Genomic DNA, 87,854 nt, shown 5'->3' with positions numbered 1-87,854 from the left:
CATAAAAAAAAAGTGGGGGGGCGGGTCGGGGGGGGGCCCCCCCCACTTCGATTGCTCCGGTGTTACGTCAGACGCTTACCACTGATGGCCTGCGCCGATCGTAAACCCGACGTTGCCGGAACTGCTGGTGTTGCCCGAAGCCTTCACGACCCATCGATCGTCCTGCGTCACGTACGAGACGCCGATCGCCGCACCGGATGCGCTCGCGTAACGCGCGCCCGCGATCGATACCATGGTTCTGCCCGGAGCGGTCGGCTGCGGCAATCCCGCTGCGGCCATCGCCGCGGCGATACCGCCGTATGCCGTGCTCGCGACATTGTTGATCTGGCTCTGCACGCCGGCGATGCGCGAATCGGTGTAGCTTTGCGCCTGCGCCGATGCCAGATTCAATTGCCGAACGTTGACCGCATCGGTTTGCTGCTCGCCGTTGGCAACGTTCGTAATCTGGCGTTCGTTGCCTGCCGATCCGACTGACACCGTGTTCGCCCGGTCGGCCACCGAATTCGCACCGAGCGCGACCGAATTGTCCGCACTCGCGTTCGCGTTCGCGCCCATGGCCGTAGCATGCGTGCCGGTGGCGCTGGCGACCTCGGTGGCGCGATTGCCATCGGCGGCAAACAATGTGTTTCCGCCGCTTTCGGCAATGTTCGTCACGCGGTCGAGCGCGGCGTTCATCTGGTTCACGTTCACGGCATCCGTGCCGGCCACACCTTCCGCGACGTTGTGAATCGTCGTCGCGCCGGTGTTATTGCCGAGCGTAATGCTCGTGTAGTCGGGTTTACCATCCGTGCCCGCGTCATAGGTGACGGCTGCCTTCGTCGAGCCGTCGCCATCGATCAGGCCCGCCCGCTTCAACTGCGACACGTTGACGGCGTCCGTATCCGCAGTACCGGCCGCGACGTTCGTGATCTGACGTTCCGCGCCTGTCGCGCCGACCGAAACGGTATTCGGACGATTCGCCACCGAGTTCGCGCCCAATGCCACCGAGTTGGCCGCCGACGCCGACGCCGCGCCTCCGATCGCCACCGAATCCGCGCCCGTCGCGGACGAATCCGCCAGCGTGGAATTGGCGCGGAAGTACTTGATGCCGCCGCCTGTCGTGATGTTGTTCAGCGTGTTGTTGATCGTGTCGATGTCGGTCGAATTCTGGGCAGTGCGTCCATCCAGATTTGTCAGTGCGTCCCCGACGTTTTCAAATTTCGAGTTGTCCGTGAACTTGTAGGTCGGATTGGTGATCTTGCCGTTCGCATCCACGCTTGCTCCGCCACCCAGTGCGTCCGCGGCGCTTTGTGCGGTCGCGAAGAGCTGCGAACCGTTGATCGCTTCGTGGCTCCCAAGGGCGACACTTCCGTTTGCCACGTTATCGATCTTGACCTGAACCCCAGGATCCTGTGCATGCAGCGTGATCTTGCTGTGCGTCGAATCGTCGTACGTCACGGTATTCGCGACGCTGGCCGCGATCGTCGAGTTCAACTGAGAAACGTTGACGGCATCGGTGTCTTGCCCACCCGCCGCGACGTTCGTGATCTGGCGTTCCGCGCCCGCCGCGCCCACCGATACGGTGTTCGCCTTATCCGCCGACGAGTTGGAGCCGAGCGCGACGGCGTTGTGCGCCGATGCAACTGCGTTCCCGCCGATCGCAACGGAATCCACGCCCGACGCCGACGAATCCGCCAAGGTCGAATTGGTGTGGAAGTACTTGATGCCGCCGCCGTTGTTGATGGTACTCAGCGTCGTGTTGATGATGCTGATGTCCGATGTGTTCTGCGTGACGCGGCCGTCGAGATTCGTTAGCGCGTCGCCGACGTTGTTGAATGTCGAGTTGTCGGTGAACTTGTAGGTCGGCTTGGTGATCTTGCCGTCGGCGTCCACGGATGATCCGCCGCCCAGCGCGTCGGCGGCGCTTTGCGCGGTGGCGAAGAGTTGCGAGCCGTTGATCGCTTCGACGCTGTTTTCGTTTACCGCCCCAGGCGCGACATTCTTGAGCGTAACGGGCGTGCCAAGTGTGCCGAGCGTCACGCTCTTGTGATCCGGATCGTCGTATTGGACGGTGTTGTTCAATGCGACCGATAGCGAATTGACACCCGTCGACAGCGAGCCCACTGCGCTCGAAGTCGAGGTCGAAAGCGTATCGATGCCGGTTGACAGTGATGTCACCGCCGTGGATGTGGACGCGGACAGCGTATCGATGCCCGTCGACAGCGATGTGATGCCGGAAGTTACCGTGCTGAGGCCGGTCGAAAGCGAGGCGACGTTCGACGTTACCGTGCTCAAACCCGTCGAGGTCGATGTCGACAGCGAATCGAGACCCGAGGTCACCGTGCTCAAACCTGTCGAAGTCGATGTCGATAGCGTGTCGAGGCCCGACGCTACCGTGCTGAGGCCGGTGGACAGTGAGCTCACGTTGGACGTGATCGTGCTCATGCCCGTCGAGAGCGAACTCACATCGGAAGTCACCGTGCTGAGACCAGTGGACAGTGAGCTCACGTTGGAGGTTATCGTGCTCATGCCCGTCGAGAGCGAACTCACGTCTGAAGTCACCGTGCTGAGCCCTGTGGACAGCGAGCTCACGTTGGACGTGATCGTGCTCATGCCCGTCGAGAGCGAACTCACGCCTGAAGTCACCGCGCTGAGGCCGGTGGAAAGCGAACTCACGTTGGACGTGATCGTGCTCATGCCCGTCGAGAGCGAACTCACGTCGGAAGTCACCGTACTGAGGCCGGTGGAAAGCGAAGTGACACCCGAGGTCACCGTACTCAGCCCCGTCGAGGTCGATGCCGACAGCGAGGTGAGGCCCGAAGCCACCGTACTGAGGCCTGTGGACAGTGAGGTCACACCGGAGGTCACCGTACTGAGGCCGGTGGAAAGCGAAGTGAGGCCCGAGGTCACCGTACTCAGCCCACTCGAAGTCGACGTCGACAGAGAGTCGAGGCCCGACGTCACCGTGCTCAGCCCGGTCGACAGCGAACCGACATTCGACGTCACCGTGCTCAAACCGGTCGACAGGGAATCCGCGCGGTCGTCAAGGGCAGTCAGCGCGCCTCCCACATCGTGATAGTTCGTTCCGTGAATCGGATACTGGGGTCGATTGATGGACGCGCCGGTGGCATTCACCGACGCTCCGCCGCCTAACGCCGACGCCGTGCTCGACAGCGTGGCGTAGAGTTGACTGCCATTGACCGCCTGATCGCTACCCGGACCTATGTTCCCGAGATCCAGACCGATGATCTTGTTCGTATTCATGTTCAGGACACTTCCTGCCGTAATGCTTCCGGCTGAAAGCGTGAGCAGCGGATTTTTGCCCGCGCCGAGTTGCAACGTGCTCGAGGTCGCTACGGCGAAAGTAGTTCGATCGCCATTTCCATCGTAGTAACTAAGGCCAGCGCCGCCAGATCCCGGACCACTACATGAGGTGGAGTCGGTCTTCACCGTACTTCCGGTATTACTCGTGAGGCATGCGGGCGTCAGCCCGCCTAAAATCCCGACCGCGAACGAGTTCGGAACGCCTTGCGCGTGCGCCGCCCCACTCACTAGCGACAAAACCGCGACCACGGCGCCCGCCGATCGCGCGGATCCCTTACCTCTCGTTCTTGCGTTTTCCGGCACGACGACCCAACATTCCGACACCCGACTCCACACTACCCCGTACGACTTGTTCATTCCTGGTACCTTATTTCCCTACGCTCTAGATTCGTTATCCTAACTTTTCGGTAGAAAATGATGCCTTTATCTTCTATCGAACGCCTCAATCGGCAGCGGTTTCGAAGAGGGTTGAATTCTTCATTGCTGATATTCCGAACGAGCGCAATTCTTGGCTATTCGATAACGATGTTCAATTCCTAAAATCTTAAAAGGCCCACGTATTGCGAACAAGGAACGAAATTAATACCCCTTATGTCAGCAAATAATTCGAATTAGTTGCCTTTAAAGTTAATCAACTGCTTTCCATCAAGTTCTTTCTTATGGAGGCATATCAAGAGCGGAAAATCAACTTAGCTTCGAGAATTAATTTAAGTGAGTGAAATTTTATGCACTTCTAAATATTATTTCGTGTATTACTCAATGGATTGACGAACAGCACGTCCATCGCATGTGCAAGACGGCTAACATCCGCACCCATGCAAATGCAAAAAAGCGCGCCGCGGTTTCCCGACGGCGCGCCTCGACCCGCTTAGACAACACTCAAATCGACAACAACTCGCGCGCTTCCTTCGCCGTCGCCACCGGCCTTCCATACTCCGCACACAGCGACGCCACCCGGCTCACCAGTTGCGCATTGCTCTTCGCGAGCGTGTCCTTGTCCCAGCGCACGTTGTCTTCCAGACCCGTCCGACAATGCCCGCCCAACTGCAACGTCCAGTGATTCACTTCGAGCTGATGACGCCCAATGCCCGCAGCCGTCCACGTCGCATCGGGCAAATGCTTCTTCAACTGCTCGACTTCGAACTCGAGAATCTCGAGCCGCGCGGGCAACGCATTCTTCACGCCGAGCACGAACTGCACGTGAACGGGCGGCTTCAGCAAGCCCTGATTCACGAGATCGACGGTGCTATAGAGCATCGCCAGATCGAAAATCTCGATCTCGGGCTTCACGTTGTGATCGAGCATCATCTGCGCGAGCGAGCGCACGAAATCGGGCGGATTCTCATACACGATCGTCGGAAAGTTGACCGAACCCGTCGCGAGCGACGCCATGTCGGGCTTCAGGTCGAGCATCGCGCCGCGTTGTTCGAACGAGCGTCCGCGACCGCCCGTCGAGAACTGGATGATGATGTCCGGACAATGCTTGCGAATGCCCTCCTGCAATTCGGCGAACCGATGCCGGTCGGAGCTCGAGCGTTCGTCTTCGTCGCGCACATGCAGGTGCACGAGTGTCGCGCCCGCTTCATACGCCTCGTGCGTGCTCTCGATCTGCTCGGCGATCGTGATCGGCACCGCGGGATTGTCCTTCTTGCGCGGCACCGAGCCGGTGATCGCCACCGATATCACGCAGGGTTCTTTCGTAGGGGATTGGGTCACGCTTCGCTCCTTGACGGCGCCATCCTTGCGGCAACAATGCGGGGATCGCGAACGGCGCTCAAATTTGAACTAACTAGTACGTTCGTAATGATGAGGCATCGTGCGTTCCGCTGCAAGCCAAACAAACCCTAACGCGCCGGTCCTCGCGGAGTCGCCGTTCGTACGAAGAATCGGCGCGCTTTTTCGTCTACTGCCGCTCCGCGTGTTCCGCGAGCATTTTTCCGACCTGCTCGTCGGTGATCGCCGGCTTGATGTCGAACATGAACAGATCGGCCCATTCGTGTGCCCAGCGCGCGAGCGGGTCGATTTCGTCGCATTCGCATACGGCCACACCCCAGATGGAACCGATCGCGTGCCAGCGTCCCAGCAGCCTGATGCCGTCGGGCGGCGCACCGCGAGTTTGCAGGAAACGTTCGGCCGCCTGTCGTTCGACCTCGGGCTGCGCAGTCCAGTTGACGATGAATAGCATGGCTCGATCCTCCTGTTGGAACGCCATGAAACGGCGCGAGGCGCCGGGTCGCCGCCGCATCGGCACATCGGGCCCGACGCGGTTCATCCAGTATAGGAGGCGGTCGAGCCAGCCGTGCAATGCATCGCTGCTTGTCGCGATCGATGCGCATTGCGGTCAATGCACGACGACGACCGGCGCCGCGAGCACCGGCTGCGCATAGGTGATCCTGACCGCCGGCGCGACCGCATAAGGCGACACGACGACGACGGGCCTCGGCGGCGGAGGCGGCGGCACGGCGACCGCCACGGGCGCGACGACCACGGTGCGCGCGGGCACATAGTAATAAGTCGGCCTCGGCGGCGGCGCGTAGTAATACACGGGACGCGGCGGCGGTGCATAGACGACGGCGGGCGCGACATAGGAAACCTGCACGCTCGTTCCGGCGAACGCGGATTCCGCGCAGGTCAGGCTGATGACGGCAACGGCGGAAACGCTGAGCAAACGGATGTTCATGGTGAAGTCCTCATGCATCGTGAGTCATGGATTTCGGCAGCGTGAACGAAACACATCTGCCGGCGATGAGAACGATAGCGAAGCGTCGCCCGAACCGTGAGCCCTAACTTGTGTCGCCGCATGTCGGCGCAATCTCGCATGCAATCCGGTGACATGATTCGTAGCATTCACGAGATTGCGTTCGCCGCGCGGCTCAATAGAATGACATCACCGTCGACATTCATTCATACCCGGACCAGGGAGAGAGCCATGCGAAAATTTCTTGTCATCCTTGCCGCGTGCGCGGCGTGCGCCACGTCGGGCGCCGCGTGCGCGCAAACCGCCACTCAGCCGATGGGCGCGAGCCCGCGCGTCGAGCACGCGCTCGGGCAGTTGCAGACCCGCTTCTCGAGCGCCAACACGACGCACGACGGCAAGCTCACTCGCGCGCAGGCATCGGCGGGCATGCCGATGGTGGCCAAGCACTTCGACCAGATCGACACGCAGAAGAACGGCTACGTGACCCTGCCGCAAATCGAAGCCTTCATGCGCGAGCACGCCGCGCAACGCTGATCCGGAGCGTCCATGGAAATCCTGCCGAAGATCATCGTGCTCGACGACGAAGCCGAGTTGCGCAACATGCTGCAGCGTTTTCTGAGTTCGCAAGGTTTCGAGGTGCGCGTCGTCGAGAACGGCAAGCGGCTCGACCGCTACCTTCAGCGCGAGCCTTTCGACCTGCTCGTGCTCGACTGGATGATGGAGCCCGAAGACGGCCTCTCGGTCTGCAAGCGCCTGCGCGCCGAAGGCCAGACGCTGCCCATCCTCATGCTTACGGCCAAGGGCGATCCCGTCGACAAGGTGATCGGCCTCGAAACCGGCGCCGACGATTACCTCGCCAAGCCCTTCCTGCCGCAGGAACTGGTCGCTCGCGTGCGCGCGTTGCTGCGCCGCCAGAAGATCGCCGCCGGCGATCCGACGCACACGCAGCAGGTCGTCCGCTTCGGCGAATTCCGTCTCGATCTCGCCAAACAGAAGCTCTATCGCAACGGCGAGCCGTTCGAAATGCATTCCGCGCAGATGCAGTTGCTTCACGCGCTCGGCTCGTCGCCGAACCGCGCGGTGAGCCGCGACAACCTCATCGCACGCACGCGCGGCCGCGATCACGATGCGCTCGATCGCAGCATCGACGTGCAGGTGCTGCGGCTGCGTCAGATCATCGAGGAAGACTCGGGCAAGCCGCGCTTCATCAAGACCGTCTGGGGCGTCGGCTACATGCTGCTCGCCGAAATCGAATCGTGAGCGCCGCGCCTCGCGTACGCCCTGTGTCGCTCGTGCCGCGCTCGCTCTTCGCGCGCAATATCCTGCTGCTCGTCGCGCTCGTCGCGGTGAGTCAGGTGTGCGCGATCGCGGTGCTGCTGCACTTCATCCAGACGCCGCGCATCGAGCGCGCGGCCGCGACCTTCGCGAGCTATATCGTCACGCTCGACACGCTCCTGAAAACGACGCCGCCCGATGTCGCGCAAACCGTCGCCGCGCATCTCGACATCCACGCCGAGCTGCCCGCCGGCGCGCACGAGACGGCGCCGGGATCGCGCCTGCGCTTCTATCAAACGTATCAGCGTCAGACGTTCGTCGAGAGCTTGCGGCGGCATCTGCCCGCCGACATGCTTGTGCGCTGGCAAGGCAGCGACACGGCCGACGACGGCCAGCAACGATTGTGGATTCGCGCGCATCTGTCGGGCGAGCCGCGCTGGCTTGCACTGCCGGTGCCGGAAGCCGCGCACGACGACGGCCTCGTGACCGCCCTCCTTCTTTCGCTCGGACTCGGCGCGCTCGCGTTCGCGACGGCCTATGTGATCCAGCGTCACCTGAATCGCCCGCTCGCGCATCTGGCCGATGCCGCGCGGCTCGTTTCCGCGGGCGGCGAGCCCGGCGTCCTGCCGACGGACGGCCCGACCGAAATCGCGCAGGTGAGCGGCGCATTCAATCGCATGACGGCGGCGCTCAAGGAGGCCGAAGCGACGCGCGCACTGATGCTCGCGGGCATCTCGCACGACATCCGCACGCCGATGACCAAGTTGCGCCTCGCCATGGCGATGTCCTCCGTACCGTCGAAGGACGCGTCGTTCGCGGCATCGGCGGAGGGCTATCTCGACACCATCGACACGATTCTTCAGCAGTTCATGGATTACGCGGGCAGCGGCGCGAAGGAGACGCCCATCGTCGGCGATCTCAACGCACTCGTCGCCAATCTCGCAGCCGATTTTGCGGGACTGGGACACGAGTTTGCGCTCGATCTCGGTGCTATCGAACCGTTCCCGTTCCGCCCCATCAGCATGATGCGCATACTCATGAACCTGATGCAGAACGCGGTGCTGTACGGCGTCGTCGGGCTGGAAGTGCGCACGTGGACGGATACGCAGGCGAAGGCCGCCTGCGTCGTGATCGCGGATCGCGGCAAGGGACTCGGCGGACAGGATCCGGAAGCGCTCAAGCAGCCGTTCAAACGCGGCGGCGGCGAAGGCCAGCCGAAAGGCACGGGGCTGGGTCTCGCGATCGTCGAGCGCATCGCGCGGCTGCACGGCGGCACGCTCGAATTGCGCGCGCGCGAAGGCGGCGGCGCGGAAGCGCGCATCGTGCTGCCGCTTTCGGGCGTGGCGGCGAGCTAGCGGCTATTCCGTTGCGTGGGCGTCGTCGGGATCGGCGATCGCCTGTTTGCCGCCGCCCTGCTGCGCCGCCTGCGCCTGTTCCTCGACGACCGTCGATTCGCGCGCGAGCGGCGCGATCGCCTGCAACGGGACCAGCGGCTGCGCACGCGCGTTGACGCCGGCCGGACTCGGCTCGTTATCGTGGATCAAGGCGCGGATGCGCGGATAAATCTGCCGCTCCCAGCGCTTGCCGTTGAACACGCCGTAGTGCCCGACGCCCGTCTGCACGTGATGCGCCTTCAGGTAAGGCCGCAGCTTGTCGCACAGATCCTGCGCGGCGAGCGTCTGACCGACCGCGCAGATGTCGTCGCGCTCGCCCTCGACGGTAAAGAGCGCGGTGCGCCGGATCGCCGACGGATCGACCTTGCGGCCGCGCACTTCGAGCTGCTTCAACGGCAGCGCGTGCCGCTGAAAGATGGTATCGACGGTTTCCAGATAAAACTCCGCGGTGAGGTCCATCGTCGCGAAGTATTCCTCGTAGAAAACGCGGATCGCGTCCGCCTGCGCGGGGTCGCCCTTCGCGCGCTGATAGTGCATCTCCTCGAACGATTCGAGGTGACGCGGGAGATTCATCGACATGAACGCGCCCAGTTGCACGAAGCCCGGATAGACGCGCCGCATCGCGCCCGCGAAGCCGAACGGCACCATGCCGATCAGGTTGCGCTCGAACCACTCGATCGGTTTGCTCTTCGCGAGCTCGTTCACGCGCGTCGGATTCACGCGCGTGTCGATCGGACCGGCCATCAGCGTCATGCTCGCCGGCTCGGCGGGATGCCGGTCCTCGGCCATCAGCGCGACCGCCGAGAGCGCCGCGACGGTCGGCTGACACACCGCGAGCAGATGCGTCCCCGGCCCGATCGTTTCGATGAAGTCGATGAGGTGGTGCACGTATTCGTCGAAACCGAAACGGCCGTGCATCAGCGAGACGTCGCGTGGATTGCGCCAGTCGGTGATATAGACATCGTGGTCCGCGAGCATCGTGCGCACGGTGCCGCGCAGCAGGGTCGCGAAGTGGCCGGACATCGGCGCGATGACGAGCACGCGCGGCTGCGCGACGGACAAATCGTCCTTGCGAAAATGCAGCAGGTCGCAGAACGGCGTGCGCGCCGCGACCTCTTCCACGACGCGCATCGGCTTGCCATCGACGTCCACTTCCGCGATATCGAACGCCGGGCGAGTATGCGTGAGCCCGGACAGCTCGATCAGCTCGCAGATCGCCGTGAGGCCGCGGCCCTGCGGCGTTGCGCCGATCTCGGTCCAGACCCGCAGCGCGCCCTCGACGAGCGCGGCGGCATGGCGTATCGGCAGCATCGAATCGGACCAGGCCTGATAGCCCGCGTAAGCAAAGGGATTCATCTCTCTTGCACGCGGGCGGCGCATGCGTCGATATGGAGCGTCGAAATAAGGCAATAGCTATGCCAGTCGACCGAGGCGGCGGCTCACCCGACTGAACAATTGGCATACCCTTTGCACTGATACCATTCACGAGCGCGTTTTGCCGCCTTTCGGTGCCAACACGCACCATGCTCGATCCGTCCTGGTGCACGACGTCCGAGGAGACGCTCATGGCGAACGCCACGCTCACCATCAGCAGCAAGAACTATTCGTCCTGGTCGCTGCGCGGCTGGCTGCTCACGAAGTTCAGCGGGCTGCCGTTCGATGAAGTCGTGATGCCCGCCGACGATCCCGGCGCGCGCGCCGAACTCCTGCTGCTTTCGCCATCGATTCTCGTGCCCTGTCTCTTTCATGATGGCATCAAAGTCTGGGACACGCTCGCGATTGCGGAATATCTGAACGAAGTATGTCCCGATGCCGGACTGCTGCCGAAGGAACGTGCCGAGCGCGCGCATTGCCGGTCGATCTGCGGCGAGATGCATTCGGGCTTCGCCGCGTTGCGTTCTGCCCTGCCGATGAATCTCAAGGCGCATTTTCCCGGCTTCAAGGTGTGGGCGCGCGCGCAGACCGACGTCGAGCGCATCGTGACCATCTGGCACGAGTGCCTCGCGCAATACGGCGGTCCGTATCTGTTCGGCGAACGCTCGTGCGCGGATGCGATGTTCGCGCCCGTCGTCACGCGATTCGTCACCTACGACGTGAAGCTCGACCCCGATATCGTCGCGTATGGCGAGCGCATTCTCGCGATGCCGGAAATGCGCCAGTGGATCGCGGATGCGCAGCAGGAAGCCGAAGAGATCGACGAGCTGGATATCGAATTCTGAAACGCCCCAGCGCCGACGCGCGGGTTTTCCTTTCCTTCGTTCGTGAACCATACTGGGTCTGTGGGAGGAAATCCGTCATGGAACCGTCAATCGATCCAGGCATTTCGGCCAGGCGCGCCGCGCCGACGCTGCACGTCCGCTTCTCCGACGCCGACGCCATTCCGTTCCCGACGCGCACCGTCGAGCGCGGCGACGCGCTTTACTGCATGGGCGAGCCGCTACGCAGCATCTATACGGTGCAAAGCGGATGCTTCAAGACCGTCGCGACCTTTCCCAGCGCCAACGACGACAGCGCCCCGCACACGCAGGTCACGGGTTTCCACTTCACGGACGAAACGCTCGGCCTCGACGGCGTGTGCACAGGCCGGCACGAAAGCGATGCGATCGCGCTCGAATCGAGTGTCGTGCGCATCATGCCGGTCGGCATACTCGAACCCTTGTGCCGCGAATACGCGGCGATGCAGCACGAACTGCTCGCGATCATGAGCGCGGAAATCGTGCGCGCGTCGCGGCTCGCGCTGATGCTCGGCACGATGCCCGCGCGCGAGCGCGTCGCCGCCTTCCTGCTCGATTTCTCGGAACGGCTCGATGCGCGCGCCTCGTCCGTCGGCGAACAGGCGAACGAACTGATCCTGCCGATGACCCGCGCGGATATCGGCAGCTATCTGGGCCTGGAGCTGGAAACCGTGAGCCGCACGCTTTCGAAGCTGCAACGCGAGGGCGCGATCGGGCTCAATGGACGGCAGGTGCGCATCGTGGATCGCACGATGCTCGAACATCACTGACGAACGTTCGTCGCTTTATCCGACCTACGCGCGCACCGTGAGCACGGCCGCGCCCGTGAGCCTGCCTTCACGAAGGTCGGCGAGCGCGCGGTTCGCCTCGTCGAGCGGATAAGGCGTCGTGTGCAGATCGAGATGAAACTGCCCGGCGATGTCCATGAACGCGCGCCCGTCCTCGCGCGTGAGATTCGCCACGGACATGACGCGGCGTTCGCCCCATAGCAACTCGTACGGAAACGAAGGAATGTCGCTCATGTGGATGCCGCCGCACACCACGGCGCCGCCCTTTGCCACTGCCTTGAGCGCGGCGGGCACGAGAGCGCCGGCCGGCGCGAAGATCAGCGCGGCGTCGAGTTCGTCGGGCGGCGTCTCGTCGCTGCCGCCCGCCCAGTGCGCCTTCAGGTCGAGCGCGAGCCGTTGCGCTGCGGTATCGCCCGGACGCGTGAACGCGTAGACCGAACGCCCCTCATGGTTCGCCACCTGCGCGACGATATGCGCGGCCGCGCCGAAGCCATAGATGCCGATGCGCTGCGCATCGCCCGCCATCGCGAGCGTGCGATAGCCGATAAGTCCCGCGCACAGGAGCGGCGCCGCTTCGACATCCGAATAACGCTGCGGCAGATGCAGGCAATAGCGCGCATCGGCGACGACACGTTCCGCATAGCCGCCGTCGATCGTATAGCCCGTGAAGCCGGGCGTATCGCACAGATTCTCGCGGCCCGCCGCGCAGTAGCGGCAGTGCCCGCATGTATGACCGAGCCACGGCACGCCCACGCGATCGCCGGGCGCGAAGTCCGTCACGCCAGCGCCGAGTTGCGCGACCGTTCCCACGATCTCGTGCCCCGGAATCACCGGCCGCTTCGGATGAGCGAGCTCGCCGTCGACCACATGCAGATCCGTGCGACACACGCCGCACGCATGAACGTCGATGAGCAGTTCGCCCGCGCGCGGCGTGGGATCGGGCACATCGAGCATTTGCAGAACGGGAGCGTTGCCGTCGAAAACCATTGCACGCATGAGTACGTCTCCTGAATTTGTCGATAGTGCAGTGCAGCGCCTTGCGTTGCGAGTGGATCGACATATCGTGCGCGTCGGCAATGCCGTGGGGCGCGCGAAGCCGGCGTGGTGCACGTATGCACGACCAGCGAGCGTCGATGTAACGTGACATCGCACGATGATGCGCCGCATTCATCGACCGTCGATCGCGCGGGCATGCGGCAATGTGCCTCCGATGCTTGTCTCCGAAGCGTCAGATTGTCGTACTAAACTAAAGCCATGCAGTTCAGAAGCGAAGCGGCATTTCGGCATCGGTCTTGCTTTATCGGTTCGACTGTCATCGCTGTTGCAGCGCGGCGCAATTCACGGTCGCATCGGCGATGGAACCCATTACATGCGCGGCGTTAAAACTTATCCGCCGCGCGCAGTTCGAACCTGTCATCGCGGTCCGTTTGGGCCGCGCAGTAACGCCTTAACAATACGCGCGGCGCAAGCCGCCATTCATCGACGACGCTCATGGCCAGTGCGAAAGTGCTGAGCGTCTCGTCCATCGAATCGTTTCATGGAGGATGACATGCGTATCACGGTCAAGCTGGATGGATTCGAAGGCGCTCAATCGGCGGCCTACGCCATCCTGTGGCTCGACAAGGAAACTCGCCGCTGGTCGCGCGAGGGCCACCAGGCGGTCGAAGTGCCGGACTGGGGAGGCTTGCGCTCAGGTTCGAACGGCACGATGATCTGCGGCCAGCAAGTCGGCGACCCGATCTGCGTGCTGGAACGCCTCGACGTCGACGCACCCGACGGCCCGTGCGAAGGCCTCGCCGGACGCGTGCTGTGGTATGCGGACGGCACGGCGACGAAGAGCACCGGACGCTGGCACGTGCAGTGCATCGACCGCGAACAGATCAAGGCGGAGCACGGCGTCTTCGCCGGCGAGGAGGGAATCTGATCGAAGTGCGGGAACGTCAGGGCTCGTCGCTCGGAAACGGTGTGAGCATCACGACGAACGACGCAGCCCCGACGAGAATCGCGAGCACGCCGTAATACATCACGGCCGTCTCGTCGAAGAGCAGGCCGCGCAACGAAGCATGAATGCCGCCCAGCGTCACGAACACGGCGCCCAAGGCCGCGACGATGCGCCCTTCACCATTGATCATGATGTTCTCCCGAGCATCGGACGGCGCTGGCCGCTCGCGTGGTCGCGGTTCGCGGCCACATCGGGTTTTATGCCGATATCGCGCCGGCATGATTTCATGGTCGTTTGCGCGGCGCGGCATGCGTTGACCTGCATCAACCTGCTTCGCCGGACGCTCCCGGCGATAACGATCGCTCGTTCTGGTGTTTTCCCTTGCCCCATTTCCGGCGCTTATATTGGTAGTATCAGGTGCTCGTCGCGCATTGGCATGGTTTCGCGCGCACGGCGCATGCTGCCCGGGTCATCCTCGCCTTTGCCCGCAAGAATGGCTCGCATTCGACCGACAGAACACTGGGGAGGCACGATGAATCAAAATTTCAGCGACCCGTTCAGCCAGTTTGCCGCCATGTTCCAGCAGTACCAGCTTCCGGGGTTCGACGTCACCGCGATCATGGAATCGCGGCGCAAGGATGTGGAAGCGCTCGCGGCGACCAACCGCGTCGCATTCGGCGGCATGGAAGCGCTGCGCGACAAACAGGTCGAAATTCTGCGGCGTACCTTGAGCGATCTGGAAAACATCGCAAAGCAATTCGCCAGTACGTCGACGCAACCTCCGTTCAACGCCAACGAAGTCGTGCAACGCGCGCTGCACAACGCGCTCGCCGACATGCAGGACATCGCGCGCACCACTCAGCAGACTCAGGCGGAAGCCTATGCGCTCGTCAGCAAGCGTATGGAAGACGCTCTGAAGGAACTGAAGGCGTCTATCGAGAAGCCCAAGAGCTAAGCCTCGCGCGTCTTTTACCAGGCCGGCGTCCGGTAACGGAGAGCCGGCCTTATTTCTTTCCCTGCGTCGTGATCTGGAAAATATCGACGGCCACGCGGTCGCGGCCGTACTTGCCCGTCAGCGCGGAAAGGCGTTTCTCGACCGCACGCAGATATTCGGGCTTCGCCTCGCTGTCGGGGCGCGCCGAATCGAAGAGCGGCGCGGGCGTGACCGTCAGCACGATCATCTCCGAACCGAATGGCTTGCCGACGACCCAGTCGCCCATCGTGCCGATGGTCGCCGTGTAGTTCGCCGGCGCCTGGTTGTCGCGCGAGCGCGTGTTGGGCAGCAGATGCACGACGCTGCCATCGAGCATGAAGTAATCGACGTTGACGTAAGACTCGAACGCCGGCGTCATCAGATCGATGATCAGCGGATCGCCTTCGATAAGACGCGTCGCGCGCGACCGCGTGTGCACCGACGCGGGCCTGCCCGACTGCCGGTTGGCCGTCCAGAACGGGCCGTACACCTTGAGCAGATCGCACTTGTCATCGGCGACCTGCTGCACGCCGAAGTTCGTGGTCTTCACGCCCGGCACGCGGCCGAGCGTTTCCTTCAGGCGCGCGAGACCGAATTTCTGCGACACGAAGCCCTGCACGTCGACGGTCTGATCGTGCACCGACGCGACGAGCGCCGAACACGGCACGCTCGCGAGCACGGGTGTGACGGCTGCCATCGTGAGTTCGGGAACGGGTGTCGGCGGCGCTGCGGGCGTGATCGCCACCGCGGAAGCCGGCGCCGCGTTCTCGGGCGCGTGCGTGGTGACCGAGCCCGTGGCGCTTCCTTCCGATGGGCGCGACGGCGCTTCGCGCGCGCTTTCCTCGCCGCGTCCCGACTGGTCGTAGAAGTAATAACCCGCCCCGGCGATCAATGCCGCCACGACCGCGGCCGCGCCGATCGCGAGCTTCGGCGCGCCGCCCTTTTTCTGCTTGCGGCCCGCGGACGGCGCGGCGTGCTCCTCGGCGATCTCTTCGAGGAATTGCGCGACGGTCGGTGTGCGCGCCTCGCGCTCGAACGCGAGCGCGGCCTTCAACGCTTTCCACTGTCTGTTGCCGAGATGCTCAGGGCGTTGCGGCTTCATGCCCGCGCTTCTCGCCTGCAGCGCGGGCACGCGGTCGAACGGATGTTTGCCCGTCAGCAGTTCATACGTGATGCAGCCGAGCGCGTAGATGTCGTCGCGCGGATCGGGTTCGCGATGCTCCATCATCTCCGGGCTCGCATACGCGGGTGTCATCGCGCCGAGACTGCCGGGGTCGAACACGGTCGCTTCGGTTTCTTCCTCGGGCCGTTGAATGACGCGCGAAATGCCGAAATCGATCACCTTCACTTCCGACGTGTCCGTCAGAAACACGTTGGGCGGCTTGAAATCGCAGTGGACAAATCCGCGTTCGTGCGCGTAGGCGAGCGCGTTGGCCATGCCCTTGAAGATCGGAAAGACCTCGGAGAACGGCATGCCCTTGAAATTCGGGTTCCGAAGCAATCGGGACAGCGGCTGGCCGGAGAGATATTCCATCGTCAGATAGACGATCTGGCCGTCGCGGTCGAAATCGTAAACAGTGACGATGTTCCGGTGCGCGAGCTGTTGCGCCTTGCGGGCCTCGCGCTGGAGCGCGATCAGCGATTTCGGATTGCCGCGGAACTGGAGATTGAGCACCTTGATCGCGACATACGGCCGCCGATCCGACGCTTCGAGCTTGCGCAGATCGAGCGCCTTGTACACGGTGCCCATCCCGCCGATGCCGAGACATTCCTCCAGCACGAAGCGGCTGTTGAGCGTGTCGCCGACGCCTTTCATCTGCTGATCGTGATCGACCATCACCTGCGTCGCCTGGCTACCGGTGCCGCTGCTCGGATCGCGTGACTGCGGCGGCGCAAAGCCGGGTGAGGTTTGCAGACGCGTCTCGTCGCGGCTCGCGGGGCCCGTGGGAGAATCGGCTTCCGGACGCATGCGCCCCGTATGCTCGATGCGGCGGCGGATGGCCGCATAGATGTCGGGAGGCAACGGTCGCGCCGCATGCTCCTCGTCGAGGATTTCCATGAGCCGCTTCGCCGGAGTCTGCTCGGTCGCCAATGCGCCGTCCACTCCTGCGAAGAACTCGTCGCGCGACCCGCCGTCGCCCCGAAAAGTACGAATCGCTTGCGCAAAACTTGTCATCTGTGCGTCGCGATGCGTCTCCAATCGATCGAAACTACTTGTAGTAACAAAACCCCGGTGCTCGTTCGATACTAGCCTTCACATGACGCTTTCGCAAATGGCGTTTTCGATCATGAGCGGCATCGCGCACATGTCGTTCGGAGACCGACACATCGGTGGCGAGTGTCGGCGCTGCGGCGGCAGATCGCGCGCCGCGTCATTGTTCCGATTATGGACGGCACCGGATAAAACGCTGGCAAATCATGGCCTTGCGCGATTTATCTGGGTACGTACCGCGCCTTGGCACGGCTTTCGCAATAGAAATAGCGAACGTCCTTGCGGCAGAAGGCATGCGCCTTTCGCCGCCATCGGCGTTTGCCGACCGAAGTATGGCGCGCCGGATCGTGGAGTCGGTCCGGCGCGGCAAGGCGGATTGTCTATACTCGACTACGACTCCCCATTCTGGAGGAAACATCCATGGCCGTCCTCAAAATCAGGGATCTCGCCGACAGCGTCGAACTCGACAGGCAGGCGATGCACACGATCGTCGGCGGCGCGCGTGAGGGCTCGCGGGCGTCGTTCCGCATCCGGCCGGCGTCGAACACGAATCGTGTCGTCGATTATCCGGGCGTGCCGGTGAAGGACGTGCCGGCCGCCCAAACCGGGCCGTTCACGACCAAGATCGTCACGAAGAAGTGACGTCGGCAATAGCGAGGGATCGCATCCCTCGCTGCTTCAATGGCGCACCGGCATGCCGGTGCCCGTCATCCCGCTTCCGAACGACGTACCCAGCGAACGCGCCGAGCGCTTGACGAGCGCGAGACGCACGCGCTCGCGCCCTTCTCCTTCGACATCGCCGAAATAGCGCGTCTTGCCAGCAACCACCGCGCCGACCGGCAGGCCGTCGAGATACAGCACACGATTGCCCGCGAGCGCCGGCACCTTCTCGCCCGGCAGCAAGGTGCCGACGAGATTGAGCGAATCGACCGCCGAAAGCGCGACGAACGCGCCGTCCTTCGGCCGCTTGCGCATGTCGCGCAGGAGCGGCACCGCGTCGGGCAGCGCGAACTGCTCGCCCGCCAGCCCGGCGACGAAGCGCCCGCCACGAATCTCGCCACGCGCTTCCAGCCGATGATAGACACGCAGCAGGTCGCGCCACGGCGGCAGCCATTGCGCCTCGCGTTCCAGAAGCCGCCAGAACACGACGCCATAGCGTCGCAACAGCGTCCGCGCGACGTGCTCGATATCGCCTTCCTCGCGCGCATCGTCCGGCTTCGCGCGGCGCAGGAGCGCCCAGCGCCCGGCATCGTCCATTCCGCCGATGAAGAGGCCGCCGCGCCTCGGACGACGCGCGAACGCGTTGCGCTTCGCCGCGGGCGCGAGCAGCGCGCGCAGCCCCGCGAAGCTGTCGGCGTTGACGAGCCCGAGCGCGACGAGTTCGCCGAGCGCGTCTTCGAGCTCGGTGCGCAAGAGACGCACGTCGCTAAGAAGCTCGTCGAAGAACATCGCGCCGTGGGCCTTCAGCGCATCGAACACGCGTTCGGCGCGCGACGAAAGCTGCGGCGCTTCGTCCGGGCGCATCAGCCCGTTCCACGCATCGAGATGACGGCGCGGCAGCAGGACGATCGGCGTGCCGCGCACCGGACCGCCCGACGCGCGCGAACGGCCCGCCGGGCGCGTCCACACGAGCTTGCCCGCGCGGCACAGATCGTCGAGCCACATGCCGGAATAATCGGCGATGCGCGCCGGCAGAATTTCATCCTCCCACGCGACGGCGGGCGCCTCGAATCCTTCGAGCTGCTCCAGCACGGCGCCCAGCGCATCGCGGCCCTCGCCATGCGCTTCGGGCGCGACGCGCTGCCATTCGAGCAGAAAGCGCATGAAATCCTGGCGCTCGACCGGCTCGATCTCGCGACGCAGCCGCCGCACCGTATAGCGATGAATCCGCGCGAGCAGATGGCGCTCGCACCATTCCTCTGCCTGCGCGCCCGGCGTGAATCGTCCGCGCATCACGTAGCCCTGCGCTTCGAGCCGCGTCAATGCCAGCGCGATCGCCGATGCGGGCAGCGCGAGCGGACGCGCGATCTCCGGCACCGTCAGCGGTCCGAATCCCGACAATCGTGCGCGCACGATCTCGACGAGCGCATCGTCGGGCGCCCAGGCGTCGTCGAAGCCGGGCGGCGGGTGCAGCGCGGGATGCATCGGCGCGTGCTCGTAGACGGCGCGCACGCACGCGAGACGCTCGACGGGTATCCACAACGCGTCGTGCTCCGCGATCCGCAGCCGCGTCGCGCGGCCGGAGCGAGCCAGCGCGTCGAGCCATGCGGGCCATTGCGGGTCGCGTTGCGCTTCGGTCTCGGCGATGCAGGCGAGCGTCGTCAGCGCCTCGTGCATTTCGTCGGCGCTCGTGACATCGGGCCAGGCTTCGTCGCGCACGCTCGCGATCGCCTCGGGATCGAGCGCGCCGAGGTCGTCCGCCGAGCGCGGATCGGTCCAGCGGCGCGCGAGCACGGCCTGCGTGCGGCGTTCCTCGATCGGCGCATCGTCGAGAAAAGCGTACGGACGCGCCGACAGAATCTCGGCGGCGAGCGGCGATGGCGCGGGCAGTTCGCGGGTGACGAGCCGCACTTCGCCCGCTTCGATACGCCGCAGAAGCGCGAGCCACGCGTCGCTGTCCATCGCGTCGTGCAGGCAATCGTCGATGGTCTGCTCGACGAGCGGATGCGCCGGCACGTCGCGCTCGCCCGCGATGTTCTCCGCGCACGCGACCTGATCCGGAAACACGGCCGCGAGCAGGTCCTCGCTTTTCATGCGCTGCAGTTGCGGCGCGACCTTGCGCCCGCCGGTGTAGCGCGGCAGCGCGAGCGAATTGGTCGCGTTCCAGCGCCAGCGCACGCCGAACAGCGGCGCGTCGAGCAGCGCCTGGATCAGCACGTGTTCCGCGCTCGCCGATTTCAGATAGCGCCACACTTCGTCGAGCGCGAAGCTGTGGCTGCCCGTCAGCGACAGCACGATCGCGTCTTCGGTCGCCGCCGCCTGCAATTCGAAGTTGAACGTGCGGCAAAAGCGTTTGCGCAGCGCGAGACCCCACGCGCGATTCACGCGGCTGCCGAACGGCGCGTGGATGACGAGCTGCGTGCCGCCGGATTCGTCGAAGAAACGCTCCATGACGAGCGTGTCCTGCGTCGGCAGCACGGTGAGCGCGGCACGCGAGCGCGCCAGATAATCGACGATCTGCCGCGCCGGTTCGTCACCGATGCCGCTTTCCCGCGCGAGCCACGCAACCGTGGAATCCACGCCGTCATCGAGCCGCGCGTCGATGTCCGCGCGCAGTCGGGAAATCGCGTGCGAAAGCTCGTTGCTGCGCCCCGGCGCCTCGCCGAGCCAGAACGGGATGTTCGGCGGCTGGCCGTTGGCGTTCTCCACGCGCACGCGCCCGCCTTCCACGCGCATGATCCGGTACGACGTATTGCCGAGCTGGAAGATGTCGCCCGCGAGGCTCTCGACGGCGAAATCCTCGTTCACCGTCCCGATCTGCAAGCCCTGCGGTTCGAGGATCACAGAGAAATCGGCGTTGTCGGGAATGGCGCCGCCCGAAGTCACCGCCGTCAGCTTGCCGCCGCGCCGGCCGCGCAGCGTGCGCGAGACGGCATCGCGATGCACGTAAGCCGCGCGCACGCCCTGCCGGCCGGTATAGCCTTCCGCGAGCGTGCGCAGCACGGCCTCGTAATGCGCGCGGTCGAGCATCGCGTACGGATACGCACGCGTGATGCGCTCGAAGAGTTCGTCTTCGCCCCACTCCCGGCACGCGACTTCGGCGGTGATCTGCTGCGCGAGCACGTCGAGCGGCGCGCGCGGAATCGTCAGCGCGTCGAGTTCGCCGCGCCGCACGCAATCGACAAGCGCCGCGCATTCGATCAGATCGTCGCGCGAGGTCGGAAAAAGCCGCCCTTTCGGCACGCCGCCGACGTGATGCCCCGAACGCCCGACGCGCTGCAAAAACGCGCCGATCGACCCCGGCGAGCCGATCTGGCAGACGAGATCGACATCGCCGATATCGATGCCCAGTTCCAGCGAAGCCGTCGCGATCAGCACCCGCAACTCGCCGCGCTTCAGCCGCTGTTCCGCGTCCAGCCGATGTTCCCGCGCGAGGCTGCCGTGATGCGCCGCGACCGCTTCCTTGCCGAGGCGCTCAGTCAAGTGCCGCGCCGCGCGCTCGGCCATGCGGCGCGTGTTGACGAAGACGAGCGTCGTGCGATGCTGTCCGGCGAGTTCCGCGAGGCGGTCGTAGACGCGCTCCCACATATCGTTCGACATGATCGCTTCGAGCGGCATCGGCGGGATATCGAGCGCGAGATCGCGCGCACGGACGTGGCCCACATCGACGATCTCGCAGGGCTCATTTTCGCCGACGAGAAACTTCGCGACGAGTTCGATCGGCTTTTGCGTCGCCGACAAACCGACGCGCACCGGCCGCTCGCCGCCCGCGTCTTCGCACAGCGCGTCGAGCCGCGCGAGCGAAAGGCTCAGATGCGAGCCGCGCTTGCTGCCCGCGACCGCATGGATTTCGTCGACGATCACCGTGCGCGCGGTCGAAAGCATCGCGCGGCCCGAATCGGATGAAAGCAGCACGTAGAGCGATTCGGGCGTCGTCACGAGAATATGCGGCGGGCGCTTTTTGACCGCGTTGCGCTCCTGCTGGGTCGTGTCGCCGGTGCGCACGGCCGCGCGGATCTCGGGCGCGGCCACGCCCGCTTCTCGCAGCGTCTGTGCGATGCCCGCGAGCGGCTCCTCCAGATTCACATGGATATCGTTCGACAGCGCCTTCAGCGGCGACACGTACACGACGCGCGTCTCGTCCGGCAGCGCCCCGCCGAGCGCGACGCCGTCCCGCACGAGCTCGTCGATGGCGGCGAGAAAGGCGGTGAGCGTCTTGCCCGAGCCCGTCGGCGCGGCGACGAGCGTCGAGCGGCGCGCGTGGACGAGCGGCCACGCGCGCGCCTGCGCGGCGGTCGGCGCGGGAAAACGCGAGCGGAACCAGCCGGCGACGGCCGGATGGAAGCCTTGCAGGGCGTCTGCCTCTGAAGCGGATTTTCGGATCATTCGGACATTCTATGAGTGCTTGAAAAATGGCGTACTGCGTGCGGTTTTCGGATAGTTCCCATCCGGACAAATCGGTCTTCGGGCGAAGCTAGACGGTTCGCTCAACCGAGCGGCTCTTAATGCGGCGCCGCCTCGTGCGCCGAAGCGCAATTTCCCATTCGCTCACAGCTTCCATGATCGTCATCAGCCTTCTTTTCGACCACGCGCCCGCGACGCTCGTCAACCATCGCCACTATGCGCGCGAGCACGGCTATCGCCACGTCGAGATCGACTTCTCCGAACTGTCCGGCAGCAGCGACCACGCCCGCTGGCTCTATAAGTACGAAACGCTTCTGCGCCATCTCGCGCAGGCCCAATCCAACGAAATCGTGCTGTTGCTGAGCGAGAACGCCGCCATCCTGCGCTCGATGCCGCTGCCCGAGATGATGGCGGGCCGCGACTGGCTCATCGTTTGCGTTGATTCCGAACTGCCGCAAACCGACGTCCTCATGTTCCGCAACACGCAGGCGGTCCGTGAGAAGGTCGCGGATCTCGTCGAGCGCTGCCGTTTCGGGGTCGTGCTGCCGGAACGCGAGGCCGGGTTGCTGCACGCGTTCACCGCATGCCCGTTCCAGCATCGCGTTGGCGATGATGTGCACTTCGTCCTCCCGGCAGCGCCCAACCTCGACAGCATCTGGGCCAAGTGGAAGGTGTTCTCCATCAGCGTTCGCGATGAGAAGCAGCATCGCCGCTTTCGCACGGCGCTCATCGAGCACATCAACGAGTGCCGCGTGCGCGGCCTGCCCTTTATGACGCTCGCCGACACCGGCGTGCGCGAAACGTCGACGCACAGCGTTGTCCAGCCGAACCGGCCGATTGCGCTCGTCGCGCTCTATACGCCGAATGTCGCGAACTACGGGCGCATCGCGGAGACGAACTTCACGCGCTACTGCGAGCGTCACGGCTACACGCTCTACGTCCATCGCGACATCCCGGCGCAACTGAACGACGGCAAGACTTCCGGCAACTGGTTCAAGGCCGCGCTGCTGCGCGAGTACCTGCCGGATCATCAATGGGTGTTCTGGCTCGACGCCGACGTGCTCATCAACGACATGAACCAGCGGCTCGAACCCTTCACGCACGGACGCGACATCGTGCTTGCGCGCGATGCGGGAACGTGGGCCTTCAACTCCGGCATCATGGGCTTCCAGCGCAATCAGCAAAACTACGACGCCCTGGCACGCGTGATAGATGAGTGCGCGAAACTGGAAGACAAGTCCGACGTCTACGCGAGCATGGGCGATCAAAGTCGATTCGTACAGACGTTGGAGGAGCGGCCGGATTTGCACGTGTCGTCCTTCATCGACATCAACACGCCGTGGATCTATCGGCGTCCGGACAGCTTCATGGTCCACTATATCGGTATGTGGAATGACAACCGGGCGCTTCTGATGGACCACGACCTGCGTCTCGCCGCGATGGAATGACGCGCCCTTATGATGTTTCGCGGCGCCCGGCCCGCGCCGCACCATCTTTGCCAACATAACGCCACAAACATTTCCGATCATTGAACGACGCGCAGGCCCCCGTCTTGCGCGAATCCGCACGCCCGACGCTCGACCAATCCTCCCACTCGCCAAGGAGACGCAATTGAACGACGACGTCCTTCGCACGGCCCCTCCGGAAACGCCCCTCGACGCCGACCTCCTCGCAAAGATCGACGCCTACTGGCGAGCCTGCAACTATCTGTCGGCCGGCATGATCTACCTGCGCGCGAATCCGCTGCTGCGCGAGCCGCTCAGGCCCGAGCACATCAAACGGCGACTGCTCGGCCACTGGGGCTCGGATCCGGGGCAGTCATTCGTGTGGGTGCATCTGAACCGGCTGATCAGGCGCGACGACCTGAACGTGCTGTTCGTCTCCGGCCCCGGCCACGGCGCGCCCGCGACGCTCGCCAATTCCTGGCTCGAAGGCCACTACTCGGAAATCTATCCTGATCGCAGCGCCGACGAGCGCGGCATGCTCAGGCTCTTTCGCGCGTTTTCGTCGCCGGGCGGCATCGGCTCGCACTGCACGCCGGAAACGCCGGGATCGATACACGAAGGCGGCGAGCTCGGCTACAGCCTCTCGCACGCGTTCGGCGCGGCGTTCGACAATCCGGATCTGATCGTCGCGACCGTCGTCGGTGACGGCGAGGCGGAGACCGGCCCGCTCGCCACGTCGTGGCATTCGAACAAGTTCCTCAATCCGGCGACCGACGGCGCTGTGCTGCCGATCCTCCATCTGAACGGCTACAAGATCGCCAATCCGACGATCCTCGCGCGCATTCCGCACGACGAGCTGGAAGACCTCTTCAAGGGCTACGGCTACGCGCCGCATTTCGTCGAAGGCGACGACCCGGCGAAGATGCACCAGCGCATGGCGGCGACGCTGGAACGCTGCGTCGGCGAGATCCGCGCCATTCAAACGAACGCGCGCGCCGATCCGCAAAACGTGACGCGCCCGCGCTGGCCGATGATCGTCCTGCGTACGCCGAAAGGCTGGACCGGGCCGAAGGAAGTCGACGGCCATAAGGTCGAGAATTTCTGGCGCTCGCATCAGGTGCCGATCGCCGATCCGGCCAGCAATCATCGCAATCTCGCGCTGCTGGAGGACTGGCTGCGCAGCTACCGGCCGGAGGAACTGTTCGATGAAGACGGCCGCCTGATCGAGACGCTGCGCGCGCTCGCGCCCGAAGGCACGCGACGCATCAGCGCGAATCCGCATGCGAACGGCGGCCTGCTGCGCCGGTCGCTGGATTTGCCCGATATCCGCGATTACGCGTTCGAGTTCAAGCGCGCGGCAAGCGTCTATCAGTCACCGACGGCCGTGCTCGCCACCTTTCTGCGCGACGTGATCCGTCGCAACATGACGAGCTTCCGTCTTTTCGGCCCGGACGAAACCGCCAGCAACAAGCTCGACGGCGTGTACGAAGCATCGGGCAAGCGCTGGCTCGCAGAAACGCTGCCCGAAGACGCCGACGGCGGCGCGCTCTCCATCGATGGCCGCGTGATGGAGATGCTCTCCGAGCACACGCTCGAAGGCTGGTTCGAAGGCTACGTGCTGACCGGCCGTCACGGCCTGTTCGCGACTTACGAAGCGTTCGTGCACGTGATCGACTCGATGTTCAATCAGCACGCGAAGTGGCTGGAAAAGGCGAAGAACGAGCTCGACTGGCGCGCGCCGGTGCCGTCGATCAATCTGCTTATCACGTCGCTCGTGTGGCGTCAGGATCACAACGGCTTCACGCATCAGGACCCCGGTTTTCTCGATGTCGTCACGAACAAGAGCCCGGGCGTCGTGCGCATCTATCTGCCGCCCGACGCGAACTGCCTGTTGAGCGTCGCGGATCACTGCCTGCGCACGCATGATTACGTCAACGTGATCGTCGCGGACAAGCAGCCGCACTTGCAGTATCTGAGCATGCGTGATGCGATCGTGCATTGCGCGAAGGGTATCGGCATCTGGGACTGGGCTTCGACGGATCAGGGTGCGGAGCCGGATGTCGTGATCGCGTGCGCGGGCGATATCGCGACGATGGAAGCGCTCGCGGCCGTCGAAATCCTGAAGGCGAATTGCGCGGATCTGAAGATCCGCTTCGTCAATGTCGTCGATCTCTTCAGGCTGTTGCCGGACACGGATCACCCGCACGGCCTGTCGCATCGCGATTTCGATTCGATCTTCACGCGCGACAAGCCGGTGATCTTCAACTTCCATTCATACCCCACGCTCGTGCATAAGCTCACGTATAACCGCACGAATCACGAGAACATGCACGTGCACGGCTATCGCGAGCGCGGCAACATCAACACGCCGTTCGAGCTCGCGATCATCAACGGCGTGGACCGCTATACGCTTGCGATCGACGTGATCGACCGCGTGCCGCGCATCGCCGGCAGCGGCGCGCATACCAAGGAATGGCTCAAGAATCAGATCATCGAGAGCGTGCGGTATGCGCATGAGGAAGGCATCGACCGCGACGAGATTCGTGAGTGGACGTGGAAGGATTGAGGCGGAGCGGATGAAAAACGCCCGGCGAACGAGCAACGTTCCACCGGGCGTTTTCACATTCGAGGCAGGCGCTGCGTCAGGCCTTCTGCTCCGAATGATCGCGCTGCCTGAGCGATTGCGGCAAGCCGAACAGCAGCAACAGCGCGCACACCACGCTCATCGCGCCGATCGCGTACAGCGCGGGCGTCGTGCTGCCCATCGTGTCGCGGATGCGGCCGACCATCACCGGACTCACGATGCCGCCGAGCTGTCCCAGCGTATTGATCAGCGCGATGCCGCCCGCCGCGCCCGCGCCGGTCAGAAGCTTCGGCGGCAGCGCCCAGAACGCCGGGATCGAAGCGATCACGCCCGCGCCCATCACGCCCAACGCGGCGATGAGAAGCGTCGTCTGCTTGTCGAAGATGCCCGCCGCGAAGAAGCCGATTGCCGCCATCACGAGCAGGATCGCCACGAACTTGCGACGCTCGCCCGAGCGATCCGACATGCGGCCGACCACGACCATGCAGATCGCGCCGCAGATGTACGGCACCGCCGTCAGGAGACCGATGATCGTCGGATTCTGCGTGCCCGCCGCGCGAATCAGGTGCGGCGCCCAGAAATTCAGGCCATACGACGCAATCTGAATCAGGAAGTAGATCAGGCCGAGCATCAGGAAGCCAGGCGTCTTGATCGCGCCGAACAGCGAATGGCCGGTGTCGGTATGCTGGCTTTGCGTCGAAATCTGACTCTTCAGATAGGTCTTCTCCGCGCCCGTGAGCCACGCGGCGTCATCGATGCGATCTTTCAGCACCTTCAGCACGAGCACGCCGAGCAGCACGCAAGGCAGGCCGCCAAGCAGGAACAGCCAGTGCCAGCCGGCAATGCCGAACACGCCGTTCATATGACCGAGCACGAGACCCGAAAGCGGCGCGCCCACCAGACCCGAAAACGCCGACGCGAGAAACAGCAGCGACGTGATGCGCCCGCGATAGCTCGCCGGGAACCACAGCGTCAGGTAGTACAGCACGCCAGGCGCGAAGCCTGCTTCCATCGCGCCGATGATGAAGCGCAATCCGTAGAACTGCCACTCCGTCTGCACGAACACCATCAGCGCGGTTGCGATGCCCCACGAGATCATGATGCGCGCGATCCAGCGCCGTGCGCCGACCTTGTAGAGCAGCATGTTGCTCGGCACTTCGAACAGCACGTAGCCGATCACGAAAAGACTCGCGCCGAGGCCGTAAGCCGTATCGGAGAAACCGAGCGTGCTTTGTAGCTGAAACTTCGCGAAGCTGATGTTGATGCGGTCGAAGAACGCGAATAGATAACACAGCATGATGAGCGGCATCAGCCGCCATGCCACCTTGCGGATGATGTCCGCGGTGTTTTCGGTTGTTTGCGGCTTGTCCGCCGCGCTTACGCTCAGATCGCTCATGATTGTCTCCAATGTTGTTCTGGTCTTTTGAATCAGATGGCCCGCACTTACTCGGGCACCGGATGCAGATCGCAATTGCGTCCCGCCTTCGCGACTTGTCCCGATACCTCGTGTCCGACGAGCGCGGGCAATGTGCGCGACAGCGCGATCAGCTTTTGCAGATCGACGCCTGTCGGGATGCCCATCTCCTCGCACATGTTCACGAGGTCTTCGGTGCAGATGTTTCCCGATGCGCCCGGCGCGAACGGACAGCCGCCGAGACCGCCGAGCGCGGCATCGAAGCGGCGCGCGCCGGCGTCGTAGGCGGCGAGGACGTTGGCGAGGCCGAGACCGCGCGTGTTGTGAAAGTGCAGCGTCAGGTCCGCGGCGGGCACGTCTTCGAGCACCCGCGTAACGAGCCGCGCGACCTGGCGCGGATTCGCCATGCCGGTGGTGTCGGCGAGCGTGATGCCGGCGATGCCCATTTCCCGATAGGTCCGCACGATCGACACGACGCGATCCTCGTCGATGCGCCCTTCGAACGGACAGCCGAACGCGGTGGCCACGGTGGCGTTCAATGCGACCTTCGAAGCAGCGCGCTCGACGAGCCGCACGACATCGCCGAACCCGGCCAGCGACGACTCGCAGCTCATGCGCATGTTCGCGCGGTTGTGCGTCTGGCTCGCGGACATCACGAGATTGAGTTCATCGGCACGGGCAGCGAGCGCGCGTTCCGCGCCCTTCACGTTCGGCACGAGCGCGACATAGATCACGCCCGCTTCGCGCCGGATGCCGTTGAACACCGCGTCGCCGTCGCGCAGCGCAGGAATCGCCTTGGGCGACACGAACGAGCCCGCTTCGATACGCGTGAAGCCGCACGTCGAAAGTCCGTCGATCAGCGCGATCTTGTCTTCGGTCTCGACCCATTGCTTTTCGATCTGCAAGCCGTCGCGCGGCGCGACTTCCTGAACGATCAGTGGTTCTTTGTATGCATGATTCATTGAACCGCTCCTTCGGCACGCAGCCGCTGCACTTCATCGGCGTGAAAGCCGAGCGATTCCAGCACCGATTGCGTGTGCTCACCGAGCGCCGGACCTTGCCAGCGCACTTCGCCCGGCGTGTCGGAGAGCTTCGGCACGATGCCGGGCATCTTCACCGATGCGCCGCCCGGCAAGTCCGCCTGCAGCAGCATGTCGCGCGCTCGATAGTGCGCATCGTCGACGATGTCCGCGACCGAGTAGATGCGGCCCGACGGCACTTCCTCGCGTTCGAGCGTCGCGAGCACGTCGTCCATGGAGTGATGCGAGGTCCAGGCGGTGATCGCTTCGTCGAGCATCGCGCTCTGCTTCACGCGGCCGTCGTTGTGGGCAAGCGCGGGATCGTCGGCGAGATCGGGGCGGCCGATCACGTGCATCAGGCGCCGGTAGATCGGATCGCTGTTGCCCGCGATCACGACGAAGCCGCCATCTTCCGTGCGATACGTGTTCGACGGCGCGATGCCCGGCAACGCCCCGCCACTGCGCTCGCGCACATGGCCGAGCAGGTCGTATTCGGGGACGAGGCTTTCCATCAGGTTGAAAACGCTTTCGACGAGCGAGACATCGACAACTTGTCCATCGCCCTGACCGGTCTTCACGCGCAGCACCGACATCAGCGCGCCGATCACGCCATGCAGCGACGCGAGCGAATCGCCGAGGCTCACGCCGACGCGCGCCGGCAGGCCTTCGGCGTCGCCCGTCGTGTAGCGGATGCCGCCCATCGCTTCGCCGATCGCGCCGAAGCCCGGCCGATCGCGATACGGGCCCGTCTGGCCGTAGCCGGAGATGCGGACCATCGTGAGCTTGGGATTGATCGCGTGCAGCACGTCCCAGCCAAGGCCGAGCTTTTCGAGCGCGCCAGGACGCATGTTTTCGATGACGATGTCGGCATCCACGGCCAGCCGCTTGATGACGTCCGCGCCTTCGGGCGACTTGAGATTCACGCACACCGATTTCTTGTTGCGCGATTGCAGATACCACCAGAGCGACGTGCCCTCGTGGAGTTTTCGCCATTTGCGAAGGGGATCGCCGCTGTTTGGCGCTTCGATCTTGATGACTTCCGCGCCGAACTCGGCCAGCATGCGCGCCGCGAAAGGCGCTGCGATCAGCGTGCCGATTTCGATGACGCGAATGCCTTGAAGGGGTCCGCTCATGGTGCCTGTCTCCTGATTTGTACTGTGGAGACAAGCTTATTGGCGAACGCTCGTGGGCGTCCAACCGCATTTCGGCAAGGATCGTTCGTGGAATGCGAACGGTCGTTGGGGGGCGTGGTTCGGAGACGTTCGGTTTTTCGCCGGATCCCGGTTTCGCGGTGGTCTATTAGCACTGCCCCTCCCCGGGGCGGGGGTCACTTTCTTTGCTGCTGCAAAGAAAGTAACCAAAGAAAGCAGCTCGTTTAGGCCCGCGGTCACACGCACGTTAGCCACGCTTGCCAGCCGCCCGTGGAACTCGCCTAAGTGGCGCCCTCGAAAGCCCAATCGTGCTTGGCTCGCGCACGGTCTGCCGCCCGAGACGATTCAGCGCGCTGGTTCAGCACGAAATGGCTTCGGCACAGCGCTACGCGCTGCCGTTGGGGATGCGAGGGAAACCGTCGAGAAGAAGCGCGCGCCGACCCGATTGACCGGTCGGCCGCGAAGCGGGCCGGAGCTATTTGGTGCTGAACCAGTTTGTTCTGTGGTGCGATGTGTCAGACCGTGCGCGAGCCAAGCCCGGCAAGTCTCTCGAGGGCGACACTTAGGCGAGTGCCACTTCCGGCTGGCAAGCATGGCCAACGTGCGTGTGACCGCGGGCTTAAACGAGCTGCTTTCTTTGGTTACTTTCTTTGCAGCAGCAAAGAAAGTGACTGCCGCCCCGCACAGGGGCAGTGCTAATAGACCACAGCGAAATCGGGATCCAACGAAAAACAACCAGCAAAAGCGCCAACAACAACCTCTACCCCCGCGCTTCGACGGTCCGCAAATGCTCGAACAGCAACCGACTCACAGGCGAGAGCGCGTCCGAATCCCGCACGACGATCACGAGGCTACGCGCGGCCCATTCGTCATCGAGCGGCACAGCCGCAAGCCCGAGCTGACGGCCCATCGCTTCGAACACCTGCAACGGCAGCACGCCCACGCCCATGCCGGCCTGCACCATGCGGCACACGGCATCGAAACCGGGCACATGGATGCGCAGCCGCAGCGCACGCCCCGCCTGTCGCGCCGCGAGATGCGTGCGCATATTGATTGAGCTGGCCGAATGCAGGCCGATGTGATCGAAATCCAGCGTCTCAGCGAACGCGACGCTCGCGCGCTGCACCAGCGGATGATCGCCGGGCATGACGAGCGCCAGCCGATCGTGACGGTAATGCGCGCTTTCGAGTCCGCGCGTGTCGGCATCGCCGGAACAGATACCGAGATCGACGAGACTGTCCGCCACGCCCTCCACGATACCGCCGCTCGGCCGCTCTTCGAGATCGATCTTGATCTGGTCGTGCACGGACGAAAACGCGCGCAAATCCTCCGGCAGGAATTCGACGATCGCGGACAGGTTCGCCATCATCCGCACATAGCCCCGCACGCCGCTCGCATGTTCGGCGAGTTCGATGCCGATGTTCTCGACATCGCGCAATACACGCCGCGCGTGATGAAGCAGCGTTTCGCCCGCAGGCGTCAGTTGCATGCCGCGCGCCTTGCGCTCGAACAGCACGGCGCCAACGGCCTGCTCCAGTTCGAGCAGCCGCTTGCTCGCCGCCGACACCGCGATCGCCTCGCGCTCGGCCGCGCGCGTGAGCGTGCCCTCCTCGAATACCGCGAGAAAGAGTTGCAGCGTCGTGAGATCGAGGCGTCTGAGGAGGTTTCGCGTGGCCATCGGCGGACGTGTGGGAATCAGCGGGCGTATTTGAACGTGCCTTGCGCGCTCGCGATCATCACGCGATCGTCGACCCACGCCTCGCCGCGCGCGAAGTACACGGAGCGTCCCTGCCGCTCGAGAAAGCCTTTCGCGACGACCTTGTCACCGATGCCGCGATCGAGATAGTTCACGGTCAGCGAGAGCGTGAAGCCGTGCACGGGCGCGTCGCCCGTCGTGAAAAGGCCCGCGTAGCCGCACGCCGCGTCGAGCAGCGTGGCGATCGCGCCGCCCTGCAGGATGCGCTGCCGGTTCAGATGTCCCGCCTGGATCGGCATCGTGAATTCGGCATAGCCCGCGCGCCATTCGGTGAAGGTCGCGCCGAGCGCTTCGAGAAACGGATTGTCCAGATCCAGATTCGCCACTTCTGCTCCTGATTGCGTGCGTTTGCGAGCGATTGTGCCATCGCCGGGCGCGGACTGCCGAACGGATCGAACGCCTTGCAGAATGCGCCGTGCATGAAAAAACCCGCACACGGCGGGTTCTATTTACAAATCAACGATTATTTCCGTTTGACAACGCACACAAGAATCACCACGCCGGCTTGATTAAACCGGCATTATGCGTTTCATGAAGCTTCTTCATGAATAGCGCCGTGCGCATTTTCATGCGCTTTTATGTGCGCCGTGAAAAACCGTGTCACGCGCGCAACACTTGCATTAAGTCGTCAGTTATAACCACGAATCACGCAGGAATTTTTTTCCTCTTCCGTCTTTGCGAAACGTCCGCAAATTTCGGCGACATATTCCGGTGCCGCGGATACCTGACTGGAACGATGCGACACAGTAACGCTCGTGTCCGGCGGCAGTTCGCCGTCGTCGATCCAGGCATAGAAATGCGCGCTCGTATTCGCTTCCATGTTTTGTCTCCTTTCTGTGAAGCGCGAAGAAAAAAGCGTCTCGATGGTTCCAGAATGCGCTTATCGAAAGCCTGTGGCCCTAGTGGATTACGTTGATGGACTTCGCACGCAAGCGTGACGATGATGATAAGAATGCCCGTTCGAAACGCATCCCGGCCAGTTTTCTACCCGCCTGTCTATTTCGTAGCTAAAAAAATGCCCGGTGCAAAAGACCGGGCAGACTTAAATGATCCGTTATGGAAAGCGGCGTTTCCAGGTCATCTATCAGTTATACGACATTCTTTTCGATGATCGGCCGGCCTTCGAGCACGCGTGTCCAGTCCAGCGGCGATAAATCGAGCGTCTCGTAACGGCCGCGCAAAATCAGTTCGCTCACGCCGCGTCCCGTCGCCGGGCCTTGTTGCAGGCCGTGGCCGCTGAATCCGTTCGCGAAAATGCAATTCTCCAGATCCGGGTGGAAACCGATGATCGCGTTCTGATCGAGCACGTTGTATTCGTAATAGCCGGACCAGCAACGCTCCACCCGCAACGCCTCGAATTCCGGCACGCGATGCGCGAGCGTCGGCCAGATCACATCGTCGAAGAGCGCGTGATCGACTTCGTCGAGCGGCAGATCGTCGGGATCGTTGTCCGCCGAGGGCGACGTGCCGCAGATATACGTGCGCCCTTCCGGACGGAAATAGACGCCGGTCGGATCGATCAGCAACGGCGCGCGTTCGAGCTTCGCCGGCGACGATACGTTGAAGATGCTGCGCCGGCGCGCGTACACCGGAATGTCGATGCCGAGCATGGCCGCGATCGCGCGCGACCACGCGCCCGCCGCATTGACGACGACATCGCACGGATACGTTTCGCCGTTGGCCGCGCGCACGGTGCTCGCGCGCCGTCCTTCGCGTTCGATGCCGACGACTTCCGTCGTCACATAGCGCGCGCCGAGCGACTGCGCCTTGCGCCGCAGAGCCTGCACGAGTCCGTAGCCATCGAACCAGCCTTCGCCGCTCTCGCCGAACGCGCCCGCGGCGAGATCGTCCGTATTGAGCCACGGAAAGCGCGCATGCAGTTGCGCAGGATCGAGCAGGCTGATGTCCGCGCCGAGTTCGCGTTGCAGCGCGTGGTTCTCGCGCAGCGTTGCCGCGCCTGCCGGCGTCGCGAGAAAGAGATAGCCGCCTTCGTGCAGATCGATCGACGGACGTTCGCCATTCACTTCGAGCCGTTCGCCGATCGAGCGCAGGAAGTCGATGCCGAAGAGCGACATGCGCACCGAAAGCGGCGTCGAGAACTGCTGCCGGATCGAGGCGGCCGAGAGCGCCGACGACGAGCGCGCGTAAGTCGGATCACGCTCGATCACCGTCACCTGCACCGTCGGGTCCGATGCGCGCAGGAAGTACGCCACCGAACTGCCGATCACCCCGCCGCCCACGATGACAACGCTTGAACTCACATCGCCCTCAGCTCAGATTGAAGTCGATGCCCTGCGCCAGCGGCAATTCCGACGAGTAGTTGATCGTGTTGGTCGCGCGGCGCATGTAGGCCTTCCACGCATCCGAGCCCGATTCGCGTCCGCCGCCGGTTTCCTTCTCGCCGCCGAATGCGCCGCCGATCTCCGCGCCGCTCGGCCCGATGTTCACGTTGGCGATGCCGCAATCGCTGCCCGATGCTGACAGGAAGCGCTCGGCCTCGCGCAGATCCGTCGTGAACGCGCACGACGACAGACCATGCGCGGCGGCGTTGTTCGCGGCGATGGCTTCATCGAAGTCGGAATAGCGCATCACGTAGAGGATCGGAGCGAAGGTTTCCTTCAGCACGACATCCGTTTGCGACGGCATTTCGACGAGCGCCGGGCGCACGTAGTAGCCGTTTTCCTGGCCCTTCACGGTGACGCGCTCGCCGCCAGACACCTTGCCGCCCTCGCCCTTCGCCTGCTCCAGCGCGTCCTGCATGCGCGCGAATGCCTGCGCGTCGATGAGCGGGCCCATCAGCACGCCCTGCTCCAGCGGATTGCCGACCGGCACCTTCGCGTAGAGATCTTTCAGGCGCGCGACGGTTTCGTCGTAGATGCTGTCATGCACGAAAAGACGCCGCAGCGACGTGCAGCGCTGTCCCGCCGTGCCGACCGCCGAGAACAGGATGCCGCGCAGCGCGAGATCGCGATTGGCGGTCTGCGAGACGATGCCCGCGTTGTTGCCGCCCAGTTCGAGAATCGAGCGGCCGAAACGCTCCGCCACCGCGACGCCGACCTTGCGGCCCATTTCCGTGCTGCCCGTCGCGCTGACGATATCGGAGCGCTTGTCCGCGACGAGCGCCGCGCCGACTTCACGCCCGCCGATGATCACCGACGCGAGACCCGCCGGCGCCGAGCCGAATTCCTCGATGGCGTCACGGAGAATGCGATCGACGGCGAGCGCGGTGAGCGGCGTCTTCTCCGACGGCTTCCACACGACCGCATTGCCGCACACGAGCGCGAGCGCCGCGTTCCACGACCACACCGCGACCGGAAAATTGAACGCCGAGATGATCGTGCACACGCCGAACGGATGCCACGTCTCCGCCATCCGATGGCCGGGGCGCTCGGACGCGATCGTCAGGCCGTACAACTGGCGCGAGAGACCGACGGCGAAATCGCAGATGTCGATCATTTCCTGCACCTCGCCCAAGCCTTCCTGAAGAATCTTGCCCGCTTCGAGCGACACCAGGCGGCCGAGCGCCTTCTTTTTCTCGCGCAGGCGATTGCCGAGCAGACGCACGAGCTCGCCGCGTCGCGGTGCGGGCACGTTGCGCCACGTGGCGAACGCGGTGCGCGCGGCGCCGAGGGCGGCGTCGACGTCGGCGGTGGTGTTCTGCTTCACCCGGCCGATGACTTCGCCCGTGATCGGTGAAGTCACGGCGATGTCGCCATCGGTGACGAGGCTCGCGATGCCGAGGTCGGAAAGAATCGATTGTGCGTTCACGATGGGAGTCCTTTTGAAGCGGTGCGTTCTTCAGATCGAAGTTTCTGATAAGAAACTTTCGTAAGTCCGGCCACTATACGCGCTGCCGCCGTCGCTCACAACAGCGGACAATATTGGGGTTGTCACCAATGCGGGCGGCCTTTTGCGGCGGTAGATTCGGGTTGTTTCGCGGCGTCGCTCAGCATTCTGGCGGCGCTCGCGCGATGTTATGATCGGAAACAAAACGATTCTCCTATGCCTAGCCCCAGCACGAAAAATTCGCCCGAACAATCCGCATCCGATCTCGGACGCCGGGTGAAACGCGCACGGCTCGCGCATGATCTGACGCTCGAAACCGCGAGCCGGCTTTGCGGCGTATCGCGGTCGGCGCTGTCGAAAATCGAAAACGGCTTGATGTCGCCGACTTTCGACGTGCTCCAGAAAATCGTGCGCGGGCTGCAGATCGACCTTGCCGAACTGTTCGGCACGGCGCCCGCGCCGAACGCAAGCGGCCGGCGCGCGCTCACGCGCCGCGACGAGGGGCAGCGCCACGCGTATCGCGGCTATCAGATGGAATTGCTCGCAACGGAGCTCGCACACAAGGCGATGCTGCCGTTTCGCATCCGCATTTCGGCGCATACGCTCGATGCATTCGACGACTGGGGCCGTCACGAAGGCGAAGAATTTCTCTACGTGATGAGCGGCAGCGTGTGCCTCTACTCCGAACTCTACGCGCCGACGCATCTGAATGCCGGCGACAGCATCTATTTCGACAGCCGCACCGGCCACGCGGCCATATCGACGAGCGAGGAAGACGCCGAAGTGCTGTGGATGGCGACAGGCGGCGGCGTACCGGCGCCATCGTCAACCGCTGCCGACGCGGTGGACGCGGGCTGACGCCGTTATCGCACGGCGAGACGCATCGGCATTTCGCTCGGGACCGCGGTGAACGTGCAAATCTCGCGGATATCGGCGGGATTCGTGGCGAGCCGGGCGGTAAAGTTCGCCGTCAGCATCGACACGACGAGGCGCATCTCCACCGCCGCCAGATGCCGCCCCGGACACACACGCGGCCCCGCGCCGAATTGCAGATAGGCGCGCGGTTCATGCGCGCCGCGCTGTGACGCGCTTTCATGCCGATGGTCGTGCAGCCATCGGTCGGGGTCGTAATGCTCGGGATCGGCGTAGTTGTTCGGATCCATCATCGCGGGACGGTTGAGCATGAACATCTTCGTGCCCGCGGGCAAGCGAACGCCCTGCAGCCGCACTTCCTCGAGCGGTTCGAACGACAGATACGGCGCGACCGGATGCAGACGGCTCGCTTCCGTGCACACCGCTTCGCACAGGTCGAGCTCGCGCATCGCGCCATAGCTCGGGCACACCGGCGAGTCGCCCAGCACGCCCCGCGCGGATGCGGCGACGCGCGCCTGCAACGCATCGTCGGAGCCGAGAAAGAGCAGCGCCCATGCGATCGACGTCGCCGTCGTCTCCTCGCCCGCGACGAGCATCGTCAGCACGTTGGCGGCGACTTCGTCGTCGGTGATGCCGGAGCCGGGCGCATCGCGCAGGGCGAGCATCGCTTCGAGCAGATTGCGCGGCGCGTGGGCCGTGTCGCCGAGCGGCGTCGCGCACGCTTCGGCCGCCGCTTCCTCGCGCATGCGGGCGCGTGCTCTCGCCATCAGTTCGCGGATGTGACGATGCACGTCGATCAGCGCTTCATCGAACTTGCGGTCGCGCGGGAACTTCACGTAGTGCCAGTAGGCGAAGGGCGCGTTCACGCGCGCCATCAGCATCGGCAGCAGCATCGCCAGTTGCTCCTGGATCAGCACGCGCTCGTTTTCCAGCGTGTTCGGATCTTCGCCGAACGCGAGCGCGCTCGTGACATCGACCGTGAAGCGCTTCAGATCGTCTGTCATGTCGACCACGCGCCCCTCGCGCGCCGCGGCTTCCCAGCGCCGCCGCAACCGCTCGGTGATCGCGGCGAGCGTAGGGTAAAACGCCTTGATGTGGGGAATCGACAGCGCCTGCATCACGAGACGGCGCTGCGGCTCCCAGGCCGCGCCCTCGATCGAGAAAAGCCCGTTGCAGCCGAACTCTTTCAGGATATTTTCGATGGGCGCATAGCGGCGGTAGCGATGCGGCCGCTCGCGCATCACGGCGTGGGACAGTTCGATGTCGTTCCAGACCGTGACGGGCGTCGTGCCGAAGCGGAACACGTAAGGCGTGCCGAGTTCGGCAGCCCAGCGTTCGAGCGTCAGATGGTGCGTGGCGGGCGGCAACTGATGCAGGTTGCCCAGGAGCGGCAGGCCGCGCGGCGACGGCAGGTCATCGATTTCACGCAGGGACGTGGTGATGGGCGCCGCGTTCATGATCGGCCTCGTGTGGGCTTGATCTGTGGAGGATAGTGCAGGAGCGCGGGATGGGGTGTCTTATCCGTCAGCGTCAAGTGCTGACTCACTGCGACCGTCACTCATTCGAACGGATAGCACTGTCTTGCATGCAGCACATTCAGCACTTCGATGCGGTCTGACATTACCGCGTAAACGACGATGTAATTCGGGTGAACGACAATCTCACGAGTCCCCAGAATACGACCATTGCGATACAGATAGGGTGCGATCGCAGCAGATTGCGGTGCTGCTTCAATCGCGCTCTTGATTGCTCGTGCAGCGGACGGGTTGCGTTCGGCGATATAACGGATGATCTGCAGGAGGTCGAGGCGCGCGGTTTGAGTCCATACAATCTGGAACGTCAAGCGGCCCTCGACTTGTGACGTTTCTCGGCCTCAGTGATGACCTTTTCCACTTCGGCCATCACCTGGTCATGCGGCACGCGCGGCCGCGTATCCGCCATCGAGCGTCTTACTTTCTCCCGAAACCACTGGTCATAAGCTTCCGCTTCCTCAACAGTGGCGAATTCAGAGACGATCGGATCGAGTGGAGTAGGCATTTCAAATTCTCGTTTCATAGTGAAAACGATGATAACGCAGGCGTTTCCCGCCCGTCACCTCGTCCGTCCGGCCGATTGCGCGTAGCATCAAGTCACGTTCACGTTCTTCTTTTTCACCTTCCCCACCGCAACCGCTTCCTCCGTCTTCACCACCGGCCGCTTGAAATAAGGCGAACTCAACGTCGCCGCGCCCATGTCCGATGCCGCTTCCAGCAGCGCCGGCGCAAGCTCCTTCAGCCGTGCGTCGGGCAAACGGCTCGTCGGGCCAGCGAGACTCACGACCCCGACGACCACACCGGTCACCGGATGATGAATCGGCGCGGCCATCGACGTCATGCCGGCCTCGTACGTCTCGCTCGCGATCCCATAGCCGCGCTCGCGGGCCGCCTGCAGGTCCGCGAGAAATTGCGCAATCGTCTTCGGCGCCTTCGGACCGCCCGCGCCCGGCTTGCCCAGGCCGCCCTGCTTCGACACGAGTTCGAGCGCTTCCTCGTCCGTGAGCGACGACAACCATGCCTGCCCGCTCGCCGTGCAATGCAGCGGCGGCTGGCTGCCCATGTCGGGGTCGTAGCGCAGCCCGGACTTCGCGCCCTGCGCCTTGCCGACGAACGTGATGTGATCGCCCTCGACCACGCCGAGGCGCGCCAGTTCGCCCGACTGCGCCGCGAGCCGGTCGAGCACCGGCTGCGACACATCGAGCACGCCGCCGGTCGACAGATAGATGAGCGCGAGCGACACGAGCTTCAGCGCGAGCATGTACTCGCCGTGATCCTCGTCCTGCCGGACATAGCCTTCGTCGATCAGCATCGCGAGCAGCCGGTGCGTGCCGCTGCGCGGAATGTTGAGCGTATCGGCGATGGCGGCGAGCTGCATCCGCCCGCCGTTTTTCGCCAGCAACTCGATGATCGACAACGCCCGCTCAAGATTCCCTGCCATCTTTCAGTCTCTCGAAGTTCCGATGCGGCATGAGTAGAACACGATTCCACCTCGGAATTCAACCGGCACGCATCAATGTTCGGCGTAGGTCTCCTCAAGCACCGCGAGCGTCGCGTCACCCAGACGCTTCGCCCGAGTCAGCGCGTTCGCGGTCTTCGCCCATTGGTTCATCGGCACTTCGATCGAGAGCGGCAAGCCATCCGGCAACGCGCGCAGGATGCCCGCGAGATCGATCCCGCCCTCGCCCGGAATCATGCGCTCGGCACGCGCCTGATAAAGCAGCGTGTCGAGATCGGCCGGACGCTCGGCGGGCGCATCGCAGAACTGCACGTAGCCGAACCATTCGCGCGGCAATTCGCGCAGCGTTTCTGTCGACGATCCCGCGCGGTCGAAATGAATCGGATCGACGATCAGGCCCGTGTTCGCGCGCTCTGCCGCCCTCACGATGCGCGCGCCCTGCACGATGTCCTTCGCGTCGGTCCAGGGCATCGGTTCGAGCGACGGGGACAGGCCATACGGTTTCGCGAGATCGCAGAGCGCCGCGAGCCGGTCGGCGGTGCGCGCCTCGTCGGGATCGTTGCCCGCGACGAGCACGTAGCGCGCCCCGAGCGCCGCGGCGGTTTCGAGCATCGGCTCGTAATCGGCGACGTTCGTGTCGGGCTTGAGGCGCAGGATTTCGGCATCGAGCACGCCGATTCCGGTGTCTTTCAACGCCGCGAGCGTTTCGCGCCTCAATGGCGTCGCGCCGACGATCTCATGGCGCACCTCGGTATCGGTCGCCGGCAAGAGCCGCAGGCCGACGAAATCGTAGCCCGCCTGCGCCGCGCACTCGACCATCTGCGGCGGCGTCAGTTCGAGAACCGTCAGCGCGGACAAAGACAGCTTGCGTCGTGACATCGATGTCTCCAATTAGCGCAGCGGCGAGAACGGCGCGGGCATGTAGATGGTCGATTCCATCGTCGTCAGATGAGCCGGTCCGCCCTTCGGCGGCCAGATGCCGTCCTTCACGGCTTCCGCGCGAATGCGCGAGCGCTCGTCGACACTCTTGTACGGCCAGATGTTGAGAAAGCGCGGCACGGTGCCATCCAGCGCGTACATCGCGCCGATGAGCGGCGAGCGCGTCGTGCGCTCCGGCACGGCGTTCTTCCATGCATCGATCGTATGTTGCAGGCTCGCGAGCTTCGTGCCGTAGACGCGCATCTCGTAGATGCCGCCGTGTACCGCGGGCTCGATCGGCGGCAGAAACGGAAAGAGCGCGTAGCTGCTCACTTCGACATCGGTGATGAATTCGCCGCAGCCGAACGGATTGCCTTCGAGCAGCAGGCGCTGGCGCTCCTTGATCAATGCGACCTCCGATTCGAAGCCGCGCAGCACCATGACCTTGCCGAGCGCGCCGATATCCGAATACCAGCAGCCGAGCAGCTTCGAGCCGGCTGCATCGCCGCTCGCCTTGATGTTCTCGAAGACTTGCGCGTTCGCGCCGATCTTCACCGTCAACGTGACTGTGTCGTACAGAGTCATTGCAGAGTCCTTGCCTGTTTGAAGTTGGAGAGATTCGTGATGTCGACGCGGGCCGGTTCGGCCAGTTCGAGACCCGCGAGATAGCCGAAGGTCATCGCCGGGCCGAGCGTGATGCCGCCCGCGGGATAGTGGCCGCCCATCATGCTCGCGGCGTCGTTGCCGACCGCGTAGAGGCCGCGAATCGGCGTGCGCGATTCGTCGAGCACGCGCGAGCGCGCATCCGTCGAGAGTCCGGCGAAGGTGCCGAGGCTGCCCGGCACGAGCTTCACCGCGTGAAACGGGCCATCGGCGATCGGCGCGAGACACGGATTCGGCGTGTGCGATGCATCGCCCTGCACGCGGTTGTACGGCGTCGAACCCTTGTGGAATTGCGGATCGAAGCCGTCTTTCGCGTAGCCGTTGTACGTGGCGACGGTATCGGCGAGGCCGCGCGCATCGATGCCGCATTGCTGCGCGAGCGCTTCGAGCGTCGGCGCGGATTTCAGATAACCCGAGCGCTCATACGGGCCGAGCGGGAACGGAAACGGCTTCGCGAAACCGAGGCCATATCTGCGCTGAAACCGATGATCGCAGACGAGCCACGCGCAGGCTTCCTCGCCCGGCGCCGTGGTGCCGATCAGCGCGGAGATGAAGTCGTAGTACGACGACGCCTCGTTCGTGAAGCGCCGGCCCGCGCGCGTCACAGCGATCACGCCCGGCTTCGCGCGCTCGATCAGATGCGGAAACGCGGCCGCATCGCCCTTGGCCTTCGGCACGAGCGAAACCGGCGCCCATGCGGCGGGCGCTTCGAGCGACGCATCGAAATGCGCGCCGGCCGCTTCGCCGATACGAATGCCATCGCCGGTATTGCTCTTCGGCGCAGCCGACCAGTGCGGCGCATACGGAAACGTCTCGGCCTGACGCTTCGCGTCGTGCGGATAACCGCCGCACGCGAGCACGACGCCGCGCCGCGCGCGCACTTCATGCATCACGCCGTCGATCTCGACGCGCGCGCCCGTCACGCGATTCTCCTCGCGCATGAGCGACACCGCGCGCGCGCCGGTGCGCAGATCGACACCGCGATCCGCCGCCGACTTCAACAGGCGCGCGACGAGCGCATTGCCGTTCACGAGGTGCATCGAACGGCGATAGCGCAGCATGTGCCACGCGAACGCGGCGAAGCGCTTCGTCACGTGCCACGCCGACTTTGCGCTGCGCGTCGCGTTCAGAAAATGCGCGAGGTCTTGCCCCGACGCGATCGCCATGCCCTTGATCGTCACTTCGGCCAGCGGCGGCCGAAGCTTGTCGATCAGCGGACCGAGCTCGCGCCCGTCGAACGGCATCGCGCAGACCGAGCGCCCGCCCGTGGCCGCGCCTTGCGTCGTGTGGAAATCGGGAATGCGATTGCCGTCGATGAAACGCATCGACGTGTTGCGCTCGAAGAATTCGATCATGCGCGGCCCGTGCTCGATGAGCGCATCGGCCTTCGCGGCGTCGAACTGCGCGCCGAGCTCGCTCTTCAGATACGTGCGCGGCACGCTTTCATCTTCGACGATGCCCGCGCGCGTCGCGAGCGGATTGCGCGGAATCCACATCCAGCCGCCCGACCACGCGGTCGTGCCGCCGAACACGTCTTCCTTTTCGCAGACGAGCACGGAAAGGCCCTGCGTCGCCGCGGTTACGGCCGTCGACAAGCCGCCCGCGCCGGAACCCAGCACGAGGACGTCGCATTCGAGAATCGGTTCGAGCTTCATTTGGCGTGTGCGGGCGATTGAAGTTCGACGGGCAACGTGAGCGCTTCATCGCGCGCGTCCGTCAACGCCGCGCGCGATGCCTTGCCGCGCGCCACCGCATGCCGCGCCGCCAGATAGCCGAACGCGAGACCCGGACCGAGCGTGATGCCGGGGCCGGGATAGACGCCGCCCATCACCGACTGCATGTCGTTGCCGCACGCGTAAAGGCCGCCGATCGGCCGATCGTCGCGATCGAGCACGCGCGCGTGCGTGTCGGTGACGAGGCCGGTCGCCGCGCCGATATCGCCGGGATAGAGCCGCACCGCATAGTACGGCGCCTGGCCGATCGGACCGAGGCACTTGTTCGGGCCGTTCCAGTTGGCGTCGCCATTGGCGTTCTGATAATCCGTCGTGCCGCGCTGAAAATCCTCATCGACGCCGGTCTGCGCATAACGATTCATGCGCGCGACGCTATCGGCGAGGCCTGTCTTGTCGATGCCGAGCTTGGTCGCCAGTTCGTCGAGCGTCTTGCCTTCGACCAGATAGCCATCGGCGAGAAACGGCGCGAGCCCTTTGCCGCCCGGACGCACCATGCCGAGCCCGTACTTGCGCAATCCTTCGGAGTCCGTGACGAGATACGCGGGCACCGAAGACGTCGTTTCGTTCGCTTTCTGCATCGCGATGCCGAACAGGTGATACGACGTGTTTTCGTTGAGGAAGCGCTTGCCGGTCTTGTCGACGGTGATCATGCCCGGCTTGCCGCGATCCATGATGAAGTGCGGGAACACGGCGGTCGTGCCGTCGGCGCGCTTGCGCACGGAAACCGGCGCCCAGAACGCGTTCGACAACGCGCTCTCGCCGAAGCGCGCGCCCACGTCGAGCGCGAGATCCTGCGCGCTGCCGGTGTGGCCGGGTGCGCCGGGACACCACGACGGATCGGCGCCCGGCAACATCTCCCTGCGACGCGTCGGATGACGGTTGAAGCCGCCGCTCGCGAGAATCACGCCGCCTTTCACGTTCACGCGACGCCGCTCGTTGACGTGGCTCAGCGTCACGGCTTCGATACCGTTCGGGCCGCTCTCCAACGCATCGATCTTCGTGTTCGTCAGCACCGTGACGCCACGCTGAAGCAACGAATGCAGCAATCTTCCGATCAACGCGTTGCCCATCACGAGCCGCGTGCCGCGCGGCGCGCTCATGCGGTCGCGCGCGTGACGCGCGAGCAGCTTCGCCGCGTGTCTGAACGACGCGAACGACTTCGTCATGTTGAGCAGGTGCCCGACGTCGTCGCGATCGACCATCATGCCGCCGAGCACGGTGAATTCGGGAATCGGCGGACGGATCAGCGAAAACGCGCGGCCGAGCTTGCGGCCGTCGAAGGGCAGCGGCTCGAGCGCGCGTCCACGCAGCGTCGAGCCTTCGATTTCGGACAAATAATCCGGATGAAACGGGCGCGCGCGATATTTCACGTCGGAGTTCGCTTCGATATGCGCGACGGCTTTCGGGCCGGCATCGAGAAACGCGCGGCGCATCGCGACGCTGCTGCGCTCGCCGACCGCGCGATTCAGAAAGCCTTCGGCGTTCGCGGATGTATCGTCGCGATTGACGCTCGCCGCGTGCATCGACGCGGGAATCCACGTCGTTCCCGCCGAAAAGGCCGTCGTGCCGCCGACGTATTCCGTGCTTTCGACGAGCAGCACGCGCGCACCGTCGATGGCCGCGACGAGCGCCGCCGACATGCCCGCGCCGCCAGCGCCGACCACGATTACATCGAACGTTTCGTTCTGTCCCAGATTGTTCAGTGTCTCTACCATTCGTCCGCTCCGTCGCGCTACAAATCATCATTTCATTCGACGACCCGCAACGCGTGTTTTCAGTAGAACTCGCTTTGATAATGGAATACTATTCCAGAAACGCGGATGAAGCCAAGTTCTTTTTTGAGACGAACGGAGGAACGATATGCGAGTGCTGGTGACAGGCGGGAGCGGTTTTCTGGCGGCGTGGGTGATGCGGCGGCTGCTCGCCCGCGATATGGACGTGCGCGCTTTCGACGTGCGCGAGGACGCGCGGCTCCTGCGCGCGCTCGCGCCCGAACGCGCCGATGACGTGCAATGGCGGATCGGCGATATCGGCGACGCGAGCGATGTCGCGGGAGCGCTGGAAGGCTGCGACGCCGTCATCCATCTCGCCGGCGTGCTCACGCCCGCCTGCGCCGCCGATCGGGTGCGCGGCGCGCGCATCAATCTGATCGGCACGCTCAACGTGTTCGACGCGGCCATCGCGTGCGGCTTGCGCTCGGTGCTGTATGCCAGCAGCGCGGGCGTCTTCGGCCCCGACGACGGCGCGACGCCGTTCCCTACGACGCACTACGGCGCGTTCAAGCTCGCGTGCGAAGGCTCGGCGCGCGCGTACTGGCACGACCACGGGATCGCGAGTATCGGTTTCCGGCCGCTCGTCGTGTACGGCGCGGGGCGCGAGACGGGATCGAGCGCGGGCCCGAGCCTCGCCTGCCGTGCGGCCGCGCGCGGCGAGCCGTACACGATTCCCTTCACCGGCGCGACGGGACTCGTCTACGCCGACGACGTCGCCGCCGCCTACGAACGCGCGCTCACTCACACGTTCGACGGCGCGCACGCGTTCACGCTCGCGGGCGATATCACGCCGATGCAAACCGTGATCGCGACGCTTACGCAGATCGCGCCGGACGCGCGCATCGACGCGGCGGGCGCGCCCTTGCCCATCGCGACGTCCTTTCCCGACGATCCCGCGCTCGCGCGAATGCTCCCTGGCCTCGCGAAGACGCCGCTCATCGACGGATTGCGGCAAACCGTGGCGTTCTACCGGTAGAGAAAGCAGGCCTTGGCACCGCCTGTTCCTTGGGGCACGATTCGCTACTTCAGGAACACGGTGCCACGCATGCAAGACACGACCCGAACGCCCCCGGCCAGTACGAAGCTGCTCAAAGGCATCCTGCCGATCAACCGCGCCGCCGCGTTACGCGACGCGCTCGCCGGCATTTCGCTCGCGTCGATGGACATTCCGCAGGTGCTCGGCTATGCGCGCATCGCCGGCATGCCCGCGGTGACGGGCCTCTACACGGCGTTCCTGCCGCTCTTCGCGTTCGCGCTCTTCGGCGCATCGCGGCATCTCGTGGTGGCCGCCGACTCCGCGACGGCAACGATCTTCGCGAGCAGGCTTTCGTCGATGGCCGCCGCGGGCAGTCCGGAATATGTCGCGCTTGCGGGCATGGTCGCGCTGCAGACCGCCGCGCTCCTGCTGCTCGCGCGCCTCTTCAAGCTCGGCTTTCTCGCCGATTTTCTGTCGCGCACCGTGCTGACGGGCTTTCTCGCGGGCGTCGGCGTGCAGGTGTCGATCGCGATGCTCGGCGACCTCTTCGGCATGACCGTGCCGTATCCGTCCTCGCGCAGCCTCGCGCAACTCGTCTACGTGATCGGGCATGTCATGCACGCGCACGGGCCGACGCTTTTGCTCGCGCTCGTCGTGATCGTCGCCATCCTGGGCAGCAAGCGCTTCGCGCCTCGTCTGCCGATACCGCTCGTCGCGGTGATCGGCAGCATCGTCGCGAGCAAGTTCTTCGACTTCGCGGCGCGCGGTATTTCGGTGCTCGGTCCCATCGACGGCGGCTTGCCCCCGATCCGCTTTCCTCAGGTCACGTGGCAGCAATGTCTCGATATCGTGCCCGTCGCGGCGTCGTGCTTCGTGATGATCATCGCGCAGAGCGCGGCCGCCGCGCGCGTGTTCGCGCAGCAGTATCACGAGGACGTCGATACCAACAGCGACATTCTCGGCCTCGCCGCGGCGAACGCGGCGGCGTCGCTGAGCGGCACTTTCGTCGTCAACGGCAGCCCGACGCAGACCGCGATGGCCGAGCGCGCCGGCACGCGCAGCCAGTTCGGACAGCTCGTTTTCGCGGCAGTCGTCGCCGTCGTGCTGCTGTTTCTGAGCGGCTATCTGCGCTATCTGCCGCATTGCGTGCTGGCGGCCATCGTGTTCACGATCGCCATCGGCCTCGTCAACGTGCAGAGCCTGAAGGACATCCGCGCCGAAAGTCCGGGCGAATTCGCGCTCGCGCTCATCACGGCGGCCGCGGTGGTGCTGGCGGGCGTCGAGCACGGCATTCTGCTCGCGGTCGCGCTCTCGCTGATGCGGCATGTGCGCCACAGCTATCACCCGCACACGATGGTGCTTATGCCCGTCGCGCCCGGCAAACCCTGGCAGTTCATGCCGACGAAACCCGGCGCGATGACCACGCCTCAACTGATCGTCTACCGCTTCGGCGCGGATCTGTTCTACGCGAACGATCATTTTTTCGCGTCGGAAGTGACGAAGCTCGTCGATACGGCATCCGACGGATTGCGTCATCTCGTCGTCGATGCCGGCGCGATCACCGATCTCGACTACTCGGCGGCCCGCACGATCGGCGAGCTGATCGAGACGCTGAGGGCGCGCGGCGTCGCGGTGATCTTCGGCCGCGTGAACCGCTTTCTGCGCAACGACATGGATCGGCACGGGCTTACGCCGGTGCTCGGGGCGTCGAACGTGTTCGACACGCTGCACGAGGCGCTCGCAGCGGCCGGCGTGAATTCGGGCGCGCATGTGCCTGATGCGTTGTGAGGTGTGACGGGCGTGCGCTCTGTCGCGGATCCCTGCATTGCAGAGGCCACAACGATTCGCGTTCGACCTCGCGGTGCTCTTGCAGTCTCGTGGAGGCTTGAATCATTGACCGTTAGTTGCCTCAACTAGCAAACACGATTTTGTTGAATGCTATTCCATATTCAACTACTATTCACATCACGGGCTATCACAGATTTCGATCACGAATCAGGAGGCAGGCAAGGCATGGCGCAGGACACTTCCTTTTCCGCATCGCTCGATGCGGGCTTGAGCGGCGCGACGCGCGTCTATTTCATCGTCGGCGATCCGATCGCGCAGGTGCGCTCGCCCTCCGGCGTGACGGCGGCGCTGAGAGCGGCGGGCCGCGACGCGATCGTGATTCCGGCGCACGTCGCGCCCGGCGATCTCGACGCGTTCTTCGCGGGCATCGCGCACTTGCAGAACTGCGACGGCGTCATCATCACCGTGCCGCACAAGTTCGGCGCGACGGCGCACTGCAAGTCGCTGACGGACGAAGGCGCGTTTCTCGGCGCGGTCAACATGCTCAAGCGCGACGCCGACGGCACCTGGCACGGCGGCGCATCGGACGGCATCGGCATGGTCGCCGCGCTGCGGGACGCGGGCTGCGAGCCGAAGGCCAAACGCGCGCTGCTGATCGGCGCGGGCGGCGCGGGCTCGGCGATCGGCCACGCGCTCGTCGATGCAGGCGTCGTGTCGCTCGCGATCCGCGATTTCGACGCCGGGCGCACGAGCGCCCTCGCCTCGCGGCTCGCCGCGCTGGGCCGCGGCGCGGTGAGCGTCGCCAACGATGCGCCCGCCGAAAGCTACGACCTCATCGTGAACGCGTCGCCGGCGGGCATGCGTCCCGGCGATGCGCTGCCGATCGACGTCTCGCGCCTGCCGCCAACGACCTTCGTCGGCGACGTTGTGACGAAACCGCCGCTTACGCCCTTCATCGAAGCTGCTCGCGCGCGCGGCTGCACGACCGTCACCGGCACGCAGATGTTCGGCCGCGTGTGCGATGCGATCGTCGCGTATCTGTTGAAAGACTGACGACGCACAACATTCGCCGCGCAAGGAATCAGAGCATTCTGGTTCAATCGCGGCGCGCATTCGTTCAACATTCCGGCCGCGCATCGCGTCCCTCGCGATGCGCACCGGCCTGCTGGTTTCGAAGCGAATCGCAGACAAGCGCCGCCCTCCGCCGGGCGGCGTTTTTTTGCGCGACGTTTCGGACACGCCGGCGCGAGCGCGCGTTTCTCATGAGACACGCGCGCTCGCTTCGAGGGCCAATGAAACGCGTGCGGGCGCACGCAAGAGGCTGGAATGAAATTGAATCGAAAAGGAATTCGACGCGCGGCGCGTGCGTGCTTCGCGGCCGTCGCATTCGCCACGCTCGCCGCGTGCGCGACCGGGCCGGGGGCATCGGCGCCGCTGCCGGCGGACAGCAAGCTCGCGATCGGGCGAATCGTCGGCAAGCAATATCTGACGACCGTGTCGACGGGCGCGGCGCCGTCTTCGGGCCCATCGGTCGGCGTGGGTGCCGGTGGCATCGGCGGGAATGGCTGGAATGGCGTGGGCGGCGGCGCGGGCCTGAGCTTCGATCTGACGAGCCTGTTCGAGAAGGCGCCGGAACAGACCGCGAAGGTAAACCGCTATAGCGTGCAGATGAACGACGGCTCGAAGCGCGATGTCGACAGCACGCTCGAACTCAACGAAGGCGCGTGCGTGACGACGATCGATTCCAGCCAGCCCGGCTATCCGAGGCTGACGAGCGCGGACGCCTGCTGACAGCATCGCAACTCGCAACAGTCCGATCGATTCATTCGCATATCGAACGATCCGCGCGATCTATCCTGAAACGCAGTAATTCGCGGCCGCGATTGTGTTTCGTGCAGGGCTTTGCCATACTGGGTTGCCCCACCTCCTCATGCGTCCGCCCTCGGAATATCGAGCCCCCACACGGATGCACTCCCGCCGCCTCTCCAGGCGGCGTTTTTTTGCATGCGGCCTATTACCTTCGACGTAATTGCCCGGCCCACCTCCTCCTGCGACGATGCAATCACACTGATCATCGACAAGGAGACGGACATGCCCGCGAATCATTATCGAGTTCACGCCGAAATCGCCCGCCCGAATTACGTCGCGACGAGCGGCGGCGTCGAGCTTTTTTATCGCGACTGGCAGCCCGAAGCTACGCACGGCAACGGCAAGACCATCGTATTCGTCCCCAGCTATTCGCTGCCGGGCGACATGTGGGCGTATCAGATGCTGCCGCTCGCGCGTCAGGGCTTTCGCTGCATCGCCTACGACAGGCGCGGCCACGGCCGCTCCAGCGATCCGGCCACCGGCTACGATTACGACACGCTCGCGGACGATCTCGCCGCCGTCATGAACGCACTCGATCTTTCGAATGTCACGCTCGTCGGCTATTCGATGGGCGGCGCGGAAGCGGTGCGCTATCTGACGCGTCACGGCAGCGCGCGCGTCGCACGCCTGGCGTTGATCGCATCGACGTTGCCGATGCTGGCGAAGACGCCGGACAATCCGGATGGCATCGACCGCGCATACGTCGACGCCTTCCAGCACGACTTGATGACGGACTATCCAAAGTGGCTCGCAGACAATGCGCGGCCGTTCGCCGGGCCGGGCGCATCGCAGGCGATGATCGACTGGATCCGGGAAATGGCGTTGCGCACGTCGCATCAGGCGCTGTTCGCGTGCAACGAAACGGTAAGCAGCGGCGATTTTCGCGACGAACTGCGCGATATCGACGTGCCGACGCTCATCGTGCAGGGCGACCGCGACGTGTCGAATCCGCTCGAACTGACCTCGCAACTCACGGCGCACCTGATTCCGAACGCGCGGCTCGTCGTCTACGAAGGCGCGCCGCATGGCGTTTTTCTGAGCGATGCGGCGCGACTGACGGCGGATATCGCTAAGTTCGCAAGCGAAGCGCATCCGCCCAAGCAGCTGACCGAGTAAGCTCAATCACACATCTGAAACGCCGCGCAATGACAAGATGCGCGGATCACCTCCATGTGGTCTTTAGCCAACGGCGTGGACAAAGAGACCCTGCACTAAGCTGTTTCGTACATTTTCAGCGCACGGAGCACGCTCAAGGCATTCGTGAGCTTTTCAAGCGATGCAGAGGCTGCTCTCGATTCTTTCGTGTAGGCCTCGGCATTTTTCTTCAGTTCAGCGAGTGAATCTCTTAGCTCGACCAGTTCATCTATGAACTGCTCGTCAATCTCGGCAGTGACAAAAGCCGTGAGGCACGTCTGACATTCTCGGCCCCGGCGGAACCAGTTTATGTCGTTATGATCCGTGCGATGCCAACGTCGTCCCGATTCGCCGATGAAACTTGGGCTAATACCTTTGCAGACAGTTACCTGTCTACATGTCGGACACCACATCTTGGTGCCTCCTTGACTCACTCGCATTGCTCACCTGAAATGTTGAAAATTACTTATAGGGCTCTCTCTTTCACAATGTTAGCAAACCTTAAAAGTTTCCGACCTGCAAAGGTCACCCTGATCTTCAGGTTGAACGTTACAAAAATGAAGCAATCACTTTCTCCTGCGCGATCGAACGGTATCAGCGCTCAGTAGCGACGCTGATTGACACCGACGCGCGCGACATGAAAGCATCGCCGCGCAGTCCTGCCCACCTCCATCGGAGTCCACCGCGATGATCTTCCACGCATCCCTTCCCGCCAACGATCCGAAGCACGTCGCGCACGTGCTTGCCGAACTGTGGGACGGCTTCGCCGCGCCCTTCTCGCCGTTTCCCGACGCGTGGATGGCGGTCGCGGGCGACGATCGAGGCAGCATCATCGAGGTCTATCCGAGCGATCAGGTCATCACGCCGGGCGGCGGTCACGAGGAAAGCGTCAGCTACGGCGCCAATACTTTGAAGCGTCCGCAGTACAGCGCGTTCCATATGGCGATCGCGACGAAGCTGAGCGCGGAAGACGTCATCGCGATCGGCGAGCGCGAAGGCTGGCGCGCGGTGCGCTGCACGCGCGGCGACAACTTCTTCCGCGTGATCGAATTCTGGATCGAAAACTCGACGATGCTCGAATTCCTCACGCCCGAGATGCAGGCCGAATATCTCGCTTTCGCCACGCCCGAAAACTTCAAGGCGATGGCGGCCGCCGCCGCGCCTCAGTAGGCGCTTCGCGTTGAGGACCGTTCGCCACGCAGCCCGAACAGCAGCGCGGCGCCGCTCGCGAAGAGCAACAGCGAAAGCAGGTGCACGGCGAGATCCATGCTGCCCGTCACGGTGCGGATCTGGCCGATCACCCACGGACTCACGATGCCGCTCGTGATGCCGATACTGCTGATGACCGCGATGCCCGCCGCCGCGCTCTTGCCCGGCAGATGGCTCGCGGGCACGGCCCAGAAAATCGGCAGCGCGGCGAAAATCAGGGTCGCCGCGAGCGAGAGAATCGCGAGCATCAGCGGAAAGCTCGGAAAGTGCAGCGTGAGCGCCGCGAGCGCGATGCCGCCGCCGATCGTGCAGCACGCGAAATGCTTGCGCCGCTCAGCGACGCGATCCGAATGGCGCGCGATCAGAATCAGTCCCACCGCGCCGATCGCGTTCGGCACGACGGTGTAGAGGCTGACGGACAGCACATCGGTGATGCCGAAATCGCGGATCATCAGCGGCATCCAGAAACTCAGCGTCAGCGATGCGCACGTCAGCGAAAAATAGATGAACGCGAAGAGATAGAGACGCGGGTTGCGCAACGCGTCGAGCAGGCCGCGGCGGTCGTGCGCATCGGTGCTGGCGTTCGTTTGCGGGCACAGCGCGGCCAGGCGCTCCTGTTCCCCTTGCGTGAGCCAGTGCGCATCGCGCGGCGTGTCCACCAGGACCCGCAAGGCGACGAGGCCGAGCAGCACCGCGGGTGCGCCCTCGATCGCGAACATCCATTGCCAGCCGTGCAAGCCCATCACGCCCGCCATGTCGCGCATGATCCAGCCGGACACCAGTCCGCCGAACACGCCCGCCACCGCGACGCCCGCGAAAAACACCGACATCACCCCGGCGCGCCGCTTCGCCGGAAACCAGTACGTCAGATACAACACGATGCCCGGAAAGAAGCCCGCCTCGAACACGCCGAGGAGAAAGCGCAGCAGATAGAAATGCCCGGGCGTCGCGACGAACATCATGCCGACCGATGCCGCGCCCCACAGCAGCATGATCCGCGTGAACGTGCGGCGTGCGCCGAACTTCGCGAGCAGCAGGTTGCTCGGCACTTCGAAGAGCACATAGCCGACGTAGAACACAGCGGCGCCGAGGCCGTACATCGCATCGGAGAAACCGAGATCGTGCTTCATCTGCAACTGCGCGAAGCCGATATTGATGCGGTCCAGAAACGACACCACGTAGCACAGAAACAAAAACGGAATGATGCGCCACGCGATTTTGCGAAACAGCGCATCGTCCGACAGGGCGTGTATTTCCGCGACGGAACTCGGGCTGAGCGCCGCCGTGCTGATCGACTTCGACATGTCTCGCTCCAGATGGGCGTGAGAAGGCCGGCGTCTTGAGCGCGCCTTTTTGCCTGAACAGAAAGAAGAGCGGCGCGTTTTTAGTACGCGCCGCGAGGGATGACCGTCAGTCCTGCAGCGCGGCCCACATATCCTTGTCGCGCTGGGCCGTCCAGATGCGCGGATGCTTGATGCCGCTCGCCTCGTCATAGGCGCGCGACACGTCGAACGGCAGGCAGTGTTCGTAGATGAAGACGTGGCCGAACTTGGGGTCCATCGCGCGGCGGGTGAGCGCCATCGAGCCCTTCAGATCGAGCTTCTCGGCGACGGCTTCGCGGCCCGCCTGCAGCAGCGTCGTGACGAAATCTTTCGTGTAGTCGAGGCCTTTGTCGACTTCCGCTGGCGACAGCAGCGCGGGACCGCGGCCCGGCACGAGCTTGTCCGCCTTCAGCGCGCGCAACGCTTCGAGCGTCGTGGGCCATTCTTCGAGTTGCGCGTCGCCGCAATAACAGGCGGCGTCGTACTCGACCAGATCGCCGGAAAACAGCACCTTCTGCGACGGCAGCCAGACGACCGTGTCGCCCTTCGTATGGCCCGCGCCGAGATGGGCGATCTTCACTTCGAGCTTGCCGAGGAACAGCGTGATTTCCTTCTCGAAGACGAGCGTCGGCCACGTGAGGCCGGGCACCGTCTCGACGCCGGCGAACAGACGCGGGAAGCGCTCGATTTCCGACTTCATGTCCTGCTCGCCGCGCTCGACGATCATTTCGTACGTGCCCCGGCTCGCGATGACCTGCTGCGCGCCTTCCGCGAAATACGCCGACGCGCCCAGCACACGCACCGCGTGGTAATGCGACAGCACGACGTATTTGATCGGCTTGTCGGTGACGCCGCGGATCTTCGCGATGAGGTCCTGCGCCATTGCCGGCGTGGCGGTCGTATCGACGATCAGAACGCCGTCGTCACCGATGATCACGCCCGAGTTCGGATCGCCCTCAGCCGTGTACGCGTACGCGTTCTCGGAAAGCTGCGTGAAGGTGACCTTCTTCTCTTCCAGATCGGCCTGCGATGCGAATGCTTTTGCCATGATCGTGTCTCGATTCCATTCTCGTGGGGATGAATGGATGATCGTCGTGGCGATGATATTTGTCAACAGCAAGTGCGCTTGTTATTTGCAAATCAAGGGTAAATACCGAATCGCGTCATCGGATGATTCCTGCTCGGCTAACATCTGCCATTCGTTCACTTTTATCGATCGCGGAGCGCTCTTGGTTCGTCCCACTCATGCCACGCCTGACGCCGAAGCCGGCGAAGAGAAAAAACAGCGCGGCATTCAGAGCGTCGAAGTCGGCGCGCGTCTGCTCGATGCGCTCGCCGCACGGCGCGAGCCGCTCGCGTTGAGCGCGCTGGCCGAAGCCGCCGGGCTCTCGACCGCGCAGGCGCATACCTATCTCGTGAGCCTCACGCGTCTCGGGCTCGTCAAGCGCGACGCGCTCACCGGCAACTACGAGCCGGGTCCGCTTTCGCTGCGTCTCGGTCTGTTGAATCTGGAACATCAGCCGGCGTATCGCGCGGCCGCGTCACGCGTTCCGGCGCTGGCGCTCGCGACCGGCATGAGCGTCGCGGTCAGCGTCGCCGGGCCGCAAGGGCCGACCATCGTGCGTTACGAGCGCGGCGGCTATCCGCTGCATGTCAATTTGCACGTCGGCACGGTGATGTCGCTTTCCGCGACGGCGACCGGACGCGTCTTCCGCGCTTTCGACGATGACGCCCGCGTCGCCGCGATGCTCGCGCATCAGGCCGAAGCCGACGCGCCAGAGATGAGCGCGCGCATCGGTGAGATACGGGCGCGTGGCATCGAACGCGGCGTCGATGCGCCGAGTCCGGGCGTCAGCAGCATGAGCGTGCCGGTATTCGACGGCGCGCAGCGCATGCAACTCGCACTGACGGCGATCGGCCCGACCGGCCTGTGCGATGTCGATTGGGACGGCCCGCTGGCGCGCGCGTTGAAAGACGCGGCACGCGATATCACCGGATTGCTTTCATGACGACGTTCGACGAAGACATCAAGCCGCAGCGCGGCATCAACGCACTCGACGCGACCGGCGATCTGCTGCGCGCACTGGTTGCGGCAGGCCAGCCGCTCACGCTGCGCGATCTGGCCGCCGCTGCCGGCATGCCGCCCGCGAAAGCGTTCGCGCATCTGGTGAGTCTGGTGAAGGTCGGCCTGCTTGCGCGCGACGACGCCGGGCTTTTTCACGCGGGCCGGTTGAGCCGCGAGCTCGGGCTCATCGCGCTGCAACGTCTCTCGCCGATCCGCGATGCGGAAAGCGAAATCGTCGCGCTCGCCGCGAGCACGTCGATGACGGTTGCCGCCGCCGCGCTCGGCCCGCTCGGCCCGACCGTGATACGGCTGGAAGAATCGGCGCGGCCACAGCATGTCAGCTTGAGAGTCGGCACGGCGATGTCGCTCGTCAACACGGCGATCGGGCGCGTCTACGCCGCGCATCTGCCGGCGGACATGCTCGCGTCACTGATGGAACAGGATCACATCCGCCTCGCGGGTTCGGCGCCGGATGCGGGACTGGATACCGCGTATCGCGCGCGGCTCGACGGTATCAGGGAACGCGGCCTCGAAACGGCGCTCGGTGTGCCGGTGCCCGGCATCCATGCGCTGGCCGCGCCGGTTTTCGATCACACCGGCAGCGTATGTCTCGTGATTGCGCTGATCGGCTCGTCGGGCGGCTTCGACAGCACTGCGGACGGCCCGCTGGCACGCGCCCTTCTCGCCGCGACGCGGCGCCTGTCGTGGCGTTTCGGCCTGATGGAAGCGAACGGCTGGGCGACCTAGCGGCCCCTGGCTCGCTCCGTGCCGGTTACGCGGATTGCGGGAAAACGGTCGGTCGGCTTCGCGATCTCGTCCTGAGACGCGACGATTTCCAGCTCGTAGCGCCCCGCATCATAAGTCGCCTTGACGACGGCATTCACCGCCGCGAGCGTGTGCTCCAGCGCCGTGCGCAGCGAATCGCCCTGCAGGGTGCGCGCGACGAACACCGCGCTCGTCAGATCGCCTACGCCCACCGGCTGCCGCGCGAACGGATACAGCGGGCGCTGGGCGAACCACGCTTCGGAGGGCGACACGGCGAGCATGTTGAAAGTGTCGGCGCGGCTGTTGCGATCGAGCAGATGCTTCACCATCACGATGCGCGGGCCCCGCGCGATCACGTCGCGGCACGCGTCGACCGCTTCTTCCACCGTCTCGATGGTGCGCCCGACGAGCTTTTCCAGCTCGACGTGATTGGGGATGATCGCATCGGCGATTTCGGGCATGGTCGTGACGAGGAAATCCTCGATGCCCGGCGCGACCGTGCAGCCGCCCGTCTGACCCATGACCGGATCGCAGAAATAGAGCGCGCGCGGGTTCACGGCCTTTACCATCTTCACGATTTCGACCACTGCGCGAGCCTGCTCCGGCGCGCCGAGATAGCCCGACAGCACCGCGTTGCAGCGCGCGAGCACACCGATCGCGCCGATGCCTTCGATCACGTTCTGAAGCTCGTCGGCGTCGAACGCGCTACCGGTCCAGCGGCCATACTGCGTGTGATTGGAGAACTGCACGGTGTTGAGCGGCCAGACGTTGACGCCCAGACGCCGCATCGGGAAAACCGCGGCGCTGTTGCCCGCATGGCCGAACACCACATGCGATTGAATGCTCAGGACGTTGTTCATGTTCTGCTTTCCCGATTGATCGTGTCCGGACTGGTGAAACGTTTGTCGCGCCGATGGTCGTGCGGCGCAGCGCAACAGCGACTTTACGAAGAGCGCCCGTGGACGCCGTCTGCGGGCGTGCGCAGGCAACTCGATCTTCGTATTGTGCCGTGCCTCGACGCACTGCGGCATGGCCCGTTCGATATAAATTGCCAACACGGGTTTTATCAAGCGATCCGATCGATCAGAAGCCCAAAAGGTCGCGTGGCTGCAACACCATCATCGCCCGAAGACGCCGCGCAGCACGCCCGTGCGCCGTTCGGCACGCCGCTTGCTCGATCGATCCGATTGCATCGGCGGTGCATCAACGCGAAAAAAACGAGCGAGTTCAGCACACGGAGTCGAATGCGCGCCGGATAATGCTCATCGACGCAACAGCGAAAGCACACGAGGACGAACACACGGCAAGACATCAATAGTCGCAGGTCAAATCAGGAGGCTGGCATGGAGACGCTGTCTAAGAATCGCACCGATTTGCAAAAGTCGACCCTCGCAATCGTTCTCGCCGGCGGGCGCGGTACCCGCCTCGGCCCGCTCACCGACAAGCGCGTGAAGCCGGCCGTCCACTTCGGCGGCAAGTACCGCATCGTCGATTTCGCGCTGTCCAACTGCCTCAATTCCGGCATCCGCCGCATCGCCGTCGTCACGCAATACAAGGCCCATTCGCTCATCCGGCACCTCCAGCGCGGCTGGGGTTTCCTGCGCGGCGAGTTCAACGAGTTCATCGATATCTGGCCGGCGCAGCAGCGCGTCGATTCGAGCTGGTATCGCGGCACTGCCGACGCCGTCTATCAGAACCTCGATATCGTCCGTTCGATCGGGCCGGAATTCGTCATCGTGCTGGCGGGCGATCACATCTACAAGATGGATTACACGCGCATGGTGCTCGACCATGTGGAGAGCGGCGCGGACTGCACGGTCGGCTGCATCGAGGTGCCGCGCATGGACGCCGTCGCGTTCGGCGTGATGCACGTCGACGAGAACCGCCGCGTCACGGACTTCCTAGAAAAGCCCGCCGATCCGCCCGCGATGCCGGGCAAGCCGGATATCGCGCTCGCGAGCATGGGCATCTACGTGTTCAGCGCGAAATATCTCTACGACATGCTGCAGGAGAACATCGAGACGTCGAACACGGATCACGACTTCGGCAAGGACATCATTCCGCGCGTCGTCACGACCGGCAAGGCGATCGCGCATCCGTTCGGCATGTCGTGCGTCACGTCGAGCACCGATCCCGAAGCGCCCGCCTACTGGCGCGATGTCGGCACGGTGGACGCCTATTGGTCGGCGAACCTCGATCTCGCCTCGACCATCCCCGAACTCGATCTCTACGACCGCAACTGGCCGATCTGGACCAATCAGGAACAGTTGCCGCCCGGCAAGTTCGTGCGCGACCTGAACGGCCAGCAAGGCGCCATCACGAATCTGCTCGTGTGCGGCGGCTGCGTGATTTCCGGATCGCAGGTGTCGAAGTCGGTGTTTTCGTCGGCGGTGCGGGTGCACTCGTTCTGTAACATCAATGAGGCAGTCTTGTTGCCTCAGGTGACCATCGGGCCGAGTTGCAGATTGCAGCGCGTCGTGATCGATCGCGGTTGCACGGTGCCCGAAGGTCTCGTGGTCGGCGAGGATCCGGACGACGACGCCGCGCGCTTCTTCCGGACTGAGTCGGGTGTCACGCTCATCACGCGCGATGCACTGGCGCGACTGCCGCAAAGCTAGGCGTCGGCGCGCCGGACGACCACGACAACACGAATCCATTCGACGGGAGCGCCGATGACCGTATGCGTGCTGCATGCCGCAGCAGAAATGTTTCCGCTGTTGAAAACCGGCGGCCTCGCCGATGTAGTCGGCGCATTGCCGCCCGCGCAGTCGCAACTGGGCACGGATGCGCGCGTCGTGCTGCCGGGCTTTCCCGCCGTGCTCGCGGGCCTCGACGACCTTCAGCCGGTCGCCGATCTGGGCGCCGCGTTCGGCGCGGGCAACGTGCGGCTCGAACGCGGCGTGCTGCAGCCGCACGGCGTGGCGGTGTACGTCGTGCGCGCGGATCAGTTCTACGATCGCCCGGGCAATCCGTATCTCGATGCCGCGCATCGCTCATATGCCGACAATGACCGCCGCTTCGCGCTGCTCGGCTGGGCGGCGGCGCGCATCGCGACGGGCGCCGATCCGGCGTGGAAACCGCATATCGTCCACGCGCACGACTGGCACGCGGGACTCGCGCCCGCGTATCTGCGCGCATTCGAGCGCGACGGCGCGGCCAGGGTAGCGAGCGTGATGACCGTGCACAACCTCGCGTACCAGGGCACGTTCGCCGCGTCGGAATTCGGGGCGCTCCAGTTGCCCGCCGACTTCTACGCGGTGGACGGCGTGGAGTTCTACGGCCACGTCTCGTTCCTGAAGGCGGGCCTCTACTACGCGGACCGCATCACGACGGTGAGCCCGACCTACGCGCGCGAAATCCAGACGCAGGCGCACGGCGCCGGGCTGCACGGCTTGTTGCAGACGCGCACCTACGACATCACCGGCATCCTGAACGGCGTCGATTATTCGATCTGGAGCCCGTCGGTCGATGAATCCATCGCGGCGAAGTACACCGCGTCGAAGCCATCGGCGAAATCGAAGTGCAAGGCGGCGCTGCAGGAACGCATGGGACTCGCGCGCGACGACGACGCCCTGCTCTTCGGCGTCGTCAGCCGGCTCACCGAGCAGAAAGGGCTCGATCTGCTGCTCTCGGCCGTGCCCGATATCGTGCAGCGCGGCGGCCAGCTCGCCGTGCTCGGCACGGGCGATCCGGCGCTCGAAACCGGCATGAAGAACGCGGCGGCGGCGCATCCGGGCGCGGTCGCGATCGAGCTGGGTTTCGACGAGACGCTCTCGCATTCGATCATCGCGGGCAGCGATGTGGTAATGGTGCCGTCGCGCTTCGAGCCGTGCGGCCTCACGCAGCTCTACGCGCTCGCGTACGGCTCGCTGCCGCTCGTGCATCGTGTGGGCGGGCTTGCCGACACCGTCGTCGATAGCTCGCTGGAAAATCTCGCCGACGACCTCGCGACCGGCTTCGTCTTCGATACCTTCGATCGCGCGGGCATCGTCGGCGCGATCCGGCGCGCGTTCGCACTGAAGGCGCGACGCACGGACTGGAAAGCCGTCGTCAAGCGCGCGATGGGCCAGAGCTTCAGCTGGGAAGCGGCCGCGCTGAAATACGCCGAAGTGTATGAGGAATTGAAGAGTCGCTGAAGCCTTCCTTCCGTGGGCGCACGCCTTGCTGCCGAGGAACGACTGACCATCACGGAACTGCACATGCACAAACCCCTCGCAGGCCAGATCGCGCTCGTGACGGGCGCGAGTTCGGGCATCGGCGCGGGCGTCGCCACCGCGCTCGCCGACGCGGGCGCGCACGTCGCCATCAACTATCACTCGCACGCGGAACCGGCCGAAAAACTCGCCGCCGCGATCACGGCGAAAGGCGGCGAAGCGTTCGCGGTCGGCGCGGACGTGTCCGATGAAACCCAGATCGACGCGATGTTCGATGCCGTCGTGAAGCGCTTCGGGACTATCGATATCGTCGTCGCGAATTCCGGTCTGCAAAAGGACGCGAAGTTTTCCGCGCTTACGCTCGCCGACTGGAACACGGTCATCGAAACGAACCTCACCGGACAATTCCTGACCGCGCAACGCGCCGTGCGCGTATTCGAGCGGCGCGGCATGCGCGACGTGTCGAAGGCGCTCGGCAAGATCATCTGCATGAGCTCGGTTCACGAGGTCATTCCGTGGGCGGGACACGTGAACTACGCGGCGTCCAAAGGCGGCATCCAGATGATGATGAAAACCATCGCGCAGGAAGTCGCGCCGCAGCGTATTCGCGTGAACGGCATCGCGCCCGGCGCAATCCGCACGCCGATCAACAAGGACGCATGGGACACGCAGGAGAAGCTCGACAAGCTGCTGACGTTGATTCCGTACGGGCGAGTCGGGGAAGTGGAGGATATCGGCCGCGCGGCGGTCTGGCTCGCGTCCGATGACAGCGATTACGTCGTCGGCACGACGCTTTTCGTCGATGGCGGCATGACGCTCTATCCCGGATTCGCGGATAACGGCTGACATCGCATCGACAGAAACACGGGGACGGAATGAACGAAATCAAGGTTGACGTCGCCGTGATCGGCGCAGGCACCGCGGGCATGGCCGCGTTGCGCGCGGCGCGGCTCGCGGGCGCGAACGCGGTTCTGATCGAGGGCGGCGAGTTCGGCACGACCTGCGCGCGCGTCGGCTGCATGCCGTCGAAGCTGCTGCTCGCGGCGGCGAATGGTTTGCACGATGCGCGTTCGCTGGCCGCGCGCGGCATCGAAGGCACGCACGCGCTCGAAGCGGACTATGCGCATGTGCTCGACTACGTGCGGCGCGAGCGCGATTACTTCGTCAAGAGCGTGCTCGAAGAAACCGACGCGCTGCCCCGCGGCATCGTGCTGCGCGGCGAGGCGCGCTTCGAAGCGCCGACGCGGCTCGTCGTCGGGGATCACACGCGCGTCGAGGCGAAGAGCGTCGTGATCGCGACGGGCGCGGCGCCGAGCGTGCCCGAGGAACTGAGGGTGTTCGGCGACAAACTCATCACGAGCGACGATCTTTTCGAGCTGCGCACGCTGCCGAAGCGCATCGCGGTGTTCGGCGCGGGACCGATCGCGCTGGAGCTGGGACAGGCGCTCGCGCGTCTCGATGTCGATATCCTCATGTTCGGCAAGGGCGGCCGCGTTGCAGGGCTTACCGACAAACCCGTGCGCGATGCGCTCGCCGCCGCGCTCGCCGACGAGTTCTATTTCGATCCCGACGCGAAGTTCGAAAAGATGTCGCTCGAAGACGGCGTGCCCACGCTGCGCTTCACCTCGCCGGATGGCGCGAGCCACGTCGAGCGCGTCGATCTGGTGCTCGCAGCGACGGGCCGCAGACCGAATCTCGCGCCGCTCGCGCTCGAAAACGCGGGCATCGAACTGAACGAAAAAGGCGTGCCGCTGTTCGACGAAACCACGATGCAATGCGGCACGAGTTCCGTCTTCATCGCGGGCGATTGCGACGGCACGCGCCCCTGGCTTCACGACGCCGCCGACGAAGGCAAGCTCGCCGGCGACAACGCCGCGCGCTTCCCGGACGTGCAGGCGGTCAGGCGCAAGGTGCCCTTCTCGATCGTGTTCAGCGAGCCGCAGGCGGTGAGCGTCGGCGCATCGTACGACGAGCTCGACAAGCAGATGACGGTGACCGGCGAGGTATCGTTCGAGAATCAGGGCAGAAGCCGCGTGATGCGGCAAAACCGCGGCTTGCTGCACGTCTACGCCGACGCGAAAACCGGCGAGCTTCGCGGTGCGCAAGGCTGCGGCCCGGCGATGGAGCATCTGGGGCATCTGCTCGCGTGGGCGCTGCAACTTGAGTTGACGCTCGATGAAACGCTCAAGCTGCCTTTCTATCATCCGGTGGTGGAAGAAGGCCTGCGCAGCGCGCTGAAGGATGCGGACAGAAAATGCTATGAAGCGCGTTCGGAGGCACCGCCGACCTTACCGAGCGCGGCAGGTTGCTAGGCGCGCCAAAAACAAAACGCCGGCTGCGGAGAGCCGGCGTTTCTTCTTTCGAATCATGCAAGGGAGCCGTCAGCGATCAGCTTCCGCTCAAACCATATTGCAGTGCAAGATCGAAACCCAGCACCACTAGCGAACAGAACAGACCCAGCGACAAATTTGCCAGCCGGTGGCCGACATCCTTGTGCTTCGTCAGAACGGCGCCCGCGAGGAACGCGATTTCCACGATGACCTGCATACAGAACACGGCGATCATCAACGCGAACTCATAACCCATCGAGTTGAAGTTCATGAAGTTGAAGCCGTTCACCGCGACCCAAGACCCCACTCGCCAGGCTTCGTATGCCAATAGCAGCAACGGAAAGAAATAGCTGGCTACATAAGTCGGCACCGTGGCGTGCCGCAATTCCATATTTAAGTGACGTGTTACTTGCATCGCGTACTCCTCATCTGATTGCCCGAAAACGACGGGCGTTCTACCTGCACCGTGGCGCAACCGGAGCGTTCTGACCGAACGGCAGACGGGCGTCGTGCTTTCAGAATAGGACAATTTTCGGGAAAGCGAATCATCGTATTCCCGATGATCACACCCAGTAAGGGACTACACGATGCATTGTGCAGTGCAACTGAACAACGTTGTTATTTAGACCCTTGAATTCGGCACGCGCGTGCGTACCGAACCCATAACTCGTTTGATCGCTTATTGGCCGTTTTGTTGCTTGGCGTATAGCTTGATAATCCCTGAAAAATCGAGTCCGCCGAGTCCCTGCTGGCTCATCGACTGATACAACTGTTGTGCCAGCGCGCCCATGAAAACCGGCTGCTTTGCGCTACGCGCCGCATCGACGGCAAGGCCCAGATCCTTCAGCATCAGATCCGCTCCGAACCCGCCCGAATATCCGCGCGAGGCGGGCGCCGTTTCGACGATTCCCGGATAGGGATTACACGTATCCGAACTCCAGCAACGCCCGGTCGATGTATTGACGATGCTCGCCAGTTTCGTCGGATCGATGCCGAGTGTTTCGCCCAGTTTCATCGCTTCCGCGACGCCGATCATGGAAATCCCTAGCAGCAGGTTATTGCAGATCTTGGCGATCTGACCGGTGCCCGTTTCGCCGCAACGCACCATGTTTTTGCCCATCCCGGACAGCACGGGGCGCAGCGTTTCGAAGAGCCCTTCGTCGGCGCCGACCATGAAGGTCAGCGTGCCCGCCTGCGCGCCGACGACGCCGCCGGAGACCGGTGCATCCGCGAACGGATTGCCCTGCTTCGCCGCCGCTTCGCCGATGAGCTTCGCAGTGGCCGGATCGATCGTGCTGCTGTCGACGAGCGGCACGCCTTTCGCGACGCCAGCGAGCACGCCGTCATCGCCGAGATAGACCGACTTCACATGCTGCGCTGCGGGAAGCATCGTGATGACGACTTCCGCGCCTTCGGCGGCCGCGCGCGGCGAAGCGGCCAGCGTCGCGCCCGCCGCTTTCGCCGCGTCCAGCGCATCGGGCACAAGATCGAACGCCGTTACCGCGTGACCCGCTTTGAGGAGATTGGCGGCCATCGGGCCGCCCATGTGCCCGAGGCCGATAAAGCCTATTTTCATCTCCGTCTCCTTTTCTTATCTCAGCGAGATGGTCGTGTTGACGCCGTCGTTCACCGTGGCGTCGTCGAACCAGCGCGAGGTGACCGTCTTGGTCTGGGTGTAGAACTGCACGACCTGCTTGCCGTACGGCCCGAGATCGCCCAGTTTCGAGCCGCGCGAGCCCGTAAAGCTGAACGCGGGCACCGGCACCGGAATCGGAATGTTGATGCCCACCTGGCCGATATCGATCTCGCTCTGGAACTTGCGCGCCGCCGCTCCGCTCTGCGTGAAGAGACCGACGCCGTTGCCCATCGGATTGCGATTGACGAGCGCGATCGCGTCATCGAGCGTGTCGGCCTCGACCACGCACAGCACCGGGCCGAAGATCTCGGTCTTGTAGATCGACATGTCCGTATCGACGTTCGTGAAGATCGTCGGGCCGATGAAATTGCCGCTCTCGTAGCCCTTCACGTCGATACCGCGGCCATCGAGCGCGAGCGTCGCGCCCTCTTCCACGCCGCGGCCGATCAGGCCGAGAATGCGCTCCTTCGCCGTCTTCGAAACGACCGGGCCGACATCCGTATTCGGTTCGATGCCCGCATTGACCTTGAGCGTCCTCGCGCGTTCGACGAGTTCCGGCACCCACTCCTTCGACGCCCCGACGAACACCGCCACCGACGTCGCCATGCAGCGCTGGCCCGCCGCGCCGAAGCCCGCGCCCGCGAGCGCGTTGAGCGTCTGTTCCTTGTTCGCGTCGGGCAGCACGACGGCGTGATTTTTCGCGCCCATCATCGACTGCACGCGCTTGCCGTGCTGGCTCCCGAGGTTGTAGACATGCGTGCCGACGGCCGTCGAACCGACGAACGAGATCGCCTTGATGTCGGGATGCGTGCAGATTGCGTCCACGACTTCCTTGCCGCCATGCACGACGTTGAGCACGCCCGGCGGCACGCCTGCTTCGATCGCGAGCTCGACGAGCTCCATCGTCGAAAGCGGGTCCTGTTCCGACGGCTTCAGCACGAAGGTGTTGCCGCAGACGATCGCCATCGGGAACATCCACAGCGGGATCATCGCGGGGAAGTTGAACGGCGTGATGCCCGCGCAGACGCCGATCGGCTGGCGCAGCGTGTAGGTATCGACGCCGCCCGCGACGTTCTCGGAGAATTCGCCTTGCTGCAGCGTGCTGATCGAGCACGCATGTTCGACGACTTCGAGACCGCGGAAGATGTCGCCCTCGGCATCGGCCAGCGTCTTGCCCTGCTCGGCCGTGAGCGTCTGCGCGATGCGTTTCTGGTTCTGGCGCACGAGATCCTGGAACTTCAGCATCAGACGCATGCGCGCGCCGAGCGGCGTCGTGCGCCACGTCTGAAACGCCTTGTGCGCGGCGGCAACGGCGGCGTTCACCTCGTCCATCGTCGCGAAGGGCACGCGGCCGACCACCTCCTGTGTCGCGGGATTGACGATGTCGCGCCATTCGGTCGTCTTCGAATCGACGAACTGGCCGTCGATCAGCAGCTTGGCCGTACGGACGGACGTATTCTGCGCCGGATGTTCAGCAGCGATATTCACGAGTCACTCCTTGTCTGGAAAGTTGCAAACGCGGGGGTTGGGATGAGAGGCGAAGACGCGCGGACGGGACGCCGGTGCGGCGCCGAAGGGAAAAGGCATGTCGTCTCCGTTTATAAGAAATCGGCCTGCACTGCTGCACGGTCGTTTACTTGAGTATAGTTATGCAAAAGTCCATCATGGCACCATAAAAACACCCGATCGATATGCAAAAAAACGCCATGCAAACCGCCAAGTTCGACCTCGCCCGCCTGAACTGGGACGATCTGCGCTTCTTCCTCGAAGTCGCCCGCACGCAGCGCGCGAGTGGCGCGGCCAAGCGCCTGGGCGTCGATTACACGACGGTCGCGCGGCGCGTGCGCGCGCTCGAAGATGCGCTCGGCACTCTCCTGTTCGACAAGTCGCGTAGCGGCGGATTCATTCTGACCGCCGAGGGCCAGCGGCTGCTCGGCTTCGTCGATTCGATCGAGACGACGGTGCAATCCGCCACCGAGCAGATCGCCAATACGGGCCACGCGCTGTCGGGACACGTACGCGTCGGCTCGACGGAAGGTTTCGGCTGCTTTTTTCTCGCGCCGCAGCTCGCGCGCTTCCAGGACGCGCATCCGAACATTTCCATCGACCTGTTGCCGGTGCCGCATTTCGTGAGCCTGTCCAAGCGCGAGGCGGATATCGCCGTGACGCTCGAGCGCCCCGAGCAGGGCCAGTACGTCTACACGAAGCTCTGCGAATACCGCCTCAAGCTCTACGCGACCGCCGAGTATCTGGACGCGCACGGTCCGATCCGCGCGAGCGAGGATCTGCGACATCATCGCTTCGCGAGCTATATCGACGATCTCGCGTTCAGTTACGAACTGCTGTATCTCGAACGCGCGGTGCCGGGCGCGGTGTCGCGCTGGCGCAGCACGAGCGCGATCGCGCAATACTTCGCGGCGCTGCAGGGCCGCGCGCTCGCGATCCTGCCGTGCTTCATGACCTCCGCCGATCCACGCTTCGTGCCGGTGCTGCCGGACGAGATCGTCGTGACGCGCGCTTTCTTTCTGTCCTGCCGCGAAGACCTGCGCAAGCTGAAGCGCATCACGGCCGTCTGGGACTATCTGCGCGCGGCCGCCGAAGCGAACCGCGGATTCCTGATGGGCGACGGCACGCAGATGGCGTGGGTCGATGTCAAGTCATCCTGATCGAATCACGTTTTATGACAGCGAGATCGGATCGAACGTGTTATCCGTCGATGCCCAATCGCGCGTCACAAAATTTGACCCGATGAATTCGTGTAATTTTGCTTCGATATCCTGCTTAAAACATCGCCTGTGCAAGCAGGGTCGTGCATAATCGGCGCCCAGTCTTATCGTTTTGCCGTGGAGAGCGCGGCGCACTCCATCCCCGTGATTTTCCTTAGTCCTTTTTCCGCCGGCCGCACTGGCCGCTCCGCGCGCTGATGGCTTTCGTCATCTGGTCACGGCGGACCATGTCCCGCCAGCGCATCCGCTTCGTCGAGGCGCGGACGGCGCGCGCCATCGCCATCATCGGCGCGATCACGCTTCTGATCGCCGCGCTCGCGCTCGGCATCGCCATCGGCACGATGTTCGGCCGCAGCCATCTCGGCGAAGAGCGGGCGCTGACGTCGCGCCGCTCGTATGAGATCGAAGAGCTCGGGCGGATCAATGCCGCGCTGATCGAACTCGCGCCGCGCGTCGAAGGGCTGTCCGCGGAAGTGAACGAGCTGCACGAGTTCGACGCGCATCTGAAGGCCGCGCACGGCACGGGCGGCACGTCCGGCGTGCACGACGTGCCGCCGCTGCCGGACAGCGAGGAACCGGCATCGTCGCTCGACGGCGCCGGCGGCCCGGCGCTGCCGCCACGCCTTTGCGATACCGGCCACACGACGACGGGCGCGCCGCGGCAGCGTCTGAAAAGCACGCAACGCATCATCGATTGCGTGAACGACCAAGTCTCGCAGTTGCAGACGCAGACGCTCGCGCACTATGCCGCGTACATGGCGTTTCCCGGCCGCGAACCGGCGCCCGGCGCGCGCAGCGGCTCGCCTTACGGCAATCGTCTGGATCCGTTCACCGGACATCTGAGCTTTCATCCGGGCGTCGATCTCGTCGCGCCAACCGGCACGCCGATCCTGGCGAGCGCGGGCGGACGCGTCGTGCAGGCCGGAGAGCGCAATGGCTACGGCAACGCGGTCGATATCCGTCACGGCGACGGCACGATGACGCGCTATGGACACGCATCGCGCGTCCTCGTGAAAGCCGGCGACTATGTGATGCCCGGACAGGAGATCGCGGAAGTCGGCTCGACCGGACGCTCCACGGGCCCGCATCTGCATTTCGAAGTGATCGTCGACGGCGCGCAGATCAATCCCTCACCCTTTCTCGCGCTCTTCAGGCGCAAGCCGAATGCGCAAAGTTGATTCGAAGCGGCCGTCGCTGCAACTGACTCGTCAGTCCTATTCGCTCACGCCCAAGCGCGGCGCGGGCATCTGGCTAGGCTTGATCGCGGCCATCTGCGCGATGGCCGCGCTCGCTGCCGCGGGCTTCGCGCTCAAGCGTTCGAACGAGGACGCGCACAAGCTCGACGCGCTCTGCGCGCCGCCCGCCTCCGAGCAGACGTTGCGCGATCAGCTCGCGCATGCGCAACTCGCACTCGAACAGGAAGCGGCGACCCGTGCGGCGCTGGAACAGCGCGTAGCGGACGGCACGGCCGAGATTCAGCGTCTGCAAACCGACCTCGTTTTCCTCAAGAAACAGCACAAGCCCGATTGAGCGGCACGCCTCGCACGCTCGCTTTCGTGTAACCCCTTACCGCATCGCAAGGACTCGACATGTTTTCATCCAAGAAGGATTCCACCGGCGTCAAGATGGCCAAGCTCGCGACGCTCGTCGCGCATAACGTTCATATCTCCGGCGATCTCGAGTTCAGCGAGGGCCTGCGCATGGACGGTCAGGTGACGGGCAACGTGAGCGGCCGCCCCGGCGAAGAAACGCTGCTCGTTGTGAGCGATCAGGGCGCCATTCGCGGCAATGTGAGTGCCTACGATGTCATCATCAATGGCTGCGTGACGGGCGATGTCACCGTCGCGCATTTCGTCGAACTTCAGTCCAACGCGCGCGTGCTGGGCAACATCTACTATCAGCAGCTGCGCATGGATATCGGCGCGACCGTCGAGGGCAAGCTGACCAAGCTCGATTCGCAGTCCGCGCATGTTCCGACGCTGCCGTCGCCGACCGAATACGCCGTCGACTTCAGCACGACTTGATGGCGGGAAACGAGCGCAGCACGATCGACGCTCGTTGGCAACAGTGCGCATGTCCAGCTAAGATTCGATGGATGGAGGCCACGCGCTCGCGCCCCACGCGAATCATCACGCGACTTCGAGCGCCCATCGACGCGTGGCCGGTGACATCGAAATAACTATAAAGGGCGCCCCATGCTGGTCAATTGCGCGGCTTATCAGAACGGCCGGAAACTCGCGGACGTCAATATCGACGATATCAACGCCTATCGCGATATGCCCGACTCTTTCATTTGGGTTGCATTGAAAGAGCCCGGTCCCGGCGAACTCGCGCATATGACACACCAGTTCGGTCTGCATGAGCTGGCGGTCGAAGATGCGCAGCATGGTCATCAGCGGCCGAAGATCGAGGAATACGGCGACTCGCTGTTCGCGGTCTTCCATACCGTCGAGTTCGATGAAGAAGGCGAGGTGCTCGTCGGCGAGATGAACGTGTTCGTCGGCAGGAACTATGTGCTCTCGGTGCGCAATCGCACGACGCAAGGCTTTCAGGAAGTGCGCAAGCGCTGCGAGCGCGAGCCGCATCTGCTCAAGCACGGGCCGGCCTTCGTGATGTACGCGCTGCTCGATGCCGTCGTCGATCGATACTTTCCTGTGCTGGAAACGCTCGGCGCCGAAGTCGACGAAGTGGAAGAGCGCATCTTCGAACAGAAAGGCTCGGTGGAATCGCGCGAGATCATCGAGGATCTTTACTCGTTGAAGCGGCGCATGACGATTCTCCAGCATCACACGGCGCCGCTGCTCGAAGCCGTCAGCAAACTGTATGGCGGGCGATCGCCGGGCGTGTGTTCGGGCATGCAGGAATATTTCCGCGACGTGTACGACCACCTGCTGCGCATCGTGAAGACGATCGAAGGGCGTCGTGAAATGATCGTCACGGCGATTCAGGTGAATCTCGGCCTGATCGCGCTCGCGGAAAGCGAAGTGACCAAGCGCCTCGGCTCCTTCGCGGCCCTCTTCGCGGTACCGACGATGATCGCCGGCATCTACGGCATGAACTTCAAATCGATTCCGGAACTCGACTGGATCTACGGCTATCCGACCTGTCTCGCGGTTATGCTGATCGTCGATCTCGTGCTTTACTGGCGCTTCAAGAAGGCGGGCTGGCTGTAGCGAGAAAGCGTCTTTCAGGAACCTTCAGGCGAAATTCATTGTCTAATCAAGCGATTTGCGCGAGAATGTGGAGTGGGCTTGCAAACAGGCCCATCGACCGCATATGACGTGAACGCACGTCACATTTTCACCGCTTTTCGTATCAACCGCACGTCGGCCATGCTGTTCGCCGATGTCGCCGTCCCGGTCATGCCGGCCACGGCGCGCCGCCCCCGCGGTTCGCCCTGTCGTCCGGCCTATGCCGTCAAGCTCACAACGAGCCTGAAATAGAGACGCGGCGCGATCCGATCGCACGTTTGATCGTGCCGGACGTGCCAGGCCACGCTTTGCATCGAATCTAACGTTTCGTAGCGACGCAGCCTGCGGGCAGCGGCGCTCGACGCTTCATCGGCGTAGGATTTGCAGATGCACCCATTACTAATCATCACAGGAGCCCCATATGGCGAAAGAAGAACTCATCGAACTCGACGGCATCGTTGACGAAGTGCTTCCCGACAGCCGCTATCGCGTGACGCTGGACAACGGCGTTGTCGTGGGCGCGTACGCCTCGGGCCGCATGCGCAAGAATCACATCCGTATTTTGGCCGGCGACCGCGTGACGCTGGAACTGTCGGTGTACGACCTGACGAAGGGCCGCATCAACTTCCGTCACAAGGACGAGCGCGCCAGCGGCGGCGGCCCGCGTGCGCCGATGCGCCGTCGTTGATGCCTGACCGCCTCATCTGATTCATCCGCAGCCAGCGTGAGCCTGATCCGCAGCGCACGCTTCTGAACCAACCCGCGGATCACCTGTACTTCGACGCGGCCGCATGCCCCGCGCCTGGCCGTTCAAGGCTGCGCGACGCGTCGATGCCCCCTTTCCCGCCCGCAATACCTCAGGCCGCACCGCGCGCCGCCAACAGCGCGTCAATGCCGATCGCGAAGCCATCCTCGTCATTGCTCTTCGACACCAGGCTCGCCTGACGCTGCACGGTGTCGGATGCCTGTCCCATCGCGATCGATACACCCGCGATCTCGAACATCGCCACGTCGTTGCCCATGTCGCCGAGCACGGCCACGCGTTCCAGCGGCACGCCCGCGATTTGCGCGAGTTCGCGCACCGCGGTACCCTTGTTCGCCGCGAGGCTCGTGACGTCGAGATAGTAGGTCTGCGAGCGCGCCGCATGACCGCGACCTTCCAGTTGCCGCTGCAAATCGCTTTCCACGCGCGCGAGCAGCGCCGTATCGGCGGTCGAGCCGACGATCTTGTCGACCGCGTCGAGATCGACATCGTCAAAGCGCGTCACGCGCACGCCCTCGTAGCCGACCGTGCGCGTTTCGAGCGGCACGTAGGTGCCTTCGGGATTCGTCAGATACCACGCATCGTCGATAAACACCCACGCGTCCACGTTCGCGGCGGCGAGCGCTTCGAGCGTCGTCTGCACGACATCGCGCGGCAATTTGTGCGACGACAGCACCTCCCACGTGCCCGGCCTCACGAGACTGCCGCCGTTGTACGACGCATAAGGCATATCGACCGCAAGCGCCTCCACGATATGCCGCATGCCTTTGCCCGGCCGGCTGCTGGCCACCGTGAAGCGCACGCCGGCCTCGCGCAGACGGCGCACCGCGTCCTTCGCGGGCTGGCCGAGCGCCTTGTCGGTGTAGAGCAGCGTGCCGTCGCAATCGGTGACGACCAGTTCCGCGCGGGCGAGCGCTTCGAATGCCGCGGCGCCGTCGCCGGTCGCGCTGTGCAGGCCGTACTTGCCTTGAGCGTTCATCAGTGCGCCCCTTCCCGCTGATTGAAGTGCGGCAACTGCCGCGTCTCGCGCACCGAGCGCGGATGCCACAGCCGCGCGCCGCCTTCGATGCCCGCCGCGTTCGACACGATCGCCACGTTATCCGGCAGCTTGAACTTGATGTGCGCCGCGTTGCCGCCGCCGATCCAGAGCTTGTCGTAGTTCACAAGCGTCGCAAGAATGCCGATGATCTTCTCCACGCGCCGGCTCCAGCGTTTCTTGCCCGCCTTCTCGCGCGCCGCGTTGCCGATGTATTCGTCGTAGGTCTTGTCCTTCGCGACCGGATGATGCGCGAGTTCGAGATGCGGCATCAATTCGCCGTCGCGAAAGAGCGCGGTGCCCGCACCGGTGCCGAGCGTCAACACCATTTCGATGCCGCGCCCTTCGATCGCCGCGAGCCCCTGCATTTCGGCATCGTTGATCATGCGCGCGGGCATGCCGCCCAGGCGCTCGGAAATCAGTTGCGCGAGCGGTACGCCACGCCAGGCCGGTGTGCCGAGATTCGGCGCGGTCAGCACGACGTTCTCGCGCACGACGCCCGGAAAGCCGATGGAGATATGCGTCGGCGGCTCAGCGACGATCGGTTTGATGAGTTCGATGAGCGTCTCCACGACCACGTCGGGCTTCGCCGGATGCGGCGTCGCCACGCGCACGCGGTCGCTCTTCATCTCGCCATCCTCGGAGATGATGGCCGCCTTCAACCCGGTCCCGCCGATATCGATCGCGAGAATCCGTTCGGCCTTGATCGCGAGTTTGTCCGCCGAGACATGCGTTTTCTGTTTGGCTCTTGATTCTGTGCTCACGCTCGTTGTCCTTATGATTGATGAGGTCAGTCCTTCTTGCGCGTATCGGTCAGCGCGCGCCATGTGCGGCCGTCCTGCGCCAGCAATTGATCCGACTCCGCCGGTCCCGCGCTGCCCGCCGCGTAGCCGTGCACGGCGAGCGGGCTGTCCGGATGCAGCACGCGATCCACCGCGGCCCACGCCGTCTCGATGCTGTCCGCGCGCTGGAAGAGCGTGGCATCGCCGAGCATGCAGTCGTAGAGCAGCGTCTCGTAGCCGACGTTCGCCCGCTCCGCGAAAAAGTCCGCGTAGTTGAAGGCCGATCGCACCTTGCCGATCTGCATCACCGGTCCCGGCACCTTCACGTTGAAATCGAACGTCGTGCCGTGCGCCGGATCGATGCGCAGCGTGAACACGTTCGGCGTGAGCGCATCGACGGGCGTATCGCGGAACAGCAGAAACGGCACGGCTTTGAGTTGCACCGAAATCTCCGTGCGCCGCTCGGTCAGCCGCTTGCCGGTGCGCAGATAGAACGGCACGCCCGCCCAGCGCCAGTTCTCGACATACACACGCGCCGCCGCATAGGTTTCGGTACTGCTGTCCTTCGCGACGCCCGGCTCTTCCTTGTAGCCCGGCCCGGCCGCTCCGGCTTCGTATTGACCGAGCACGACATCGTTCGCCGTGAGCGGGCGGATCGCATCGAAAATTTCGGCTTTGCGGTCACGCACGGATTCGGCATCGAAGGAATTGGGCGGCTCCATCGCCACCATCCCGAGCAACTGGAAGAGATGGTTCGGCAGCATGTCGCGAAACGCGCCGGTCTGCTCGTAGAACTTGCCGCGCCCTTCCACGCCGATCGTCTCCGCCGCCGTGATCTGCACGTTGTCGATGTATTCGCGCCGCCAGATGGGCTCGAACATCGCGTTGGCGAAGCGCACGGCGAGAATGCTCTGCACCGTGTCCTTGCCGAGAAAATGGTCGATCCGATACACCTGCGACTCGTCCGCGAATTTGAGGATGCAGGCGTTGAGCGCCTTTGCGGACGCCAGATCGGTCCCGAACGGCTTTTCGATGACGAGCCGCCTGAAGTTGCCGTCCTTCTCTTCGAGCAGGCCCGCCGCGCCGAGATGCTCGATGATCGGCTGGAAGAAGCGCGCGCCCACCGCGAGGTAGAACATGATGTTGCCGGACTTCGCCTTCGCGAGCCGCGCCTTGAGCCGCGCAAAGGTCTCGTCTTCCTCGAATTCGCCGGGGAAATACTCGAGCCGCCCAACGACCCAGTTCCATGCCTCTTCGTTCAACTGCGACGTGTGAAAGGTGGCGGCCTTGTCGGCGGCGAAGGTGCGCAGCGACTGCGTGAGCTCGTCGCGCCAATCGGACGTCTCACGCTCGCCGTGGTTCACGCCGATGATTTCCATGCCGTCGTCGAGCAGCTTGTCGGCGGACAGGTTGTACAGCGACGGCATCAGGAGCCGCTTGGTGAGATCGCCGCCGGCTCCGAAAATCACGAGCGTGCATGGCGGCGCGGGATGCTTGCCGGCGCATGTCGCGCTCGCCGGGTTCGCGGGATTCGCTTCGTTCGATTGATTCGCTTCGTTCGATTCTTTCGGCATGGCGTATCGCCCCTTGTCAGTTGCGCGTGAACCTGGAAAGACCTGCATCGATACGGCACAGTTCATTTCGATGGCGCACTACACACCCGCGCGCCAAAAAACGTATGCAGTTTGTAATTTTTAACCTTTCGTGTCGTAAAATATGCGCGCTCGGCGCCTGCGCTCGCCGATCTTGCGACATCGAAGCCGACTCGAGGCCTGGACTACATGAACGCACACGACACTTCCATCGACCTTGCCGCTTACTTCGAGCGCATCGGCTTTTCCGGACCTGCGCGGCCCGCGCCGACGCTCGACACGCTGCGCGCGCTGCATCTGCTCCATCCCCAGACCATTCCGTTCGAAAACCTCGACGTGCTGATCGGCCGTCCGGTGCGGCTCGATCTGGAATCAGTCCAGCGCAAACTCGTCGAAAGCCGGCGCGGCGGTTACTGCTACGAGCATAACCTGCTGTTTCGCAGCGTACTGCAGACGCTGGGTTTTCGGGTGCGCAGCTTCGCGGGCCGCGTCCTCTGGGGCCGGGATGCGCCGGAGATGCCGGCGCGCACGCACATGCTTCTGCTCGTCGATCTCGACGAAGGCACGTTCCTCACCGACGTCGGTTTCGGCGGCATGACGCTGTCCGCGCCGCTCGCACTCCAGACGGGCCTCGAACAGATCACGCCCCACGGCGCCTTCCGCCTCGACGATGCCGGCGGCGAGCCGCCCGCCTATATCCTGCAGGCGCTCGTGAACGGCGCATGGACGCGCGTGTATCGCTTCGACCTCGACCCGCAGTATGACGCCGACTACGAGATGACCAACTATTTCGTGTCCGCCTATCCGCAGTCGATTTTCCTGCACAACCTGCTGGCCGCGCGTCTCGCGCCGGGCAAACGTTTCGGCCTGTTCAACCGGCGCTTCTCGGCGCACGACGAACGCGAAGGCAGCGATCATCGCGAACTCGACAGCGTCGCCGATCTGCGCCGCGTGCTCGAAAACGAGCTCGGCATTCGTCTGCCGGATGACCCCGGTCTCGACGCCGCGCTCGCCCGTCTGCCCTGATGCGCGGACACCCCGGCCGGCACAACCAAGCTTAATCACAGGACCACGATGTTCAAGAAGAAGACGCGCGGCGGCAGCGATTTCCAGACGCATCACCGCAGCACGATGCTCGTGAACCGGCTGCCCGCGTGGCGCTCGCGTCTCGTCGTGATGGGCGTCACGGCGGCGTTCCTGTCGCTTGCGGGGCGCGCGCTGTGGGTGCAGGTCATCGACCACGAGTTCTATATCGGCGAAGGCCAGAAGCGCTATCAGCGCACGCTGGCGCTTTCGGCGACGCGCGGGCGCATCGTCGATCGCAACGGCGCGATGCTCGCCGTGAGCCTCGCCACCTATGAAGTCTGGGCGACGCCAAAGCTCTTCGACGGCGACCACGGCAACGAGATCGCGCGCCTGCTCGACATGCCGCCCAAGGAGTTGCAGCGGCGCGTCGATGGGAACCGCGCGTTCGTGCTGCTCAAGCGTCAGGTGGAAGCCGAGTCCGCCGAGCGCATCCAGACGATCGGGCGCGCGGGCATCACGCTCGTGCCGGACACGAAGCGTTTCTATCCCGAAGGCGAATCGGCGGCGCACGTCGTCGGCTTCACCAATAACGAGGATCACGGGCAGGAAGGCGTCGAGCTCGCCGCCGATACGCGTCTGACGGGCGAAGCCGGCCAGCGCGAGGTGATTCGCGACCGCCTCGGGCGCGTCGTCTCGCAGATCGGCGAACCGGCCATGCCGCAGAACGGCGAGACCATTCAACTGACCATCGACCGGCGCATCCAGCAGCTCGCGCACTCGCAACTGAAAGCGGCGATCGCGAAGCACAAGGCGCGCGCGGGCAGCGTCGTCGTGCTGGACGCGAGGAACGGCGAGGTGCTCGCGCTCGCCAATTATCCCAGCTTCGATCCGAATGACCGCTCGCGCCTCACCGGCGAGCAGTTGCGCAACCGCGCGCTCACTGACACCTTCGAGCCCGGCTCGACGATCAAGCCGCTCGTCGCCGCGCTGTCGATCGATCTGGGCCGCGTGCGGCCGGACACGCGCATCGATACGGCGCCGGGGACTTTCAAGCTCGGGCCGAACGTGATTCACGACACGTCGAATCACGGCATCATCACCGTGGCCGAGGCAGTGCAGATGTCCAGCAACGTCGCGCTCACGAAGCTCGCGCTGCAGATTCCCGCGCAGACGATCTGGGACAAGTACCGCGAATACGGCATCGGCCGCGCGCCCGAGCTGACCTTCCCTGGCGCGGCGACCGGCCGCCTGCGCGCGCCCGAGCGCTGGAAGCCGATCGAGCAGGCCACGATGGCCTATGGCTACGGCCTGTCGCTCTCGCTACTGCAGATCGCGCAGATCTATACCGCCTATGCCGGCGATGGACGCTTCCATCCGGCCACGCTGATTCAGGGCGAAGCGCGCCGCGACGCCCTTCAGGTGACGAAGCCCGCGACCGCGAAGGCCGTGCGCAGCATGCTCGAAAATGCGACCGGCGACCACGGCACCGGGCGCGCGGCGGCGGTCGAAGGCTATCGCGTCGGCGGCAAGACGGGCACGGCGCGCAAGCAGGTCGGGCGCTCGTATGCGGCGAACAAGTACCGGGCATCGTTCGTCGGCATCGCGCCGATGAGCGATCCGCGCGTGATCGTCGCGGTGATGATCGACGAGCCCACGGGCGGCACCTACTACGGCGGCACGGTGGCGGGGCCGGTGTTCTCGGGCATCGTCGGCGGCACGCTGCCGCTGCTCGACGTCCCGCCCGACGCCTGAGCGGCGCGCAGGCGGGCGCGGGCCTTGCTGCATCGATCATGCGCACCCCGAGGCGCGCCCGCGAACCTGACCGGACTGTAAAGGGCTTGTGCTCTAATGTCGTGTTCGGCACCAAGAGATCAAACGGGAAAGACCATGAAAAAACTCGCCGCGGCGCTCGCGTTGCCTGTGCTTTTCGCCGCTTGCGCCCAGTTTCATAACGAAGATGCAGGACAACCCGAAGTCGAGAAGTCATCGACCGATAACAAGGTGAACGGCATCGTCCAGTGCATCGCCGACGAAGCGAAGAAGCACGACGCCAAATATCAGAAGACGGCAATCCCGCAAGGCGTGATGCTGGAGTTCGGCGATTCCAACGTGATCAAGGTCCGTTACGACAACGGCGAGACCACGTATCGCTTCTATCCGGGGCAGCGTCATCCGTCGAATCTGTGGATCGAAGGCGCGGGCAAGAAATGCGCGCCGGCGGATGCGACCGCCCACGACGAACCCCAGAAATAAGCAGGCACATCATGCGCTCGACCAAAGCCATCAGCGCCGTCGAACGGCTCAAGACGCGCAGCGGCAACGCGAGCTACGCGGCCATCTCGATGCCGGGCGGCCTCTTCTATCTCGTCGAGCGCTCGGCCGAAGGTTCGAAAAAACTCTCCGATCCCATGCCGATGGACGAGTTCGTCGCGTTCGTCAACGCGCGCGAACCCGGCAAGCCACGCAGGGTGAGCAAGCTCGATCTCGCGATGGAAGAACAGATCGGCCGCAGCGGCAAGCGCACCGCGAAAGCGCCCGCCGAGAGCGGCGAATAAGCGCATCTTCCCGCCGTCGCTATCGATCCGCGCCGCCCTGGCGCGGCGCAACATCGAAATCCCCACATCCCCATCACATGAATGTGCGATGACAGACGGAGCCAGCAGGCTCGCGTTGCGTACATTTTTGTTAACGATCGAACTCGCTGAGACGGGCAACGGTCGGTCTACCGAAGAAAAGAGCAAGGGCCACCCGCAACGCTACAAAAAAATGCGCGGGTGAACGGGGTGCCTGAACGGCGTGCGTGTCCGAAGTCGGGACCATGCGTCGTATGGCCGAGAGGAAGACCAAAAAATGAAGAAGAAGAATGAGACCAAGGGCAGCCTTTTGCCCTCGGCGATGGCTGACGTCGAGCTTCAACACATCGAGCGCGCACTCGCGCAACTTCGCACGATGCACAAACAATCGTCCGGCACGCTCAACGTCGAGTACTGGCGCGAGCGTCTCACCGCCGTGCTGAAGGGTTATGCGCTCGTGCCCGCGCAGAAGCAGCGCATCGAGGCGCTGCGCATCGCGCTCGATACGGTCGACAGCGGCCCGCGCGACGGCTCCGGCAGCCGCAGGAAGTCGACCAACAGGCTTTGGGCGAAAGCGGCCTGACAACCGCTTTCGCCGCTCGCGCCGCGGCGCGAATCCTTCGTTCGCGCCCGCGTCTCGTGACGAGCCGGGCGCGCAACGGCTTTGCGAATTCCCGACTTCTCACGGCACGCGTGCATCGCGGACGCGTCCCGCCGGTACGCCGGGCACCGTTCATGCTCGAAAGAAAGACCTTCGATCATGCCGGGAGCTGCCATGTCCACTCATCGTCACGAACGCGCGCGCGGCGCACGCCGGCCCTGGCCGATGCTCGCGAATGCGATCCTCGCCGGCGTCATCTCGGCGTTCAGCACGTACGGCGTCGCGCAGATCACGAACGGCGGCAGCGCCGGCAGTCAGGACAATCGCCAGTCCGATTCGACATCGAGCGCGGCTCCGTCGGGCACCGCGATGCATGAATCGCAGAAGCCGCAGTCGAAGGATGCCGCGAAGGGCCGCTCCGCGACCGCGGGCAAGGATCACAAGACCGAAGGCAGCGGCGGCTTCGACAACGGGCTGTACGGTACGGGCGCGGGCAACAACAAGTGACAGGCCACACCCGCGTTCAGTCGTCGTGCTTCTGCGGCACGCCCATGATTTCCGGCGCGATCGCCGCATGATTGACGATCGCGACGAGCGACACGCCACCGATCACGTTGCCGATGAACGTCGGCACGAGAAACACGAGGAAGTAGTCCGGGACGCTGGCCGCGCCGATCATCACCGCGTACGCCGCTTCGACCGATCCCGCGATCACGTGCGTGAGCTTGCTCACCGCGACGGTGTACGTCACGAGCAGGACGGTCAGGAGACGCTCCGAGCGCGCGCTCGGCAGGAGCCACACCATCAGCGCGATGAGCCAGCCGGAGAACACGCCGCGTACGACGGTCACGCCGAACTCGGCGGACAGCGGCGTCATCGCGACCTTCGCGAGCGCCTCGCTCACTTCCGGCGAAAATACGCCGCGAATCTGGAGGATGGCCGCGAAGATCGTCGTGCCGACGAGGTTGAAGAAAAGCACGATCGCCCAGAGACGCAGCGCCTTGAACAGGGTCACGAGATCGCGTCGCGTGAGCACGGGCAGCACCGCGGTAAGTGTGCTCTCCGTGAAGAGCTGCTGACGTCCGAGAATGACGAAGACGAAGCCGATCGTGTAGCCGAAGCTCGATACGAGGCCGCTCCATCCCGTCTCCGGCAGCGCGCTTTCGAGAATCGACTGGACGAGAAACGAGAAACCCATCGAAAGGCCGGCGGCGAGCGCCGACCACATCAGCGCGGCGAAGGTGCGCTCCATCGCGACTTCGCCTTCTTCGCGCACGATCTCATGAATGACGAGCGGATGCGGTGCGGAGTGTTCGGCGGCCTGTTCCTGCTCGGCGCTATCGAGGTGCGGCGAGTCGGCCCCGGCTTGCGGCTCGTTCATGATCGTTCTCCCTGAACGCCGCTCGATACGGAAGGTGGATGAGCGGCTGGCGCATCCACGAAGCAGGAAGAATGCCCATCGACCTAACGGGCGATGGTGCCGTCGATGGCGTCATAGCCGCGCCACTTGTAAATGAGCGCGGAAACGAGCCAGCACGCAGCGAAAATCGCGACGATGCCATAGCCGAGCAGCCCGAAGTGCTCGGCCAGCGACGCGCTCGCATCCCACAGTCCGCCCTTCAGTTGCAGCCGGTCCGCGATCAGACCCAGCGCCTCGATGCCGCCGACGAGCAGCGCGATCAGCACCGACACCAACGTGACCGTGAGGTTGTAGTAGAGCTTGCGGATCGGCTTCATGAACGCCCAGCCGTAGGCGCCCGTCATCAGCAGACTGTCCGCGGTATCGATGAGCGACATGCCGGCCGTGAAGAGCACCGGAAACACGAGAATCGACCAGACCGGCATGCCGCGCGCGGCTTCGGCCGCCGCGATGCCCATCAGGCCGATTTCGGTGGCCGTGTCGAAGCCGAGCCCGAACAGGAAGCCGAGCGGATACATGTGCCAGCTTTTGCCGATCAGCCTGAAGAGCGGCCGCGCGATGCGCGCGAGCGGCCCGCCGCCGACCGCGAGCATATCGATGTCTTCGTCGCGGCAGGATTCGCCGCGCCGCACGCGCCTGAACGCGCGCCACACGCCGCGCAGCACGAAGAGGTTCATCGCCGCGATCGCGAACAGGAAGAGCGACGACACCGACGTGCCGATGATCCCGCCGATCTCGCGAAACTCGGCGAATCGGCCTTGCACGGCCATCGCGGTCGCGGCGATCAGCGCGGTGGCCGCGACGACGATCGTCGAATGGCCGAGCGAAAAGAAGAAGCCGGCAAAGAGCGGCCGCTTGCCTTCCTGCATCAGCTTGCGCGTGACGTTGTCGATGGCGGCGATATGGTCGGCATCGACCGCGTGGCGCAGCCCGAGCGAATACGCGAGCAGCGACGTGCCGAGCAGGAGCGGATAGTGGCGGAACGCGACGAGCGCCCAGAGCCACGCGAGCACATTGAACGCGATCAGGCCGGCGACGAGACGCGCGGATTTGCGCGGGAGTTTCCGAGGCGCCGGAGTGGGCGCGGAAGCGGGCTCGAACGGTTCGGTCATATGCGCGCGCGTGCGGTATCGAAGGAATAAAGGATACCGTGAGCGAATGCATGGCCAAAAATCGAATGCTTATTGCGCCGATCGCGAAATCCTTAGCCGGATTCCTTCGTTGGGACGAACAGGATGCGCCGCTAGCATGGCACTTCGCCTTTATCGATGTCCGCCATGCCCCGCTATCTCGACGACGCCCAACGCCAGGAACTCCAGCGCCAACGCGAAACCTTGCACTGGCGCAGCGAATGGCCGACGTGGGCGGTGATCGTCGCGATCTACGGCGGCTGGTTCGGCGTCGCGATGAACGCCCGCACGATCGGCCTCGTGCCATCCGTCGCGCTGCTCGCGGTGCTGTCGTGCTGGTACATGTCGCTGCAGCACGAGCTGATGCACGGGCATCCGACGCGCTGGCCGCTCGTCAACATGCTCTTCGGCATCGCCCCGCTCGCGGTGTGGTTTCCGTACGAGGTCTATCGGGAGTCGCATCTGCGTCATCACGACGACGCGCATCTGACCGAGCCGGGCCGCGATCCCGAAAGCTATTACGTGACGCCCGAACAGTGGGCGAGCGCGGGCCCCGTGTTGCGCGCCGCGCTCGCCGCGCGCAACACCTTCGCGGGCCGCATGCTCATCGGGCCGTGGTTCTCGATCGCGGCATCGTGGCGCGAGGCGGTGCAGGCCGTCGTCGAGCGGCGCTGGCGCATCGTCGCGAGCTGGGCGGCGCATCTCGCATCGCTCGTGCTGCTCGCGAGCTGGCTCGAAACGCGATGCGGCATTCCGTGGCGCGCGTTCGTGTTCGGCGTCGGTTATGCGTCGCTCGCGCTGGCTTCGGTGCGCTCGTTTCAGGAGCATCGCGCGGCGGAGGAAGAAAGCGAACGTACGGTCGTCAACGAAGCCGCGTGGCCGTGGCGTCTGCTCTTTCTCAACAACAACTATCACGCCGTGCATCACGATCTGCCCGGCGTGCCGTGGTTCGCGCTCGGCCGGATCTATTCGCGCCGCCGCGACGCGTATCGCGCGAACAACGGCGGTTTCGTCGTGCGCGGATACGGTGAATGGGCGATTCGCCATGCACTCGCGCAGGCGGCGCAACCGGTGCATCCGTTCGCCGCTTCGGAATCGCCGGCCGGCCGACGCCAGGACGCGCACAGCGCCGATACGGCCAGCCTCGCGAGCTGACGCACGGCGCTGTACGATCCGTCATCGACATCCGATCTCCGCTCGCGATGCAATGGCTCGCCGCCCTGCCGATGTACAACGTCACGCCCGCGCTCGCCGCGGACTGGCGCGCGCTGCTCGCCCACGTCCGCGACCCTCTCGCGGACTGGCTGAGCGCACGCGGCGATACGCTCGAGATCGTCGATCCCGGTCCGGATCTCACTGCCTTCTGGCTGCGCGACGATGTGCTGCTCTCGCAGACCTGCGGCTATCCGCTCGTGCATGCGCTCGCGAATCGCGTGCGGCTCGTCGGCGCGCCCGACTTCGACGTCCCCGGCTGCGAAAACGGCTCGTATCGCAGCGTGATCGTCGCGGGCGGGCATGTCTCGGTGCAATCGATCGAAGGCTGCCGTGGCCTGCGCGCCGCCTATAACGACGACGATTCCAACAGCGGCATGAACCTCTTCCGGCACGCCGTCGCCCCGTTCGCGCACGACGGACGCTTCTTCGCCTCCGTGACGAAAACCGGCGCGCATCCGGCCTCGCTGCGTGCGCTCGTCGAGCAGCGCGCGGATGTCGCCGCGATCGACTGCGTGACGTTCGCGTTCGCGCAGTCGCATCGGCCGGAACTGACGGCCGGCATGCGCGTGCTCGGCATGACGGCCAGCGCGGGCGCGCTGCCGTTCATCGCGTCGATGCGCGTGCCGCCTGACTCCATCGACACAATTTTTCAAGCACTCGCCGATGCGCTCGATCGCGATCCCGCGCTCGCCAGCCGCTTGCGGCTCAAAGGCATCGTACGGCGCAGCGAAGCGGACTACACGCCGATTCTCGACTACGAACGCGATGCCATCGCGCGCGGCTATCCGCGCCTCGCCTGAGCGAAACGCGCCCGCCCGATCCGGCAGGTTTTCCGGAGTTTCGGCACAATCGGTTTTTTTACGCGTGGTCTGCGGCGCGGTGTGGATGCATCGCGATCCGCCACGCTTTCGGAAAGCCGCAATGATCCCCTTCTCGCTACTCGACCTTTCTCCGGTTCCGCTCGGCTCGACACCGGCCGATGCCTTCGCCCATTCCCTCGATCTCGCCCGCCACGCCGAGCGCCTGGGTTATCTGCGCTACTGGCTCGCCGAGCATCACAACATGACGGGGATCGCCAGCGCGGCGACCGCTGTCGTGATCGGCCATATCGCGGCGGGCACCAAGACGATCCGCGTCGGTTCGGGCGGCATCATGCTGCCGAATCATGCGCCGCTCGTGATCGCGGAGCAGTTCGGCACGCTCGCGTCGCTGTTTCCGGGGCGCATCGACCTCGGGCTCGGACGCGCGCCCGGAACGGACCAGACCACCGCGCGAGCGCTGCGCCGCGATATGCACGGCAGCGCGGAATCGTTCCCTGACGACGTCGTCGAATTGCAACGCTATTTCGCCGATCCGGTCGAAGGCCAGCGCGTGCGCGCCGTGCCCGGCGCCGGACTGCATGTGCCGATCTGGCTGCTCGGCTCGTCCCTCTTCTCGGCGCAACTGGCGGCCGCGCTGGGGCTGCCGTTCGCGTTCGCATCGCATTTCGCGCCGGATTACCTGCTGACCGCGCTCGAGGTCTATCGCAAGCAATTCCGCCCGTCCGCGACGCTGCAAAAGCCTTACGCGATGGTCGGCGTCAACGTCTTCGCCGCCGATACCGCCGACGAAGCGCGCTTTCACTTCACGTCGCTGCAACAGCAGTTCATCAATCTGCGTCGCGGCACGCCGGGCCAGTTGCCGCCGCCCGTGGAATCCGTGGCGTGCAGCGACGCCGAGCGCGCGGGCGTCGAGCAAGCGCTCGCGTGCTCGGTCGTGGGCGCTCCGGCCGATGTCGAAGCCGGCCTGCGCTCGGTGATCGAGCAGACGCAGGCGGACGAACTGATCATCACCGCGCAGATTTTCGATCACCAGGCGCGCCTGCGTTCGTTCGAGCTCGCGAGCCAGGCGCGCGACGCGATCGGCAAAAGCGCGTGAACGGACGCGCCGCCGGCATAAAATAAAGGGACACAATAATCCCATGCGCCTCCCGCTGGACGCGCGCACTTTTGACAGGCAATAATGAGATACCGGAGGGTAGCGCTGGCCGCGCCGCCTTTCGCGTCCGCCTCGTTCGTCAATCTGAATCCCAATGTAGCGCGCCCGAATTTCGTGCACGCCGGTCGATGGCGCGGTGAAACAACAACAACGACGTCGCAAGACGGGAGGAAGAATGTCGATGCCGAGAAGCGCCGCAACGGGCGCCATGACGCTGCTGACGGAATACGACGATGCCAGCGGACAGGAAGTGCGTTCGCTGCGCCTCGAACCCGCGGCGGACGGCAAAGCCGTACTGCTGATTGAAATCGACGAGCGCAAACCCGGCATTCACCGCGAAGTGCGTTATGAAATAACGCCCGCGGAACTGATTGCCGCCATTCGCGCGCATGGTGCGGAATTACCGGGGGAACAACACAGTCGTTAAAACGTTTTAATACTTGCCGCAAGCAGCATACAATAGGGTTAAGCGAGGTATCGCGCGCGTGTTGCATGGCGGCGCGGGCTTCGCCATCGGTTCGTGGCTCCCCGACGTGACTTTCCGCGCGCATTCGTTTCGCGCGTCCGTCACGGCGATGCGCGGGGCGGGCGAACGTTCGCATTCGGGGCAATGCCCGCATTAAAGGCGAAGCCACCGGCGAATTAATAGGCGTGCGGTAAATACACTAATTGACGCGGAGCAAGCACTGCGTCACGCTTCATAAAACACTTATATTCGAGTCTTCGAACCGCCCCGGTCCGCGCGGGGTTTCGGTTCGTCTTCTGAAAATCAAAAGCTGAATCAGGAAAGCCGTGGACGAAAGAAAGCGAGACAGCATCATTGCGTATTTGCGCAGCCGAATGGCTGAGTTCGGCATAACGGAAAGAGCGTTGGCTGAAGCATTGGCCGAAGCGCCGGTGGTTACTCCACCGCCCTCCTTCACCAAGACCAACGGGGCTCATGGCGCGCCCAAGGCGAGACGGCCGATGCCGCAATTGCCTTTATTCCCGCACTCCGGGGATGGCGCCGCACCGATATTCCGAAACGCGAATGGCGATACGTGGGACGGCCTCGGCGATATGCCCGAGTGGCTCAAGCGCGCGGTTCACGCCGGTCAGGACATCGAGTTCTATCGCGTTTGAGAAGTCGTCGGTCATTCATCGGGATAGACGCGGTTGACGCACGCGCGCACCCTCCGTCCCGCCGACGAGGCCTGCACGTCACACTGAACACGCGTTGAAACGCACGCGCGCGGCATTGCACGCCGCGCCGCGCGTCTTGCGTCGTCGATCGCGCATTCGCTGCTCATCGGCAGCTTTCATAGGCAATTCGCCGACATTAATCAAGCCCAAAAAATTTTCGCCGATGGTTGCCCGTCGGGCCTGAAAACGTTTATTGGTACTTCTCTGCAAGTCGGCTCAGAAAGACGAGTCGCGCATCGGCCGACGTCAAGCACGCCCAAATCAAGTCCCGCCGTCTCCATTCGACAAGGGGGCAAACATGAACGCATACGGACGCCGCAGCGATGCACCTGGTGCTCGCGCGCATCGACGGACACAGGGACGGGCATCAGAGCCGATTGCGCTGCGCACGGTCGTGCCCGATGTCGCGGGCAATCGCACGTAATCCGAACGATCGAGCGGCGCGCGCCATGCTCTCTCGCCCCGACACACTGCCGAGCGTCGTGCGACGCATGACGGCTGGGCGTTTGTTGCTCGATGGCGCGTCGGTCGAGGCGGTGGCCGAGGAGTTGCATCTTTCCGTGCAGACGGTGCGCCGCTACAAGGCCATCGTCACCGAAGGCGGTCTCGACGCGCTCGCGAAGATGGGCGTCGGCGGGCGCGCGTCGGTGCTCGATCGCGAGGCGCTCGACTGGATCGCCGCGGCGCTGCAGGGACCGGCACGCGAACATGGTTTCGCGAGCGATACCTGGACCAATTCGCGTCTGCGCGAGTTGATCGAACGGCGTTACGGCGTGCGTTACTCGCGCGTTTATATCTGGCAGATCGCAACTAATCTTGGGCTGGGACATTTGTTGTCGAAGTCGCGCCGCTGAGGCGCTGCTTGCGACAATCAACGAAGTGCTAACTGAACACAGGAGAGAACTCATGATTCGTTCGTCAAGCCAATGGCCGCGCCGCTCCGTCACGCGGCTGGCGACTTGCGCCGCCCTCGCCTTCGCGGCGATCGGCAACTCATCGGCTCAGGATGCGGCGTCGGCTTCGACGGCACGCGGCGCGGCAGCGGTCGCGCACGTGCAGGCACGCGTGGTCGGCATCGATCCCGTGACCAACAGCGTGTCGCTGCAAGGCCCGGCTGGCCGCGTCGTGGACGTGTCGGTCAATCCCGAAATCGGCGATGTCAAGAAGCTGCAGTTGGGCGATATCGTGAACATCGAATATCGCAGCGCGCTGCTCGTTCGCGCGGCGAAGGTGAAATCCGACGGGATCCGTCAGCGCATCGATAGCGAAGCGGCGATTCCGGCATCGGGCGGCGTGATGGCGCAGGCGCGCGTCGTCGAGGTGATCGGGACGATCGAGCGCGTCGATACGAAGAACCGACGCGTGACCTTGCGCGGGCCGAGCCATACGGTGACGCTTGAAGTCGCGCCGGATGTGTCGCTTGCGGACTTGAAGAAGGGCGATACGGTGCACGCGCAGTTCGAATCGGCGATGGCGGTGCAGGTTTTGAGGGGTGGGCAGGGGATTAAGTGAAGGCCATTGGTGCGGGGGTGGCTCACGCCGAATCCGTCGACTGACAAGTCATGGGGCGTAGCGCTCGGCGCCACCTCGCGCGCGCTCGTTCGCGAAGCCGGGAGGACGGCCCCGGCCACGCCTGGCGGACTCGTGTGTGAATGTGGAGATGCACCACCCCACGTCCAGTTCGGATCCTCTCGCAAAGCCGGATAAACCATCTTGTCTGGATGCCTTAGAAAATAAGTTCAACAAGATTAAAGGCGAGAGACTGCAAACCTTGGACTTATATGTCCGGCGGTCAGAACATTCGAGGACATTTAGGAATTCTCGGCTCCATCCGCGAACAACCTCCTTGCTAGTCTACGCGTCGACGTTCGTAATTCAGCGAATCGTCGGTCAAGGAGAAACACATGCAAAAAATCAAGAAACCGATTCGTGCCGTCGTAATGGCAGCGCTGGTCATTGCTCCGTTCGCTGTGTCATCGGAAACGTTCGCTTCGTCGCTTCTAGGCTTTTGGTACAGGTAAGGCACCGGCCGCGGCATATGTCGATCAGCGCGTCGTCATCGCAAGCCGACTCGGTTCTGATTCGGCCCTTGCAGCATCGCCTCAACTCGCTGATCACAAAGGCTTTTCCGCCACCCATCGACAACGCGGCAGCCGCTGAAAAAAGAAACGCCCCGAAGGGCGTTTCATCACACTCTCAACCTCTCGAAACCCACATCCTCAAAAATTAAAGTTATCGATATTCGCCGCATCGAACGTGGTCGGCGGCCCGAGGATCACTTCCCCGCTCTTGCCCACCGTCCGCTTACCCAACTTGCCCGCTTCGAACGAATCGCCTTCCTTCCCGGTAATCGTCCCCGATGCGAGATTGGCCGCCGCGAACGCCGCGAGATAACCCAATTGACCCGGGTCCCACAACTGGAACGCCTTCACCGTGCCGTTCTTCACGAACGCGCGCATCTGATTGGGCGTGCCCAGGCCCGTCACGACAACCTTGCCCTTCGCCGGCGAACTCGATATATAACGCGCCGCCGCCGCGATCCCCACCGATGTCGGCGCGACGATGCCCTTCAGGTTCGGATACGCCTGCAACAAGCCCTGCGTCTCGACGAACGACTTCTGATCGTCGTCGTTACCGTAGGCGATCTTCACGAGCTTCATCTTCGAATACTCGGGCTTCTTGAGCTCCTCCTGCATCCATTTGATCCAGGTGTTCTGATTCGTCGCATTGGGCGTCGCCGATAGAATCGCGAACTCGCCCTCGCCGCCGATCAGCTTCGACAGCAACTGAATCTGCCCGCGCCCGATCGCTTCCGAATCCGCCTGATTCACGAAGATCTGCCGGCCATCCGGCGCCGTGTCGGAATCGAAGGTCACGACCTTGATGCCCTGCGACATCGCTTTCTTCAGATACGGCACGACCGCGTTCGCATCGTTCGCCGCAATCACGATCGCGTTTTGCCGCTGCGTAATGAGCGTGTTGATATAGCTCACCTGCGACGACGCGCCCGCATCCGACGGCCCCACCACCTTGCCGTCGCCCTTCATCTCCTTGATCGCCGCCATGCCGCCGTCATCGGCGATCACCTCGTACGGATTGTTGATCTGCTTCGGCAGGAAGGCGATCTTCAAACCGCTCTTGATATCGGCGGCGCTTGCCGTCAGCGCGACGCTCGCGGCCAGCAACGCCGCCGCGAGCGCCGGGCCGCGCGGGAATCGAATGAGCTTTTTCATGTCGTAAAGTCTCCTGTCATTGCGCATGACTGCGCTGGTTTGCAACGGATACCCGCAACGGACAACATCACCGAATCAAAGCGTCTGCGCCATCAGACGCTTTTCGCGCGCCGCCCGCCAGCGCGCGACGAGATTCGGTATCAACACCGACGAGAGCAACAGCGCGCCCGT

General features: G+C 64.2%; 80 protein-coding genes and 3 pseudogenes (1 of these 83 only partly in view). 42 read left to right on the top strand and 41 right to left on the bottom strand.

The genetic code is table 11. The annotated features are described in order from the left end of the window. Positions 1-75: 75 nt before the first annotated feature. Positions 76-1,971 (bottom strand): annotated as a pseudogene (locus tag PQR08_RS05245) (YadA family autotransporter adhesin); the annotation flags it as partial. 106 nt (positions 1,972-2,077) lie between these two features. On the opposite strand from PQR08_RS05245, the gene PQR08_RS05240 reads away from it, so the two are divergent. Beyond that, entirely contained in the window at positions 2,078-3,055 is a 978-nt protein-coding gene (locus PQR08_RS05240; RefSeq protein WP_250484601.1) for a hypothetical protein, read from the top strand. A gap of 56 nt (positions 3,056-3,111) precedes the next feature. On the opposite strand, the pseudogene PQR08_RS05235 reads toward PQR08_RS05240, so the two are convergent. The 4 genes and pseudogenes from PQR08_RS05235 to PQR08_RS05220 form a co-directional block, all read right to left on the bottom strand. Further along, positions 3,112-3,660: pseudogene (locus PQR08_RS05235) on the bottom strand (ESPR domain-containing protein); the annotation flags it as partial. A gap of 522 nt (positions 3,661-4,182) precedes the next feature. After that, positions 4,183-5,019 carry a 3-oxoadipate:acetyl-CoA acetyltransferase gene (locus PQR08_RS05230; protein ID WP_187606362.1) on the bottom strand — a complete coding sequence of 279 codons (837 nt, stop codon included), beginning with the start codon at positions 5,017-5,019 and terminating at the stop codon, positions 4,183-4,185. A 187-nt stretch (positions 5,020-5,206) separates the two neighbouring features. After that, the gene (locus PQR08_RS05225) at positions 5,207-5,608 is read right to left on the bottom strand and encodes a DUF3303 domain-containing protein (protein WP_313761185.1); all 402 of its coding nucleotides are present in this window, start codon (positions 5,606-5,608) and stop codon (positions 5,207-5,209) included. 36 nt (positions 5,609-5,644) lie between these two features. Then, positions 5,645-5,983 carry a hypothetical protein gene (locus tag PQR08_RS05220; protein WP_238213993.1) on the bottom strand — a complete coding sequence of 113 codons (339 nt, stop codon included), beginning with the start codon at positions 5,981-5,983 and terminating at the stop codon, positions 5,645-5,647. A 249-nt stretch (positions 5,984-6,232) separates the two neighbouring features. Between PQR08_RS05220 and PQR08_RS05215 the strand changes: the two genes are divergently transcribed. From PQR08_RS05215 to PQR08_RS05205, 3 genes are read left to right on the top strand one after another with little or no spacing between them, the layout of a single operon-like run. Then, positions 6,233-6,535, top strand: a complete 303-nt coding sequence (locus PQR08_RS05215; RefSeq protein ID WP_250484600.1) for an EF-hand domain-containing protein — start codon at positions 6,233-6,235, stop codon at positions 6,533-6,535. Positions 6,536-6,547: 12 nt separating this feature from the next. Next, the gene (locus PQR08_RS05210; protein ID WP_035501976.1) at positions 6,548-7,261 is read left to right on the top strand and encodes a response regulator; all 714 of its coding nucleotides are present in this window, start codon (positions 6,548-6,550) and stop codon (positions 7,259-7,261) included. 23 nt (positions 7,262-7,284) lie between these two features. Next, the gene (locus PQR08_RS05205; protein WP_250484640.1) at positions 7,285-8,631 is read left to right on the top strand and encodes an ATP-binding protein; all 1,347 of its coding nucleotides are present in this window, start codon (positions 7,285-7,287) and stop codon (positions 8,629-8,631) included. 3 nt (positions 8,632-8,634) lie between these two features. Here PQR08_RS05205 and PQR08_RS05200 read toward each other — a convergent pair whose 3' ends face one another. Further along, positions 8,635-10,026, bottom strand: coding sequence for a polyhydroxyalkanoate depolymerase (locus tag PQR08_RS05200; protein ID WP_250484599.1), 1,392 nt, complete (start codon positions 10,024-10,026; stop codon positions 8,635-8,637). 209 nt (positions 10,027-10,235) lie between these two features. Between PQR08_RS05200 and PQR08_RS05195 the strand changes: the two genes are divergently transcribed. After that, positions 10,236-10,889, top strand: coding sequence for a glutathione S-transferase family protein (locus PQR08_RS05195; RefSeq protein ID WP_250484598.1), 654 nt, complete (start codon positions 10,236-10,238; stop codon positions 10,887-10,889). 77 nt (positions 10,890-10,966) lie between these two features. Continuing rightward, positions 10,967-11,674 carry a Crp/Fnr family transcriptional regulator gene (locus PQR08_RS05190; protein WP_250484597.1) on the top strand — a complete coding sequence of 236 codons (708 nt, stop codon included), beginning with the start codon at positions 10,967-10,969 and terminating at the stop codon, positions 11,672-11,674. Positions 11,675-11,698: 24 nt separating this feature from the next. Here the strand turns inward: PQR08_RS05190 and PQR08_RS05185 are convergent, their stop codons facing one another. Further along, positions 11,699-12,688 (bottom strand): zinc-dependent alcohol dehydrogenase family protein, encoded by a 990-nt coding sequence (locus PQR08_RS05185; protein ID WP_250484596.1) that lies wholly within the window; start codon positions 12,686-12,688, stop codon positions 11,699-11,701. A 383-nt stretch (positions 12,689-13,071) separates the two neighbouring features. Next, positions 13,072-13,218: a hypothetical protein gene (locus tag PQR08_RS05180; protein ID WP_187606369.1), complete on the bottom strand. Its 147-nt coding sequence runs from the start codon at positions 13,216-13,218 to the stop codon at positions 13,072-13,074. A 23-nt stretch (positions 13,219-13,241) separates the two neighbouring features. Between PQR08_RS05180 and PQR08_RS05175 the strand changes: the two genes are divergently transcribed. Then, positions 13,242-13,616, top strand: coding sequence for a DUF3564 family protein (locus tag PQR08_RS05175; RefSeq protein ID WP_238213998.1), 375 nt, complete (start codon positions 13,242-13,244; stop codon positions 13,614-13,616). 16 nt (positions 13,617-13,632) lie between these two features. Here PQR08_RS05175 and PQR08_RS05170 read toward each other — a convergent pair whose 3' ends face one another. Further along, the gene (locus PQR08_RS05170) at positions 13,633-13,824 is read right to left on the bottom strand and encodes a DUF2964 family protein (RefSeq protein WP_035501982.1); all 192 of its coding nucleotides are present in this window, start codon (positions 13,822-13,824) and stop codon (positions 13,633-13,635) included. Positions 13,825-13,893: 69 nt separating this feature from the next. Between PQR08_RS05170 and PQR08_RS05165 the strand changes: the two genes are divergently transcribed. Beyond that, entirely contained in the window at positions 13,894-14,589 is a 696-nt protein-coding gene (locus tag PQR08_RS05165; RefSeq protein ID WP_408161078.1) for a phasin family protein, read from the top strand. Positions 14,590-14,638: 49 nt separating this feature from the next. Here the strand turns inward: PQR08_RS05165 and PQR08_RS05160 are convergent, their stop codons facing one another. Continuing rightward, positions 14,639-16,783: a serine/threonine protein kinase gene (locus PQR08_RS05160; RefSeq protein WP_250484594.1), complete on the bottom strand. Its 2,145-nt coding sequence runs from the start codon at positions 16,781-16,783 to the stop codon at positions 14,639-14,641. A gap of 456 nt (positions 16,784-17,239) precedes the next feature. On the opposite strand from PQR08_RS05160, the gene PQR08_RS05155 reads away from it, so the two are divergent. Then, the gene (locus tag PQR08_RS05155; protein ID WP_035501985.1) at positions 17,240-17,461 is read left to right on the top strand and encodes a hypothetical protein; all 222 of its coding nucleotides are present in this window, start codon (positions 17,240-17,242) and stop codon (positions 17,459-17,461) included. Between the two features lie 36 nt (positions 17,462-17,497). Here the strand turns inward: PQR08_RS05155 and PQR08_RS05150 are convergent, their stop codons facing one another. Further along, positions 17,498-21,865 (bottom strand): Lhr family helicase, encoded by a 4,368-nt coding sequence (locus PQR08_RS05150; RefSeq protein WP_408161077.1) that lies wholly within the window; start codon positions 21,863-21,865, stop codon positions 17,498-17,500. Between the two features lie 173 nt (positions 21,866-22,038). On the opposite strand from PQR08_RS05150, the gene PQR08_RS05145 reads away from it, so the two are divergent. Both PQR08_RS05145 and PQR08_RS05140 read left to right on the top strand, forming a co-directional pair. Beyond that, positions 22,039-23,331, top strand: a complete 1,293-nt coding sequence (locus tag PQR08_RS05145; RefSeq protein WP_250484592.1) for a glycosyltransferase family protein — start codon at positions 22,039-22,041, stop codon at positions 23,329-23,331. 163 nt (positions 23,332-23,494) lie between these two features. Further along, on the top strand, positions 23,495-25,894 hold the full coding sequence (locus PQR08_RS05140) for a phosphoketolase family protein (RefSeq protein WP_250484591.1): 2,400 nt from the start codon (positions 23,495-23,497) through the stop codon (positions 25,892-25,894). A gap of 76 nt (positions 25,895-25,970) precedes the next feature. On the opposite strand, the gene PQR08_RS05135 is transcribed toward PQR08_RS05140, so the two are convergent. The 8 genes from PQR08_RS05135 to amaB form a co-directional block, all read right to left on the bottom strand. Then, positions 25,971-27,308, bottom strand: a complete 1,338-nt coding sequence (locus PQR08_RS05135) for an MFS transporter (protein ID WP_250484590.1) — start codon at positions 27,306-27,308, stop codon at positions 25,971-25,973. A 47-nt stretch (positions 27,309-27,355) separates the two neighbouring features. After that, on the bottom strand, positions 27,356-28,288 hold the full coding sequence (locus PQR08_RS05130) for a hydroxymethylglutaryl-CoA lyase (protein ID WP_250484589.1): 933 nt from the start codon (positions 28,286-28,288) through the stop codon (positions 27,356-27,358). Then, positions 28,285-29,478 carry a CaiB/BaiF CoA transferase family protein gene (locus PQR08_RS05125; RefSeq protein ID WP_250484588.1) on the bottom strand — a complete coding sequence of 398 codons (1,194 nt, stop codon included), beginning with the start codon at positions 29,476-29,478 and terminating at the stop codon, positions 28,285-28,287. Before PQR08_RS05125 ends, PQR08_RS05130 begins: the two co-directional genes overlap by 4 nt. Before the next feature lie 778 nt (positions 29,479-30,256). Then, the gene (locus PQR08_RS05120) at positions 30,257-31,174 is read right to left on the bottom strand and encodes a LysR family transcriptional regulator (RefSeq protein WP_250484587.1); all 918 of its coding nucleotides are present in this window, start codon (positions 31,172-31,174) and stop codon (positions 30,257-30,259) included. A gap of 17 nt (positions 31,175-31,191) precedes the next feature. Further along, complete coding sequence (locus PQR08_RS05115) at positions 31,192-31,578, bottom strand: PaaI family thioesterase (protein WP_238216896.1); 387 nt, start codon at positions 31,576-31,578, stop codon at positions 31,192-31,194. Between the two features lie 302 nt (positions 31,579-31,880). Continuing rightward, entirely contained in the window at positions 31,881-32,072 is a 192-nt protein-coding gene (locus PQR08_RS05110; protein WP_035507395.1) for a hypothetical protein, read from the bottom strand. A gap of 268 nt (positions 32,073-32,340) precedes the next feature. Beyond that, the gene (locus PQR08_RS05105) at positions 32,341-33,513 is read right to left on the bottom strand and encodes an NAD(P)/FAD-dependent oxidoreductase (RefSeq protein WP_250484586.1); all 1,173 of its coding nucleotides are present in this window, start codon (positions 33,511-33,513) and stop codon (positions 32,341-32,343) included. 7 nt (positions 33,514-33,520) lie between these two features. Further along, positions 33,521-35,020: an L-piperidine-6-carboxylate dehydrogenase gene (amaB, locus tag PQR08_RS05100; protein WP_250484585.1), complete on the bottom strand. Its 1,500-nt coding sequence runs from the start codon at positions 35,018-35,020 to the stop codon at positions 33,521-33,523. 234 nt (positions 35,021-35,254) lie between these two features. Here amaB and PQR08_RS05095 point away from each other — a divergent pair, with 234 nt between their 5' ends. Continuing rightward, positions 35,255-35,896 carry a helix-turn-helix domain-containing protein gene (locus tag PQR08_RS05095; RefSeq protein WP_187606383.1) on the top strand — a complete coding sequence of 214 codons (642 nt, stop codon included), beginning with the start codon at positions 35,255-35,257 and terminating at the stop codon, positions 35,894-35,896. 5 nt (positions 35,897-35,901) lie between these two features. On the opposite strand, the gene PQR08_RS05090 is transcribed toward PQR08_RS05095, so the two are convergent. The 8 genes from PQR08_RS05090 to PQR08_RS05055 all read right to left on the bottom strand — a co-directional run bounded on the left by PQR08_RS05090 (position 35,902) and on the right by PQR08_RS05055 (position 43,931). After that, the gene (locus tag PQR08_RS05090) at positions 35,902-37,368 is read right to left on the bottom strand and encodes a cytochrome P450 (protein WP_250484584.1); all 1,467 of its coding nucleotides are present in this window, start codon (positions 37,366-37,368) and stop codon (positions 35,902-35,904) included. A 101-nt stretch (positions 37,369-37,469) separates the two neighbouring features. Beyond that, positions 37,470-37,754, bottom strand: a complete 285-nt coding sequence (locus tag PQR08_RS05085) for a type II toxin-antitoxin system RelE/ParE family toxin (RefSeq protein ID WP_250484583.1) — start codon at positions 37,752-37,754, stop codon at positions 37,470-37,472. Next, the gene (gene relB, locus PQR08_RS05080) at positions 37,751-37,948 is read right to left on the bottom strand and encodes a type II toxin-antitoxin system RelB family antitoxin (protein WP_250484582.1); all 198 of its coding nucleotides are present in this window, start codon (positions 37,946-37,948) and stop codon (positions 37,751-37,753) included. The genes PQR08_RS05085 and relB overlap by 4 nt, the downstream gene beginning before the upstream one ends. A gap of 87 nt (positions 37,949-38,035) precedes the next feature. After that, the gene (locus PQR08_RS05075) at positions 38,036-38,884 is read right to left on the bottom strand and encodes an IclR family transcriptional regulator (protein ID WP_250484581.1); all 849 of its coding nucleotides are present in this window, start codon (positions 38,882-38,884) and stop codon (positions 38,036-38,038) included. A gap of 72 nt (positions 38,885-38,956) precedes the next feature. Then, positions 38,957-39,781 (bottom strand): sugar phosphate isomerase/epimerase family protein, encoded by an 825-nt coding sequence (locus PQR08_RS05070; protein ID WP_250484580.1) that lies wholly within the window; start codon positions 39,779-39,781, stop codon positions 38,957-38,959. Positions 39,782-39,793: 12 nt separating this feature from the next. Then, entirely contained in the window at positions 39,794-40,405 is a 612-nt protein-coding gene (locus tag PQR08_RS05065; protein WP_250484579.1) for an NIPSNAP family protein, read from the bottom strand. Continuing rightward, the gene (locus PQR08_RS05060) at positions 40,402-42,138 is read right to left on the bottom strand and encodes an FAD-dependent oxidoreductase (protein ID WP_250484578.1); all 1,737 of its coding nucleotides are present in this window, start codon (positions 42,136-42,138) and stop codon (positions 40,402-40,404) included. The genes PQR08_RS05065 and PQR08_RS05060 overlap by 4 nt, the downstream gene beginning before the upstream one ends. After that, positions 42,135-43,931 (bottom strand): FAD-dependent oxidoreductase, encoded by a 1,797-nt coding sequence (locus PQR08_RS05055; protein ID WP_250484577.1) that lies wholly within the window; start codon positions 43,929-43,931, stop codon positions 42,135-42,137. The genes PQR08_RS05060 and PQR08_RS05055 overlap by 4 nt, the downstream gene beginning before the upstream one ends. 145 nt (positions 43,932-44,076) lie before the next feature. Between PQR08_RS05055 and PQR08_RS05050 the strand changes: the two genes are divergently transcribed. The 6 genes from PQR08_RS05050 to PQR08_RS05025 all read left to right on the top strand — a co-directional run bounded on the left by PQR08_RS05050 (position 44,077) and on the right by PQR08_RS05025 (position 50,925). Further along, positions 44,077-44,964 carry an NAD-dependent epimerase/dehydratase family protein gene (locus tag PQR08_RS05050; RefSeq protein WP_250484576.1) on the top strand — a complete coding sequence of 296 codons (888 nt, stop codon included), beginning with the start codon at positions 44,077-44,079 and terminating at the stop codon, positions 44,962-44,964. A gap of 69 nt (positions 44,965-45,033) precedes the next feature. Next, positions 45,034-46,752: a SulP family inorganic anion transporter gene (locus PQR08_RS05045; protein WP_250484575.1), complete on the top strand. Its 1,719-nt coding sequence runs from the start codon at positions 45,034-45,036 to the stop codon at positions 46,750-46,752. 225 nt (positions 46,753-46,977) lie between these two features. Then, positions 46,978-47,805: a shikimate dehydrogenase family protein gene (locus PQR08_RS05040; RefSeq protein WP_250484574.1), complete on the top strand. Its 828-nt coding sequence runs from the start codon at positions 46,978-46,980 to the stop codon at positions 47,803-47,805. Between the two features lie 273 nt (positions 47,806-48,078). Then, complete coding sequence (locus tag PQR08_RS05035) at positions 48,079-48,543, top strand: hypothetical protein (protein ID WP_250484573.1); 465 nt, start codon at positions 48,079-48,081, stop codon at positions 48,541-48,543. 300 nt (positions 48,544-48,843) lie between these two features. Beyond that, entirely contained in the window at positions 48,844-49,737 is an 894-nt protein-coding gene (locus PQR08_RS05030; RefSeq protein WP_250484572.1) for an alpha/beta fold hydrolase, read from the top strand. A 705-nt stretch (positions 49,738-50,442) separates the two neighbouring features. Next, positions 50,443-50,925: a hypothetical protein gene (locus tag PQR08_RS05025; protein ID WP_250484571.1), complete on the top strand. Its 483-nt coding sequence runs from the start codon at positions 50,443-50,445 to the stop codon at positions 50,923-50,925. Here the strand turns inward: PQR08_RS05025 and PQR08_RS05020 are convergent. Together PQR08_RS05020 and PQR08_RS05015 are read right to left on the bottom strand one after the other, a co-directional pair. Then, positions 50,919-52,268, bottom strand: coding sequence for an MFS transporter (locus tag PQR08_RS05020; protein ID WP_250484570.1), 1,350 nt, complete (start codon positions 52,266-52,268; stop codon positions 50,919-50,921). The two genes, PQR08_RS05025 and PQR08_RS05020, sit on opposite strands and share 7 nt — an antisense overlap. 106 nt (positions 52,269-52,374) lie before the next feature. After that, positions 52,375-53,334, bottom strand: a complete 960-nt coding sequence (locus PQR08_RS05015) for an MBL fold metallo-hydrolase (protein WP_250484569.1) — start codon at positions 53,332-53,334, stop codon at positions 52,375-52,377. Between PQR08_RS05015 and PQR08_RS05010 the strand changes: the two are divergent. Next, positions 53,216-55,098: pseudogene (locus PQR08_RS05010) on the top strand (IclR family transcriptional regulator). The gene PQR08_RS05015 and the pseudogene PQR08_RS05010 sit on opposite strands and share 119 nt — an antisense overlap. On the opposite strand, the gene pdxY reads toward PQR08_RS05010, so the two are convergent. Further along, positions 55,095-55,976, bottom strand: a complete 882-nt coding sequence (gene pdxY / locus PQR08_RS05005) for a pyridoxal kinase PdxY (RefSeq protein WP_187606401.1) — start codon at positions 55,974-55,976, stop codon at positions 55,095-55,097. The pseudogene PQR08_RS05010 and the gene pdxY sit on opposite strands and share 4 nt — an antisense overlap. A gap of 483 nt (positions 55,977-56,459) precedes the next feature. Between pdxY and glgC the strand changes: the two genes are divergently transcribed. The 4 genes from glgC to PQR08_RS04985 all read left to right on the top strand — a co-directional run bounded on the left by glgC (position 56,460) and on the right by PQR08_RS04985 (position 61,582). Continuing rightward, positions 56,460-57,734: a glucose-1-phosphate adenylyltransferase gene (glgC, locus tag PQR08_RS05000; protein WP_035507443.1), complete on the top strand. Its 1,275-nt coding sequence runs from the start codon at positions 56,460-56,462 to the stop codon at positions 57,732-57,734. Between the two features lie 54 nt (positions 57,735-57,788). Further along, complete coding sequence (gene glgA, locus PQR08_RS04995) at positions 57,789-59,252, top strand: glycogen synthase GlgA (RefSeq protein WP_250484568.1); 1,464 nt, start codon at positions 57,789-57,791, stop codon at positions 59,250-59,252. A 63-nt stretch (positions 59,253-59,315) separates the two neighbouring features. After that, positions 59,316-60,116, top strand: a complete 801-nt coding sequence (locus tag PQR08_RS04990; RefSeq protein ID WP_250484567.1) for an SDR family oxidoreductase — start codon at positions 59,316-59,318, stop codon at positions 60,114-60,116. Positions 60,117-60,145: 29 nt separating this feature from the next. Next, complete coding sequence (locus tag PQR08_RS04985) at positions 60,146-61,582, top strand: dihydrolipoyl dehydrogenase (RefSeq protein ID WP_250484566.1); 1,437 nt, start codon at positions 60,146-60,148, stop codon at positions 61,580-61,582. 76 nt (positions 61,583-61,658) lie between these two features. On the opposite strand, the gene PQR08_RS04980 is transcribed toward PQR08_RS04985, so the two are convergent. From PQR08_RS04980 to PQR08_RS04970, 3 genes are all read right to left on the bottom strand, one after another. After that, positions 61,659-62,015 (bottom strand): hypothetical protein, encoded by a 357-nt coding sequence (locus tag PQR08_RS04980; RefSeq protein WP_035507454.1) that lies wholly within the window; start codon positions 62,013-62,015, stop codon positions 61,659-61,661. A 264-nt stretch (positions 62,016-62,279) separates the two neighbouring features. Next, a complete protein-coding gene (gene mmsB, locus PQR08_RS04975) occupies positions 62,280-63,176 on the bottom strand; it encodes a 3-hydroxyisobutyrate dehydrogenase (RefSeq protein WP_250484565.1) in 897 nt (298 codons plus the stop codon). Between the two features lie 15 nt (positions 63,177-63,191). Next, positions 63,192-64,724, bottom strand: coding sequence for a CoA-acylating methylmalonate-semialdehyde dehydrogenase (locus tag PQR08_RS04970; RefSeq protein ID WP_238216849.1), 1,533 nt, complete (start codon positions 64,722-64,724; stop codon positions 63,192-63,194). A 203-nt stretch (positions 64,725-64,927) separates the two neighbouring features. Between PQR08_RS04970 and PQR08_RS04965 the strand changes: the two genes are divergently transcribed. The 6 genes from PQR08_RS04965 to infA all read left to right on the top strand — a co-directional run bounded on the left by PQR08_RS04965 (position 64,928) and on the right by infA (position 69,841). Beyond that, positions 64,928-65,902 carry a LysR family transcriptional regulator gene (locus tag PQR08_RS04965; protein ID WP_408161075.1) on the top strand — a complete coding sequence of 325 codons (975 nt, stop codon included), beginning with the start codon at positions 64,928-64,930 and terminating at the stop codon, positions 65,900-65,902. A gap of 287 nt (positions 65,903-66,189) precedes the next feature. After that, entirely contained in the window at positions 66,190-67,140 is a 951-nt protein-coding gene (locus tag PQR08_RS04960; RefSeq protein WP_187606408.1) for a M23 family metallopeptidase, read from the top strand. After that, the gene (locus PQR08_RS04955; protein WP_187606409.1) at positions 67,127-67,492 is read left to right on the top strand and encodes a hypothetical protein; all 366 of its coding nucleotides are present in this window, start codon (positions 67,127-67,129) and stop codon (positions 67,490-67,492) included. The genes PQR08_RS04960 and PQR08_RS04955 overlap by 14 nt, the downstream gene beginning before the upstream one ends. A gap of 59 nt (positions 67,493-67,551) precedes the next feature. Then, positions 67,552-67,986 (top strand): bactofilin family protein, encoded by a 435-nt coding sequence (locus tag PQR08_RS04950; protein ID WP_187606410.1) that lies wholly within the window; start codon positions 67,552-67,554, stop codon positions 67,984-67,986. Between the two features lie 171 nt (positions 67,987-68,157). After that, the gene (gene corA, locus PQR08_RS04945; RefSeq protein ID WP_035507469.1) at positions 68,158-69,135 is read left to right on the top strand and encodes a magnesium/cobalt transporter CorA; all 978 of its coding nucleotides are present in this window, start codon (positions 68,158-68,160) and stop codon (positions 69,133-69,135) included. 439 nt (positions 69,136-69,574) lie between these two features. Continuing rightward, the gene (gene infA / locus PQR08_RS04940) at positions 69,575-69,841 is read left to right on the top strand and encodes a translation initiation factor IF-1 (RefSeq protein ID WP_035507474.1); all 267 of its coding nucleotides are present in this window, start codon (positions 69,575-69,577) and stop codon (positions 69,839-69,841) included. A 169-nt stretch (positions 69,842-70,010) separates the two neighbouring features. Here the strand turns inward: infA and PQR08_RS04935 are convergent, their stop codons facing one another. From PQR08_RS04935 to zwf, 3 genes are read right to left on the bottom strand one after another with little or no spacing between them, the layout of a single operon-like run. After that, a complete protein-coding gene (locus PQR08_RS04935) occupies positions 70,011-70,895 on the bottom strand; it encodes an HAD family hydrolase (protein ID WP_238291925.1) in 885 nt (294 codons plus the stop codon). Further along, positions 70,895-71,716: an ROK family protein gene (locus tag PQR08_RS04930; RefSeq protein WP_371882232.1), complete on the bottom strand. Its 822-nt coding sequence runs from the start codon at positions 71,714-71,716 to the stop codon at positions 70,895-70,897. The genes PQR08_RS04935 and PQR08_RS04930 overlap by 1 nt, the downstream gene beginning before the upstream one ends. A 26-nt stretch (positions 71,717-71,742) precedes the next feature. Further along, positions 71,743-73,308 carry a glucose-6-phosphate dehydrogenase gene (gene zwf / locus PQR08_RS04925; RefSeq protein WP_250484563.1) on the bottom strand — a complete coding sequence of 522 codons (1,566 nt, stop codon included), beginning with the start codon at positions 73,306-73,308 and terminating at the stop codon, positions 71,743-71,745. 207 nt (positions 73,309-73,515) lie between these two features. Between zwf and PQR08_RS04920 the strand changes: the two genes are divergently transcribed. From PQR08_RS04920 to PQR08_RS04895, 6 genes are all read left to right on the top strand, one after another. Then, the gene (locus PQR08_RS04920; RefSeq protein ID WP_250484562.1) at positions 73,516-74,352 is read left to right on the top strand and encodes an arylamine N-acetyltransferase family protein; all 837 of its coding nucleotides are present in this window, start codon (positions 73,516-73,518) and stop codon (positions 74,350-74,352) included. Positions 74,353-74,400: 48 nt separating this feature from the next. Beyond that, positions 74,401-76,104, top strand: coding sequence for a peptidoglycan D,D-transpeptidase FtsI family protein (locus PQR08_RS04915; RefSeq protein ID WP_250484561.1), 1,704 nt, complete (start codon positions 74,401-74,403; stop codon positions 76,102-76,104). Between the two features lie 135 nt (positions 76,105-76,239). Further along, a complete protein-coding gene (locus PQR08_RS04910) occupies positions 76,240-76,605 on the top strand; it encodes a hypothetical protein (protein WP_187606415.1) in 366 nt (121 codons plus the stop codon). Positions 76,606-76,616: 11 nt separating this feature from the next. Further along, complete coding sequence (locus PQR08_RS04905) at positions 76,617-76,907, top strand: hypothetical protein (protein WP_238216837.1); 291 nt, start codon at positions 76,617-76,619, stop codon at positions 76,905-76,907. 295 nt (positions 76,908-77,202) lie between these two features. After that, a complete protein-coding gene (locus tag PQR08_RS04900) occupies positions 77,203-77,508 on the top strand; it encodes a hypothetical protein (protein WP_035507493.1) in 306 nt (101 codons plus the stop codon). Positions 77,509-77,700: 192 nt separating this feature from the next. Further along, positions 77,701-78,033, top strand: coding sequence for a beta-xylosidase (locus tag PQR08_RS04895; RefSeq protein WP_250484560.1), 333 nt, complete (start codon positions 77,701-77,703; stop codon positions 78,031-78,033). A 16-nt stretch (positions 78,034-78,049) separates the two neighbouring features. Here the strand turns inward: PQR08_RS04895 and PQR08_RS04890 are convergent, their stop codons facing one another. Both PQR08_RS04890 and PQR08_RS04885 read right to left on the bottom strand, forming a co-directional pair. Next, a complete protein-coding gene (locus PQR08_RS04890; protein ID WP_250484559.1) occupies positions 78,050-78,907 on the bottom strand; it encodes a formate/nitrite transporter family protein in 858 nt (285 codons plus the stop codon). Positions 78,908-78,990: 83 nt separating this feature from the next. Then, positions 78,991-80,058, bottom strand: a complete 1,068-nt coding sequence (locus tag PQR08_RS04885) for a HoxN/HupN/NixA family nickel/cobalt transporter (protein ID WP_250484558.1) — start codon at positions 80,056-80,058, stop codon at positions 78,991-78,993. A 165-nt stretch (positions 80,059-80,223) separates the two neighbouring features. Here PQR08_RS04885 and PQR08_RS04880 point away from each other — a divergent pair, with 165 nt between their 5' ends. From PQR08_RS04880 to PQR08_RS04860, 5 genes are all read left to right on the top strand, one after another. After that, positions 80,224-81,231 carry a fatty acid desaturase gene (locus PQR08_RS04880; protein ID WP_250484557.1) on the top strand — a complete coding sequence of 336 codons (1,008 nt, stop codon included), beginning with the start codon at positions 80,224-80,226 and terminating at the stop codon, positions 81,229-81,231. A gap of 47 nt (positions 81,232-81,278) precedes the next feature. Further along, complete coding sequence (locus tag PQR08_RS04875; protein ID WP_250484556.1) at positions 81,279-82,091, top strand: phosphate/phosphite/phosphonate ABC transporter substrate-binding protein; 813 nt, start codon at positions 81,279-81,281, stop codon at positions 82,089-82,091. A gap of 121 nt (positions 82,092-82,212) precedes the next feature. After that, positions 82,213-83,208, top strand: a complete 996-nt coding sequence (locus PQR08_RS04870) for a luciferase-like monooxygenase (RefSeq protein WP_250484555.1) — start codon at positions 82,213-82,215, stop codon at positions 83,206-83,208. 241 nt (positions 83,209-83,449) lie between these two features. Continuing rightward, a complete protein-coding gene (locus PQR08_RS04865) occupies positions 83,450-83,695 on the top strand; it encodes a hypothetical protein (protein ID WP_008353523.1) in 246 nt (81 codons plus the stop codon). 365 nt (positions 83,696-84,060) lie between these two features. Next, entirely contained in the window at positions 84,061-84,390 is a 330-nt protein-coding gene (locus tag PQR08_RS04860) for an H-NS family nucleoid-associated regulatory protein (protein ID WP_035507515.1), read from the top strand. A gap of 78 nt (positions 84,391-84,468) precedes the next feature. Here PQR08_RS04860 and PQR08_RS04855 read toward each other — a convergent pair whose 3' ends face one another. Next, positions 84,469-84,660 carry a hypothetical protein gene (locus PQR08_RS04855; protein WP_187606423.1) on the bottom strand — a complete coding sequence of 64 codons (192 nt, stop codon included), beginning with the start codon at positions 84,658-84,660 and terminating at the stop codon, positions 84,469-84,471. Positions 84,661-84,899: 239 nt separating this feature from the next. On the opposite strand from PQR08_RS04855, the gene PQR08_RS04850 reads away from it, so the two are divergent. Together PQR08_RS04850 and PQR08_RS04845 are read left to right on the top strand one after the other, a co-directional pair. Next, complete coding sequence (locus PQR08_RS04850; protein WP_222946566.1) at positions 84,900-85,304, top strand: helix-turn-helix domain-containing protein; 405 nt, start codon at positions 84,900-84,902, stop codon at positions 85,302-85,304. A 52-nt stretch (positions 85,305-85,356) separates the two neighbouring features. Continuing rightward, positions 85,357-85,962 (top strand): copper-binding protein, encoded by a 606-nt coding sequence (locus tag PQR08_RS04845; RefSeq protein ID WP_238216823.1) that lies wholly within the window; start codon positions 85,357-85,359, stop codon positions 85,960-85,962. Between the two features lie 707 nt (positions 85,963-86,669). Here the strand turns inward: PQR08_RS04845 and rhaS are convergent. Both rhaS and PQR08_RS04835 read right to left on the bottom strand, forming a co-directional pair. Continuing rightward, positions 86,670-87,683, bottom strand: a complete 1,014-nt coding sequence (rhaS, locus tag PQR08_RS04840) for a rhamnose ABC transporter substrate-binding protein (RefSeq protein WP_250484554.1) — start codon at positions 87,681-87,683, stop codon at positions 86,670-86,672. 75 nt (positions 87,684-87,758) lie between these two features. Further along, on the bottom strand, positions 87,759-87,854 hold the 3' end of the coding sequence (locus tag PQR08_RS04835; protein WP_250484553.1) for an ABC transporter permease. The gene runs 909 nt beyond the window's last position; only the last 96 of its 1,005 coding nucleotides appear in the window; the start codon falls outside the window, past its right edge — the gene reads right to left on this strand; its stop codon occupies positions 87,759-87,761.

The organism is Caballeronia jiangsuensis, assembly GCF_046030135.1.
In the GTDB taxonomy this organism is placed as follows: domain Bacteria; phylum Pseudomonadota; class Gammaproteobacteria; order Burkholderiales; family Burkholderiaceae; genus Caballeronia; species Caballeronia jiangsuensis.
The sequence above is the reverse complement of the archived record's forward strand: the minus strand, read 5'-3'. Positions and strand labels throughout refer to the sequence as shown.

Bases quoted from the DNA above. Each gene is read 5' to 3' on its own strand.
- PQR08_RS05220 (WP_238213993.1), bottom strand. From the start codon at position 5,983: ATGAACATCCGTTTGCTCAGCGTTTCCGCCGTTGCCGTCATCAGCCTG.
- PQR08_RS05215 (WP_250484600.1), top strand. From the start codon at position 6,233: ATGCGAAAATTTCTTGTCATCCTTGCCGCGTGCGCGGCGTGCGCCACG.
- PQR08_RS05210 (WP_035501976.1), top strand. From the start codon at position 6,548: ATGGAAATCCTGCCGAAGATCATCGTGCTCGACGACGAAGCCGAGTTG.
- PQR08_RS05200 (WP_250484599.1), bottom strand. From the start codon at position 10,026: ATGAATCCCTTTGCTTACGCGGGCTATCAGGCCTGGTCCGATTCGATG.
- PQR08_RS05195 (WP_250484598.1), top strand. From the start codon at position 10,236: ATGGCGAACGCCACGCTCACCATCAGCAGCAAGAACTATTCGTCCTGG.
- PQR08_RS05190 (WP_250484597.1), top strand. From the start codon at position 10,967: ATGGAACCGTCAATCGATCCAGGCATTTCGGCCAGGCGCGCCGCGCCG.
- PQR08_RS05185 (WP_250484596.1), bottom strand. From the start codon at position 12,688: ATGCGTGCAATGGTTTTCGACGGCAACGCTCCCGTTCTGCAAATGCTC.
- PQR08_RS05180 (WP_187606369.1), bottom strand. From the start codon at position 13,218: ATGGACGAGACGCTCAGCACTTTCGCACTGGCCATGAGCGTCGTCGAT.
- PQR08_RS05175 (WP_238213998.1), top strand. From the start codon at position 13,242: ATGCGTATCACGGTCAAGCTGGATGGATTCGAAGGCGCTCAATCGGCG.
- PQR08_RS05170 (WP_035501982.1), bottom strand. From the start codon at position 13,824: ATGATCAATGGTGAAGGGCGCATCGTCGCGGCCTTGGGCGCCGTGTTC.
- PQR08_RS05165 (WP_408161078.1), top strand. From the start codon at position 13,894: ATGCCGATATCGCGCCGGCATGATTTCATGGTCGTTTGCGCGGCGCGG.
- PQR08_RS05160 (WP_250484594.1), bottom strand. From the start codon at position 16,783: ATGACAAGTTTTGCGCAAGCGATTCGTACTTTTCGGGGCGACGGCGGG.
- PQR08_RS05155 (WP_035501985.1), top strand. From the start codon at position 17,240: ATGGCCGTCCTCAAAATCAGGGATCTCGCCGACAGCGTCGAACTCGAC.
- PQR08_RS05150 (WP_408161077.1), bottom strand. From the start codon at position 21,865: ATGATCCGAAAATCCGCTTCAGAGGCAGACGCCCTGCAAGGCTTCCAT.
- PQR08_RS05145 (WP_250484592.1), top strand. From the start codon at position 22,039: ATGATCGTCATCAGCCTTCTTTTCGACCACGCGCCCGCGACGCTCGTC.
- PQR08_RS05135 (WP_250484590.1), bottom strand. From the start codon at position 27,308: ATGAGCGATCTGAGCGTAAGCGCGGCGGACAAGCCGCAAACAACCGAA.
- PQR08_RS05130 (WP_250484589.1), bottom strand. From the start codon at position 28,288: ATGAATCATGCATACAAAGAACCACTGATCGTTCAGGAAGTCGCGCCG.
- PQR08_RS05125 (WP_250484588.1), bottom strand. From the start codon at position 29,478: ATGAGCGGACCCCTTCAAGGCATTCGCGTCATCGAAATCGGCACGCTG.
- PQR08_RS05120 (WP_250484587.1), bottom strand. From the start codon at position 31,174: ATGGCCACGCGAAACCTCCTCAGACGCCTCGATCTCACGACGCTGCAA.
- PQR08_RS05110 (WP_035507395.1), bottom strand. From the start codon at position 32,072: ATGGAAGCGAATACGAGCGCGCATTTCTATGCCTGGATCGACGACGGC.
- PQR08_RS05095 (WP_187606383.1), top strand. From the start codon at position 35,255: ATGCCTAGCCCCAGCACGAAAAATTCGCCCGAACAATCCGCATCCGAT.
- PQR08_RS05090 (WP_250484584.1), bottom strand. From the start codon at position 37,368: ATGAACGCGGCGCCCATCACCACGTCCCTGCGTGAAATCGATGACCTG.
- relB (WP_250484582.1), bottom strand. From the start codon at position 37,948: ATGCCTACTCCACTCGATCCGATCGTCTCTGAATTCGCCACTGTTGAG.
- PQR08_RS05075 (WP_250484581.1), bottom strand. From the start codon at position 38,884: ATGGCAGGGAATCTTGAGCGGGCGTTGTCGATCATCGAGTTGCTGGCG.
- PQR08_RS05070 (WP_250484580.1), bottom strand. From the start codon at position 39,781: ATGTCACGACGCAAGCTGTCTTTGTCCGCGCTGACGGTTCTCGAACTG.
- PQR08_RS05065 (WP_250484579.1), bottom strand. From the start codon at position 40,405: ATGACTCTGTACGACACAGTCACGTTGACGGTGAAGATCGGCGCGAAC.
- PQR08_RS05060 (WP_250484578.1), bottom strand. From the start codon at position 42,138: ATGAAGCTCGAACCGATTCTCGAATGCGACGTCCTCGTGCTGGGTTCC.
- PQR08_RS05055 (WP_250484577.1), bottom strand. From the start codon at position 43,931: ATGGTAGAGACACTGAACAATCTGGGACAGAACGAAACGTTCGATGTA.
- PQR08_RS05050 (WP_250484576.1), top strand. From the start codon at position 44,077: ATGCGAGTGCTGGTGACAGGCGGGAGCGGTTTTCTGGCGGCGTGGGTG.
- PQR08_RS05045 (WP_250484575.1), top strand. From the start codon at position 45,034: ATGCAAGACACGACCCGAACGCCCCCGGCCAGTACGAAGCTGCTCAAA.
- PQR08_RS05040 (WP_250484574.1), top strand. From the start codon at position 46,978: ATGGCGCAGGACACTTCCTTTTCCGCATCGCTCGATGCGGGCTTGAGC.
- PQR08_RS05035 (WP_250484573.1), top strand. From the start codon at position 48,079: ATGAAATTGAATCGAAAAGGAATTCGACGCGCGGCGCGTGCGTGCTTC.
- PQR08_RS05030 (WP_250484572.1), top strand. From the start codon at position 48,844: ATGCCCGCGAATCATTATCGAGTTCACGCCGAAATCGCCCGCCCGAAT.
- PQR08_RS05025 (WP_250484571.1), top strand. From the start codon at position 50,443: ATGATCTTCCACGCATCCCTTCCCGCCAACGATCCGAAGCACGTCGCG.
- PQR08_RS05020 (WP_250484570.1), bottom strand. From the start codon at position 52,268: ATGTCGAAGTCGATCAGCACGGCGGCGCTCAGCCCGAGTTCCGTCGCG.
- PQR08_RS05015 (WP_250484569.1), bottom strand. From the start codon at position 53,334: ATGGCAAAAGCATTCGCATCGCAGGCCGATCTGGAAGAGAAGAAGGTC.
- pdxY (WP_187606401.1), bottom strand. From the start codon at position 55,976: ATGAACAACGTCCTGAGCATTCAATCGCATGTGGTGTTCGGCCATGCG.
- glgC (WP_035507443.1), top strand. From the start codon at position 56,460: ATGGAGACGCTGTCTAAGAATCGCACCGATTTGCAAAAGTCGACCCTC.
- glgA (WP_250484568.1), top strand. From the start codon at position 57,789: ATGACCGTATGCGTGCTGCATGCCGCAGCAGAAATGTTTCCGCTGTTG.
- PQR08_RS04990 (WP_250484567.1), top strand. From the start codon at position 59,316: ATGCACAAACCCCTCGCAGGCCAGATCGCGCTCGTGACGGGCGCGAGT.
- PQR08_RS04985 (WP_250484566.1), top strand. From the start codon at position 60,146: ATGAACGAAATCAAGGTTGACGTCGCCGTGATCGGCGCAGGCACCGCG.
- PQR08_RS04980 (WP_035507454.1), bottom strand. From the start codon at position 62,015: ATGCAAGTAACACGTCACTTAAATATGGAATTGCGGCACGCCACGGTG.
- mmsB (WP_250484565.1), bottom strand. From the start codon at position 63,176: ATGAAAATAGGCTTTATCGGCCTCGGGCACATGGGCGGCCCGATGGCC.
- PQR08_RS04965 (WP_408161075.1), top strand. From the start codon at position 64,928: ATGCAAAAAAACGCCATGCAAACCGCCAAGTTCGACCTCGCCCGCCTG.
- PQR08_RS04960 (WP_187606408.1), top strand. From the start codon at position 66,190: ATGTCCCGCCAGCGCATCCGCTTCGTCGAGGCGCGGACGGCGCGCGCC.
- PQR08_RS04955 (WP_187606409.1), top strand. From the start codon at position 67,127: ATGCGCAAAGTTGATTCGAAGCGGCCGTCGCTGCAACTGACTCGTCAG.
- PQR08_RS04950 (WP_187606410.1), top strand. From the start codon at position 67,552: ATGTTTTCATCCAAGAAGGATTCCACCGGCGTCAAGATGGCCAAGCTC.
- corA (WP_035507469.1), top strand. From the start codon at position 68,158: ATGCTGGTCAATTGCGCGGCTTATCAGAACGGCCGGAAACTCGCGGAC.
- infA (WP_035507474.1), top strand. From the start codon at position 69,575: ATGGCGAAAGAAGAACTCATCGAACTCGACGGCATCGTTGACGAAGTG.
- PQR08_RS04935 (WP_238291925.1), bottom strand. From the start codon at position 70,895: ATGAACGCTCAAGGCAAGTACGGCCTGCACAGCGCGACCGGCGACGGC.
- zwf (WP_250484563.1), bottom strand. From the start codon at position 73,308: ATGCCGAAAGAATCGAACGAAGCGAATCAATCGAACGAAGCGAATCCC.
- PQR08_RS04920 (WP_250484562.1), top strand. From the start codon at position 73,516: ATGAACGCACACGACACTTCCATCGACCTTGCCGCTTACTTCGAGCGC.
- PQR08_RS04915 (WP_250484561.1), top strand. From the start codon at position 74,401: ATGTTCAAGAAGAAGACGCGCGGCGGCAGCGATTTCCAGACGCATCAC.
- PQR08_RS04910 (WP_187606415.1), top strand. From the start codon at position 76,240: ATGAAAAAACTCGCCGCGGCGCTCGCGTTGCCTGTGCTTTTCGCCGCT.
- PQR08_RS04905 (WP_238216837.1), top strand. From the start codon at position 76,617: ATGCGCTCGACCAAAGCCATCAGCGCCGTCGAACGGCTCAAGACGCGC.
- PQR08_RS04900 (WP_035507493.1), top strand. From the start codon at position 77,203: ATGAAGAAGAAGAATGAGACCAAGGGCAGCCTTTTGCCCTCGGCGATG.
- PQR08_RS04895 (WP_250484560.1), top strand. From the start codon at position 77,701: ATGTCCACTCATCGTCACGAACGCGCGCGCGGCGCACGCCGGCCCTGG.
- PQR08_RS04890 (WP_250484559.1), bottom strand. From the start codon at position 78,907: ATGAACGAGCCGCAAGCCGGGGCCGACTCGCCGCACCTCGATAGCGCC.
- PQR08_RS04885 (WP_250484558.1), bottom strand. From the start codon at position 80,058: ATGACCGAACCGTTCGAGCCCGCTTCCGCGCCCACTCCGGCGCCTCGG.
- PQR08_RS04880 (WP_250484557.1), top strand. From the start codon at position 80,224: ATGCCCCGCTATCTCGACGACGCCCAACGCCAGGAACTCCAGCGCCAA.
- PQR08_RS04875 (WP_250484556.1), top strand. From the start codon at position 81,279: ATGCAATGGCTCGCCGCCCTGCCGATGTACAACGTCACGCCCGCGCTC.
- PQR08_RS04870 (WP_250484555.1), top strand. From the start codon at position 82,213: ATGATCCCCTTCTCGCTACTCGACCTTTCTCCGGTTCCGCTCGGCTCG.
- PQR08_RS04865 (WP_008353523.1), top strand. From the start codon at position 83,450: ATGCCGAGAAGCGCCGCAACGGGCGCCATGACGCTGCTGACGGAATAC.
- PQR08_RS04850 (WP_222946566.1), top strand. From the start codon at position 84,900: ATGCTCTCTCGCCCCGACACACTGCCGAGCGTCGTGCGACGCATGACG.
- PQR08_RS04845 (WP_238216823.1), top strand. From the start codon at position 85,357: ATGATTCGTTCGTCAAGCCAATGGCCGCGCCGCTCCGTCACGCGGCTG.
- rhaS (WP_250484554.1), bottom strand. From the start codon at position 87,683: ATGAAAAAGCTCATTCGATTCCCGCGCGGCCCGGCGCTCGCGGCGGCG.